Source organism: Psychrobacter sp. BI730 (assembly GCF_013414195.1).
In the GTDB taxonomy this organism is placed as follows: domain Bacteria; phylum Pseudomonadota; class Gammaproteobacteria; order Pseudomonadales; family Moraxellaceae; genus Psychrobacter.
This window is the reverse complement of record NZ_JAATTV010000002.1, coordinates 1-115343: the sequence shown is the minus strand read 5'-3', so window position 1 is coordinate 115343 and position 115343 is coordinate 1. Positions and strand designations below refer to the sequence as shown.

At 42.6% G+C, this 115343-nt stretch carries 104 protein-coding genes, 1 tRNA gene and 1 pseudogene (1 of these 106 running past the window's edge); 42 read left to right on the top strand and 64 right to left on the bottom strand.

Translation table 11 applies throughout. The annotated features are described in order from the left end of the window. From HCZ91_RS01645 to HCZ91_RS01630, 4 genes are all read left to right on the top strand, one after another. Positions 1 to 228, top strand: partial view of a primosomal protein N' gene (locus HCZ91_RS01645; RefSeq protein WP_179797632.1) — the 3' end only. Its footprint begins 2061 nt before the window's first position; the window shows 228 of its 2289 coding nt (coding positions 2062-2289); the start codon falls outside the window, past its left edge; its stop codon occupies positions 226 to 228. A 234-nt stretch (positions 229 to 462) separates the two neighbouring features. Further along, on the top strand, positions 463 to 1644 hold the full coding sequence (locus tag HCZ91_RS01640) for a cation diffusion facilitator family transporter (RefSeq protein ID WP_179797630.1): 1182 nt from the start codon (positions 463 to 465) through the stop codon (positions 1642 to 1644). 307 nt (positions 1645 to 1951) lie between these two features. Then, positions 1952 to 2656 (top strand): hypothetical protein, encoded by a 705-nt coding sequence (locus HCZ91_RS01635; protein ID WP_179797628.1) that lies wholly within the window; start codon positions 1952 to 1954, stop codon positions 2654 to 2656. Between the two features lie 91 nt (positions 2657 to 2747). After that, on the top strand, positions 2748 to 4634 hold the full coding sequence (locus tag HCZ91_RS01630; protein ID WP_179797626.1) for a monovalent cation:proton antiporter-2 (CPA2) family protein: 1887 nt from the start codon (positions 2748 to 2750) through the stop codon (positions 4632 to 4634). 58 nt (positions 4635 to 4692) lie between these two features. Here the strand turns inward: HCZ91_RS01630 and HCZ91_RS01625 are convergent, their stop codons facing one another. After that, positions 4693 to 5622 (bottom strand): DUF2628 domain-containing protein, encoded by a 930-nt coding sequence (locus HCZ91_RS01625; protein ID WP_179797624.1) that lies wholly within the window; start codon positions 5620 to 5622, stop codon positions 4693 to 4695. 201 nt (positions 5623 to 5823) lie between these two features. Here HCZ91_RS01625 and trmB point away from each other — a divergent pair, with 201 nt between their 5' ends. The 3 genes from trmB (at position 5824) to HCZ91_RS01610 (ending at position 9905) form a co-directional block, all read left to right on the top strand. Next, complete coding sequence (gene trmB / locus HCZ91_RS01620) at positions 5824 to 6663, top strand: tRNA (guanosine(46)-N7)-methyltransferase TrmB (RefSeq protein ID WP_179797622.1); 840 nt, start codon at positions 5824 to 5826, stop codon at positions 6661 to 6663. Between the two features lie 1057 nt (positions 6664 to 7720). Continuing rightward, positions 7721 to 8773, top strand: a complete 1053-nt coding sequence (gene recA / locus HCZ91_RS01615; RefSeq protein ID WP_179797620.1) for a recombinase RecA — start codon at positions 7721 to 7723, stop codon at positions 8771 to 8773. A 40-nt stretch (positions 8774 to 8813) separates the two neighbouring features. Beyond that, positions 8814 to 9905 (top strand): regulatory protein RecX, encoded by a 1092-nt coding sequence (locus tag HCZ91_RS01610; RefSeq protein WP_179797618.1) that lies wholly within the window; start codon positions 8814 to 8816, stop codon positions 9903 to 9905. A gap of 16 nt (positions 9906 to 9921) precedes the next feature. On the opposite strand, the gene HCZ91_RS01605 is transcribed toward HCZ91_RS01610, so the two are convergent. Beyond that, complete coding sequence (locus HCZ91_RS01605) at positions 9922 to 11379, bottom strand: anion permease (protein WP_179797616.1); 1458 nt, start codon at positions 11377 to 11379, stop codon at positions 9922 to 9924. Between the two features lie 145 nt (positions 11380 to 11524). Here HCZ91_RS01605 and HCZ91_RS13890 point away from each other — a divergent pair, with 145 nt between their 5' ends. Together HCZ91_RS13890 and HCZ91_RS13885 are read left to right on the top strand one after the other, a co-directional pair. Then, positions 11525 to 11875, top strand: coding sequence for an IS630 transposase-related protein (locus HCZ91_RS13890; protein ID WP_101204408.1), 351 nt, complete (start codon positions 11525 to 11527; stop codon positions 11873 to 11875). Further along, a complete protein-coding gene (locus HCZ91_RS13885) occupies positions 11826 to 12368 on the top strand; it encodes an IS630 family transposase (RefSeq protein ID WP_257019934.1) in 543 nt (180 codons plus the stop codon). The genes HCZ91_RS13890 and HCZ91_RS13885 overlap by 50 nt, the downstream gene beginning before the upstream one ends. A 235-nt stretch (positions 12369 to 12603) precedes the next feature. On the opposite strand, the gene HCZ91_RS01595 is transcribed toward HCZ91_RS13885, so the two are convergent. The 6 genes from HCZ91_RS01595 to HCZ91_RS01570 all read right to left on the bottom strand — a co-directional run bounded on the left by HCZ91_RS01595 (position 12604) and on the right by HCZ91_RS01570 (position 18757). Then, positions 12604 to 13317: a YidB family protein gene (locus HCZ91_RS01595; RefSeq protein WP_179797614.1), complete on the bottom strand. Its 714-nt coding sequence runs from the start codon at positions 13315 to 13317 to the stop codon at positions 12604 to 12606. Positions 13318 to 13559: 242 nt separating this feature from the next. Next, on the bottom strand, positions 13560 to 14018 hold the full coding sequence (locus tag HCZ91_RS01590; protein WP_179797612.1) for a hypothetical protein: 459 nt from the start codon (positions 14016 to 14018) through the stop codon (positions 13560 to 13562). Positions 14019 to 14070: 52 nt separating this feature from the next. Further along, entirely contained in the window at positions 14071 to 14352 is a 282-nt protein-coding gene (locus tag HCZ91_RS01585; RefSeq protein ID WP_057761419.1) for a succinate dehydrogenase assembly factor 2, read from the bottom strand. 126 nt (positions 14353 to 14478) lie between these two features. After that, positions 14479 to 15372 (bottom strand): dihydropteroate synthase, encoded by an 894-nt coding sequence (folP, locus tag HCZ91_RS01580; protein WP_179797610.1) that lies wholly within the window; start codon positions 15370 to 15372, stop codon positions 14479 to 14481. A 455-nt stretch (positions 15373 to 15827) separates the two neighbouring features. Then, positions 15828 to 17723, bottom strand: coding sequence for an ATP-dependent zinc metalloprotease FtsH (gene ftsH / locus HCZ91_RS01575; RefSeq protein ID WP_057761422.1), 1896 nt, complete (start codon positions 17721 to 17723; stop codon positions 15828 to 15830). 401 nt (positions 17724 to 18124) lie between these two features. Further along, positions 18125 to 18757, bottom strand: a complete 633-nt coding sequence (locus tag HCZ91_RS01570; RefSeq protein ID WP_057761424.1) for an SAM-dependent methyltransferase — start codon at positions 18755 to 18757, stop codon at positions 18125 to 18127. A gap of 333 nt (positions 18758 to 19090) precedes the next feature. On the opposite strand from HCZ91_RS01570, the gene HCZ91_RS01565 reads away from it, so the two are divergent. Further along, positions 19091 to 19402, top strand: a complete 312-nt coding sequence (locus tag HCZ91_RS01565; protein ID WP_057761426.1) for a YhbY family RNA-binding protein — start codon at positions 19091 to 19093, stop codon at positions 19400 to 19402. Positions 19403 to 19621: 219 nt separating this feature from the next. Beyond that, positions 19622 to 20395 (top strand): hypothetical protein, encoded by a 774-nt coding sequence (locus HCZ91_RS01560; protein ID WP_179797608.1) that lies wholly within the window; start codon positions 19622 to 19624, stop codon positions 20393 to 20395. 155 nt (positions 20396 to 20550) lie between these two features. On the opposite strand, the gene HCZ91_RS01555 is transcribed toward HCZ91_RS01560, so the two are convergent. Then, entirely contained in the window at positions 20551 to 21279 is a 729-nt protein-coding gene (locus tag HCZ91_RS01555) for a CHAP domain-containing protein (protein WP_179797606.1), read from the bottom strand. Positions 21280 to 21528: 249 nt separating this feature from the next. Here HCZ91_RS01555 and HCZ91_RS01550 point away from each other — a divergent pair, with 249 nt between their 5' ends. After that, a complete protein-coding gene (locus HCZ91_RS01550; RefSeq protein ID WP_179797604.1) occupies positions 21529 to 22044 on the top strand; it encodes a hypothetical protein in 516 nt (171 codons plus the stop codon). Between the two features lie 298 nt (positions 22045 to 22342). On the opposite strand, the gene lpxC is transcribed toward HCZ91_RS01550, so the two are convergent. From lpxC to HCZ91_RS01490, 12 genes are all read right to left on the bottom strand, one after another. Then, positions 22343 to 23260, bottom strand: a complete 918-nt coding sequence (gene lpxC, locus HCZ91_RS01545; RefSeq protein WP_179797602.1) for a UDP-3-O-acyl-N-acetylglucosamine deacetylase — start codon at positions 23258 to 23260, stop codon at positions 22343 to 22345. A 324-nt stretch (positions 23261 to 23584) separates the two neighbouring features. Beyond that, complete coding sequence (ftsZ, locus tag HCZ91_RS01540) at positions 23585 to 24790, bottom strand: cell division protein FtsZ (protein ID WP_179797600.1); 1206 nt, start codon at positions 24788 to 24790, stop codon at positions 23585 to 23587. A gap of 267 nt (positions 24791 to 25057) precedes the next feature. Further along, a complete protein-coding gene (gene ftsA / locus HCZ91_RS01535; RefSeq protein WP_057761435.1) occupies positions 25058 to 26350 on the bottom strand; it encodes a cell division protein FtsA in 1293 nt (430 codons plus the stop codon). Positions 26351 to 26514: 164 nt separating this feature from the next. Further along, positions 26515 to 27303 (bottom strand): cell division protein FtsQ/DivIB, encoded by a 789-nt coding sequence (locus HCZ91_RS01530; protein ID WP_179797598.1) that lies wholly within the window; start codon positions 27301 to 27303, stop codon positions 26515 to 26517. A gap of 377 nt (positions 27304 to 27680) precedes the next feature. After that, positions 27681 to 28673, bottom strand: a complete 993-nt coding sequence (locus HCZ91_RS01525; protein ID WP_218870011.1) for a D-alanine--D-alanine ligase — start codon at positions 28671 to 28673, stop codon at positions 27681 to 27683. Positions 28674 to 28696: 23 nt separating this feature from the next. Continuing rightward, positions 28697 to 30136, bottom strand: coding sequence for a UDP-N-acetylmuramate--L-alanine ligase (gene murC, locus HCZ91_RS01520; protein ID WP_101205772.1), 1440 nt, complete (start codon positions 30134 to 30136; stop codon positions 28697 to 28699). A gap of 66 nt (positions 30137 to 30202) precedes the next feature. Continuing rightward, the gene (murG, locus tag HCZ91_RS01515) at positions 30203 to 31288 is read right to left on the bottom strand and encodes an undecaprenyldiphospho-muramoylpentapeptide beta-N-acetylglucosaminyltransferase (protein WP_179797596.1); all 1086 of its coding nucleotides are present in this window, start codon (positions 31286 to 31288) and stop codon (positions 30203 to 30205) included. Positions 31289 to 31584: 296 nt separating this feature from the next. Continuing rightward, positions 31585 to 32556 carry a glutathione synthase gene (gshB, locus tag HCZ91_RS01510; protein ID WP_179797594.1) on the bottom strand — a complete coding sequence of 324 codons (972 nt, stop codon included), beginning with the start codon at positions 32554 to 32556 and terminating at the stop codon, positions 31585 to 31587. Positions 32557 to 32621: 65 nt separating this feature from the next. Continuing rightward, positions 32622 to 33335: an orotate phosphoribosyltransferase gene (gene pyrE, locus HCZ91_RS01505; protein WP_165597670.1), complete on the bottom strand. Its 714-nt coding sequence runs from the start codon at positions 33333 to 33335 to the stop codon at positions 32622 to 32624. Between the two features lie 62 nt (positions 33336 to 33397). Next, positions 33398 to 34435, bottom strand: coding sequence for a hypothetical protein (locus HCZ91_RS01500; RefSeq protein WP_179797592.1), 1038 nt, complete (start codon positions 34433 to 34435; stop codon positions 33398 to 33400). Positions 34436 to 34515: 80 nt separating this feature from the next. Further along, complete coding sequence (locus HCZ91_RS01495; RefSeq protein WP_179797590.1) at positions 34516 to 35355, bottom strand: SDR family oxidoreductase; 840 nt, start codon at positions 35353 to 35355, stop codon at positions 34516 to 34518. A gap of 125 nt (positions 35356 to 35480) precedes the next feature. Next, positions 35481 to 37643 carry a DUF4105 domain-containing protein gene (locus HCZ91_RS01490; RefSeq protein WP_179797588.1) on the bottom strand — a complete coding sequence of 721 codons (2163 nt, stop codon included), beginning with the start codon at positions 37641 to 37643 and terminating at the stop codon, positions 35481 to 35483. A 190-nt stretch (positions 37644 to 37833) separates the two neighbouring features. On the opposite strand from HCZ91_RS01490, the gene ampD reads away from it, so the two are divergent. From ampD to HCZ91_RS01470, 4 genes are all read left to right on the top strand, one after another. Then, entirely contained in the window at positions 37834 to 38415 is a 582-nt protein-coding gene (gene ampD / locus HCZ91_RS01485) for a 1,6-anhydro-N-acetylmuramyl-L-alanine amidase AmpD (RefSeq protein WP_257019948.1), read from the top strand. 24 nt (positions 38416 to 38439) lie between these two features. Beyond that, complete coding sequence (locus HCZ91_RS01480; RefSeq protein ID WP_179797584.1) at positions 38440 to 38958, top strand: hypothetical protein; 519 nt, start codon at positions 38440 to 38442, stop codon at positions 38956 to 38958. Positions 38959 to 39100: 142 nt separating this feature from the next. Continuing rightward, positions 39101 to 40651 carry a murein biosynthesis integral membrane protein MurJ gene (gene murJ / locus HCZ91_RS01475; RefSeq protein ID WP_102092753.1) on the top strand — a complete coding sequence of 517 codons (1551 nt, stop codon included), beginning with the start codon at positions 39101 to 39103 and terminating at the stop codon, positions 40649 to 40651. Positions 40652 to 40780: 129 nt separating this feature from the next. Beyond that, the gene (locus tag HCZ91_RS01470) at positions 40781 to 41404 is read left to right on the top strand and encodes a hypothetical protein (protein ID WP_179797582.1); all 624 of its coding nucleotides are present in this window, start codon (positions 40781 to 40783) and stop codon (positions 41402 to 41404) included. Between the two features lie 11 nt (positions 41405 to 41415). On the opposite strand, the gene HCZ91_RS01465 is transcribed toward HCZ91_RS01470, so the two are convergent. Beyond that, entirely contained in the window at positions 41416 to 42036 is a 621-nt protein-coding gene (locus tag HCZ91_RS01465) for a GNAT family N-acetyltransferase (RefSeq protein ID WP_179797580.1), read from the bottom strand. Positions 42037 to 42239: 203 nt separating this feature from the next. Between HCZ91_RS01465 and ribF the strand changes: the two genes are divergently transcribed. After that, positions 42240 to 43322 (top strand): riboflavin biosynthesis protein RibF, encoded by a 1083-nt coding sequence (gene ribF / locus HCZ91_RS01460; RefSeq protein WP_179797578.1) that lies wholly within the window; start codon positions 42240 to 42242, stop codon positions 43320 to 43322. Between the two features lie 77 nt (positions 43323 to 43399). Here ribF and HCZ91_RS01455 read toward each other — a convergent pair whose 3' ends face one another. From HCZ91_RS01455 to HCZ91_RS01440, 4 genes are all read right to left on the bottom strand, one after another. Next, complete coding sequence (locus HCZ91_RS01455; protein WP_165597274.1) at positions 43400 to 43639, bottom strand: DUF2789 domain-containing protein; 240 nt, start codon at positions 43637 to 43639, stop codon at positions 43400 to 43402. 295 nt (positions 43640 to 43934) lie between these two features. After that, positions 43935 to 44918, bottom strand: a complete 984-nt coding sequence (locus HCZ91_RS01450) for a malate dehydrogenase (protein ID WP_101205831.1) — start codon at positions 44916 to 44918, stop codon at positions 43935 to 43937. A gap of 376 nt (positions 44919 to 45294) precedes the next feature. After that, positions 45295 to 45975, bottom strand: coding sequence for a hypothetical protein (locus HCZ91_RS01445; RefSeq protein WP_257019933.1), 681 nt, complete (start codon positions 45973 to 45975; stop codon positions 45295 to 45297). Positions 45976 to 46470: 495 nt separating this feature from the next. Further along, entirely contained in the window at positions 46471 to 48603 is a 2133-nt protein-coding gene (locus tag HCZ91_RS01440) for a lytic transglycosylase domain-containing protein (protein WP_179797573.1), read from the bottom strand. A gap of 347 nt (positions 48604 to 48950) precedes the next feature. Here HCZ91_RS01440 and miaB point away from each other — a divergent pair, with 347 nt between their 5' ends. After that, complete coding sequence (gene miaB / locus HCZ91_RS01435) at positions 48951 to 50444, top strand: tRNA (N6-isopentenyl adenosine(37)-C2)-methylthiotransferase MiaB (RefSeq protein WP_160022363.1); 1494 nt, start codon at positions 48951 to 48953, stop codon at positions 50442 to 50444. A 99-nt stretch (positions 50445 to 50543) separates the two neighbouring features. Here miaB and HCZ91_RS01430 read toward each other — a convergent pair whose 3' ends face one another. The 5 genes from HCZ91_RS01430 to HCZ91_RS01410 form a co-directional block, all read right to left on the bottom strand. Beyond that, positions 50544 to 50780: a hypothetical protein gene (locus tag HCZ91_RS01430; RefSeq protein ID WP_102092747.1), complete on the bottom strand. Its 237-nt coding sequence runs from the start codon at positions 50778 to 50780 to the stop codon at positions 50544 to 50546. A gap of 150 nt (positions 50781 to 50930) precedes the next feature. Beyond that, positions 50931 to 52145, bottom strand: coding sequence for an RtcB family protein (locus tag HCZ91_RS01425; RefSeq protein ID WP_179797571.1), 1215 nt, complete (start codon positions 52143 to 52145; stop codon positions 50931 to 50933). A 789-nt stretch (positions 52146 to 52934) separates the two neighbouring features. Next, the gene (locus HCZ91_RS01420; protein ID WP_179797569.1) at positions 52935 to 53672 is read right to left on the bottom strand and encodes a LysE family translocator; all 738 of its coding nucleotides are present in this window, start codon (positions 53670 to 53672) and stop codon (positions 52935 to 52937) included. Positions 53673 to 53841: 169 nt separating this feature from the next. Then, positions 53842 to 55140, bottom strand: a complete 1299-nt coding sequence (argE, locus tag HCZ91_RS01415; RefSeq protein ID WP_257019932.1) for an acetylornithine deacetylase — start codon at positions 55138 to 55140, stop codon at positions 53842 to 53844. A gap of 48 nt (positions 55141 to 55188) precedes the next feature. After that, on the bottom strand, positions 55189 to 55842 hold the full coding sequence (locus HCZ91_RS01410; protein ID WP_179797567.1) for a UPF0149 family protein: 654 nt from the start codon (positions 55840 to 55842) through the stop codon (positions 55189 to 55191). 212 nt (positions 55843 to 56054) lie between these two features. On the opposite strand from HCZ91_RS01410, the gene HCZ91_RS01405 reads away from it, so the two are divergent. Continuing rightward, a complete protein-coding gene (locus HCZ91_RS01405; RefSeq protein WP_057761479.1) occupies positions 56055 to 56495 on the top strand; it encodes a hypothetical protein in 441 nt (146 codons plus the stop codon). A gap of 108 nt (positions 56496 to 56603) precedes the next feature. After that, complete coding sequence (zapA, locus tag HCZ91_RS01400; protein WP_179797565.1) at positions 56604 to 57065, top strand: cell division protein ZapA; 462 nt, start codon at positions 56604 to 56606, stop codon at positions 57063 to 57065. 78 nt (positions 57066 to 57143) lie between these two features. Here the strand turns inward: zapA and HCZ91_RS01395 are convergent, their stop codons facing one another. The 4 genes from HCZ91_RS01395 to HCZ91_RS01380 all read right to left on the bottom strand — a co-directional run bounded on the left by HCZ91_RS01395 (position 57144) and on the right by HCZ91_RS01380 (position 61474). Beyond that, on the bottom strand, positions 57144 to 57434 hold the full coding sequence (locus HCZ91_RS01395; RefSeq protein ID WP_346342169.1) for a hypothetical protein: 291 nt from the start codon (positions 57432 to 57434) through the stop codon (positions 57144 to 57146). A gap of 247 nt (positions 57435 to 57681) precedes the next feature. Next, on the bottom strand, positions 57682 to 59775 hold the full coding sequence (gene glyS, locus HCZ91_RS01390; RefSeq protein ID WP_179797563.1) for a glycine--tRNA ligase subunit beta: 2094 nt from the start codon (positions 59773 to 59775) through the stop codon (positions 57682 to 57684). Positions 59776 to 59784: 9 nt separating this feature from the next. After that, positions 59785 to 60786 carry a glycine--tRNA ligase subunit alpha gene (gene glyQ / locus HCZ91_RS01385; protein ID WP_179797854.1) on the bottom strand — a complete coding sequence of 334 codons (1002 nt, stop codon included), beginning with the start codon at positions 60784 to 60786 and terminating at the stop codon, positions 59785 to 59787. Positions 60787 to 61261: 475 nt separating this feature from the next. Beyond that, positions 61262 to 61474, bottom strand: a complete 213-nt coding sequence (locus HCZ91_RS01380) for a PspC domain-containing protein (protein WP_057761485.1) — start codon at positions 61472 to 61474, stop codon at positions 61262 to 61264. Between the two features lie 747 nt (positions 61475 to 62221). On the opposite strand from HCZ91_RS01380, the gene nadR reads away from it, so the two are divergent. The 3 genes from nadR to HCZ91_RS01365 all read left to right on the top strand — a co-directional run bounded on the left by nadR (position 62222) and on the right by HCZ91_RS01365 (position 64795). Continuing rightward, positions 62222 to 63280, top strand: coding sequence for a multifunctional transcriptional regulator/nicotinamide-nucleotide adenylyltransferase/ribosylnicotinamide kinase NadR (gene nadR / locus HCZ91_RS01375; RefSeq protein WP_179797561.1), 1059 nt, complete (start codon positions 62222 to 62224; stop codon positions 63278 to 63280). Between the two features lie 127 nt (positions 63281 to 63407). Continuing rightward, the gene (pnuC, locus tag HCZ91_RS01370) at positions 63408 to 64139 is read left to right on the top strand and encodes a nicotinamide riboside transporter PnuC (RefSeq protein ID WP_160022375.1); all 732 of its coding nucleotides are present in this window, start codon (positions 63408 to 63410) and stop codon (positions 64137 to 64139) included. A gap of 221 nt (positions 64140 to 64360) precedes the next feature. Then, complete coding sequence (locus HCZ91_RS01365) at positions 64361 to 64795, top strand: Mpo1-like protein (protein WP_179797559.1); 435 nt, start codon at positions 64361 to 64363, stop codon at positions 64793 to 64795. Positions 64796 to 64971: 176 nt separating this feature from the next. Here the strand turns inward: HCZ91_RS01365 and HCZ91_RS01360 are convergent, their stop codons facing one another. The 3 genes from HCZ91_RS01360 to HCZ91_RS01350 form a co-directional block, all read right to left on the bottom strand. Next, positions 64972 to 65583 carry a nitroreductase family protein gene (locus tag HCZ91_RS01360; protein WP_179797556.1) on the bottom strand — a complete coding sequence of 204 codons (612 nt, stop codon included), beginning with the start codon at positions 65581 to 65583 and terminating at the stop codon, positions 64972 to 64974. Between the two features lie 105 nt (positions 65584 to 65688). Beyond that, positions 65689 to 66402, bottom strand: a complete 714-nt coding sequence (locus HCZ91_RS01355; protein WP_179797554.1) for a pirin family protein — start codon at positions 66400 to 66402, stop codon at positions 65689 to 65691. 345 nt (positions 66403 to 66747) lie between these two features. Further along, a complete protein-coding gene (locus HCZ91_RS01350; RefSeq protein ID WP_179797553.1) occupies positions 66748 to 67128 on the bottom strand; it encodes a DoxX family protein in 381 nt (126 codons plus the stop codon). A 137-nt stretch (positions 67129 to 67265) separates the two neighbouring features. Between HCZ91_RS01350 and HCZ91_RS01345 the strand changes: the two genes are divergently transcribed. Then, complete coding sequence (locus tag HCZ91_RS01345; RefSeq protein ID WP_179797551.1) at positions 67266 to 68171, top strand: LysR family transcriptional regulator; 906 nt, start codon at positions 67266 to 67268, stop codon at positions 68169 to 68171. Between the two features lie 34 nt (positions 68172 to 68205). Here the strand turns inward: HCZ91_RS01345 and HCZ91_RS01340 are convergent, their stop codons facing one another. Further along, the gene (locus HCZ91_RS01340; RefSeq protein ID WP_179797550.1) at positions 68206 to 69612 is read right to left on the bottom strand and encodes a Na+/H+ antiporter NhaC family protein; all 1407 of its coding nucleotides are present in this window, start codon (positions 69610 to 69612) and stop codon (positions 68206 to 68208) included. 218 nt (positions 69613 to 69830) lie between these two features. Further along, a tRNA-Gly gene (locus HCZ91_RS01335) sits at positions 69831 to 69905 on the bottom strand. A gap of 530 nt (positions 69906 to 70435) precedes the next feature. On the opposite strand from HCZ91_RS01335, the gene HCZ91_RS01330 reads away from it, so the two are divergent. From HCZ91_RS01330 to HCZ91_RS01315, 4 genes are all read left to right on the top strand, one after another. Continuing rightward, the gene (locus tag HCZ91_RS01330; RefSeq protein ID WP_179797548.1) at positions 70436 to 71248 is read left to right on the top strand and encodes a M48 family metallopeptidase; all 813 of its coding nucleotides are present in this window, start codon (positions 70436 to 70438) and stop codon (positions 71246 to 71248) included. A gap of 317 nt (positions 71249 to 71565) precedes the next feature. Then, positions 71566 to 71895: a BolA family protein gene (locus tag HCZ91_RS01325; protein WP_179797546.1), complete on the top strand. Its 330-nt coding sequence runs from the start codon at positions 71566 to 71568 to the stop codon at positions 71893 to 71895. Between the two features lie 74 nt (positions 71896 to 71969). Further along, on the top strand, positions 71970 to 72329 hold the full coding sequence (locus HCZ91_RS01320; RefSeq protein ID WP_101205742.1) for a SirB2 family protein: 360 nt from the start codon (positions 71970 to 71972) through the stop codon (positions 72327 to 72329). A gap of 166 nt (positions 72330 to 72495) precedes the next feature. Next, positions 72496 to 72891, top strand: coding sequence for a hypothetical protein (locus tag HCZ91_RS01315; RefSeq protein ID WP_102091853.1), 396 nt, complete (start codon positions 72496 to 72498; stop codon positions 72889 to 72891). Positions 72892 to 73077: 186 nt separating this feature from the next. Here the strand turns inward: HCZ91_RS01315 and trxC are convergent, their stop codons facing one another. From trxC to HCZ91_RS01295, 4 genes are all read right to left on the bottom strand, one after another. After that, positions 73078 to 73515, bottom strand: coding sequence for a thioredoxin TrxC (gene trxC / locus HCZ91_RS01310; protein ID WP_179797544.1), 438 nt, complete (start codon positions 73513 to 73515; stop codon positions 73078 to 73080). 123 nt (positions 73516 to 73638) lie between these two features. Then, positions 73639 to 74259 (bottom strand): class I SAM-dependent methyltransferase, encoded by a 621-nt coding sequence (locus HCZ91_RS01305; protein WP_179797542.1) that lies wholly within the window; start codon positions 74257 to 74259, stop codon positions 73639 to 73641. Between the two features lie 75 nt (positions 74260 to 74334). Continuing rightward, positions 74335 to 74523: a DUF2892 domain-containing protein gene (locus HCZ91_RS01300; protein ID WP_179797540.1), complete on the bottom strand. Its 189-nt coding sequence runs from the start codon at positions 74521 to 74523 to the stop codon at positions 74335 to 74337. 115 nt (positions 74524 to 74638) lie between these two features. Then, on the bottom strand, positions 74639 to 75505 hold the full coding sequence (locus HCZ91_RS01295; protein ID WP_179797538.1) for an MBL fold metallo-hydrolase: 867 nt from the start codon (positions 75503 to 75505) through the stop codon (positions 74639 to 74641). Between the two features lie 378 nt (positions 75506 to 75883). Here HCZ91_RS01295 and HCZ91_RS01290 point away from each other — a divergent pair, with 378 nt between their 5' ends. The 6 genes from HCZ91_RS01290 to HCZ91_RS01265 all read left to right on the top strand — a co-directional run bounded on the left by HCZ91_RS01290 (position 75884) and on the right by HCZ91_RS01265 (position 81082). Then, a complete protein-coding gene (locus HCZ91_RS01290) occupies positions 75884 to 76171 on the top strand; it encodes a metalloregulator ArsR/SmtB family transcription factor (RefSeq protein WP_057761516.1) in 288 nt (95 codons plus the stop codon). 46 nt (positions 76172 to 76217) lie between these two features. Further along, on the top strand, positions 76218 to 77921 hold the full coding sequence (locus tag HCZ91_RS01285; protein WP_179797536.1) for a SulP family inorganic anion transporter: 1704 nt from the start codon (positions 76218 to 76220) through the stop codon (positions 77919 to 77921). A gap of 236 nt (positions 77922 to 78157) precedes the next feature. Next, a complete protein-coding gene (locus tag HCZ91_RS01280; protein WP_057761519.1) occupies positions 78158 to 78484 on the top strand; it encodes a sulfur transferase domain-containing protein in 327 nt (108 codons plus the stop codon). A gap of 64 nt (positions 78485 to 78548) precedes the next feature. Continuing rightward, the gene (locus HCZ91_RS01275; RefSeq protein WP_057761521.1) at positions 78549 to 78881 is read left to right on the top strand and encodes a TIGR01244 family sulfur transferase; all 333 of its coding nucleotides are present in this window, start codon (positions 78549 to 78551) and stop codon (positions 78879 to 78881) included. Positions 78882 to 79268: 387 nt separating this feature from the next. Continuing rightward, on the top strand, positions 79269 to 80126 hold the full coding sequence (locus HCZ91_RS01270) for a bile acid:sodium symporter family protein (protein ID WP_179797534.1): 858 nt from the start codon (positions 79269 to 79271) through the stop codon (positions 80124 to 80126). Positions 80127 to 80323: 197 nt separating this feature from the next. Beyond that, entirely contained in the window at positions 80324 to 81082 is a 759-nt protein-coding gene (locus HCZ91_RS01265; protein WP_179797532.1) for a glutathione S-transferase family protein, read from the top strand. A gap of 83 nt (positions 81083 to 81165) precedes the next feature. Here HCZ91_RS01265 and HCZ91_RS01260 read toward each other — a convergent pair whose 3' ends face one another. Beyond that, positions 81166 to 82614, bottom strand: a complete 1449-nt coding sequence (locus tag HCZ91_RS01260) for an alanine/glycine:cation symporter family protein (protein ID WP_179797530.1) — start codon at positions 82612 to 82614, stop codon at positions 81166 to 81168. A 259-nt stretch (positions 82615 to 82873) separates the two neighbouring features. Then, on the bottom strand, positions 82874 to 84451 hold the full coding sequence (gene ahpF, locus HCZ91_RS01255; RefSeq protein WP_179797528.1) for an alkyl hydroperoxide reductase subunit F: 1578 nt from the start codon (positions 84449 to 84451) through the stop codon (positions 82874 to 82876). A 439-nt stretch (positions 84452 to 84890) separates the two neighbouring features. Between ahpF and HCZ91_RS01250 the strand changes: the two genes are divergently transcribed. Further along, positions 84891 to 85139 carry a DUF465 domain-containing protein gene (locus HCZ91_RS01250; RefSeq protein WP_057761532.1) on the top strand — a complete coding sequence of 83 codons (249 nt, stop codon included), beginning with the start codon at positions 84891 to 84893 and terminating at the stop codon, positions 85137 to 85139. Between the two features lie 169 nt (positions 85140 to 85308). Here the strand turns inward: HCZ91_RS01250 and ahpC are convergent, their stop codons facing one another. Then, the gene (ahpC, locus tag HCZ91_RS01245; RefSeq protein WP_057761534.1) at positions 85309 to 85875 is read right to left on the bottom strand and encodes an alkyl hydroperoxide reductase subunit C; all 567 of its coding nucleotides are present in this window, start codon (positions 85873 to 85875) and stop codon (positions 85309 to 85311) included. Positions 85876 to 86143: 268 nt separating this feature from the next. On the opposite strand from ahpC, the gene HCZ91_RS01240 reads away from it, so the two are divergent. Further along, positions 86144 to 87055, top strand: coding sequence for a hydrogen peroxide-inducible genes activator (locus tag HCZ91_RS01240; protein ID WP_057761536.1), 912 nt, complete (start codon positions 86144 to 86146; stop codon positions 87053 to 87055). Positions 87056 to 87094: 39 nt separating this feature from the next. Then, positions 87095 to 87766 (top strand): hypothetical protein, encoded by a 672-nt coding sequence (locus HCZ91_RS01235; protein WP_179797526.1) that lies wholly within the window; start codon positions 87095 to 87097, stop codon positions 87764 to 87766. Here the strand turns inward: HCZ91_RS01235 and HCZ91_RS01230 are convergent. From HCZ91_RS01230 to HCZ91_RS01200, 7 genes are all read right to left on the bottom strand, one after another. Continuing rightward, positions 87744 to 88346, bottom strand: a complete 603-nt coding sequence (locus HCZ91_RS01230; RefSeq protein ID WP_179797523.1) for a methyltransferase domain-containing protein — start codon at positions 88344 to 88346, stop codon at positions 87744 to 87746. The two genes, HCZ91_RS01235 and HCZ91_RS01230, sit on opposite strands and share 23 nt — an antisense overlap. Positions 88347 to 88550: 204 nt before the next feature. Then, positions 88551 to 89207, bottom strand: a complete 657-nt coding sequence (locus HCZ91_RS01225) for a YgjP-like metallopeptidase domain-containing protein (RefSeq protein ID WP_179797522.1) — start codon at positions 89205 to 89207, stop codon at positions 88551 to 88553. Between the two features lie 36 nt (positions 89208 to 89243). Further along, a complete protein-coding gene (locus tag HCZ91_RS01220) occupies positions 89244 to 90800 on the bottom strand; it encodes a DUF1513 domain-containing protein (protein WP_179797520.1) in 1557 nt (518 codons plus the stop codon). Positions 90801 to 90803: 3 nt separating this feature from the next. Further along, a complete protein-coding gene (locus HCZ91_RS01215; RefSeq protein WP_179797518.1) occupies positions 90804 to 91955 on the bottom strand; it encodes an imelysin family protein in 1152 nt (383 codons plus the stop codon). Positions 91956 to 92038: 83 nt separating this feature from the next. Continuing rightward, positions 92039 to 93619 carry a di-heme oxidoredictase family protein gene (locus HCZ91_RS01210; RefSeq protein ID WP_179797852.1) on the bottom strand — a complete coding sequence of 527 codons (1581 nt, stop codon included), beginning with the start codon at positions 93617 to 93619 and terminating at the stop codon, positions 92039 to 92041. A gap of 402 nt (positions 93620 to 94021) precedes the next feature. Next, on the bottom strand, positions 94022 to 95482 hold the full coding sequence (locus tag HCZ91_RS01205; RefSeq protein ID WP_179797516.1) for an imelysin family protein: 1461 nt from the start codon (positions 95480 to 95482) through the stop codon (positions 94022 to 94024). 333 nt (positions 95483 to 95815) lie between these two features. Continuing rightward, positions 95816 to 96472 (bottom strand): OmpA family protein, encoded by a 657-nt coding sequence (locus tag HCZ91_RS01200; RefSeq protein WP_057761553.1) that lies wholly within the window; start codon positions 96470 to 96472, stop codon positions 95816 to 95818. Between the two features lie 375 nt (positions 96473 to 96847). On the opposite strand from HCZ91_RS01200, the gene HCZ91_RS01195 reads away from it, so the two are divergent. From HCZ91_RS01195 to minE, 5 genes are all read left to right on the top strand, one after another. Beyond that, positions 96848 to 97810 (top strand): acyltransferase, encoded by a 963-nt coding sequence (locus HCZ91_RS01195; protein WP_179797514.1) that lies wholly within the window; start codon positions 96848 to 96850, stop codon positions 97808 to 97810. A 351-nt stretch (positions 97811 to 98161) separates the two neighbouring features. Further along, positions 98162 to 99259, top strand: a complete 1098-nt coding sequence (locus HCZ91_RS01190) for a hypothetical protein (RefSeq protein WP_218870010.1) — start codon at positions 98162 to 98164, stop codon at positions 99257 to 99259. A gap of 71 nt (positions 99260 to 99330) precedes the next feature. Then, positions 99331 to 100155, top strand: coding sequence for a septum site-determining protein MinC (gene minC / locus HCZ91_RS01185; protein ID WP_179797510.1), 825 nt, complete (start codon positions 99331 to 99333; stop codon positions 100153 to 100155). A gap of 289 nt (positions 100156 to 100444) precedes the next feature. Then, positions 100445 to 101257 (top strand): septum site-determining protein MinD, encoded by an 813-nt coding sequence (gene minD / locus HCZ91_RS01180; protein ID WP_057761560.1) that lies wholly within the window; start codon positions 100445 to 100447, stop codon positions 101255 to 101257. Positions 101258 to 101259: 2 nt separating this feature from the next. Beyond that, positions 101260 to 101550: a cell division topological specificity factor MinE gene (gene minE / locus HCZ91_RS01175; RefSeq protein WP_057762631.1), complete on the top strand. Its 291-nt coding sequence runs from the start codon at positions 101260 to 101262 to the stop codon at positions 101548 to 101550. Positions 101551 to 101635: 85 nt separating this feature from the next. On the opposite strand, the gene HCZ91_RS01170 is transcribed toward minE, so the two are convergent. From HCZ91_RS01170 to HCZ91_RS01125, 10 genes and pseudogenes are all read right to left on the bottom strand, one after another. Further along, entirely contained in the window at positions 101636 to 102163 is a 528-nt protein-coding gene (locus HCZ91_RS01170) for a cytochrome b (RefSeq protein ID WP_179797508.1), read from the bottom strand. Between the two features lie 138 nt (positions 102164 to 102301). After that, positions 102302 to 102799 carry a hypothetical protein gene (locus tag HCZ91_RS01165; protein WP_179797506.1) on the bottom strand — a complete coding sequence of 166 codons (498 nt, stop codon included), beginning with the start codon at positions 102797 to 102799 and terminating at the stop codon, positions 102302 to 102304. A 17-nt stretch (positions 102800 to 102816) separates the two neighbouring features. Continuing rightward, the gene (locus HCZ91_RS01160; RefSeq protein WP_179797504.1) at positions 102817 to 103812 is read right to left on the bottom strand and encodes a chemotaxis protein CheB; all 996 of its coding nucleotides are present in this window, start codon (positions 103810 to 103812) and stop codon (positions 102817 to 102819) included. Beyond that, on the bottom strand, positions 103802 to 110677 hold the full coding sequence (locus HCZ91_RS01155) for an Hpt domain-containing protein (protein ID WP_179797502.1): 6876 nt from the start codon (positions 110675 to 110677) through the stop codon (positions 103802 to 103804). Before HCZ91_RS01155 ends, HCZ91_RS01160 begins: the two co-directional genes overlap by 11 nt. 30 nt (positions 110678 to 110707) lie before the next feature. Then, on the bottom strand, positions 110708 to 111565 hold the full coding sequence (locus tag HCZ91_RS01150) for a CheR family methyltransferase (RefSeq protein WP_179797500.1): 858 nt from the start codon (positions 111563 to 111565) through the stop codon (positions 110708 to 110710). A gap of 184 nt (positions 111566 to 111749) precedes the next feature. Continuing rightward, positions 111750 to 112850 (bottom strand): annotated as a pseudogene (locus tag HCZ91_RS01145) (methyl-accepting chemotaxis protein); the annotation flags it as partial. 489 nt (positions 112851 to 113339) lie between these two features. Next, complete coding sequence (locus HCZ91_RS01140) at positions 113340 to 113870, bottom strand: chemotaxis protein CheW (protein ID WP_160022438.1); 531 nt, start codon at positions 113868 to 113870, stop codon at positions 113340 to 113342. 3 nt (positions 113871 to 113873) lie between these two features. Then, the gene (locus HCZ91_RS01135) at positions 113874 to 114236 is read right to left on the bottom strand and encodes a response regulator (RefSeq protein ID WP_057761573.1); all 363 of its coding nucleotides are present in this window, start codon (positions 114234 to 114236) and stop codon (positions 113874 to 113876) included. 179 nt (positions 114237 to 114415) lie between these two features. Then, positions 114416 to 114793 (bottom strand): twitching motility response regulator PilG, encoded by a 378-nt coding sequence (gene pilG / locus HCZ91_RS01130; RefSeq protein WP_057761576.1) that lies wholly within the window; start codon positions 114791 to 114793, stop codon positions 114416 to 114418. 262 nt (positions 114794 to 115055) lie between these two features. Continuing rightward, positions 115056 to 115337 (bottom strand): transposase, encoded by a 282-nt coding sequence (locus tag HCZ91_RS01125; protein WP_346342170.1) that lies wholly within the window; start codon positions 115335 to 115337, stop codon positions 115056 to 115058. Positions 115338 to 115343 lie beyond the last annotated feature (6 nt).

The following is a 115343-nucleotide window of genomic DNA, read 5'->3' as shown; positions in this document are numbered from 1 at the left end:
AAAGATGCTATTGCGCATTTGCCGAATGCTCATAACCTCGCTGTTCTCGGTCCTATTGATGCGCCCATGAGTAAAAAGAACAGCCGCTACCATGCACAGCTTTTGCTATTGGCTAAAGACCGTCGTCAATTGCACCATGTGTTGGGACAGTGGTGGCAGCCAGTGCTTGCCCTACCAAGCGCTAAATACCTTAAGCTTACTTTGGACATTGATCCTGTCGGTTGGTAGTTCTCACGCAGCTCTCAACAAATGGGTGTATATCTTTCTACTTCTCTTCTCATCATGTTTACTTCGTCGTTACAGCTTCTCATGCTTGGCTATGTTAAATTTATAATTATCAAATGGTACGCGGTAAATGCTCTACGCCTACTCGACCAATAGCAAGCATCACTTATTAGTAAACGTCACTTATCAGTAAGTATCATCTACCGAACGCAACTATCAGCGAATTTGAGTATTATTATGAATCCAAATAATCCAAACTCTGACGAGCACAATCATAGCCAACAGTATGATAATACGGATGTGCCTAAGTACGTTCGCGAAGATGAAGAAAATAACTACACTCAAGAAAACCAAGGCCATCACGATCATGATGAGCATCTAGAGCAAACAACCACAGCACGAGATACCAAAGGCTATCAGCGCACCTTGCTGTTCAGCTTTATTATCATTACTGGTTACATGTTTATCGAAGCCATTGGTGGCTGGCTCACTGGTAGTTTGGCTCTGCTATCTGATGCAGGGCATATGTTAAGCGATGCGATAGCGCTTGGTGCCACTTTGGTCGCATTTAAAATTGGCGAAAAAGCAGCTACCCATCAGAAAACTTTCGGCTACAAGCGCTTTGAGATATTAGTTGCCACGGTAAATGGCGCGACACTTGTCATAATTGCTTTGATGATTTTTTATGAAGCGATTAAACGCTTTAACTCACCACCAGAAATTGCGACCCAAGGCATGCTTATCGTGGCGACTATCGGTATGCTGATCAATATTTTGGTCGCTTGGCTAATGCATCGAGGTAGTCAAGGTGGCGAGCCACACAGCCATAATCATGGTACGGATGATGCCAAGGTCGCAGAGCAGAAACCTAATAATGAAGAACCCGTTAACCTTAATATGCAAAGCGCCTATTTGCACGTATTGAGCGATTTATTAGGGTCAGTAGCTGCGATTATCGCTGCACTACTTATGATGGGTTTTGGTTGGGTATGGGCAGATGCAGTGGCATCAGTAATCGTTGCCGTACTTATTTTAATCAGTGGCTACCGCGTCGTACGTGATTCTGTACATATATTGATGGAAGGAACGCCTGCCAATATATCGTTAGTCGATGTGGAGCAAAAATTACTCGAAGACGCTCAAGTACAAACAGTACATGACCTACATGTTTGGAGTATTACTAGCGGTCTCAATGCACTCTCTTGTCACGTGGTGGTTGATGGTGAAATGAGTATCCATGAATCAAATATTCTAATTGCCAGTCTAGAACAAAGATTGCTAGAGATTGGTATTCACCATGCTACTATTCAGGTCGAAAGCTCGTCTCATCCGCAGAATAACTCACATAGCGATGCATTGGTCTGTGATATTTCGGGACAGCTACCAGATGGTAATAGTCATATTGGTCATAACCATTGACGATACATTTTCAGCTAAGTGATTGAATAAAGAAGTCAGTAACTTGAAACACGACCTAGAAAATACAAGCCTAGTCATCTGATGCTGGCTCATACTAAAAGTTACGTAGAATTAGAACTAGAATCTAGATCACATTAAAGCAGTCGTGATTTACGACAAACTTTTGCTTTATTCAATTCAAAAAACTTAAGTTCAAATCGGCTTATGTGGTTATAATAACTATTATAAAGTTTTGTTTAGCACCCCAGTTAATTTTTATAATCATACTTTTTGGTATTTTTACTCTATCTATTGATGATACAACACTATGTCTAGACGCTCAGCACCCTTTGTCGCCCCAGACTATATCGATGATCCTGCATCAAAAGATGGCAAAAAACACGCCAAAGTTTTGTTATCAACGCTGCAAGAAGACATTGCAAACTTTCGTAATGAACAGTTTCCACCTGATGTTTTGCGCCAAATCCGTGATATGCCTATTTATGAAGGCAACTTAGCCGAAGTCCAAACCTATCAACAACGTTGGCAAAATCTGCTTGAGCGTGCAAAGGATTTTTATCCAGCGGCCAACATGCCACCTGATTACTTGCCACTTCCTGCCAGCCTTGAAATACCACAATTCATCTATCATGTTCAGCGTCTACACTTGACTAAGACGCGCGCTAAAGAGTCCAAAAGCTTTGGGGCAGTAGGCGCCCTGACTGATAAATGTGGTCAATATACGGATGATGAAATCGAGCGTATGACAGCGGTGTTAGATAACGACGAGGAAGCGCGACTGGTAGCGCATCGTGAATTTATCGATCTGCGTGCTTATGTTTTTTGTCGCGATAGTAAGGGCGAGATGCTAGAGCCTGAGCGAGTACGGTTTTATCGTACTGGTCTGATTGTACATGCCCTGCCTGACTTTAAGATTGTTGATAGTCGTCAGACACCGCGTAAACGCCGCAACGATGCTTATAATAATCCGCTTGCAGACAATGGTGTGTGGAAAATTTATCGCAAAAAATAATAGATACTAGCGCGATATCGTTTTAGCCATACTGATTTTAGTCACGTCCATTTTATATTGTGTATTTTATTCAAATTTTTAAGGAGCCCAGATGTTTGCTGCCGCCGCCGGCTCACCAAATCTCATGTTGCAAGCCACTATCTTTTTGGGAGCAGCATTGCTCTTTGTCCCTCTCGGTAAACGCTTCGGCATTGCAACGGTTTTAGGCTACCTCATCACTGGACTCATATTGGGCCCAAGTGGCTTGGATGTGGCAGGCGACGCTGAAAGTCTATTGCACTTTTCAGAGTTTGGCGTGGTCATGCTGCTGTTTATTATCGGGCTTGAGCTCCAGCCTTCGCGGCTCTGGGCATTGCGCCGCTCTATATTTGTATTGGGCGGTTTGCAGGTCGGTTTGACTGGTACGCTACTAATGTGGCTATTACATCAGTTTTTCTCCTTACAACTAGATACTGCCTTTATTGTTGGTTTTGGTTTAGCGCTGTCTTCTACCGCATTTGTACTACAGATACTGACTGAAAAACAGCAGCTTTCAAGCACGCATGGTCGAGAAGCCTTCACTATCTTACTATTCCAAGATATTGCGGTCATTCCATTGTTAGCAGTCATTCCCTTTTTATCAGGGGTGCGTGAGCAAAGCTACGATTTGATTTATTTTGGTAAGGTTTTTGCTGTCTTTGCAGGTCTGATTTTTGCCAGCCGTTATGTGGTTCGACCCTTCTTTAAATTTGTGGCTTCCAGTGGTGCGTCGGAACTATTGACAGCGGTCGCCCTATTTATTGTGATGGGCGTATCTATCTTGATGGGTCAAATCGGTCTATCAATGGCATTGGGTGCATTTCTGACAGGTGTGTTGCTCGCTGATTCCGAATATCGTCACGAATTAGAAGCCAGTATCGAACCTTTTAAAGGGTTGCTATTAGGTCTATTCTTTATGTCGGTCGGTATGCTTACCGACGTCAAACTTATTTTAGCAGAGCCCATCTTTATTATTGGCTGTGCGCTCGCCTTGATGTTTATCAAATTTGCAGTGATTGCAGGGATTGCCAAAGTATCGGGCAATCGCTGGCCGACCAGTATCAGATTGGGTGTGACTCTAGCTCAAGGTGGTGAGTTTGCCTTTGTCCTATTTAGTGTCGCCACTGCCCAAAATGTCTTGCGTCCCGAGCTTGCTAACACCCTCAACCTTGTCGTTACCATCTCAATGGCGCTGACACCTTTGGCATTTTTATTGTTAGAAAAAGCAGGTGAACCGTTATTTGCCAAGAGTAAACCGAGTCGCGAATACGATACCATTCCCGATCATGAGCATCAGGTCATTATTGCGGGATTCGGCCGTGTGGGTCAGATTATTGGTCGTGTACTGCGCATGCATAATATCGAATTTACCGCCATCGAACGCTCTGCAAACCGAGTAGATTTTGTAAGAAAGTTCGGTAACCAAGTCTATTATGGTGACCCAAAGAACCCCGAAATTCTACGAGCGGCAGGTATTCAAAAAGCGCGGGTGTTTATTCTTGCCATTGACGATTTAGAGCGTTCTATCACGACCGCTCAATACTTACGTAAAAATTATCCTGAACTGATTGTATTGGCAAGAGCACGCGATCGTCAGCATTATTATCGCTTGCGTGAAGTTGGCGTGCGTCATATTTGGCGTGAGACTTATCTGTCGTCTTTGGACATGTCACGCGAATCACTACAGTTATTAGGTATCTCACCAGAAAAAGCGCGAGAAACAGTAAAAACATTCCGTGATTATGATGATGACTTGATCGAACGCCAACAAGCTATCTACGATGATGAAGCTAGCATGATTGAGTCCGCGCAATCATCAATGGCTGAGCTTGAAAGCTTGTTTGATGAAGACATTGGTAAAGCACGTAAAATGGATTTGACCGACTTTTATGAAGCGTTAAAGAGCCAAGCAACACCAGTTGAAGAAAAGGATGATACTGCAACGGACTCTAAGCATTAGCTCTAAGAATCAGCTCTCAACACTAGCAACACCTACAAGTACTCGTCAAATATAGCCCCTAATCAGCTATGCAGTTTTTAGGGGCTTGTTTTTTATTTAATGAGCTGGTGCAATCCCAGTTATCACTGTCTGGTATATGATAAAAGACCAGCGTCTGCTCGTTTAAGTAGCGTATCGGAAACGTCACGTTCTGAATCGTTGCCACTACCGCACAGTCGGTTTCTGTTACGCCAGCAGCTTGAGTATCGACATGCATGCGTATTTGCTGCTGCTCGGTACTCAGAGGCAAATTTACTGGGCACTGCCCTGTCTGCTGATAAATCAACGCCACTCGATTTTGGGCATTCTTTGCAATATCATAAGCATCAAACAACACTTCATTTGCTTTTGGCTTGGCAATAACCGGTAAAAACTGCACCTTAATTACCAATAGCGAAAACGCAAAAAAACCAAACCCTAATGCCAGTCCGAACAAGCTAACGCCACCTTCTCTTTGCAGATGTGCCTTCTGTGCTGCCTCATCTCGCGGATGATCATTTATCGCATCAGCGATCTCACGCCTTGCCATTCGGTAGTAATACGCATCAGTCCAGCGTGCCACCATAAACGACCAAAATAGCCAAATAACAGCAGCAATACCGATACGTGTTGTCATTTGATAAGCATCTGGTACATAGGACATCGCTACAAACTCAAAAGCGACTAGCACCAGCGCGACATTAAGCTGGATAAAAGACCACCCTGCGACACTATAGACAATCGCATCCATATAGCGCTTGCGATATAGCAACCAAGGAAAAGTGATAAAAAACGCAGCCCAATGCCATTTTGGTGACAGATAACCTTGCTGATCAAACTGCTCAAAACGTTTGAGATAATAACGCTGGGTACGATTACCGATGAACCACTTGTCTAACTGCTTACGTTTAGTAGGTGTTAACGACTCTTGATAAAATGGTGGCGGTGAATCTGTCTCAATAAATAACATGGCAACACGCTCTACTTACTGACTCTTAGGAAAAGCACTTGAAAGATACCATTATATGATAACGCTAAAACCCGTGTGTAACATAGAGAAACCACAGCACCGACCAGCAAATACGCGAAAATAGGATTGTCCGTTCACAGTTGTATGGATTTGACTTATAATAAGCAAACATCACCCACCTAATTAAGCCTTACGAATCCTATGAGTCAACATTCTGATATCAATGACAACGTCAATAGTACCGATACTACTGATGAGCAAACCCCTAATAGCACAAGCGAGCCTATCGATATCGATAACAGCACTAGCCAAGAGATAGAACCGACTTCTGACAAGCATATCCGCATCGTCAATACGTTTATGAAGCGCCGTACGCACATGAACAAAAACGCTGAGCTTGCATTAACTGCTCCAGAGTTTTCTGAGTATTTGATCAATAACAGTTTTGGTGATGGCGATCTTACCGGTATTGACAACTTACGTACGTTATTCGCCGATAGCCCTAACGGCCCAGATGCACCGCTTACGGTAGAGATTGGTTTTGGCTTGGGTGATTCGTTTATTGAAATGGCGGCCGCTGACCCTACTCGTAACTTTGTCGGTGTAGAAGTGCATGAACCTGGTATTGGTAAATGTGCTTATATGGCTGGCACCCAAAATTTGAGCAACGTAAAAATCATCAACGGTGATGCCATTCAATTGCTCAAGCAGCTACCAGAAAACCATATCGACCGTATTCAGCTATACTTCCCTGACCCATGGCAAAAGAAGCGTCACTATAAGCGTCGTTTTGTCAGTCCTGAACGTATGACCATCGTTACGCGCAGCTTAAAACAAGGCGGGTGGTTCCATACAGCAACTGACTGGGAGCATTATGCATTTTGGATGGTTGAAGTATTGGATGGTTTCGCTGGATTGACCAACAAAGCAGGTACAGGTAATTTCACTGAGCGTCCTGACTTTCGTCCAATGACTAAGTTTGAACGTCGTGGCCTCGACCGTGGGCATGGTGTTTGGGATTTGATCTATATCAAAGACTGATTAATACAGCTTTACTTTTAAGTGTTTTGACAAAGCGGCTATCTGATGTAGCCGCTTTTTTGTGGCCTTCTATAGGCTGTAGAAAATATCTCTAAAAATACTAGACATCCTATGCATAACTATGTCTACTGGCATCTTAGATGTATATCTTGAGTCATACTCCTGACTTTTAATGCCTATAGTATGATTATGCATAAAAAAAGATAAATTTATAATTTGTGAAACATAGCGCTCATAGCGTTGTTTGTAGACAAAACTGCTTCTCTAAAGTGATTAAAAACGAAATATAGAATCCATTCCTAATACTAATAATCTACGTAAACTTATGTATTATAAGGCTTTACAGAGTTCTCCCCATAAGCTGTGGATAACCCTGTGCATAAGTCACTACTTGACAACTTTATAGCTAAGCAACTTAAAGGATAAGGTAAAATCGTTCATTTTTTGTACAATTTATAAAACCTTTAAAATCAATAACTTACATTAAATTCATACACATAAAAAATTATTTTAAATAATTTCTAAAATAATTTAATTCTTCATAATGTTTCACAATTAGCAAAAATAAGCCTTTTATTTGTTGTGGACAACTCCTAAATCTATTGACAAGCATAGTTATTATCAGGTTCAAAACAACAACGGCCTATCGCATCATTTCCGTAGATTTTAGCTTCATACCATACGACAGATAGTGTCGTCTAGCATCCCTCAACGCTCATTATAGTGCTTTGCTTTTGCTATAATTACCTTATCAAATCAACAGCGTTAAGAGATTGAGTCAAGTAATGAGCACGCCAAGTCTGACTTAAAAACAACGATAACGACAGTGTGTTACGGACTTATTTTTACTTCTCTCACTATTTAATTTTACTGTATAGTAGAACGATACCTTCGATACTACTACCTATACCAGTCACGTGACAACCTATTTTTTGATAAAACAGCCAAACAATAATTGCCGACTTCATAACAGTCAGTATGCGTTTGCCAAAGGTTTTAACAGTACCAATATTTTATTTATAGCATCAACTTAACTACCGAAAACAAGGAATCCAATATGGACGACAATAAAGCCAAAGCCCTCAAAGCGGCATTAGGTCAAATCGAAAAGCAATTTGGTAAAAACACCATCATGCATCTAGGCGATGACTCGGCCATTATGGATGTCGATGTGGTCTCTACAGGCTCTCTAGGATTAGACATTGCGCTTGGTATTGGTGGTCTACCAAAAGGCCGTATCGTTGAAATTTACGGTCCAGAAAGTTCAGGTAAGACGACGATGACCCTGCAAGCTATTGCAGAATGTCAAAAGCAAGGCGGTACCTGTGCCTTTATAGATGCCGAGCATGCGCTCGACCCTGTTTATGCACGCAAGCTTGGAGTAAACACTGATGACTTATTGCTCTCGCAGCCTGACAATGGCGAGCAAGCACTTGAAATCACCGATATGTTGGTACGCTCAGGCGCGATCGATATGATCGTGATTGACTCAGTAGCTGCGTTGACGCCACGAGCTGAGATTGAAGGCGAAATGGGTGACTCGCACATGGGTCTGCAAGCACGTCTGATGAGCCAAGCCCTACGTAAAATCACTGGTAACGCCAAACGCTCTAACTGTATGGTGGTGTTTATTAACCAAATCCGTATGAAAATTGGTGTTATGTTCGGTAGCCCTGAGACCACAACTGGTGGTAACGCGCTGAAATTCTACGCTTCTGTACGTATGGATATCCGCCGCATTGGTGCGGTCAAAAATGGTGATGAAATCATTGGTAACCAGACCCGTGTTAAAGTTATCAAAAATAAAATGGCACCACCTTTCCGCCAAGCTGAGTTCGAAATCACTTACGGTGAAGGTACTAACCACTTAGCCGAAGTCATTGATTTAGGCGTTGAGATTGGAGCGGTTGGTAAAGCAGGATCTTGGTACAGCTATGGCGACGAAAAAATTGGTCAAGGTAAAGCCAACTCTGTGCTTTTCTTAAAAGAGAATCCTGCCATTGCTCAAGAAATCGAAGACAAGATACGTGACGAAAAGCTTGGTACGAAAAAAAATAGTAAAGCCGACGAAACTGAAGATGCAGAACAGGCTTCTGAACCTGTACAATAATGGTTTAACGATTAACCGTTGTCAGTCACTATGATTCATTATGAAAATTAAAACCTTAGCTGAAATTCTAGCTGAGTCGGCACCCGACTCAGCTAGTTCTGTTGATAATAAACCAAAAAAACAGTCCAAAGATTCTCATACGAAAGAGCCTAAAAAACGAGAGAAACCTAGTAAACGGGCTATTCGTTCAAGTAAAGATGATTCAGTCACGAATGACGCTACTATTGATACAGCGTTCTTTGAAGACTCCTCTCCTAAGTCAAAGAAAACTTCTAAATCTAAAAAACGTAAAAAGCGTTTTCATCCAGCGGCCAATTTTACCGCTGAGCCTAGTGACGCCCCTACATATCAACCACCTGAAGCACAAACCATTAAAGAGATGCTAGCAGAAGTTAAACTCGACATTCATAATGACGAAATTGACAACAGCTTAGCAACAGACAATGGTCGTAGCACTGAGCCGCTATCCAAAAACTCAGAAAATGAAGCTGAGCTTTTTGCTATCAATGATAGTGAAACAGACAGCCAAAACGATAACATACCAGCCGCGCTCAAAGCCTACTTACGAACCCCTGAACAAAAACAAGCAGAAATCGATGCGATCAAAGCTGAAAGTCGATTGCGTTGGCTCGCATTTTATTATTTATCACGCCGTGAATACGGTAAGGCTGAGCTAAAGCAAAAGCTGATCGACAAAGAACAAGACTCAGAAAAAATTGATGCACTGCTCGATGAGTTCGAAGAAAAAGGTTATCAAAGTGACTACCGCACTACCCTAATGCTGATACGTGAGAATATTCGTAAAGGCCGCGGACGTGGTCGGATCAAACAAGAATTCTATCGTAAGAAGATTGCTATGCCAGGTAACATCGATGAGCTAATCGATATGGCAAATACTGAGTCTGATGAATTTAGTGAGTTTGTAGATGATGATGTAGACAACTTAGTCGATGGTGTAGATTGGCTAAAACTGGCGGTGATAGCACGTACTAAAAAATACGGTAATGACATACCAGTTGAGCAAAAAGAAAAAGCTAAGCAGTTACGATTTTTGCAATATAGAGGGTTTAACACCGATATCTGCTTTGCTGCGCTCAACTATACATTAGAAACATTAGATGCACGCTTTTAGCGAATGCTTTTTAAATTTAGTAATAACCGAGTACTTTCCACCAAATGAGGCCAGCACCTAACCAAATGACTAAATTAACCACGCTCATAATCGCCCCAATGGCCCACCACTCTTTTAACGTCACATAACCAGAGTTAAAAATTACAGGAGCAGTACCAGTCGCATAATGCGTAAGCGTCATCATGATATTACCCGCTGCGGCCAAGATTAGCGCATATAACATCGGCGGTGCCCCTAACGTCAGGCCAACTGCATAGAATGCTGCAAATAGTGCGGTAATATGAGCGGTGGTACTAGCAAAGAAATAATGTATGTATAAATAAACTAAGGTCAAAATAGTTGCTGCACCTACCCAACCTACCCCAGTTGTTCCAATGAGAGACTCAATATTGCCTGCGAACCAGCTAATTAGACCAAGTTTGTTTAGATAAGCTGCCATCATAATCAGGGCACCAAACCAAACGATAGTATCCCATGCAGACTTCTCTTTGAGAATGTCATCCCAAGTCAGCACACCAGTCAATATCAGTGTCGTCAAGCCAATAAAGGCCGTGGTAGTAGCATCAACACTATATTGTTCACCCAAAATCAACGCAGGAATATTCGCCCACAGTACTAACATAAGAGCAAATACACCTAACATTATTTTTTCGTGAATAGTGATTTGACCCATCTCTGTCAAATTATCTTTTGCAAAGTTTTTGGCATCAGGCGTTGCTTTAACATCAGGAGGATAAATCATATAAATGATCAATGGCATGACGATTAAACAAAGCATCCCGGGTATAAACATGGCTACTGCCCACGTTGTCCATGATAACTGAATATCACCACCTGTGGCTTTATTCACCAGCTCGACAACTAAAGGGTTGGGAGCCGTAGCAGTGATAAACATACCAGAAGTAATAGGATTAGCGTGGTAATTCACCATCGCTAAGTAGCGCCCAATTTTGTTTTGAGTACCCTCTTCTGGTGTCGAGTGAAAGCTCTGCGCAATGGATTTCATAATAGGATGAATAATACCGCCACCACGTGCCGTATTAGAAGGGGTAATAGGTGCGACCATTAGCTCAGCAGCGGCCAAGGAATAAGCCACGCCAATAGTTTTTTTACCAAAAATAGAAATGAAATAATAAGCAATACGTCGACCTAAACCTGTCTTTATCAATCCACGCGATATCATAACTGCAATACCGATGAGCCAAATCAGAGGGCTTGAATAGCTTGATAATGCATCGCTAATGGCTTGCTTCGGATTATCATTTGTGACACCGGTCAGTGCCACTAGAGTCACAGCAATAATAGCAATGGCACCAATGGGCAGTACCTTACCTATGATGGCAACAATAGTCGCGATGAATAGTGCTAACATATGCCACGCTTCTGGTGTGACACCCGTCGGTACTGGGATAACAAACCAAATTAATAAACCGACTAAAATAGCAACAGCTGCTTGAACGGGCTTGAATGGCATAAGTAATAACCCTTATGAAATCATTAGGCGATTAAAAGATTGTACCTTTAATTCAATTCTTTTAAGACGATAAAGCTATAGCTATAGTCTAATCCAAATAAAACCGATACAACCCTATTAACAATTGCATTTAATGAAATAAACGATGACTTATTCAATAGACTATCGCAAACAGGTACTTTCTAGCATCACTGATGGTATGACCATACGAGAAGCTGCGCTATTTTATGGACTTAGCACCAGCACCATTCACAGCTGGCAGAAGAAATTAGCGCCTAAAACAACCAGAAATAAAGCACCGACTAAAATACCTGATGACGCATTGATTGAAGACGTAAAAAGATACCCAGATGATTATAACTATGAAAGAGCTCGTCGCTTGAACTGTAGTAAAACGGGCATCTTTAATGCTTTAAAGCGTCTTGGTATCAGTCAAAAAAAAGACCTTGGAACATCCAAAAGCGTGTCCGATAAAAAGAGCGATATTCCAGAGTAGGCTTGATCGCTTTACGCAGCAAGGCTACCCCATTGTCTATATGGATGAAAGCGGCTTTGAGGCTGAAACCATTCGTTCTCATGGCTATGCACCGATAGGTAAACCCTGTATCGATAGCTACAACTGGCAAGCAAAAAAGCGTACGAATGTCATCGGAGCTCTCTATGAAAAAATGCTGTTTGCACTTGATTACGTTGAGACAAATATCAATAGCAATATATTTTATGACTGGTGTAAGTTCACACTTATTCCAAGTCTTAAAACCAAGTGCGTGATTGTCATGGATAACGCTCGGTTTCATAAAAGCAGACGTATCCAAAAACTACTCAACAGACATGGCCATCGTATTCTTTGGCTGCCGCCGTACAGCCCTAATCTAAACCCTATCGAGAAAAAATGGGCACAGGCTAAGTTTCTACGCCAAGGGTGGATGGAGAATAATCTACCTAAACTGTTTCATGATATGGGCTGTATCGATTTTATAAAGACTTAACTATACAACCTGAGTGCTTGTCTTAGCTATTTTATAGGACTTATAGAATCCTTACGTTATTGTTTACTATTTTTAACATATACATTTAGATTATAAATTTAATAAATAATAAAAATTTGTTAGATACGATATTTACTTTTAATTAATAAAAAAATAGCCCATCTATTGATGGACCATTTTCTATTGTGTTTTCATCGATATGACTAATTCTGTAAATAGTGATTTTTATAAAAAACTACTTAAAATTACCAAGACGGCTAGATAGCTGGCTAATGATTTGATCTATCTCTTCATTGGCTTCAGACTCATTATCCAGATTACCATTAGGGGTTAGCTGATTCATTACCTCAGGTAACAGCTCAGCAAGTCCCTGTCTTACCTCAGTTTCATTAGCACCAGTATGAGCGGCCACTTGCTGAATTTCATTTTCGTCAAACAAACGGTTAATTTCATTTGGATCTAAATTATCGTTTGCTTCGTTATTACTCATCCAAGAGCGTGCTTGACCTTCATAGCCCATACCAGTGATTTTCGACAATGCACCGCTCAAGCCGCCATTACGTTTGATCCAGCTAAGTACCATGGGCATCAATGCAGCAACGAGCATACCTTTACCACCAAACCCACTATTAGTTCGCTGACCGCCTAATACACTACCTAAAATATCACCTAGTCCGCCAGCACCTGAACTCATACCGCTGCGCTGACTACCGCCCGTGAGACCCCCAACGATGTCATCTAAGCCAAAACCATTATCTGCTTGACGGCTATTTTGTTGAGGGCTATAACCACCTGCCTGACTGCCACCGCCCAGCACACTACCTAAAATATCACCGAGTCCGCCAGTCTGCCGTGTTTCAGTACGTTGGTTAACTGGATTGCGTTGAGCGTCGTCTGGATTCATTGCACTACGTGCCACTTGGCTCACTAAATTCCCTAATAAGCTCATTATCTATTCCTCTTTTTATCGTATTGTTTACTACAAAAATGCTGCTGAAAATTTATGAAACATCATATCTGTCTACATGTTCTTTAATAACAGGACAGCAGACTTATGAGTTTTATTTTCTATTTTTAATATAACAGATTTTAATATAACAAACCTCTTTGTCCTTTGAGATAGCTATTTTGTTATGACGTGTAGAGTTTTCTCATCGTAAAAGGAAAAACTTAAGCTCCATAAATACTCAGTTATCTAGCATTACCCTTACTGATATTCGCTAAAATATTTAACTGTCGCCATTGCTCGTAATTTACTTGGTCGCGAAATATAGTAGTCGAAAACGTTCTTTGATAAGGTTCAACGATATTGAACTCGATACTCATCGCCCACTGATAGCGATTTATATCGATTAACTCTGCTTGCCATAACTCATCGCCGCGTCCCGTTCGTATCAGTAACTGCCATTCTCTATCGACACGCTGACTGAGCGATGGCTGACTAATATGTAATAGGATTGGTCTCGATATAATCAGATAACTTGCGACCGCTGTCGAGACTATTAAGATTAGTAAATACTGCCACAAAGTCAAAGATGGAAACCATGCCAATATCATCATAACGCCAGTCAAGCCTACATACAGCAGCGCGCGTAAATAACTGGCAGGCTTGATAGCTGTATCAATACGTAGCGAGGTTACTAGCGTCATATAAGCGTACCATGGGAAACGTTAGATATTGTGCTGACCCGTTCCTTAAGACCTAAACCAAGTCTTTGGTATGGCGCCATGTTTTTATCTTATTGACCAATGCCCAGATGTCGTCCTCTTCTGGACGATTTTGATTGGTAAAATAGTCTAGCAAGTCTGGGTCTTCATGAGTGAGCATTTCTGCAAATGTTGCTTGCTCAGTAGCATCTGCTGTCAGATACAGCTCTTTGACATAAGGATCAATATAAAAATCCAATTCTTTTAATCCGCGGCGAGCTTGATAAATGATACGGCGCTGTTCATTGGTTGGTTCTGGCTGAGTGGTACTAGTCATAAATTTACTCTTATTAAATTGGATAGTCTTGTGGGTTTAGATAGTTTAGAAATAGATGTTAAGCATAGCGTATAGAACATTTATAGGCTAAAAATATTATTGCTCATCTGCATATATAAAGCGACATTAACAACGATATGCTGACAGTTGACTCCATAAGGCCACTGCTTGCTGCATCATCGCCACATTATGCGTACGAATGATACTTGCGCCTTGTTGTAAGGCAAATAGCCCAGCTGCCGTTCCTGCCGAATCACGCTCTACCGCTTGCGTCGTACTCACAGCTTCAGCTCCACTTTTGGTCAATACGTCTGCCAAGAAACGCTTGCGAGAAATGCCAAACATTATCGGCAGCTCTAATGTCTGTAAGCTGCTCAGCTGACTTAATAATGCGCAGTGATGCTCATAGTTCTTAGCAAAACCAAAACCTGGGTCGATAATAATATTGCTTCGTTTGACGCCGATGCTAACTACTTCGTTAATACGGTCAATCAGCTCTGTACGCACTTCATCGATCACATCGTCATATTGCGCCAAATTATTCATTGTCGTTGGCTCACCGCGCATATGCATTAGCATAACAGGTATATTAAGCTCAGCCGCCAGCTCTGCCGCACCCGTACGTTTTAGTGCTCGTACATCATTCCAAATGTCAGCACCTTCATTAAATGCTGCCTGCATGACTTCAGGGCTGCTAGTATCAATCGATAACCAAATAGCATCACCACAATACTTACGGATGGCTCGAACCACTGGCACAACTCGTTGTATCTCATCATCAGTCGCCACAGTTTGCGCATTTGGACGAGTAGATTCACCACCGATATCGATAATAGTAGCGCCTTCATTTATCATCTGCTGACAGTGCGCAACGGCTTTATCTACTGCGTTAAACTGCCCACCGTCTGAAAATGAATCTGGCGTTACGTTTAAAATGCCCATGATATGGGGCTGCGACAAATCTAAAGTTTTATCGCGACTAGACACTTGATAGTTGGGTAAAAGTTGGAATAATGACATGAATAATCCATCACAAGTAAAATTTATAATGCAGCTTTAGGGCGTATTGAACATTCGACCATGGCACTGACAGAGACTATTTTTTAGACAGTTCGACGTTAAAAATAGTAAGTTTAGTCATTCTAAGCGTGTATTTTTAACAATGAAATGGCAAAAAAGAGTCCTGTTTTCTTCTGTTGATATTAGAGCTGAGCCTAAAACTGCCCCCAAATCCATACAAGCAGTACGTTGCAAACCTATTTAAGGCTGGAGCATTACCGTCACTTTATGCCTTTCTGGAACAGTTTTAGCGATTAGCAGTGCCTATTTGTGAATGTTCAATACGCCCTATTTATCGTTATCTATGCTTATGATACCAGTAAATCTTATAGGGTTCTAAACCCTTCATAAAATGATGACAATAAAAAAGCCCTTTATCATAAAGGGCTTTCTATAAAACATGAATACGCTAGCACTTACATCGCCGGTAATGGTGGCGGAGTAGCACCAGTTGTTTTAACGTCGTTTTTCGACAAGTTTACTTCGTTATGCTGATAAACTCTTGGTGGACGCGGTTCTTCACCTGCTAAGATATCTTGCAGCTGGTCACGATCAATAGTTTCCCAGTTCATAAGCGCATCAACCATTGCATGCATCTTATCCTGATTAGCTTCAATCAACTCACGAGCGATATCATACTGCTCTTCTAGCATACGACGCACTTCTTCATCGACCTTCTGCTGCGTGGCTTCTGAAATCGTACGTCCACCACCGCCGAAATATCCTTGCGAGTTGTCGTCATCTTCGTACACCATGATACCAAGTGCATCAGACATACCGTACTTTGTGACCATTGCACGTGCCATTTTAGTAGCTCGTTCAAAGTCGTTCGAAGCACCCGTTGACATTTGATTGATAAACACTTCTTCAGCAATACGACCACCGAACAAAATAGCAATGTCGCTCAGCATTTTCGACTTATACATACTGGTCTGATCATGCTCGGGCAACTGCCAAGTGACACCAAGGGCAAAGCCACGCGGCATAATAGTAACCTTATGCACCGGATCTGTACCTGGCAATAGCTCAGCTACTAACGCATGACCCGCTTCGTGATACGCAGTTGCACGGCGCTCTTCTTCGCGTATCACCATGGACTTGCGCTCAGGTCCCATATACAGCTTATCTTTTGCATCTTCAAAGTCATTCATATCGACGCTGGTCTTGTTACGACGCGCGGCGAACAATGCAGCTTCGTTTACAAGGTTAGCAAGCTGTGCACCACTGAATCCAGGTGTACCACGAGCAAGAGAACTTGCGTCTACACTAATCGTGTTTGGCAGTTTCTTCAAATGAACTTTTAGGATTTGTTCACGGCCTTTGATATCCGGCAAGCCTACTTGTACCTGACGGTCAAAACGACCTGGACGCAATAATGCTTTATCAAGCACGTCAGCACGGTTAGTTGCGGCAATGACGATAACGCCTTCATTACCTTCAAAACCATCCATCTCAACCAATAATTGGTTCAATGTCTGCTCGCGTTCATCATTACCGCCGCCCATACCGGAACCACGATGACGACCAACTGCATCAATCTCATCAATAAAGATGATACAAGGCGCACTTTTCTTTGCTTGTTCGAACATATCACGGACACGTGATGCACCAACACCGACAAACATCTCAACAAAATCAGAACCTGAAATTGAGAAGAACGGCACTTTAGCTTCACCAGCAATAGCTCTCGCTAGCAAGGTTTTACCCGTACCTGGAGGACCTACCATCAAGATACCACGAGGAATCGTTGCACCCAGTTTGGTAAATTTGTCTGGATCACGTAAGAACTCAACCACTTCAACGACTTCTTCTTTGGCTTCTTCACAACCAGCCACATCTTCGAAGTTAACGTTGATTTGATCTTCAGTTAGCATTTTTGCTTTCGATTTACCAAAGCTCATTGGGCCGCCGCCTTTACCGCCAGCGCCGCCCTGCATGTTACGCATAAAGAATAAGAACAGACCAATAATCAATAGAATTGGGAAGCTGGCTATCAGTAATTGCATTAATACGCTTTGGCGCTTCGGTGCAGTTCCTTGAACTTCGACTTGGTTCTCACGTAGCATTGGCATGAGCTGGTCATCTGACACAGCTGGTCTAATGGTCTCAAAAGATGAGCCATTTTTCTTTTCGCCGGTGATCTGTTCGCCGTCGATCTCGACACTGGCTACTTGGTTTTCTGACACTGCTGTCACAAACTCAGAGTAGTTAAGGTTATCCGGCTCAGAGGATTGATCAAAGCCGCTAAACACCAGCACCAAAACGCCGATTACCACCAGCCACAATAAGGTATTTTTTACCATGTCGCTCACTAGTTATTCCCATCCCTTACTTATTGGTGTGTTTATTAAACACGTGACGTCTATAAACGTATTGCTCATTTTTAACGAATATCCTGATAATAAAAAGCTGCTAAATTAAACTTATATGATTTATAGGTAGCATAAAAATTGTTTTTATAAATAATCAGTATGAGATAAACATAGATATACGATCATTGAGCTTGTAAAACACTTATTATCAGACGACTTTGCCTAAAACGTATGCTAAAAACAAAGGTAATATACCATGATATGTGGTGCTAACCCGCATAATTCAAGCAGGTTTCACGATTATTCATTTAACAATTGACGCAGCTTTTATATCGCGATAATAACACTTTATGGTGGTTTACCCTCTCGCTTACAAGAGCAGCAACCTATTGATGTTAAAACTATTTAATTGCTATCCAAAACATCTCTTTTGAGCGTGGTCGTGACGCACCTGGCTTTATACTACGAATCTTACTAAAATCCTGCTGCATCTGCTTGCGTAATTCTTGTGTACCCTCGCCTTGAAACACTTTCATAATAAGTGCGCCACCTTCTGGTAAGGTTGCAAGCGCGAAGTCTACAGCCAGCTCACATAAGTACATCATACGTGGCTGATCGATAGCACTGTTCCCAGCGGTATTGGGTGCCATGTCAGACAATACGACATCGACTTGTCTATCACCCACTTCTGCCATAATGGCGTCAAACACTTCAGCTTCACGAAAATCACCCTGAATGAAGGTCACATCAGGCAAAGTATCCATCGCCAAAATATCAGAGGCAATCAAGATACCATCATCACCTACTAACCGACCAGCGACTTGTGACCAGCTACCAGGCGCACTGCCCAAATCGACGACCGTCATACCTTTTTTGATTAGATTGGTTTTTTCATTAATCTCTAATAATTTATAAGCGGCACGGGCACGGTAGCCATCTTTCTGAGCTTTTTGCACATAATGATCGTCAATATGCTCTTTCATCCAAGCACTGCTGCTCTTTGATAGTTTTTTGTTTTCGATACGCGTGGCCAAAATACCTGCTCCTATTGCTTTACTAAATCTAGCTGCTTTAATTGCTCTATCACTTACAAACTGATATTAATCAATTGCGGACTATTCTAAATACGGTGTTTATCAAATCTTTATTCATGGTTGGTTGCAAACTGACCAAATTCTATTGGTTAAATAACTGTTTTATAAGGCAGTAGCGTTTATAATGTACCAAACATTCAGTTTAACATTTTCGTCACGTAAAATCGTGCAAAATCCTGCTGATCTCATGCAAGATGGTCACAGATTATCTATAATGATCAATAACTGTTTTTGACAGTACCATTTTTATTTTTACCAACACTTAGGAATTCTATGCAACTCGATAACGCTACTATCAAACGTCTAAAAGGCATCGGTCACGAGCTAAAGCCTATCGTTATGATCGGCAACAAAGGTATTACCCCAACCATTACTGAAGAAATCGATCGCGCGCTAACAGATCATGAGCTTATCAAAGTGAAATTGCCTGCTGGCACGAAAGAAGAGCGTGACATCGTTGGCGCTGAACTTGCTAAAGCGGCTAATGCATCTTTGGTTCATTCTATTGGTCGTATGGCATTATTACTACGTAAAAACCCAAATGCCAACCCAAAACTGTCTAACCTAGCACGTCACGCGCAGTAATATGTCATGACAGACTGGTATTAAGTGACTGGGTTTTATGTTCACTTATATCATAGCCAAACGATAATGAAATACAAAGGCCGCGACGCACCTTGCTCGCGGCTTTTATGTTTTCCGATAGTCTCGGTTATATTTACCATATAGTATTAGCGCCCTTAATCAGCATACTTTCTCTTGTCACTATCACCTCTTTACTATTACCGTCGAGATGTACCCATAATGAACCAATCTTTTAACCTCTGTATAGCCACAGAGACGATAGCGAAAGACGCTCAGCAGTTAGGCGTGTCTATAGAAGATCTTGAGAATATCTCTATCGGAGTAAGTGCAGAAATCATCCAGCAACCAGCTTTGCAACTGGTGCTGACCTATCAAGTGACTCTGCCTAGCCAAATTCTAGCCAATCAATTCAATTGGTCAACATGGCAACAAACTCAAGTAAATTTCACTGATTATCTATGGGAAGAAACGTGCCTTGAATGCTTTATTGCTGGCAGCAAGATTGCGGGCTGTAAGACTGATGCTGAAGATATCGTGGCACCTCACCAGACAGAACCGCACAAGATATCATTTCAGCAAGCAACCGCTTATATAGAGATTAATGCTAACCCTGATGGTCGTTACGCTGTTTATCAATTTAAGAGCTATCGTAACCCTGCAGCACTACCGCCAGCACCGTTGTACGAAACCGATGGAACCACACGCGTATCTATTGGTTGGAACAACCATAAGGATTTGACAGCCACATCAATAGAAAGCCTACTATCTAGCACTTCAACGGTAGTGCAGACACCTGCTCATTATGAGCGCAGCTTTAGCCTACCTATAACGCAGCTACCGAATCAACAATACGCTATTGCAAACATGAAGATTGAACAAATACATCCTTGTGTCATCTTATGGTTTGGCAAAACTGACTTATATTTTGCCTCGGGCCATGCATCCCCGCCTGATTTTCACAATCGCGACTATTGGCCAAAGTTTGAGCTTTGATTTGGTTGTATGAGCTGTACTCATTTAAATACAGCTATTCTTAAATATAATTATTTAAAGTACAAAAAAAACCCAGTAATGTCACAAAGAGCATTACTGAGTTTGGAGAAAGCTTTAGTCTAATTTAACTGATGCTTACTTCATTTGACCGATGTTTATTTGTCAGCCATCGCAAGGTAGATACCACGGTCTGATGCATCATCAACATACTGCGAATCACGCCATGTCGTATAGCTGTAGTTACCGCTATATGGGCTGATGCTGTTTTGACGGAAATCAGATACCCAGTCATTGCCATCAAAGATCTGGATATGACCGTGTGGACGGCTTGACGTGCGGTTATAGACAACAACATCACCAACTTGTGGTGCCATGTCGTTACTGATCTTGGTAAAGCCAGCTTGGGCTAGCGTGCCACGAGAGGCATACTGATAGGCTGAAGGGTTAGGCGTAAACTCATAACCTGCAGATTGTAATGCTTTACGTACATAGCGAGCACAGTAGCCAGAGCTTCTAGATAGTGCAACGCGAGAGGCATTTTCTGCTGCAATAGCAGGAGCAGAGTTGCGGTCAGGTACACGGCTTGCTTGCTGCTGACGCTGCTCGTAAGACAAACGACTGGTCAGTGAAGCTAGTTGATATTCTTTTTGCTTAGCATGAGCGCTTAGGTTGTCAATTGCTTGACTGATCTCATCATTGCTATATACATGGGCACCACTATTAGTGCTATAGATGTTGCGACTAGAACCATAGTTCGCAGAAGTAGAAATATTTGTGATGGTATGACTCAAGGTATTATTTGGTTGAAAGGTTGTTTCGGCAGCACCACTCGTCTGTGCGATACCCATTCCCAATACTGACAAAATTAATAAAGCTTGTTTCATAAATTTACTACCTATTGTTAATACAAGTCTGCTCGTCATCCGTAACGAAGCATCAATTAATTTAGAGGATATAATCATCAAATAGACGTGATAAAATCCCTATTACAACGGTTCATTCTTTTCAAATAGTGACTAGTGCCAGTAGTACCTCCCACCTAGTCAACTATCTTATAAGCCATCTGCTATATATTGCTTTTAGCATGTCTGTTATGAGTATCGAGTTTGTCACCTATTAGATGAGTACTTACGATGTCAAAAAAACAACCTAATCGGCTTGCCCAGCTTATAGATCATCAAGCATTTGCCGGTAGCGCGCTACCTCAAACACTTGCTAACAACATGCGACTATATATAGAAGCGACCAACGAGATAAAAGAGCTATTGGTAGACTGTCTACCTGAAGAAATACTCAATACCTGTTGGGTTGTAGGCTTAACACCTGAGCAGTTGATATTAAGTGTTAGCTCAATGACAGCAGCAAATCATATTCGCTATTTACATAGCTCGTATTTGCAAATACTAACAGAGCAGTCAATTACATTTAAACAACTCAAGCAAATTCGCGTCGTTGTGGCTAAAAGCTCTGCCAATAATTATTCATCCAAACAATCATCAACATCATCATTGCACTTGCCAAATTCTCGTAAAGCCAATGAAAATCAGGCGCTTAGCCAGAACACAAAACGGACTATATCACAGGCCGCAGAGCATGTCACCACTGATGAGAATCTCAAAGAAGCTCTTTTGCGTTTGATTAATCATTAAAAATACCGACTGTAAAATGTAAAGTTATGTAAATAAGAGCAAGTGATGGCATTGATAAAGATGGATTTTTGTAATGTATCAGATAAAAAAAATCCTCCGTTAGTTACATCCGGATTATGGATATAGCTAACGAAGGATTTAAAAACCATCTACAGCTTTTGTATTATATGCCTTAACAGAAAATTCATATAATCATATAGATAATATATTCAAAATATAGCATATTATATAAATGTAATTATGGGCTTCCTATGTAATATTGCGTAAATGTTTCGATACTTCCTGTATATTCCTGTATTTATCCTTCAATAACCAAATCATTAAGCGGTAAATACTCGATAGGACAGGTTACATTGTCATCAAAAGTTACAATTTCAAAGTTATCTTCGTTAGACAGTATTTCACGTACTAATAAATTATTTAGAGCATGACCAGATTTATAGGCATTAAAACGACCTAAAATTGGGTAGCCAATCAGATGTAAATCTCCCAAAGCATCTAAAATTTTATGACGGACAAACTCATCATTAAAACGTAAGCCTTCTGCATTAAGTATGTTGGCATCATCGATAACGATGGCGTTTTCCATACTGCCACCTAATGCTAGGTTATTTTGACGTAGCGCTTCTATATCACGTAAAAATCCAAAAGTACGCGCAGTGCTTAATTGTTCGATGAAATTCTGTGTAGAGAACTGCAACTGTGCATGCTGAAAGTTCTTATCAAACGCAGGATGATCAAAATCAATCTCAAAGTTTAATTCATACCCTTCATAAGGACGTAGCTCTGCCCATTTATCTTCTAGCTTCACTCGTACAGGACGTATAATTTTAATAAACTTTTTGGCCGCTTCTTGCTCACAAAATCCTGCATCTAGTAAGAGCGCAACAAAAGGCGCAGCGCTACCATCCATAATTGGTATCTCTGAAGCAGAAACTCGAACTAACAGATTGTCTACTCCTAGACCAGCAATGGCACTAAGCAGATGCTCAACCGTGCCTACTCGCGTACCACCAAACACTAAGTTCGATGACATCATCGTGTCTTGTACTAAAAACGCACTCGCTGGGATTGGTTGACTACCTTCTATGTCAGAGCGCTCGAAAACAATACCAGTGTCAATCGGCTGCGGATGAAACTCCAAGTCAACAGGCTGACCACTATGTAGACCAGTACCCGTAACGGCTATTGCTGTTTTTATGGTTCTTTGGTTCATGGTTGTCTTCTCACATATTTTGTTACAATTGACATAGTGTACCATTACCGACCCCTTATTCGCTATATATAAAAAGCGCTAATTTTCTTATCTCCTTGATTGATAACACTTATCGTCAATATTCTATTGCTGATTTTTACTTTATATGGCCTACCTAATGCTATAAAACAACGAGGCTCATATACGTTTCGACAATCATATACATATAGATTACATAGAAAATTGTCATAATTTTTCTTATACAAGACGTTTCATTTTTCCTTAACCACAAAAAAACCAGCGTTAAAACGCTGGCTTTTTCTTACTCATAGTAAATTAGAAGTACTATTTATTCTGTTGACGCTTTAAATAGTCTTGAATACTGTTTGTTTTAGTCTTAGGCTGCTCTTGAGGTGCATTTGCACTAGGACGTGCAACGCTATCTTGATGCTGCTGAGCTTGTAACTGCTTCTGACTGTTTAAAGCGCTGGTATGCACGTTAGGATCAACAGGTTGCGTGCTATTAACAGAAGGTACTGGCTGCTCTACTACTTCTGGCTCTTGACCTGCGTTTTCATCTAACGTTAAGCCAGTTGCGATAACGGTTACATGTAAGTCGTCACCCATTTTTTCATCAATCACAGAACCGTAGAAAATGTGAGCGTCGTCGATGTCAGTAATTTCTTCGACTATTGCACTGATTTTGCTCATCTCATCTAGTGACAATGACTCTGAGGAAATAACGTTAACTAGTAGACCTTTTGCATTTTCTAAACGCAAATCATCAAGTAGTGGTGATCTGATGGCTTTTTCAGTCGCTTGACGCGCACGATCATCACCGCTGGCACGGCCAATACCCATCATCGCATGACCTTTCGCAGTCATTGCCGTACGGATATCGTTAAAGTCGATGTTGATCATACCTTCGCTAGCAATGGTTTCCGCAATACCTTGAACGGCATGTAGCAATACATCATCCGCTTTTTTGAAAGCATCTTGCATAGAGATGTTGCCGTATACACTCATCAACTTATCATTTGGAATCGTGATAATTGAGTCGACAAAGTTGGTCAGCTGCTCAATACCTGCTTTAGCAGCTTTGATACGCTTACCACCTTCGAATTTGAATGGCGTAGTCACAACAGCAACTGTTAGTACTTCCATTTCCTTCGCAATACGAGCAACAACTGGCGCTGCGCCTGTACCAGTACCGCCGCCCATACCAGCAGTGATAAATACCATATCTGAGTGCTCAAGCAATGCGCGAATCGCTTCTTCTTCGCTCTCTGCTGCTTCACGACCGACTTCTGGATTTGCGCCTGCCCCTAGACCACGGTTCGTTTTTGCACCTAATTGCAGTTTGTGCGGTGCAGTAAGACGATCTAGCGCTTGTTTATCTGTATTGGCACAAACGAACGTTACACCTCTGATGCCTTGCTGTACCATATGTTCAACTGCATTACCGCCGCCGCCACCAACACCGAATACAGTGAAGCTTGCTTGGCCATTGTTTTGAAGCTGATTATCATCTGGCATGGTGTATTTTGACATAAAAAAGATTCTCCAGTTGCAGATAGCGTGTAAGTCGATACATAGTAACGCACTCATGTGGCGCGCTATCGACATACTATATATAAATGTATTTAAATAAAACAGGGTATGGCTAAAATCGATCAGTATAGACAATAATATGTCATTATCACTTAATACTTTATTTTTAAAACTAATTTATTCGCAATATTGCTCTATTTTTTTTGCTCAACCAACTTAGAGATATTCCATAATGTATGAATGCTCTAGATATGAGGTTAAACAGATCTATAATATTTTCTTTAAAACGTTTGCAAACCGTTGACCTGCACTCCGAAACACGCCTGATACACGATTGTTTTGAATCGCTTCAGGTTCGCTTTTTTCGCTACGGCGGAATTGCTCACTCTGACTATATAACAATGTGCCAAAAGCAGTCTGATAAGCACGGTCATTCACTTGACTATTAAGTAGCTTAAATGACTCATCATTATCAAAATGATTATAAGCACTGATAGCAGGATGGGTATTGGTCAATACAACAGGCATTTTTAGTAGCTTTTTGGCAAAGGGTATCATACCTTTAATCGTACTACCGCCGCCAGTCAACACAATCCCTTTATCGATATAGCCTATCAAACCTGCTTCGTGTAATTGACGCGCTACTTCAGTGAATATCTGAACGTAACGAGCTTCAATAATACGTGCCAAGTTATAGATACCAATATTTATTTCGTCGCCCGATCCTTGAGGCTTGAACAAAAAGAAGGCGCTTGGATCGACACTATTGACATCAGCTGTACCATGAGACTTCTTCAGCTTTTCAGCTTCAATCATGGAAATACCAAAATCAGCTGAAATATCCATTGTCACTTCATGACTGCCTGTTGCTATACAATGTGTAAAAATCAACTTATTCTCTTTATACACACAAATGCTGGTCGTACTAGCACCAATATCTACTAAGCAAACGCCTTGCTGACGTTCCTCAGTCATCAAACTATACTCAGCGCTGGTCACTGCATCGAAAACAATATGATCAATGCCGACGTCACAACTTTGCAATAGCTTTTGGATATTCTGACGGCTGGCAACAGGCATCATCATCATGTGGTACATCACGGTGATATTGTGTGCCATCATCTCGATGACATCATCCACCATAAAGTCTTGCTCATCGACATAGATACCTTGCTGACAGCAATGCATCAAATAATAGTCAGATGATAAATCACGCGACTTTGCATTAGCCAATGCTTGTACCATATCTTTGGCACGTACCACTTCATCTTCTACTTTGACCTCTCCAGCACTGTTTTTGCTGGAGAGTTCAGGGGTCGCAAGCGTTAACCAAACACTATGCACACGACAATTAGCGGTGTCTTCTGCTTCTTGAATGGCTTGCTTAATAGCACCTTGCAGACGTTCACGATGCTTTATTTGACCTTGATAAAAATCGCTGTTTTTAACTTGTCCTACGCCCAAAATACGAATGTCTTTTGCAGAGACAACATTGCCTATGACGACATATACTGCCGTGGCACTTAGATGGACAACAACCAGATTTTCATTATTTTTCATGGTACCAGACAAATTATCGCTAAATAGAAGAGCAAGTGATGCTCTTCTATTAAATCATTAAAAAAAGCGTTACTAATACGCTATGATGTTGTACATATTTTCTTCAAACTAAATAAGCCCTATTAGCTCACATCGGTTATGCATAGATGTAGTACTTACTTAGGCTATTCTGCTTCAGCACTCTGTGTCACGTTCCAAGCAATGGTAAAGCCATTTTTGTATCGTAAATCTACAGATTGCATTTCATCTCGACGCGTACGTAACTGATTGCCAAGCAGTTGGCTTAAATTCAGTAGTTTTTGCGCCGTATTTTCATTGTCGACAATCACACGTAGCCCATTGTCAAAGCGGATTAACCAAGTCATTCTCGGTGACAGAATGATATCTTCGACCTGCATGCCAAGCGGTGCATACCAATCATTAACTTGCTGCATTTGCTGCATAATAACTGGTGCTTGAGACATTTCACCCTGCAAGGTGGCAAAACGTTCTTGTGTTAAATCTCTACTATCAGCAGGAACAAACACAGCGCCTTTTGCATCGACCAAACGTTCTGTACCAAAATTAGCAACTGCTTGCTTGGGTAATGCATTGATGACGATGCCGCGTTGCCAATCACGAGAGATACTCACTTGCTCTACCCAAGCTAAGCCCATCGTAATATCTCGCAATGCTTGCAAATCAGAAGTAAAAAAGCTATTTACTTGTTGTTGTTCCATCACTTCTTGCAATGAGCGATATTGAGCAGCAGACAAACCTTGATTACTGACATAAATATTTGCTGGCGGCGCATCACGTAGCGCTTTGCCGCCCATCATTAATATTAGCACTAGCAAGCCTAAGACCAGTACCATAAATAGATACTTTACCGTTGCTGGTATTTGGATCTTAGATTTTGGGCGACCGGCTTTATCACTCATCAAGTCAGTTACCTCGTTGACAGTTTGAGCCATAACGACCTTCGTCCCTATATTTGCATAAAACTGATCATGCTATTTATTGATATAAATCTGCGTATTTTTGGCAGAAGCTTATTAAGTCGATATGTTATCAAATTTTATTAAAAATATAGCTTATATACAGCGATTACGTTGATTTAAACGTAACATTTTTCTTAAATTATGAATAAGTTATCAGTTGTATTCACAAAACAACATAAATATCACCGAAATAGACCTATTCTTACAATATTAACGTATTTTATGGTTAAACAATAGCCAAACACCAACTACCAGCAGCGAATTTACACAAGTTTACATGAAGCTGTGGTATAGCAGCTCTAGTGACACAAAGAGTCGTCACTATCTGCTCAATTTAGTTGATTTGACAGTTATAGTGTTTGCGCCAAAATGTGCCAGCATAGTGCATCAAAATCTAGTCCGCGAGCTTTGGCCGCCATCGGAACCAAACTATGACTGGTCATACCTGGTACGGTATTGATTTCCAGCAACCAAAAATTGCCTGCTTCATCTTGCATGGCATCGATACGTCCCCAGCCTTTTGCATCTACTGCACGAAATGCTGCAAGGCTTAAATCTTGCAGGTGCTTTTCATCAGCAGCGCTCAATCCACAAGGAATATAGTAACTGGTATCGTTACGATTGTACTTGGCTTCAAAATCATAGAAGTTAGTAATGTCGGCAGGCTCAAGGCGAATAACTGGATAAGCTTCGTCATCGATAATCACAATCGTAAATTCGCGACCTGTAATCCAGCGCTCAGCCATCACCGCATCACCACATTCCACTGCAGTTGCATAAGCGGCAGGCAGCTCATCAAGATGATTGACCTTGGTCATGCCAATACTTGAACCTTCATGAACTGGTTTAATGATAAGTGGCAAACCTAGCATGTTAACCACTTGCTGCCAGTCAGTATCAGCCGTCAATAATGAAAATGGTGCAGTTGAGAGACCGCAACCTTGCCACAATTGCTTAGTACGTACTTTGTCCATACCTAGTGCAGAAGCTAGAATCCCTGAACCAGTTTGCGGTATATCAAACCACTGTAATACGCCTTGCAGCAAACCATCTTCGCCGCCACGACCATGTAACACATTAAACACGCGGTCGAATTTGCGTAGCTCAGTAATGTCTTGGTGCTTTGGATCAAAGTGAGTGGCATCAACGCCTTGGTTTTGGAGCGCTTGTAATACTGCTGCACCACTGTCCAAAGACACGCTGCGCTCATTGCTACTGCCACCATAAATAACGGCTACTTTGCCAAATTGACTGGCATCTTTTGCATGAGTCGTCGTGTCTAAAGATGTATCATTGATAGCTGCATTTTGAGTGCTATTATTGTCTTTATTATCAGTTGTCATGAGGATCGTCCCTAAATTTTAGCTTACTTAATATAAAGGTTATTGGCAGCCAAATCGATAGCAATCTGCCCGACATTACCAGCGCCTTGGGTAATCAGCATATCGTTGGCTTTTAACAAACGCTGCATAACAGGAGCTAGATTGTCTTTATCAATAATAGTCGGTTCAACTTCACCGCGCAAACGGATACTACGCGCTAGTGACTTGGTATCAGCTCCGGTAATCGGACTCTCACCTGCTGAATAAACATCTAATAATAATAGCTCATCAACGCTCGATAGCACTTCTACAAAATCATCGTAGCAATCACGGGTACGGCTATAACGATGTGGCTGAAATAGCATCACCAAACGACGATCAGGGAAGCTTTGACGAGCGGCTTTGATGGTCGCATCAACTTCTTTTGGATGGTGACCATAATCATCAATCAATAAGACATTACCATCATCGATATCGACAGAAGCATGCTGCTCAAAACGACGACCCACGCCTTCAAATTTTTGCAGGGCGCGCTCAATTGCTGCATCATCAACGCCTTCGTCAGTCGCCATCGTGATGGCAGCAAGCGCGTTATAAACGTTATGTGTACCAGGAATATTTAACGTTAGGCGTAATGGCTCACGGTCACGGCGCAATACGGTAAAGTGAGTTTTAGTTCCTTCCGTTACCAAGTCTACAGCTTGTACATCATTGAACGGCTCAAGACCAAAGGTCAATACTGGACGACCGATATCATCGATCATTGCATACAGCTCAGGGTCGTCACCGCAGACCACTGCCAAACCGTAAAACGGCATGTTTTGTAGAAACTGGATATAAGCGGCTTTTAATTTATCAAAGCTGTTTTCGTAGGTTTCCATATGGTCTTGGTCGATGTTGGTCACAATCGCGGCCATCGGATGCAATGACAAGAACGATGCATCAGACTCATCAGCCTCTGCTACCAAGAAACGGCTGCTACCCAATGCCGCATTTTTGCCTGACGCATTTAACTTACCGCCGATGACATAGGTAGGATCTAGCTGTCCTTCTGCCATCATTGTGGTGAGCAAACTCGTCGTTGTCGTTTTGCCATGCGCGCCAGCAACTGCGATACCATGACGATAGCGCATTAGCTCACCAAGCATATCGGCGCGGCGTACTACTGGCAGACGAGCTTCAAGTGCTGCTTTTACCTCAGGGTTGCTACGATCAATCGCTGATGAGACAACGATAACGTCAGCATTGGCAATGTTTTTAGAGTCATGGCCAATCGATATCTCGATGCCGATTTGCTGTAATCGTTTAGTCACCAAGCTTTCTGCGATGTCGGAACCACTGACCTGATAGCCTTGATTGTTCATCACCTCAGCGATACCACACATGCCTGAGCCACCAATACCGATGAAATGCAAATGCTGAATGCGGCGCATTTCTGGTATTTCAATCAAACGCTTAGGTAGAGCTTTCGCAGAGGTAGGCATAAGGATCTCTCTTTATTAAAGGTCAATAAAACTTAGTAAATTCAAATAAGGGGTATAGATGACAGACTATAGCGCTTGCCAAATGATGTCAGCAACTTGCTTACTCGCACTACGGTTGGCCAACGCATGGCCTTTTTTTGCCATTGCCAAGCACTTCTCTCGATTGAGTACGCCAAGCTCGTCACTTAGACTTTTGGCAGTTAGCTCTGACTGCGGTAATAGAATTGCCGCATCATGCGAGGTCAACGTGCGTGCATTAGCCGTCTGATGGTCATCTACTGCATGCGGTAGCGGTACAAAAATAGCGGCGATGCCGACGTTTTGAATCTCGGTCACGGTCAACGCACCTGCGCGGCAAACGATGATGTCTGCCCAGTTATAAGCTGCAGCCATATCATCAATAAAAGGCTGTACAGTAAACTGATGGTTGTTTAGGTCTTGTGCGCTATAAGCTGCTTGCGTGGCTGCTTCATTGTTGCGTCCGCACTGGTGTAGGACTTCAAGTGGCTGATCTAGTAATGCTAACGCTTTTGGTACTGTATCATTTAATACCTGAGCGCCAAGTGAACCGCCGACTACCAACAGTTTAAGCGGTGAACTGTCATTTACGTCGTAGCGTACCGTTGGCTCTGCAACACCAGTAATGGCGTTACGCACAGGATTGCCCACTGTCTCAAGCTTGGCATCTTGCTGACTATTGGCAAAGGTGTTCTCAAACGCTTGTAATGTTTTGGTCGACAGTTTAGATAGGTAGCGGTTGCTCATGCCAGCGATGGCATTTTGCTCATGGATGATCAAAGGCGTATTAGTCATACGCGCAGCGATACCGCCAGGTGCAGTGACATAACCACCGAACCCAACGACCACATCGATCTGATTACTACGAATCACTTTTACGGCTGCCATCGTCGCGGATAGCAGAGTCATTGGGAGCTTTAATAGTCGACCAACGCCTTTGCCACGAAGCCCTTGCATATTAATAGCATGAAAAGGATAACCTGTCGGCTCAACCAAACCGTTTTCCATACCGTTTGGCGTTCCCAACCAATGAATTACCGCACCGCGCTGGGTCAGCTCGTCGCTCACGGCAAGCGCTGGAAAAACATGCCCGCCCGTACCAGCTGCCATCATCAATATATGCGGTGTTTTCATGAACGCCTGCCTATCTTTACTTTATTTATATGAAGGGTTTATCTCACTACTGCGGTAGCAATTATGAAAAATAACGACCTAGCCAAAGCCCGCATAGTATAGAGGAAATCATTGTCTTATATACAGTACTTTATGCAGCAAAAATAACAAAAATCCAAGCCATGATCGGTCATAGCTTGGCGTCGTGTAATGCTAATAAACGGTAAGGAAAATTAATGACTAACAATACCTCAAAATACGGGTTTTACGTAGTCAGAATACTCCTTAACTCAAAACTTTCCTGAACATAGCGAAAGCTACGCAGTAAATTTATTTTCAATCGCCATGATAAAGTCGGTTGCGATATCTGTACCGCATTGGTCATCAATCTCACGTACGCATGTTGGGCTAGTGACGTTAATCTCAGTGATACGCCCACCGATCAAGTCTAGACCAACGAACATTAGGCCTTTTTCTTTGACGATTGGTGCCACAACTTCTGCTACTTGACGTTCAATATCAGTCAATGGCATGGCAACACCGCTACCACCAGCTGCTAGATTACCACGGGTCTCGCCTTTGGTTGGAATACGAGCCAAACTATAATCTACCACGACTCCATCGACGATTAATACGCGCTTGTCGCCCTCTTTGATTTCTGGCAAATAACGCTGCGCCATAATGGGCAAAGTCTCAAGCTCAGTCAGTATCTCTAACGTCACTCCAATGTTTGGGCTATCAGCAGTCAAACGGAAGATACCAGTGCCGCCCATACCATCTAGTGGCTTGACGATGACGTCCTGCTGTTCAGCGATAAACTTACGAATGTGTGCTTGTTTGCTAGTCACAATCGTTGGGCTCATATAATCGCTAAACCACGTCGCAAATAATTTCTCATTGCAGTCGCGAATCGCTTGTGGATCATTGACCACGAGCACGCCTGCTGCTTTGGCATGGTCAAGCATATAAGTGGCATAAATAAAGCGCATATCAAACGGCGGATCTTTGCGCATCAAAATCACGTCATAGTTGCCGACTGGCCCTGTGCTTTTATCACCCAATGTATAGAAATCTGCAGGATCACGCTTTACTGTCAGTGGCTGCGTATCAACCATCAACTGACCACGGTCCAACCACAGGTCATGAATCTGACAATAACCGAGCTGATGGCCACGGTCTTGAGCGGCCCACATCATAGCAAGACTGGTGTCTTTTTTATAATTGACCCGCTCGATAGGATCCATAATAACGAGTATTTTTAGCGACTTTTCTTGTTTTTGTTGGCTCATGATAAAACTCACTTACGTTATATTATTAATATGAAACACACCTACTAAACAACATCAGTGCCCAACTATACGCCGTACTGCTCACGGTAGTGTTGCATTTTGGCTAACTGGGTCGCGTCTTTATGCTGGCCGTTTCGTGCACCATGGTCATCGGCCAAATAACTGATCAAATCATCAATATCGACCAATGCACGTACGGGCACTTCTAGTGTCGCGGCAAGCTCTTGAATAGCAGAGTGATCTGCTTGACCTTTTTCTTTACGATCAAGTGCGACGAGAATACCAGCAACGCTTGCGCCTGCTTGCTCTAAAATATCGACCACTTCGCGCATGGCTGTACCCGCTGTGATGACATCGTCGAGCACCCAAACGGCCTTGCCAGTTACGTCAGCACCGACCAAATTGCCGCCTTCGCCGTGAGTTTTAGCTTCTTTACGGTTATAGCCCCATTTGGCATTGATGCCATGATGTAGCCATAACGCTTGCGCCGTCGCTGCGACAAAAGGAATGCCTTTATAAGCCGCACCAAAGATAACCAGTTCTTGCTCATTATCGCCATTATTTGCACTTATTTGTTCAGCTAAGGCATCTGCATAGCCGCGTGCTAGCAGTGACAACATCTCACCAGTCGCAAGCAAGCCTGCATTAAAAAAGTACGGACTGATACGACCAGACTTTAGGACAAACTCACCGAACTTGAGCACTTGGTTGTCGAGAGCCAGTTGAATAAATTGATGAGATGAAAATGTAGGGTCTTGAGGGCGTGTTACATGAGACATTATGACATTCCTATCAGCAAAAAGAGGGGGCAAAAAATTTGCATTATTGTACGCATTATTGATCAGCTTGACCAACCATTGATCTCATAATCCTGCATATTGGCATAGCGAGTCAGCAAACCACTACGCGACGAGATATTAAAATAGCTCTGTCCATCTGCTCGGACTTGTATCTCCCAGCCCAAATGATAAGCGGCAACAATAATATGGCCAGCAAACAGTCGAATCTGACGATATGCATGGCGCTGTGACGGCTCACAAACGATCTGACTGAGCAAATAGCTACGCACATGCTGGCAGATTTCTGCGGCGCTATAAATATGATTGATACTCTTACGGGTACTACATTGCTTTAGCGCATGGACAGCCACGCTACATGCCATAATATCCGTGGCCAAACTACCCTCGCCTGTTTCAAACTGCTGCGGCTGTAGTATCACTTGCCAATCATCGGCATACAGACTGTTGAGTAGCTCATCAGGATTATAGCGTTTGGTCAATGCGCGCATAGATAATAATGCAGAATTTTGAGCCTTGCTGTCATTGTTTGAATCGTTGTTTGAATCGTTATCTGATTCAGTCACTGTAGAGTTATCAATAGGCAAAAACCCATAACGGTTCAGTTTTGGATAAGCGCCTATCGCCTGTTGAATATCCGACATGTCTAATAATGTCATATCTGATAATGTCGATATTAACGGCTGCTCACTATGATTCTGATAAAAGCTATCCGGCAATTCGATAAGCTGTGCCGCATTCAGAAATGATAAATACTCAGCCAGCGCTTCTGAGGCTATCAGCGACCATTTCGATAAGCTGTCTGCATTGGGATGATAGAACCGCGTAGAGTTACCATAAAGCCTGCGCAGTTGACCATTTAGGCGACGAGCAGGCTCAGGTATATCACTTAATGGTCTGGCAGGATCAAGAGGAGATTGTTTGGGATCAAAGTTAGGATGTACGATCGCAGGCTGCTGTGAATCAGCTAGCATAGACGATTGACCAGCCTTTTTTTGGACGTGACCTTCTGCCAGCTGCCCGCCCTCTGTTGCCAGATTAGCATGAGACAAACGGTCATCAGAAGTAGAAGGCTGGGACATGAAATCTCCATAGACTATAAAATAAATAAGAACGATTACACCAAGGGCTATTTTACTCTTTAGGGCTTAACTCTAAGGGCTTACTCTTGATAATTTAAAATATCGCGGTAGCCTGTCTGCCAATCAGCATAATCAAGCCAAGCTAACGGAATGTTGCTGTGCAAGCGTTTTCCTGTCACTGAGGTTTTTGTATTATCAGTAGTAGGAGGTGTCTCGCCAACCTGTTCACTAAGCCAAACCCCTAGCTCAAACGTAGTAACAGGTCGATAGTCCGTCGCTAGATAGACAGACTTTGGTGTTTCTATCGTCAACACTTTGGCGATGATATTGACCAAGTCGCGATCCATGATGCGGTTGCTCCAATGCTCAGCTGGCACTGGATCTTTATTTGGCTCACGAGCCTTACGTAGTCGCATTAAGCGCTCGCGACCGTAGATACCACTGGGGCGAATAATAATGGCTTTATCACCAAAACCTTGTTGCAGCGCTTGTTCTGCTTGCAATATGACCTTTGACGCAGCGCGCGCTGGCGTAACAGGTGCAGTATGCTCATCAATCCACTCACCATTATCCTGACCATAGATACCAGTAGAAGAAATAAATACCACACGCTCAAGTTTAATAAGCTGTGGAGCAAGCGTTGCCAAATGCTGACTAATCGCTAGATAACTGTCGTGATAGCCGCTGGTCGAATACTCGTCAGGGGTGACGATAATTGCAATATGAGTAAACGCTTGCAGTTGCTCAGCCATCAAAGTCAACGCATCAGCCTGCAAAAAATCTGCACTATCTACCAAATCATAATGGCGGCGCTCACTACGAGCCAGCCCAGTCACACAATAGCCATCTTGGGCAAGTTTATTGGTCACTGGCAGGCCGATATCACCTTGACCAATAATTAGTAAATTTTGCGTACTCATAAAGCATGTTTTCCTTTATACAACTTCCTTGATACAACCATTACAGCACTTAGAAGCCATCTTGTTTAAATTAATGTCTAAATTAATGTCTAAATTAATGTCTAAATTAATGTCTAAATCAGTGACTAAAAATACCGTCTGTACGATAGCTGTATATCATCGTTGGCATCGATACGTTCTTGCCATTCGTAATTTGCATTGATACGTAATGCTTGTTTTTTATCAATATCGTATTGCAGCCCTAAGCTTGAGATTGGTTGCCAATAATGGCCACGGACGTTGGATTCATCGCTGCTGCCATGATACCAATATGGCAATTGCAATTCAGCTTGCGCGCGTAACTGATTGTTAATCTGATAACGGCAACCAGCATTGATACCTGCGCCTAGACGAAAGCCTTTATTGATACCGCGTCCTACTTGTCCTGTACCTGCCAAAAACGTATAGCACAGTTGCGGCGGCATCTCACCAGTACCTGCGGCTGGTGTACCAAATGCCCATGACCAGCCTTTCTCGTAACCTACGCTACCGACCAAATGATCCGTACCTGCCTCTTGCGATCCATCGTTTACTCGCGTCGCCTCGATACTAGCGCCCCAAGTATTGCCTTTTTTGGCAGCATTGACAGGGTTAAAAGAGCGGCCACGAATCAAAGTGACATTTTGCAAAACCACACTATCTGGCTGATTGGGCTTATTATCACCTGTGTCATACAGTCGTAATGTCGCAGCCAGCCCTTCTAAGTTAAAAAACTGTGGATACCCTGAGGCGTGGTCAAGCGTATCATGAAACCCCGCTCGAAACCCAATATCCATATAGTCATCGTCGCCACGCTGCCCTATACCTATCGTGCCCAACTGTAGCGGATGCCTGTCTATTGGATTATTATCCGATACGTCGATTTGACTCTTGAGTAGTGTTTGCCCATCATCTGACATGCTCGATACAGGGTTAAGCTGCGCAGACTTGATCTCATTCACGGTTTGTTTGGCACTATTATGATAGCCCAACTGCGCGCGCTGTTGTTTTTTCTCATTGAGCTGATTTTGACGTAAGGTATTATCAGCAGGTGTATAAGTGGTACTTGCCAGTAACTGCTCATCATTTAATAGTTGAATCACATCAGAAGGCACGACTGCATAAGACAATTGGCTCAGTAAGTTTTGCTGCGGACGGACCACATCAATAAGACGTAGAATCTCAGAAGCACAATTGTCCGTGGTAAAGTAATACGGCATTTTTAACGCTTTGGTTTCCCAAACGTGGCGCATAATCTGCTGAACTTCCGCTGGCGTCAGACTCAACTGATATGTCCACGTATCACGTTCATCATCTTGCAGGTATTTCGCTAGCATCTCTGGATATGGGTCAATTTCGATAGCGCTGTTGTAGCTGCCAATCATTGACTTGGTAGCATAGACTGGAAAACTGTCGTTTGGATCACCGTCTACCGTGTAGTTCAGCGCATAAGCCTTATCGATTTGGTTTGGATCGGCGATGCTTGCTTTTGAGTCAATGCGTAACAGCGTATGAGCAAATGCAGAGAGCGGATTATCCAAATACTCCTGCGCAAACATGATAGATAGCTGCTCAGGTGCAATGGTCTGCATCCATTCATCCAGCTCTGGACAGTCAGCAGATAGACTTGCAGCATCGATCGCTAGCACCTTTGCTAACCACGCCACTCGCGCTGGAAAACGACATAAGACAGAATTATTATTGGTATTAGTTTTGGCTTGGTCGTTATCAGTCGCTGATGATGACACCAACTCTTGGGCAAGTGCCACAAGCATTGCATCTAACTCTGCACCTGAATCTCGTTGACCATTTTTGCTTAGAAAAAAGCTCGGATCATCAACCAAACTCTCGGTTTTCTTTTTACCCAATACGCTGTTTTTATTATCGTAAAAATACAACAAGCGTCGCCATGTTGTATGCTGTGCCAACTTGTCTGTTTTTACTTGCTGACGCCATGTTGATAGCAACTGTTCTGTCGCTAAGCTTGATTCAGATAAAATACTCTTTTGAATGTTAGGTTCAGCACTACTGATGCTACCCGACTCAGATAATGCATCTGAATTAGAATAAGCAGGTGCTGTGCTAGTAGGTGCTAAGCTAGATGCGTCAGGTGACAATGCATCTGATTCAAGGACAGACAGCGGCGTTGGTAAAAATGCCTGTGTTTGAGCTGAGAGTAGCAGCCCTGCTATAGCCAATGGCAGACGTGCTCGCAGGCCAATGGTCATTAGCGTACAATCGATAGGTATGGACGTCAGTTTTATAGACATGAGGTAGAATCTCGCACGTTATTATTCATACGCTATCAGCGTTATTAAAGTTTCTGGGTCAAAAAATCAAACGCATCGCCCACTATCATTTAGCTACTTAGATAGATTGTTTATCACACCATTATCAATACTAGTATAAAAAGAGAGCATTATGCCCGTATTATCACCAAACTCATCACCTACGTCGCCAATGTCCATCAAAGATGGTCTACTTTCGGCAGCCACTTGGTTGGCTTCACCTAATTATAATGTAAGGCCAAAAGGTTTAAGTATTGACGCAATCGTCGTACACAATATCAGCCTACCACCGAATGAATTTGGTGCCTGCGACACTAATGGTACGCATTACGTGAAAGCATTGTTCACTAATCAATTAGACTGGGATACTCATCCTTACTTTCAAACAATTAAAGGCGCGGAAGTATCAGCGCATTTATTTATCGAACGTGATGGCGCTATCACTCAGTTCGTCAATTTCAACGAACGGGCGTGGCATGCCGGGCGGTCTAGCTACTTGGGTCGACCTGAATGTAATGATTATAGCATTGGCATCGAGCTTGAAGGGTCGGATTTTGTGTCCTTCACCTCTGCTCAATATGAGCAGCTAGCCGACGTAATTGCCGCTATTTATAAGGCCTACCCCAAAACACGTCGCCACTTGACAGGCCATAGCGATATCGCGCCTGGGCGTAAAACTGACCCTGGTGATTATTTTGAATGGGCAAGGTTGCGTGAGAGTATCTCGAACTTATTAAAGCAGGAAGTGGTCTAATATGAATTACTGTCTGGAGAATTTATGACTTGGATTGAGGTAGTTGATTCAGCAGTTAAGATTGGCTTGGGTGCACTTATAACAGGCATTATTACTTTTGTTCTGTCTACAACTCAACATCGTAACGATCAAAAGAAAGCTAAAGTTGCACGTGAATTTGAGATGCTAAAAGAAGTCGCAGAAAAAGTAGAAACTTTCAATAACGTTGCTTTAAGGTATTGGTCACTATATTCTGATTGGCGTAGAAGGTTAATACTAGATAGCTCTGTTCCCAAATCAAACATTTTATTAGATGCTCAACATGATCTATTCAATAGCTTTAGTGAATTGACTACAGCAGAATCCTTATTATTGCTATTTGGTTATAGCGAAGCTTCAGTTTCACTAAGATTATATGGTGAAACAGTGATAGCCTTCAGAAAAAGAGTAGCATCTTTAGATATGCCTTTTGATGAAAATGACGCAGCTAGCTATAGAGAATCTATGATTGATAAGCGGGCTCAGTTATTTCAAATACTAAACGAAATTTATAAAACGATCTAAGGTAAGAAGTCTCAGTTTTCCACATATCATATTCCACACTCAATCCATTTATCTCAATGGTGAAAGTGATATAATTCGTCAGTTTTTTATCCATATCACATCAGCACATAACTCAATATACAACTTGGCAAGATAGGTTCACATGGCAAAAAGTCGGTTATTTCGTTCAACCATGGTGGTCAGTAGTATGACCATGTTATCGCGTATTTTAGGTTTGGTACGTGATGTTGTATTGCTAGGGGTTTTTGGTGCAGGTGGTTTGATGGATGCCTTTTTGGTCGCCTTCAAAATCCCAAACTTCTTACGACGACTGTTTGCAGAAGGTGCGTTTAGCCAAGCTTTCGTGCCAGTACTGTCTGAATACAAAGAAAAGTACAGCTTACAACAAGTGCAGATCTTGGTCAGTCGTACCTCGGGCGCATTGTTACTAGTGCTATCAATGCTGACAGTGGTGGTCATCTTAATCGCACCTTGGGTGGTGACATTGTTTGCCCCTGGATTTGCCGATCAACCCAACAAGTTTGCCATTACCGCTGAGTTGCTACGTCTTACCTTTCCGTATCTGCTATTCATTTCTATGACAGCCTTTGCGAGTGGCATTCTACAAAGCTACGGTCGTTTTGCAGCACCGGCGTTTGCGCCCGTGTTATTGAACCTGTGTATGATTGGTGGGGCACTGATTTTTGCGCCGATGTTTGATACGCCTATTATGGCCCTTGGCTATGCCGTTGCTATCGCAGGTTTGCTACAGTTCTTAATTCAACTGCCCCAGCTCTGGCAACAAAAGCTGCTTGTCGCGCCAAAGATTGATTTTCAGCACGAAGGCGTTCGTCGAATTTTAAAACTGATGCTACCTGCTATCTTTGGTGTCTCTGTCACTCAGATTAATTTACTATTGAACACTATCTTTGCCTCGTTAATGATTGGCGGTTCCGTCTCTTGGCTCTATGCAGCTGAACGTATGAGCGAGCTACCATTGGGTCTGATTGGTGTGGCGATCGGTACTGTTATATTACCAAGCCTATCAAAAAGCGAAGCTCAAAAAGACGATGTCAGTTTCAAAAAGACCATCGACTGGGCAGCACGTCTTATCATCTTGGTCGGGGTCCCCGCCTCAGCTGCCCTATTTGTACTGGCAGATGTATTGATGCAAGCACTATTTTTACGCGGTGAGTTTACCTTACGTGACGCCCAGATGAGCTCGCTGGCCCTACGTAGTATGGCAGGTGGTATCTTAGGATTTATGCTTATTAAGATCTTTGCCCCTGCATTTTTTGCGCGTCAAGACACCAGAACTCCTGTCAAAATCGGTATCATCTCTGTCATCGCTAATATGATTTTTAGTGTTATTTTTATCGGGATATTCTATTTCTTAGAGATACCACTACATGGTGGTCTAGCTTTGGCTACGACTGGCGCTGCTTTTGTAAACGCAGGCCTGCTATATTACTTCTTACATAAGCGTGATATTTTCCGTTTCGGTCCGCATTGGAAAAAGCTGTTTACGCAGTTTGTTATCTCGACTGGCTCTATGATTGGCGTGCTTTATTTTATGCTACCTTATTTTCCTACCGATGAAGCTCAGTGGCAACGTATCGTCGCGCTGATTATTATGTGTGCCGTCGGAGCGCTGGTTTACGGTGTGGTATTGCTAGCGACTGGTTTCCGTCCGCGTCAGCTAAAGCACGGTTAGGATAAAGTATAAGCAAACTCATTACGGGCTTACGAAACCAAAACAAGCCTGTTATGAGAAATGACAATGCGTGCTGCTAATAATTGTCATAATAGATCATTAATGAATACATGACATTTGAGGTTTGATATGACAACGAAACAGCCAATCTTTCAGCGCTTACCAATTCTGCTAGCAACTGGTGTACTAAGCACTGGACTCCTTATTAGCGGTTGTAGCAATAATGAGTCGGCTGAAACTGCTACCGATAATGAAGATGTGGCAGCGACTGTTGATACCTCAGAAGACCTCACATTAGACAATGATACAACTGACCAAGCAATGACCGATGACAGTGCTAGCGAAACAGGCGAAATGACAGATAGCGATGAAGATAAGACAGCGATTGAGAGTGACAATATTAATCCAGTCACTGATGCGACCGAACAAAAAAGCCTAGTGACCAACCCAACTCAAGCCGGTACGCCAGAGGATACTGTCAAGCAAGCACTAAACAGCTTATATTACGGTGATGTGAAGGATGCGGCGTCATATTACCAAGTCGATATGGCAAACTTCGAAGAAGAGCTTGCCAACACCCAGTCTGCGTTTCAGCAAACGGTGGATGGCGTTACGATTACTGATACCAAATATAATGATGATAAAACTCGTGCCACCATCACTGGCGAGCTGATGCTAAAAGGACAGAGCGAACCTGCACCACTGACCTACCAGCTACAGAAGATAGAAGGTCAATGGAAGATTTTAGGTTAGAGCGTTTTAAGTTAAATTGTTTCAGGTGCTTTATCTAAAATATCGTCTGACGTGACTGCTTTGCCAAGCATCACAACATCAGCGATAAACCCTTCCATATCGCAAACTTCGGGCATATAACCCCATTGCTCAAAGCCAAGCTTACGAAATAATCCTAAGCTTGGATGGTTATGAGCAAAGACAAGGGCGATGATATTTCGAATACCTAGGCTTGGTGCTTGCGTCAACATCCAACGGGTCAGCAAACTGCCTAATCCTTTACCCTGATAATCTTGATTTAGATAGATGCTAATCTCGGTACTGATGTGATAGGCCGTACGTGCGTACAAATCGCTAAAGCTGCCCCATGCGACTATCGGTGCCTTTGTTTGATCTACATCATCTGATGATAGTGCTTTGACTACATATATCGGTCTGGTTGCGCTATCCAAATGCTCTTCAAACCAAGCGGCACGCTCCTCTAGCGTAACCAATGCAAGATTGGCTGTTGCTTGTTTGCCCGGTATGCTTTGATTATAAATGGCTAAGACTTCTGCTAAATCTTCTTTACTTGCACGCTGCACAACGAACTGATCGGTAAGCTGATATGTCGATAGGTCGGTTGGTATGGTATTCAAGGCAGCAGCAGACATAAGATCTCCATCGTTGTCGGGATTGTTGTTAGCATTATTGGCAATAAAGAATAGCTACCCTACGTGCCATACTTGCATTACACGTAGACTATAGGATGTTAGTGTGGCTATTTTACTTTATAATGGCTGGTTTTAGACACATCAATTTTAAGCATAGATGTGTTTTTTCGTTTTTTATTTGGTCTCATCATAGCTGAAAACTTATGAAAACCTATTTTCTTGAGCAACTGATTTCGTCGCCACATTCTTCATCTACGGACACTGTCCCAGTAGAGTTGGCATCTTGCGTGCTCACTATCGGCAATTTCGACGGTGTGCACCTTGGTCACCAAGCCATGCTAGCCCAAGTTCGTGAGATTGTACATACCCAAAATTTGGGTGCGGCGGTCATGATATTTGAGCCGCAGCCACGCGAGTTTTTTGCACCTGCTAAAGCGCCTGCGCGCCTGACCAATCTGGCAGAGAAGCAAGCACTGCTGGCAGAATATGGTGTTGAAACATTGATCGTAGCAGGTTTTGATACAGAATTTCGCTCGCTATCAGCACAAGCATTTGCCGATATATTAGCCAAGCGTTTGAACGTAAAAGCGTTGGTGCTGGGCGATGACTTTCGCTTCGGCCATGACCGTACTGGCGACAGTCAGTTTTTGCGTGATTATGGTTTGGATGTGACTAACCTGCATACGGTCACTGATGGTCATACTAATAACGATCGCATTGATAGCGGCAGTATCGATATTATCGATAACGACGCTGCACGTATCAGCTCTACTCGCGTTCGTGATTTATTATTGGCAGGCGACATTCAAGCGGCAAACAGGTTACTTGGTCGTGACTATGCCATCACAGGAACCGTCGTCCGTGGCGATCAGATAGGTCGTACTATGAACTTCCCTACCGCCAATATCGATTTGCAGCGTATAAAGCCTGCCCTGTATGGTATTTTTGCAGTCGATGTGGTGAGCTTAGATGATAATGGTAATGTGATCGCTAATGGCTTGACTACGCTTGCCTCCGATGGTCATACAGGTGTTGCCGGATTGCGTCCGCATAGTTTGTTTGGCACGGCTAATATTGGCAAAAGACCTTCTGTTGATAAAGGTGATGACTGGCGACTAGAAGTCCACTTTCCGCAGTTGCAAGCTGATTTGTACGGACTGAATTTACACGTACGTTTCCTACACTTTTTGCACGGTGAGCGTCGCTATGATGGAATAGAAGCATTAAAAGCGGGTATTCATCAAGACGTTGCAGATCTACTTGAGTGGCGCGAAAAGCAAATTTGATTTTTAGTGTTACTCCAGACATAAAAAACCCCGCGATATTCAGACTATTGCGGGGTTTTTTATCTCTTGATAAACTTTTATGCATCAGGATGTAAACGGACATTTAGCTCATCGATGGTTTCTACCCATGCGGCATCTTTTTGCCATTCTTCTTGCAGGAACATACGCTGATTATCCGTCCAAATGCTAGCCTCTGTCAGTTTTTCTTCGCTAGCTAGTTGGTTTGCTGCGATAAAATCATCAATTGCTTCATCAGAGCTATCTAGACCTAACTGAGCAAATAACTCATTCATACTATATTCTGGTTCACCCAACATAACTTTCTCCTTAAATGGTACGAATATGGTCGTACTTATTGTTTAATGTGCTTATTATTCAAATTGACATATTCATTGTAGCAAGCTTTATTTTAATAGCTGTTAATCAACGTTTATCTAACGTTATCAATTGTATTAACGGTAAATCGCTTTTATCCATTTAAGATAGTGACATAGATTATTTTCGCTTACCCATTCCTTATAGACATAAAAAAAGCCCTCACATTCCAGAGGGCTTTTTTATACTACTTATCTTTACCACTTAAATCATAGCTTACTGGATAGCAGCTTAGATTTACGGTAGTAAATGTGCTACTGCATCACGCTCTTCACTAAGCTCTTGCTCAGTGGCAGCCATTTTCTCTTTCGAGAAATCTGATGATACATCAACGCCGTCTACGATAGACCAGTCGCCGTTAGTGCATGTGCATGGGAATGAGTAGATCAAACCTTCAGCAATACCGTATTCGCCGTTTGAGTAAACGCCCATAGATACCCAATCATTCTCATCAGTACCTAGTGCCCACGTACGCATATGTGCGATAGCAGCGTTGGCAGCAGAAGCGGCAGATGATGCACCGCGAGCTTTAATGATTGCAGCACCACGCTGTTGTACTTCTGGGATATAAGTTGCTTCGTACCATTCGCGATCAACTAAATCTAAAGCAGGCTTGCCGTTTACCGTACAAGCAGTTAGATCTGGATACTGAGTTGACGAATGGTTGCCCCAGATGATCATTTTTTTCACGTCATTTACAGTGCTGTCAGTCTTACCAGCTAACTGCGCCATAGCACGGTTGTGGTCTAGACGAGTCATTGCAGTGAAGTTGCGTGGATCAAGATCTGGCGCATTGCGCTGAGCGATAAGTGCGTTGGTGTTGGCAGGGTTACCGACTACCAATACTTTTACATCACGGCTAGCGACTTCGTTCAATGCTTTACCTTGTGCTGAGAAAATCGCAGCGTTGGCTTCTAGCAAATCTTTACGCTCCATACCTGGGCCACGAGGACGTGCACCAACCAGTAAAGCATAATCGATATCTTTGAATGCGACATTAGCATCGTCAGTTTGGACGATACCAGCCAACAATGGGAATGCACAGTCTTCTAGTTCCATGACCACACCCTTTAGGGCGTCAAGAGCTGGCGTAATTTCAAGTAATTGCAAAATAACTGGCTGATCTTTACCTAGCATCTCGCCAGATGCAATACGAAATAGCATCGCGTAGCTGATATTACCAGCGGCACCAGTGACGGCAACACGTAAAGGCTGTTTCATTGACATTGAATACTCCCTAATTAATTATTAGATAATTCTAATGAACGATTATCATTTTAGATATCGACTTGTTTGCCGCATAGCAGCATGTATAAACCGAGAGCTAGTGTAGCACTTCATCGCAGTGACCGTCTAGATACAGTCATAGACCCGTCAGGGATTATATTGTTACATTTTATACGAGAGGTTTCTTTTAGAAGCTAAGCGCTTACGAATAAAGCGCTAGAGGGTTTCAGTACATGATAACTAAAGCATATTTTCACTGTGTTATACGTAGATATAATGGTCAAAATAGGCAATGTGCACCATCAAATTCGATTAAGTGAAATGAAAAACGGTATCGAAAAGGAAGTTTAAGCAGGTAACTAAGTAAAGACTATCGTCCACCTGAAATGATAAATTTACTGCCACAGCTGTCTACAACATCATGACAAGTCCCAAAATCACTACCCTCATAACACACATGTATATCAGTGAGTATCGATTGGCGACGGCTGCCTTCTTGACAGATGAGGTCCACACTATTTGAAGACATACCACTATTGAGACGGGTCATTTGACTGATAAATCGAGATTTTGAAACGGTATAACTATTACCCGTATTTAACTCGTTCGGTAATTTCAATCCGCCTGCATAATTGGTAATTTGGCGGAAGTAACTGCTGGCGCTAAGCGGACTACAAGCTCCATAACGTTGCCACGTTTGGCTACGTACCGTTGTGTCAGGCATGATACGGTTGACGACTTTTAGTTGTAGCGGGGTAAGGCGTGGCTCACTACCACGACCGCAGCGTTCGCCATATCCTATATCTAGACCAGATACGGTTAACGAGTACCCTTCTAAACACTGACGCATACGTGCCCGCGTTGGCTGCATATTACATAATGCTGGGGTCATCTCAATCATCAATACACGCTGACCCGTCTTAACCGTGCTAGCCGCCTGTGCTGGCAGCAATACAACGCCTTGTATAAGCAGTAAAGCGCCAAAGCTCATCGTCGCTTTGATACTGTCTACACAATGTCTACTAGCCAACCCTGCACGCAATTGCACCATAGAATTAGCAGCCTTGTTGCTTGTGTTTGTATCTGTCTTTGTATTTGCCTTCGATAAAAAGCATATCCGATTAGATAACGAATATTTGGTTTTTGGCGACGTAGACAGACTAAAATATTTTTTGATCATAGGACTGAAGGCAGTTAGTTAGCAATGATAAGACATAGGCTATAACTTAAATCATTAGACGCGATACATAAAACACGCATTGACCTAAGAACAAGACTGAAAAATAGGGTTTCCCATTAAGGCAATGGTAACAAAACGTTTTTTTTAATCTATAGCAAAAACGTAAACGTTGACGACATCGTCAGGAATCTCGATAAATGTTGATAAAGTACTGAAGGATAACGGCTGTGAAGTTTATCTTAGCCAGATGAGTGTTACTTGGGCAAATCAGAGTTGATCAATTGACAATTAGCAAAGCAAATCAGCAGATAAAAATAAACCACTAACAATAAATCATTAGTGGTTTATGAAATGCAAGTTCAGTGATTAAAATCCAGCTGGCACCGTACCCATACGCTGACTAATCGGCTGACCACGACCCAACAGACTGCTATAGATAGTGGCGTTTTCCATTACATGTTTGACATAATTACGTGTCTCAGGAAATGCGATTGACTCGACATACTGATCTGCGGCCAGCGAACCATAAACTGGTTGCCAGCGTTTGGCATTATTGGGACCAGCGTTATAGCCTGCAGTTGCTAATACTGGTTGATAGTTGAGCTTACCCAAGATATCACCCATATACCATGTGCCATAGCGGATATTGGTATCACCGCTGTTGGCACGGCTCGCACTATACGTCTCGCCTAGGTTACGAGCGATATATTTTGCGGTATCAGGCATAACTTGCATCAGTCCGCTCGCGCCTACGTTTGAGCGCGCAGAAGATACGAAACGGCTTTCTTGACGCATAATACCGTACGCCCATGCTGGATCAATACCTGCTGACTCACTATAACGTACGACTGCGCTTTGATGCGGCATCGGATGCGAAAGTGCTAAGCTATCCACTCTATCAGTATTATCAACTGCATAAATCGCTCGATCGAGCCAGCCCATATCATAGGCTTGACGAGCAGCGGCAATAATTAAATTGTCATCACGATTATCACGAGCTTGCTTCACTGCCCAGTTCCACTCGCGGTTGGCATAAGCACGACTAGCCTCAGAGTTGTACAATGCAAACGCACGAGCAAAGTTAGCATCTTGCATGACGCGTGCGCGGTCAGCAGTACTGACATTAGGCAAATTACTACCGCCTAGACTGCTAGCATCAAAACGCTGCCCTATTTTGTCTTTTGCCATCAGGCCATAGTAGTCATTACTTTTTGCTAAGTTCTGATACATTTTTTTAGACGTATTGCGCTTGCTACTATCGCTTGACTGCTCATACGCACGAGCTAGCCAATACTGCCACTGGGCTTCTTTTTGCGTTTCGCCATCCATTTTTGAGATAGCTTCTACCACATCATCCCAACGACCGAAGCGAATCGCTGCCATAGCATAATCTTCAGCTTCTTCAAAATTAAAGTCATTATCTAAACTGTTGCGGAACCAATCCACTGCTTCAGCGTTAAAGCCATCGTCAGTGTTGTGGTTCATACGCTGTACGCCAAGCGTACGATAAGCATAGCGTCGGGTTTCATCATTCAACAATCTGACCGCGCGCTGATTGTCTTGTTTGATATCAAAATCTAACTGTAACGCCGCCTCACGATAAGACTTGTCAGCCATACGGCCAATTGCGTACATATATAGGTATTGATTGGTTTGGCTTGCAGGCTCACGACCAAAACGGCTAAAGAAAGAAGACGGATTTAGCTGAATTTCACTGAGCGCCGAATAAGCAATTGGCGTACCAAGGCGTGATGATAATGCCATAATATCACCGGTCTTGCCTTTACGTAGCATACGTTTCAGACGAGCCGCACGATCTTGATTACTAATCAGCGCGTTGTTGTTCATCTCCATCGCTAGCTGATCGCACAGTGCTGGCTGCTTTTTGGTGGTTAGCCAAACATCAGATTTGGCTGCCATAGCACGCATAGTATCACCGCCATTATTAAACCCAAGCGCAACGGCACAGCGTTCACTGGCATCAGCATTGGTAATCAAATTGGCTACCTGTCTAACCGAGGCATAATCATTCGATCCTGCTTTAGTCTCCGCAAAATCAGCCACTAATTTCTCAGCCATAACCGTGTCTGGATATTGGCGCACAAACTGCGAGACCGCCGCTGAACTCTGTGAATTGAGATCTAGATTCATGCGCCAATAGGTCGGATACATCGCAAACAAGCCGCCGCTCATGACTTGCTCATAGTTATAGAGCGCACTCACATCACCACGGTCTGCGGCGATAGCAGCTGCCATAAATGAGTCGATACTGCTGTCCTGCTGATAATCTTGTTGATAGTTACTTTCTTGTTGATAGCTTTCCTCATCGCCCCACGTCAATTCGGCACAAGCGACCTGTGACACACCAAGTGCACTTACCGCTGTTGCCACGCTCAACGCGCTCAACCGTAGCGTACCTACTGTGATTCGCTTTGACGCGTGTTTTTGACTGATAGACTCTTCATCCTTGATGCTATGCGCAACACGCAACTTTGTCATACTGACTCTCTTTATGATATCTCTACAAATATGTGAATAACGGTTCGCTAAGTACCGCCAAGGGTATAGCAATCATCATACTATACTCATTGTGCTTTCAACTATCTCCTTTACCTTTTGTTAATAAATAGGACAGCACGGTGTAACATAGAAGTGATAATGAGCCGCAGTTTTTATGAATAGTAATACGAACGACAGTAAATAATTGATACTGCTATGAATTATTTATCATATTGAGGACCTATCGCTCGTGCTAATTTTTCACATTGGCACAGGGTTGTGATAAAATACGCCACCTGTTAATCGGCTACTCCGCTATATTTTTGGTCAATCATGGACTTATCCTTATGAGTGTTACTGTATTCAATCCCCGCATCGATGACGATGCTGTTGCTGAGACGACTGTCACCGCACGTGCTGTCACTGCACTCAAAGAAGCAAGTTCAGCCCAAGCGCCTGTCGAAAAAGCAGCGACAAAAAAGGTCTTTGTCACGACCCAAGGTTGTCAGATGAATGTCTATGACTCTGGCAAAATGCTAGACGTGCTCGGCGATTCGCATGGTATGGAAGTCACTCATGATATCGATGAGGCCGATGTACTACTGATGAATACCTGCTCTATCCGCGAAAAAGCGCAAGAAAAAGTCTTTTCGGAATTGGGCCGCTGGCGCAAACTAAAAGAAAAACGCCCTGACCTTGTCATTGGCGTTGGTGGCTGCGTCGCTTCACAAGAAGGCGATAATATTCAAAAGCGTGCGCCTTATGTCGATATGGTATTTGGCCCGCAAACCTTGCATCGCCTGCCAGAACTATATGACCAATCAAATGAGCAACGTGAAATCGCACCTAAAAATCGTATTGGTACGATTGATGTGTCATTCCCTAGCATTGAGAAGTTTGACTTTTTGCCAGAGCCAAGAGTAGAAGGCTACAAAGCCTTTGTCTCTATTATGGAAGGTTGCTCAAAGTATTGCTCATTCTGCGTGGTGCCTTATACACGCGGTGAAGAATTATCGCGTCCACTTGATGACGTATTGGCTGAGATTGATAGCCTTGCCGCTCAAGGTATCCGTGAAATCAACCTATTGGGTCAAAACGTCAATGGCTATCGCGGCGAAAAAGACGATGGCAGTATTTGCCGTTTCGCTGAGCTATTGCACTATGTCTCGCATGTCGATGGTGTCGAGCGTATTCGCTATACGACCAGCCATCCGCTAGAGTTCACTGATGATATCATTGATGCCTATGCACAATTGCCGGAGCTAGTATCACACTTACATCTACCGGTTCAGAGTGGCTCAAATGCTATCTTGGCAGCGATGAAGCGTAACCATACAATCGACGTTTATATTAATCAGATTAATAAGCTAAAGGCCATTCGTCCAGACATTCACTTATCGAGCGACTTTATTATTGGCTTCCCTGGTGAAACTGATCAAGACTTCCAAGATACCTTAAACTTGGCAAAAGAGTTGAACTTCGATCACTCTTACAGCTTTATCTACTCTAAACGTCCAGGCACGCCAGCCGCTGAGTTGCCAGATGATGTGAGCTTCACCACCAAGAAAGCTCGCTTGGCTGAATTTCAGAAAGTCATCATTGACTCGACACTTGCCAAAACGCATGAGATGGTCGGTACCACGACTCGCGTCTTGGTTGAACAAGTTGCCAACCGTCATCCTGATTGCTTAATCGGTACAGCAGATAACACTCGTACCGTTATGTTCCCTCATGATGTTGAGAAAATGGATGAGCTGTTGGGTAAACTTGTGAGCGTACGTATTACTGATTTCGTTAGCCCGCACATGGTGAAGGGTGAGCTAATCGAAGTATTGGCATAACCGTTACAACATAGTTACGAATAAATAAGAAAAGGCCATTCACTATTATAGTGAATGGCCTTTTTTGTCGTTTAAATTTAATATTAGAACGAATGCTCGCTATTCTGAGAGCCAGTCTGTCTGCCGTAGCTGCTGCTTAGTTTCGCGGCGGCGTTTTTTTCGGACGATATCGATATCTTCTTTTTCATGAATACCACCTTTTCTTAATAGTGGATCCAGTGCCAAGTAGTTGCGCGGCTTGACTGTGCCTAGCGAGTGTTGCACACCTGTCTCAGCTTGCTGCTCTAACTGTCGTTCAATCTGTTTGGCCTTTTTTAAGGTTTGTTTTAAGCTCATATTGTTACCTATATTTTTAACAACTCTAAATCTGTTTTATATGTTCGAGTGACAGCATAGTGGGATCACGACTAGGAAATCGAGCGCAAATAGTACACTTCGTACATTTAGCTCGATTGACACCGTCGTGACTCCCTATGGTTTTACTCATTAGCCTTTAATACACATGACCTGCTTAAGCGTATGCACCACCTCAACCAAATCCGTTTGATTGGCCATCACTTCATCGATGTCTTTATACGCTCCGGGTATTTCATCTATGACACCTTTGTCTTTGCGACACTCGACGCCATCCGTCTGCGCTTTTAGCTCGTCGATGGTAAATGCTCGCATGGCTTTACCACGGCTCATCTGTCGTCCTGCCCCATGCGAACACGAGCAAAACGATTCAGCTTCGCCCAGACCACGTACGATAAAGGACTTTGCGCCCATAGATCCTGGGATAATCCCAAGCTCACCAGCATAGGCACTGATCGCACCTTTACGCGTCACATAGACTTGCTCACCGAAATGCACCTCTTCATTGACATAATTATGATGACAATTGATGGCTTCTTTGGTCAGCTGAAATCGTGGTAATCCCGCTTGTGGCGACTGCAAGGACTTAATCACCAAACGCATCATCTCGCGGCGGTTCTCTAACGCGTAGTCCTGCGCCCAGCCCACTGCTTTGACATAATCAGCAAAACTATCAGACCCTTCGGCAAAGTAAGACAAATCTTGATCTGGCACATGACCGAAGCGCGATTGACGTTCTTTTTTGGCAAGGTTAATAAAGTACTGACCGATACAATTACCGATGCCGCGACTGCCAGAATGCAGCATGACCCAGACATCATTGTTCTCATCCAAGCACAGCTCAATGAAATGATTGCCACCGCCGAGTGTTCCTAACTGCTTCGCCCAAGTACGCTCAAAACCTTTAAGCATTTTGAGCAAGCCCGGATGCTTATCGGTAATTGGCTTTAGGCGTTTGCCTAATGGATCAAGTGTGGAGTTCTTCGCTTGGATTTGCTTGTGCATGTTAAAGCCGACAGGTACTTGCTGCTCGACCACCAAACGTAGTGATTTTAAACTATCGGGCAAATCGCTTGCCGTAAGTGACAAGCGTACCGCGTTCATACCGCAGCCGATATCCACACCGACCGCCGCAGGAATAATGGCAGACTTGGTCGGAATCACACTACCAACGGTTGCACCTTTGCCAACATGCACATCAGGCATGACCGCAATATGCGAGTGTACAAACTCTAGCTGAGCCAAGTTACGTAATTGCTGCATCGCGCCTTGCTCGATATCAGAGGTGTAAATCTTGACAGGTACGCCATGTTTACTATTTTTATTTAATACTAATTGAATGCTCATTATTTATTTCTTCCACTTTTTTTATTTTTAAAGCCATACAAATAATTTTTATATTTACCTATTAAATTTTTTAGACATTACTTATATTTCTCGATTAAACGTAACGTTCAATAAGAAAAAAACTATTAGCTAAGAAATAATAGGCAATAAAAAACCGTATTTTTATTAATTAAAAATCAATAAAAATTTATGGCTGATTTATTATGGACATTTTAAAGAAATATAATATAGATCAAAACCGTCGGCCACAGCGTAAATATTATACGCATAGAAAAGCTTTAGCTAAATCATAGCCTGAAACGATTCATTGGCAGTAACGGTAAAGAAAAATGTTAGGTAAACAGATAACAGCAGGTGCAATATAGCTTAGCACAATCGCAAAGCAAATTTGGCACAGTAGACCTAGAAAAGAGATAGCGCAAGTAGATACAGAAGGCTATTCGTTAATATCGATAGATGGGATATCACTCAATAGCTTATATAAAAATTTAGCCAAACCTTTTCGAAGGTGTCATTGCTGTCATGTGGTTTACACATTTAATCTCTAAAAACGTCTTGGTAGTTATATAGGACACGATGATTCCTCCATAGGTTGTGGCTAATGTCAGGGCGACAATAGCAGATTAATTGAAACGATTTATCGCTTACGAAAGATAAACGATATAAATTAATGAGCCAATAATAACGATTTAAAAATTAAAGTCAATAATTAATTTATTTTTTATAGATAATACTTTAAAAAATATATAATCAATTAATAGCTTTAATTTGAAATATTATCGGTATTTTTCAAACCATAAAACTATTTATCACTTCAGCCAATAAGGCAGCAGCGATAATTATAAATATTACTCCACAACCACGATTGAGCCATGCTAAGCGATTACCAACATCGAGCCAACTTGCTAGCTTCTTGCCACCTAGCGTATATACGATTTGCCAAATCGTTTCGCTCAAAAACAAGCCGATGGTCAATAGGACATATTGTGGCCATAGTGGCGCACTAAAATTGATAAATTTAGGGAAAAAGGCCGCAAAGAACAAGATAGCTTTTGGATTAGACAAGGATACCCAGACACCTGTACGAAACAAGGTCGTATTGCTCGGTGATACTCTAACTGCCGCACTCGATAGTGAGCGTGGCTGTGGCGTTTTTTTATCAGTCACAGATGACATCGTATCAGGATAGTCAGCCGCGACCTCCTCGCTCATTTCGCGAGCATCACTCATCAAGCTACCATCACCAGCATCGCGCCAAGAGCTGATACCCAAATAGATTAAGTATGCCGCCCCCACGGCTTTGATAATGGTCAGTAGCCACGGTGACTGGCGACTGATCACGTCCAAGCCAAGCAGTGTCGATAGCAGTAATACAAACAAGCCAAGGCTCAGACCTGCTAGCGTCCATAAGGTTCGTTTGACGCCATAGTTCATGCCATACTGAAACGCTAGCAGCATATTAGGACCAGGGGTTGCTGAGATAAAAAACGTACTTGCGAAAAACACTGCAAACAGATGCCAAGACATCAACCTACCCCTATTTTGTCATGTGTAAATGGTTCTAATACGAACGGCTATACGACTTAAATACGCGACTAAAAAATAAACACCGCCTTTAAGACGGTGTCATTTATACCTATATATCAAAAAGTCTCGAAAAAATTATTAAAGGACCGACACGCCTTCTACTGAATAATTATGATTGCATAGACGGCTGAGTCGTACAACTATCTAACAACTTCTTTAAAAATGCATCGCAGCGTTCAATTTCACTAAGCTCCACATACTCATCCGCTTTGTGCGCCTGCTCAATACTACCAGGGCCACAGATAATCGTTGGGATACCTGCATTGGTAAACTGACCGCCTTCAGTCGCATAAGCCACCTTATGACGCTCATCATCTCCTGTCAGCGCAGCGATCAACGATTGCAACTCAGCACTATCGTCATCTGTCATTGCTGAGACGCTTTCTTCTTGCATCAGCTCAATGCCAGTTTCTGGCGCGCGCGCTTGCATTTGCGCATTTAGCTCAGCGATTTTTACCTGAATGGGCGCTAGTATATCGTCTTGCGTCATGTGCGGCAGGTTACGATAGTCAAAAGTAAACTCGCATAAGTTGGGCACGATATTGGTCGCTGTGCCACCATGTATGGTACCTACTGACAATGTCGAATAAGGCACTGTAAATGATGCATCCCCGTCTTCTAAAGTGTCATCACGAGCACTCAGCTCTTCAGCAAGCGTATCTACATAGCCAACTAATCTGCTGGCGTAGCTAATCGCATTGACACCTTGTGCAATCAATGACGAATGCGCCGACTTGCCATGTACACGGCAACGATAAACCGCGATGCCTTTGTGTGCAACTACCATAGCCATGTTAGTTGGCTCACCGACGATACAATAATCAGGCGTGATACCGCGTGCTTTTAGGTCTGCCAAAATCAATGGCGCACCCAAGCAGCCAACCTCTTCATCGAACGACAAGGCCAGATGCAATGGACGACGTAGCTGACCGCTATTCGATAATTGCACGGCTTGCGGCAATACTGTTAGCGCGCAAGCGATAAAGCCCTTCATATCACACGCACCGCGACCATACAGCTTATCACCACGTATCGTCGCGGTAAACGGCTCTGAAGACCATGCTTGTCCATCAACTGGCACAACGTCGGTATGACCTGATAAGACCAGACCGTTATTGATAATATCAGCGTTTTCACCAGCTGGTACAGTCACAAACAAATTGGCTTTGGTCTTAGCTTCATTAAAGGTCAAATCTACCGTCAAACCCAACTGCTCACAGTACAATTTTACATCATTAATCAAAGCCAAATTAGAGTGACGACTAACAGTATCAAAGGCGATGAGACGTGTTAGCCAATCGAGACTTTGAGTAGGATGTTCGACACTTTTCAGCTGGACATCGTTGCTACTGTCAACGTTATCGCTATTACTGACATTGTCGCTATTACTACTGTTATTTTGGATCATAAAATATCCTTACTACAATTTTCAGAACTATGATGTGTCAGAGCTGCCTTACGATGGATTGTTATGATTCATCACATCCACCACTGGCGGCATTGGTTTTGGTAACTTACCTTCTGCCTGTAGCTCTTTGGTTGTTTTGGCATCGATAGACAAACCCGCGATGAGCGCGATATCTTTGACAGCCTTGCGTTTACGTGTGGCAAAGCTTACGGGGACCATACGAGCAAATTCATAGATGTAAAGATAAGACTCTTCGCCACCTTCAAAATCTTCATCGTCTTCGAGACGAATTGCGCCAATCTTAGCCAAATCAGATAGCATCTCGTTTTCTTCACTGGTCAAACCACAATCAGTAATGCCGAAACCGGTCATAAAACCGTTTGCCCACTGTTTCAACGCCATCACGCGCTCGTATAAATCATGTTCATCATCTGGGATGAGCGGCATATACGCGTAGGCATCATCTTTGTCTTTTAGCTGAAACACGATGTCTTCCGCTTCTTCTGTCAGCAAGGTCAATGCAGGCTCTGGTAGTGGGGCAAAGCTAAGCTCCTCAAATACCTTAGCCCAAGTTGATTCGTCAGGTGCATTACAAGCCGTCATAAGCCCTGTCATCATGCCATGCACTTCGCTGATAGACACGTCCGTCCAATCATCAAACGCAGTCAGCCAAGTATTCCAGCCAGAGATATTATCATTCATAATAGATGTCCTAGTAATTGATTACTGCTCAAAAAATAAAGATAGTCGCGATAAAATGTCATGGACAAATCATCGATAAATAAAAGTGAAAAGACAAAGCCTGATGCTTGTAATTACTTTGTTGATATAGATATTATGCGGTCACCTATGGCATTATTAAATGCAGCGAACAAAATTCATTCACGCTTACTTGTTAAGGATAAAAACTGACTATGTATGATCAACTTAGAATATTAGAAAAAATGGTACTCGACATCAAAAAACAGTATCAGCTTGTCAGTGCTGAACTTAGCAGCTTAAAACAACACCCTGTTACTGATTCAAAAGAATTTGCCGCCCTAAAAACCAAATTAGACAACAGTCATAACGAACGTGACGGTGCCAAAAAACAACTGAACGATCTCGACAAGCGCTATCAAAGTCTTGCAGAAGCGCACCATATGATCGGTGAAGAACAAGACAAACTGCAAAAACAGATCAGCCAATTACAACAACAAAACAGCGAGCTGCAACAACACAATAATGAGCTAAAACAGCAGTATAGCGATATCAAACAACAAAACAGTGAACTGCAAAAGAAGAATCAATTGGCAGCCGAGCGTACGCAAGTCGTACTACAGCGCCTAACCCGTATCGATCAAGCAGAAGGCTAACGCATTCTTGTGATAGATAGCAAAGACGTACTGCTTATTAAACTGCCAAATGCTATTTGTAAAATCTGATATCACTCATTTCACTGACCAGACATTGTAGGATTTATCATGACCGATGACCAAAGCAAATCGATAGAAAAACAACCAAAAAACACTCAAGCGCCAAGTGCACCAGTAACAAGTGCGACAGTACCAGCGCAAAAAACGACACCAGCAGCATCAAATATATCAAGCGCCATGGCACAATCTAATACCAAAACACCTAAAGCGCCAGAACCAAAAATCAAAAAAGTTGATATCGCGATTGCTGGGGTTACTTATCCAATCTTTTGTCCAGTACATGAGCAAGAAGAGCTACTGTCAGCGGTTTCGTATATCAACAACTACGCGCTCGATCTAAAAAGAGATGCGCCAAGCCTTAGCCAAGAAAGCATACTGGTACTGTGCTGCTTAAACCTATATGAAAAAATCCATGCCAATCAAAGAAGTGATGAAGATCGTTTGCAGAAAGACAAACAGTCTGAGGCATTGCTCAATAAAATCATGAAAGATGCTCATTCTATTCTATAGATGCATCGTACTGTATTAAACACATAAGCGCCTAGTTAATAAAGTTAGGCGCTTTTTTATGGTCAATTATTTATCTATTTATGCATAAGGCGTGTAGGTCTTGCCTGCATGAAAGTCTGCCTGATGCTCATAATTGCAAAAGAATAACTCTTGGTTCGCTTCAATATTGCCATCGGTAGCTGTACTTGGTTTGGTTTCGAGTACACCGCGATATTCAGCCAAGCTGTTGCCACAGAAATTACACTGACGCGGTGTGGTCACATCTCCTTCTTTTGGCATCATACTTTTAGGTGCGCGCGGGTACATAAACTTATAAAAAGCCCACATTGAAGCCCAAATAATAAGGATGACGATAATAACAGCAAACACGGCAGTGCTCCTTCAACGACAAATAAACGTAATGAATAACAAAAGTGATGACAAATCATGATCCAATACGCTCGAATGCCTAAATTTTACCGTCAATAATGGTAATGGCACAATGCCTTTACGGTTAATTGTTGATTATGCTTGATTGTCATTCATGGCACTGACGAATAGCCAAGTGCTATAGCAACAAAAAACTGGCCACAGTGAGCCAGTTTTTATATCAAAACCTAAGATTAAAGGCTAGCAGTTATAGCTGTAGCTCGCTGATATCTGCCACAGTCAAGAACAAGGCGCGTACCTGCTTGAGCAAGGCCAAGCGGTTATTTTTGAGCGCCGCATCGTCGCTGTTGACCATCACATTATCAAAGAACTGTGTCAATGGCTCATCTAAGCTTGCCAGCGTTTGCAATACTTGCGTATAGTCCGCTTGCTCAAGCAATGGCTGTACCACTGTCTGTGCTTGCTGCACATTTGCATATAAATTTTGCTCAGCAGTCTCAGATAGTAGCGTCTCATCAACCATATCAGCAACATCAACTTCTGACTTGGCCAATATATTGGCAACACGTTTGTTTGAATCAGCCAACATCGATGCTTGCGACAGCTCGCTAAATGCTTGCACCGCACGAATACGCTGATCAAAATCAAGCGGCATATGCGGGTTAATCGCTTGCACTGCCTGAATCGTATCAACGCTGACACCTTGCTCGGTATACATCGCACGATAGCGCGAGTTTAGGAATGCCATGACTTGGGTGAAAGTATCGCCCATTTTGGCAATCTTGCTACCTTCAGCATCGCTATAGCCTTTAATCGCTTGCTCAACGAGCGCTACCAAATTAACCGGCAACTGCTTTTCGATCAAAATACGTAAGATACCAATAGCAGAACGACGTAAGCTAAACGGATCCTTTGAACCTGTCGGTGCTTGGTCAATCGCAAAAATACCCACCAATGTGTCCAAACGGTCAGCCAATGCTAGGCAAATACCAATCGGTGTTTGTGGTAGCACATCGCCACTGAACTTAGGCAGATACTGCTCTTCTAAACTAGCGGCGACCGCTTCAGGCTCATCATTTAGACGCGCATAATACGTGCCTGCGATACCTTGCAATTCAGGGTATTCGCCGACAAGCGAGCTGGCCAAATCTGCTTTGGATAAAATACCCGCACGTACGGTGTCATCGACGTTGATATCGTGGCCTTGCTGCTGCATTAGGGTAGCAATAAACGCGGCAAGCTTAGCAATACGCTCAGACTTCTCCCAAATCGTACCCAATTTGTCTTGGAATACACGAGTTTTTAGGCTCTCTGTGAGTGCAAATAACGGCTGCTTTTGATCTTGTAAGAAGAAAAACTCGGCATCAGCCAAACGTGGACGCACAACTTTTGCATTACCTTCAATAATCTGGTTAGGATCTTTTGATTCAATATTGGTAATAAAAATGAAATACGGCTGCAGCTTGCCAGTCTTATCCGTTAAGCAGAAATACTTTTGATCCGCTTGCATTGTCGAGATAAGCGCTTCCTGCGGTACTTGTAAAAAGCGTGCTTCGAAGCTTGCTCTTAGTGCAATTGGGAAATCGACCAATGCGGTGACTTCGTCTAATAAATCTTGCGGTACGATGGCATCAGAATTGACTTCATCTGCCAAAGCTTTTACTTGGTTTTTGATCAGCATTTGACGCTTATCAAAATCTGCCACTACTTTTAGACCACTTAGTAATTCTTCATAATCATTAGCATGAGCAATATTGTGATAATCAGGGCTGTGGAAGCGATGACCACGTGTTTGCGTACCAGTCTGATGTCCTTGGATAGTGGCATCAATGACAGTATCATTTTGCATCAATACTACCCACTGGACGGGACGCACAAACTCGTTGCGGCTAGCGCCTGAGCGCATACGCTTAGCAATTGGCAAATTATCTAGCGCGGTTTGGAAAATAGCAGGCAGTAGCTCAGTGGTCGCTTGACCACGGATAGTCTGCTCAAAACCGACATAGTCACCTTTATCGGTATTAATCGTCGTTAGCTCGCTGGCTTCAATACCCAAACCTTTGGCAAAACCCATGGCCGCACGTGTTGGATTGCCCTCTGCATCGAACGCCGCTTTAATCGCTGGTCCGCGTTTTTGCTCAGTACGATCAGGCTGCTTATCGCTAATACCTTGAATCTGAATTGCCAAACGGCGCGGAGCAGCAAAGGCTTTGATACTATCAAAGGTAATATCTGCTGCCATCAATTGCTCAGTGACACTGGCTTGCAGCGCATCACGTAGTGGTTTTAGGCTCTTTGGAGGTAGCTCTTCACACCCCAGTTCAAATAGAATAGTACTCATGGGATGCTCCTATTTATCGTTAGTAGATTGGTTAGTGTCAGTAGTTTCTTTTGCTACGCCATCTGCTGCTAAGCTGTCTGCTGCCACGTCTTCTTTTGGCAAATATTTATCAAGCGCAGCTTGGCGATGTTCTTCATCAGCCAATGGGAAGCCCAATTTGGCACGAGCTTCGACATAACCAAAAGCAACCTTACGAGCAAGTGTACGCACACGTAGGATAAAACGCTGACGCTCAGTCACTGAAATAGCGCCGCGTGCATCAAGCAAGTTAAACGCATGAGATGCTTTTAATACCATCTCATACGCTGGCAATGGCAATCCTGCATCGACCAATTTGTCGGCTTGTTGCTCATAAAAATCAAACATCTCGCCCATCATCGGTACATCAGCGTGCTCAAAGTTGTAGGTAGACTGCTCGACTTCGTTTTGATGAAAAACATCGCCATAAGTCACACGACCAAACTCACCATCTGCCCAGACCAAATCATAAACGCTATCAACGCCCTGTACATACATGGCCAAGCGCTCAAGTCCGTAAGTGATTTCGCCAGTGACTGGGAAACACTCGATACCACCGACTTGCTGGAAGTAGGTGAACTGCGTGACTTCCATACCGTTTAGCCAAATCTCCCAACCAAGTCCCCACGCACCAAGCGTTGGCGATTCCCAGTTGTCTTCTACAAAGCGCACATCATGCACCAATGGATCAATACCAATGGCTCGTAGTGAGTCCAAATACAGCTCTTGGATGTTCGGTGGGTTTGGCTTTAGCACGACTTGGAACTGATAATAATGCTGCAGGCGGTTCGGGTTATCACCATAGCGCCCGTCAGTAGGACGACGTGATGGCTGTACATAGGCCGCATTCCAGCGCTCAGGACCTAATGAGCGCAAAAACGTCGCGGTATGAAAAGTACCTGCACCGACTTCCATGTCGTAGGGCTGCAATACAACGCAGCCTTTATCGGCCCAATAATTTTGCAAAGTTAAGATTAAATCTTGAAAAGTCATCGGTTGAGAGTCTTTATCTTGTGTCATCGGGGTTATCGCTTGGGATGTCATAGTTTCGGTTTTCATAGTAAAGCCACTGTGAAATGAGTATTATTAAATAAATCTCTGATAGCGCTCGCGCGACCTATTCGGCAACGACTCTATCTGCCTGCTCACCTTACTAAAAATTGACTATTTTATCCATATTTACATCAACTAAATTTGCATAGTGGGCACAAAACCTCAGTTGTATAGCGTATTTTTAGGCAAATCATTATGGAAGTCGCACTAATACAATAAATAAAAAAATACCCAAATGCGCTAGCATTCGGGCAGGAGGAAAATTGTATCTTGGGCATCCTGATTGATCAGGCTTTTTATTTTTTGGAGTTCTACTGTTTTTAGCAACTACGTCTAACTTAAACTTAACTCTTTAACTGGTTCAGAAAACCTAATTTTAAAAAAGCTAATTTTAAAAATAACTATCAGGCTCCTATTATTGATAAGACTGACTATTGGCTTTTGGCATAATTATCCATAGGATGATATAAATCAAAATGCCTGGTACTGCTGCGCTTAACGATGAGATAATGACGAATAATACTCTCACCCATGTTGGCGACCAACCAGCATATTCTGCAATGCCACCCATCACACCTGCTATCATGCGATTGTTTGGTGAGCGATGTAATTTTGCTAACTTAGCCAAATCAAATACCTCTCTATTTTCTATTCTTGTTTATTTTTTTATTCTATTTTTCTGATTTTTTTACGTATTTAGCTAAAACATTATCTTGCTTTGCTAACTTACGAATCAGTATATCAATAATTCAGGATTTATCTGTTGAAGGTATAGCAGTACTTTGTGAGTTTATGCTACTCAAGCTTACCCTAACCTGTCATAACACCATGCAAGCCCCTGATTTTAAATAGTTATTTCAAAATGTTTCAAAACCGCTTTTGTTGCTATAACCTTGCAATCTCGCTTCACGTATCTTGTTATTTTTAATTTAATCAAAGAGATAAGCTTGCTTTATAACGCTAAAATCGAGTCAAATCTTTGATAGTCTGAATAATCTTTTAACTGACCAAGTTTACTCGATTAAAAGAACCCTCAATTAAAAAACCTGCGATTCCGTGTACGTGCGATATACCTTATTTTTACAATAACCCACCTGCAAATCATCCAAAACCTTTATACCATGCTGATAAGCAACTTGGGTTTTCAAATACTCTATTATGAAAGCTAGGAGGCTGCCTAACTATTAGATAAAAATACCTTTATGAAGAATATTAGAAATATGAAACGTGGTTAGTGTTACGGGTCTTAATAGATTTCTGATTTGGATCTTGATAGATGTCTAGTTTGGACTATCTAACTTAGACCGCATTAAACGTATTTTTTGGAATAGACATGGGACACTGAGATTAAAATAAAAAAATAATAAGGATAATTATGTACGACACTGGATTGATGATTGGACATTTCGAGCCGCTGCATTTAGGGCAGATGCGTAGTATATTGGATGCAGCAGGACCAGCCAAAACCTTACATATCGTTATTATGGCACATCCATCGCCGCATCCTGATTTCACCATCACCTTACAAGACAAAGCGCGTTGGCTACAGATGGCCTGTGCCGACTTGCCATTTATCCATATTCATACTACTCATGAGATCGAGTTACCGCTGCACGAACACCTGTATAGTGCCAGTGACGATGTCAGTATCGATGTCACTGCTAGTAATGCCAAATTACAACGTTTGATGGATGCCTTATCACTATCAACAGAGACTGTATTGTTTATGGCGGAAAACCATCCACTCACTCGCAATGACATACAAGAGCAGCTGCTTTTGCCAGTCGTTACTACGCCGCTACAGCCGGAATTTGACTCTTATGCGATTGCGCGTGATCCAGTCGCCCATTGGTCAGCACTTCATCCGCAAGCGCGCGTCGACTATACCAAGACTGTCGCTATCGTCGGCGGTGAAAGCTCAGGCAAGACAACGCTGGTACATAAGCTGGCCAATTATTATGGTGCTAGCTTTGCCTTAGAAATGGGGCGTCTGTATGTCGGTACAGATTTGGGTGGTAGCGAGGTTGGATTACAGTACAGTGATTATGGCCCGATTTGTCTTGATCATGCTCAAGCAATCCGAGAAGCCAAAGCCAATGCAACTGCCCCTATCACCATCGTTGATACTGACTTTGTCACTACGCAAGCATTTTGCGAAGAGTATGAGGGTCGCACACATCCTTTTGTGGCTGCTTGTATTGATGAGTTTCGTGTAGACCATACCATCATGCTAGACAACAATACGCCATGGGTTGATGATGGTATGCGATCTTTGGGTACACCCGAAGCGCGTGGACGCTTTGAGCAGCGTTTGATAGATATTTTTGCGCGTCACGATATTACGCCGCATATGATTGACCAGCCTGACTATGACGCTCGCTACAAGCAAGCATTATTATTGATTGATCAATATATCTATGGCAAAAAATCATAACGTGCACTGAGCATATTTATAATAATTTATTCAATTAGCACATGTTATTTAACTAGCACACTTTATTTAACTAATACATGACAGTTAGCACTATATTGATATCAGTATTTACTTTAGGGGAAAAGCGATGCGTATTCAGCTATTGGACAACATCACCGGAAAATGGGCGATGCAATGGATTATCATTTGGTTTATTTGCGGTGTCATTGCCTTATCCGCAGGTTTTTGGCTCACGACAGACCATACCACGCTTGACTGGTTTTACTTAGCAGTCTCATTCATTGGTTTGGTTTGCGTGGTCTCGCTATCATTTCGCAAAAACGTCATGGGCAATGGCTTTGGTATGGGGGCAACGGCTGGCGAAGTCATTGTGCAGGCAACGTCTGGCGCAGTTGGTTTGATGCTTGCTCCACTATTTAACTTTTTTACCCATGTTTACGGTATCTTTTATTGGTCGAAGCACACCGATCCTGATGGCGACATGATACCCAAATCAGCGAGTAAAGCTGTCTGGTTAATCACCGCGGCATTTATTATCATTGGTCTTGCCCTTTTTCCCACGATAAATGATTTGCTAGCAAGCTACGGCTATGCGGTCGTAGAGGATGATAGTAGTCTTTTTTTGGGATTTATCTCTTTCTTTTGGATTAATGTGATTGCCTTTGTGCTTTCTATTACCGCTCAGGCAGCTATGATTCTGCGTTATTCATTTAATTGGTGGTTGTGGATTATCGTCAACTTCGTCTGGCTCATTGTGAATCTGATGTCTGGTAACTATATCTTTGCTATTCAGACTATGGTGTATCAAGTAAACGCCTTTATCGGCCTGTATGAATGGCATCGCAGCGAGCAGGGATAATGCGTCTCTTATAGAAAAACCCCCTGGGAGTTTGAATAAACCCTTACTGATATAGCATCAATAGTACGAGTAAACTTGACTGTGCCGTCTATCAGATAACATGGTAGACAGGCGCAATTAGTGCTACAACTGATATTAACAATCATCTTCGCATTTAGCTTAGTAGCGAGTCCATTAGCTAGTATGAGTTACTCATCTTATTTACTAACAGGCAGGTTAGTATGTCTCGTCAACCAAAAATGTCCAAACGTACGCTAGAGCAATGGCTTAGTGAGTACTCGGTCAGTCACCAGAACTTGGTCAATAAAAAAATCCATTGGCTATGTGTGCCAACGATCTTTATCAGCCTGTTAGGTATGGGTATGTCGCTATCTGTGTGGTTTACTTTGGTACTAAGCGCATTAGTATTACTATTTTATATGCGTTTATCTACGCCACTATTTTTAGCGATGGGGATGTTTATTCTTATTTGTCTATCAGTGATGGCAGCGATGCCATGGGGCTTTAAAGCGTGGGCAGCGGTATTTGTCGTTGCATGGATTGGCCAGTTCATAGGGCATAAAATCGAAGGCAAAAAGCCTTCTTTCTTTAAAGATTTGCAGTTTTTGTTAATTGGTCCAGCATGGGTCGCCAACAGTTTGATGCAACGTAAATAATCATTAAATTGTCGCATCAGTTCTGCAAACATCCAGTGTAGCTGTACTGTCTTTAATATTTATTATTCATAAAAAAACGCCACCCGATGATTGGGTGACGTTTTTTACGTGCTCTGTAGTTTATTTAGCAAACTTCCTAAGCAAGGCCATAGGTTGTCTATTCTCAAACAACAACATTAAGCACCAAATACTTTCATACGCTCATCAAGTGGCTTGAATTCTTTGTCGCCTGCTGGCTGCTCAATCTTACCAAATACCATTTGCGCTTTTAGTTCCCAATCTGCATCGATGTTCCAAGTGCTGGCGACTTTCTGGTCGATTATTGGGTTATAGTGCTGCAAGTTCGCACCGACATCAATGCTTGCTAGCGCCGTCCAGATGACGTATTGATGCATTGCGTTGGTCTGAGTTGCCCAAATTGGGAAATTATCAGCATATAAAGGCGCCGCTTCTTGCATGCCTCTCACCACTGCTTTATCTTCAAAGAACAATACCGTACCAGCACCCGCTCTAAAGCCAGCAATTTTGTCTTTAGTAGATTTAAACGCTTCTTCATCACCGACGATTGCACGTAGTACATCTTCAGTCATATCCCATAGTTTGTGATGATCATCGCCGAATAACACAACGACACGCGTTGATTGCGAGTTAAATGATGATGGTGTATGCAATACAGCATGCTCAACTACTTTTACGACTTCATCGTTAGATACTGGCAACTGGTCGCTTAGTGCATAGATAGAACGGCGTTTCTCTGCAAGCTGCTGTAGTGTTGTTAAATCTGACATAGTGTTTCTCCATGTTGTTAGTAAAATAGTTATTAATAAAAATAATTTTTAGCGTTAATGGTTATTGATATAAATGCTTTAATTGATAAAGAGCTTTGTTCTTGACTACATAAATAGCGGTACTTCCATCACTAGCACACGGCTAGCTACTGTTGCGTCCATCATAAAGCTCTGAATATCCCAAATGCAAAGGCCGTCACGAGTAGACAGGACCTTATCATTTATCACGACTTCACCGCTGAGGACAAATACGTAGACACCGTTGTTAGGATTATTTAACTGGTAAGTTTGCGATACATCTTCGTCAAAACCACCCATGCTAAACCAAGCATCTTGATGAATCCAAACCCCTGCATCATCGGCATTAGGTGATAGCACTTGGCTAAACTCGTTAGGTCGCATGATATCGCCCATATGCACTTGCTGATAACGCGGTGCGACATCCATTTTGTTTGGTATCACCCAAATTTGCAAAAACCTCACAGCTTCTGCATTGTCACCATTCATTTCACTATGGGTAATGCCTGTACCCGCTGACATCACTTGAATTTCGCCAGTTTCTATGACGCCCTCGTTACCGATACTATCGCCATGAGCGAGCTTGCCGGATAGAGGAATACTGATAATCTCCATGTTACGGTGCGAGTGTTTGCCAAACCCTTGACCGCCAATGACAAAATCATCATTAATAACGCGTAAGGCACCAAACCCCACACGCTCAGGATTATGATAATTGGCAAAGCTAAAGGTATGCCTGCTTTTAAGCCAGCCATGATTGGCATCGCCACGTGAGTCCGCTGCATGATAGATTGTTTTCATAATTCGTCCTTAGCTATCAACAGATTAATCCTCTATATACTTATTATCGATTAATCTATTTAAACAATGGGCTTATTATAATTATTAATTCTACATAGATAAACAACACTAAATGCAATTAACTATTCTTTTTTATAGAACAATCAGAGCGGTTTTAACGTAATACAGATTTTTTACATATATTAGCACAGATAACTTTATATAGATTACTTTAAGTTATGCTTATATAAAAACTGTCTGCTGTTGAAATATTCTGTGAAAATGTTCATGACTGTTTTTATTTAAAAGTACCCATTCATGATTGTTCTTCGTAAGCGTATAAGAGGTAGATCAGTTACTGATTGTTTATCGCTTATTGTCTATTGAGTAAGCACCCGCACCATGAGCAAAAATCATCAAAAACCCACCTGCGATCGAAATGTTTTTCATAAATGAGATCATCTGTGATTCATCAACCCAGAACTGATGAAAAAGAATAGCTGACACGATGCTAAACCCAGCGAACAAGAAAGCGATTGGGCGAGCTTTATAACCTAGCAAGATAGCGATACCACCTAGTACCTCAAACGCGATTACCAATGGTAGCAACATACCAGGCACACCTACTGACTCCATATAGCCTTGAGTAGTCGCATAATCTGTGATTTTACCAATGCCTGCAAAGATGAAAATGATTGATAATAATAGACGACCGAGCGGTGCGCTAAATTGCTGTAACTTGTCCATAATGATACTCCAAAAGTGTGTTTAATCATGTCTCTAAGTAGAGAATAGCGCGATTATAGGCGTTGACTAGCATGGGATAAGCAGCAATAATCACAAATATAAGTTCTTGGTGTAAGAACAATCATGAGGCATCGATAATGGGTCAATTAGAAGACATGGCGATGTTTGTACGCATTGTTGAGGCAGGTAGTATTACCAAGGCTGCTGAGCAGTTAAATATTGCAAAATCAGCCGTCAGTCGCCGACTTAAAGAATTGGAAGAGCGTTTAGGCAGTCAATTAATTAGCCGTACTACCCGCCAATCTAAATTGACGCAAGCTGGTGAGCAATATTATCAGCAAGTGAATAATATCTTGCGTGCGGTTGACGCTGTCAATGAGCATGCTACTGACGCTCCTATGCGTATTGAAGGTACGCTAAAAATGACAGCGCCGTTGTCCTTTGGACTCATGCATCTGAACGATGTGATTGATAAATACGCCAATAAACATCCCAATCTGAGATTTGATCTGGATTTTTCTGACCGACGTATCGATTTGATTGAAGAAGGCTATGAGTTGGCCATTCGAATCGGAGAGCTAGAAGATTCTAGCTATCAAGCAAAAAAGTTGGCATTGATTCGTTGTGTGATTTGCGCCAGTCCTGATTATTTGGCAAGAATGGGCATGCCTGAGACGCTAGACGATTTAGACAACCATGCACTTTTGCAATACAGTCTCGGTCAAACCAATAGTATAAACTTGGTGGATACTGAAGGCAGAAGTCATCATCGTACGATAGATGCCAAAATCAAAGCCACCAATGGTGAGTTCTTAGTAGATTTGGCAGTCAAAGGACATGGAATTACCTTTGTGCCGACTTTTATTGCTTATAAAAAACTGGCGCTTGGCGAGCTGGTACCTGTTTTCCAACACTATCAATTGCCAACCCTAACTGCTTATGCTGTTTATCCAAAGAATCGTTTTTTGTCGCAGCGTTGTCGTTACTTGATTGATTTTATTGCAGAGCAATTCGGTGACAATCCGTACTGGGATCAGTATTAGTCAATATTCTTATTATCCATAACGATATCAATTGCTATTGATTTTGGGTCGCCGTCCCCTCTTTAACCCGACTAATCGTCAGCCCCGTAAACCCGAATAGCAGCGTCAATAGCAATGACAAATAACAGAAGAACGCATAAGGTAGATAATCTAATACCGGTACCCCTAACGCCTGACTGATAAATACCCCGCACACACTCCAAGGCACCAATGGATTAATCACCGTTCCTGCATCCTCAATCGTCCGAGATAAATTCTTAGGATGCAGATGTAAGCGCTCAAACGTTGACCGAAATGCCGTACCTGATAATAGAATACTCAAATACTGCTCACCGATTAACACGTTAATGCTCAATGCCGACATCGCTGCCGCAAAGATAGCTCGGCCTGATGTCGTCAATGTATCTTTAATACCAGATAGCAGTGCAGGCAAAATCCCTAGTGCCGTTAATAGACCACCTAAGCTTAATGCCAGTATCACAATCGCCTGAGTAAAGAACATACTCTGTACACCGCCACGCGACAGCATACCACCTACCTCACCCAGCTCTAATGACTCAGCAGGAGCATACCCTGCAAACAGATACCCACCCAATTGTCCAAAGCTTGGTGAGCTGTGTACGTAAGTAATAATAAGTGCCACTGCTATGGTACAGATAATTGTATAAATCGCATTGACCCGAAACAGCGCCAATCCAACCAATATCACAAAGGGTAATACCGAATACCCATGTACCAACCCACTATCTATCAGCTGACCTTGCAATATCGTCACTTGACTCAGATCAGCACTGGTCGTCTGTCCTGAGAACATCCAAAACAAGATAACCGTCATTATCCATGCAGGTACGGTCGTATACATCATATTGCGAATATGCTCAAACAGATCGATACCGACTACTGAAGACGCAATCGTACAAGTATCAGACAAGGGCGACATCTTATCACCGAAGAACGCCCCTGACACCACTGCCCCTGCTGCTATCGCCACATTGGCATCAAACGCATTACTCATACCAATAAACGCCACGCCCAAAGTCGCTGCAGTCGTCAAACTACTACCTAGAGCAATACCAATAATAGAGGTTAAGATAAAGGCAGAGATATAGTAATATTCAGGTGAGATCAGCTGAAAGCCTACATACATAAGCGTAGGTATAGCACCTGATATCATCAAAGCCGCCACCATCAGTCCAATAAAGAAGAACAAATAGATGGCACCAATACCACGCATGACACCTGAGGCCATTTGCGCTTGCATGTCATCAAAGCTGAGCCCTTTATACATACCGATAGCCAGTAGCACACAGATAGCCAAGATAAGAGACAGATGAGGCACCCAGCCAAAGCCGATCATGGTGATACCCATGATACCGATGACGATGGCGGATATGATAAAGGCGAGCTTGGCACTGATTAATGTAAGGGGTTTTGGCGGCATTGGATACCCTTAATGTTGCTATAGGTTTAGTTTGCTCAGGTATTCGGGGGTGCGCATCTGTTTTTCAATACTGAATGTTGATAACCTCTGTCCTACTTATAGGTAGCTTTAGTTTTTGCTTTCTATGTTTTCGCCATTAGCGGACTTAGAACAGATTTTACACATAAAAAAAAGCCTCACTGTGAAGTGAGGCTTTTTGCGCTTTTTCAAGCCATATTTGGAGCGGGAAAAGAGATTCGAACTCTCGACCCCAACCTTGGCAAGGTTATGCTCTACCACTGAGCTATTCCCGCTTAGTATCAATTCGTAGCGTTGTTAACAACTACTCCGTCTCGATAGGCTGGCTATTTTAGCAAATATTCTGTGGGTGTCAACACCTTTTTTAGAATTTATTTCTAATATTTTTAGCCAAATGCCCTTTTTATCGGATAAATCAACATAAGCAATTGATTTAAAAAAAGGAATTAATTTTAGCTAAATGAAAAATATTTCACATTAATTATAGAAATTTAAGTCTGAGCTTTACTTCCCTTAGCTTTATAACGGTCATAAGACAATCGATAAAGGAAAAACTCACTATTTTCACTCTAATAAAAAGATATCGCACTTACAATCATACGCTTTATTGTTACTTTTCCTATCTTGGTTTTAGGTGGTTAACATTATTATACTTATGTCCAATGGCAGTTAAGGTAAACTTTTACTGTTTAAACGGATAAATGAGCACTACTAAAAGATCAATAAACACGGCTCCCATATCTGCTGCACTATTCTTTAACTTGTTTGACTTTATGTTTTTCCATCTTATAGAGAGAATATTTTTATGAAAAAGTTATTAACCACGACAGTGATGGCCGCTTCGTTGTCAGCACTGACTTTAACTGGTTGTACCAGCACTACCAATTCTGGCGCAATTGGTGTTGATCGTCAGCAGTTGCTATTAGTGTCTAGTGAGCAAGTATTGGCACTATCTGCTCAAAGCTATGCCAAAACAATACAAGACGCAAAATCAAAAGGTGTACTAGATACCAATACCGCTCAGCTAAACCGCTTGAAAAATATTGCGAACCGTCTAGTCGGTCAAGTTGGTGTCTACCGCGCAGATGCAGCCAAGTGGCAATGGGAAGTACACACCATCAAGTCTAACGATCTAAATGCATTTGTGGTGCCGGGTGGTAAGATTATGTTTTATTCAGGCATCATCGATCGTCTGAACCTCACTGATGATGAGATTGCTGCCATCATGGGTCATGAAATATCTCATGCATTACGTGAGCATTCACGTGAGCGTCTATCACGCGAGTATGCAACCCAAACTGGTATCGGTCTGGCTGCCAGTATATTTGGCCTATCACAAGGACAGGCTGAGTTAGCAGGGACTGCTGGTAATTTAGGCTTGAGCCTACCCCACAGTCGCACTCAGGAAAGCGAAGCCGATCAGATCGGTCTTGAGCTGATGGCACGTGCAGGTTATAACCCTCAGGCGGCTGTTACACTGTGGCAAAAAATGCAAAAAGCCAGCCAAGGTGAGCCACCACAATTCCTCAGCACTCACCCAACGAGCAGCAGCCGTATCGCAGAGTTACAGTCATTGATGCCAAAAGTTACGCCTCTATATCAACAGTCGCGTCGCTAATAAGTAGAGAATTAGTTACTCCTACGTTTTAGCAATACGTGTTTAGATATCATAGAAGCAAAGTACAGCCAAAGCGTTGTGCTTTGCTTTTTTAGTTATAGCCAGACATACCAGGTTTTATAATTGACAAGTATTGCAGTTGATAAGCATTGCAGTTGATAAGCATTGCAATTGATAAGCACTGTAATCAGCAGGGTTTGCAATTGGTCCAATTTGGCAATCGCACGCTATCCCACTTATTGTGTCTGTTATAATGTCGATAAATATTATTTGCAGATTGCTCAATCAAATTGCGCAAAACACACTGAAGGATTGTTATGAGTACCACACCTACTACACCTACTGCCGACGCACTTCATGCCGAATTACAGGCGCTTGCGCCGCAGCATATCGAACTGATTAATGAGTCAATGTCTCATGCCGGTTACTTTGAAGGTAAAGAAAGCCACTTTAAGCTCACTATCGTTAGCGATGCATTTGACGGCAAAAGACTGGTCGGGCGTCATCAGCTGATATACGGCTTAGTCACGCCTTTACTCACTTCACAAGGCGGCCAAGTACATGCTCTCGCTATCCATGCCTATACTCCGACAGAATGGCAAGGTCAAAGCCCTGCGAGTCCATTATGTGCCGGTCAAAACAAATAGCCGATTATGTTTGCATCGCAACTACATATTTTAAATTAGCCTATACACTGCAGTTTTAGAGGGAGCAATATTCAATGAAACATCTACATATGCTGATGGCAGCGCTGACTGTTGTGCTATTTTTATATCAAAGTTACTTAGTACTCAGCGCAGACCGCCGCGCACCACGTGTGGTCAAAATAGCCACGCATATTATCTATGCCCTGCTTATCCTGTCAGGTGCAATGATGCTAATGCAATTGATGGGTGCCAACGCTCCTGTACAGTGGGTGTTTGCCAAAATTATCTTACTTATCGCGGCTATTAGCTCAAGTATCAAAGCGTTTAAGGTTGATGCGACACCTGTGCAAAGAAAAACAGGTATTCTTATCGCTGCCGTTGCCTATATCGGGATCGTCATACTTGCCTTTGCCAAGCCAGCAAACTTATTTTAATAGGCGATTTTTTGTTTTAAGAAATAACCGTTTTAGAAAGCTATCGATATTTTGATGACATGATGCGAAAATTTTTCATCATCGATGGATTTTCAATATCTTAGTTGCGCTATTTTTGCTATCTTAAATAGATATAAATACAATCACTTAGCCTACTGGAGCCATTATGAAAACGTTTACGACAGCGACACTACTAGCTGGCATTTTTGCGCTCTCAGGCTGTGCCTCTACTGGTAACATCACCCCGCAATATGTACCGCCAAGTACTTATCAAAATTATAATTGCCAAGCACTTGGCCAAGAGTACACTCGCGTCAACCGCTATGTCGAAGCGGCTCGCAATGAGCAATCTACCCTATCGGCATCAGGCGTCGGTGTTGGTGTCTCTGCCGGACGCTGGGGTATCTCGCCGAATATCAGCTTTGGTCTAGGCAAGAGCAACAATACCAAAGCACGCGATGCAAAATTATCGCGTCTCTATGGTGAGCGTGATGCAATTGTCCAGTCGGCGCGCATTCAGCGTTGTAGCTTTGCCAATGGTATCAAGATTTATGGTGAATAAGCTTAAGCAAGTGCAAGGCTCTCTGAACGACTAAGATAGTGTATGACACCGTAAAATAGTACATGGCATAGCAAAAAAGCCAATATGCAGATCGCATATTGGCTTTTTTATTGCTACGGTTTTTATAAGAAAACATAAGTATTTGGATAAATGGCTTGGATGATAAGCAGTCTTATCTGGCTCATATTACGACTGCAAGCTTTGCACCCACTGGATGATTTGATGACTTGGTAGCGCGCCTGATTGTCGAGCGACTTCCTTACCATTTCTAAAAGCAACCATCGTTGGTAAGCTGCGAATATTGTAAGGCGCGGCTGCCTGCTCGTATTTATCCGTTTGAACTTTAACAAAGACCACCTGTGGCAATTGACTAGCAGCGCTCTTGAACTCTGGCGCCATCATAATACAAGGCTGACACCAGCTCGCCCAAAAATCCACGATAGTCAGCACATCGTTCTTTTGGATAACCTTATTGGCTGTTTGCGCATTTAGCTCATGCGGACTGGCAGTCAATAATGGCTGACCACATTTACCGCATTTTGGCGCAGCGCTCAATCGTGCAGCAGGTACACGGTTGGTTGCTCGGCAATGTGGGCATACTAGATGAAAACTTTGCTCACTCATTATTTAATTCCTATTCTAATTATTTTGTTATTTCAAATACTGTTCATGAACCATTTTATATAAAAGCTAGTTACGTTGATTGATTACATGAATAATTTTAGCATAGTTAATTATGCTCATCTTTTATGCCAATTGCTGTGCCACACCGCTATACACATAGCTCATTGGTCTTGGGCCGGGCAAATACGCTTCGCTCAATTCATCAATAGCAAAACCACCTTCTCTAATAAGCGCCGGAATATCGCGATTTAAATGACAGCCACCTGCTATAGGTTTCCAGAAAGGCGTCAATCGATGCTGCCAACGCTCAACAGAAGAGTCTGGTGCCAGTCCATGCTCACAAAATAGTAAGCGACCGCTAGGTTTTAGCACGCGCGCCATTTCTCGGAGCGCGGCTACTGGGTCATCAATACTGCACAAAGTAAAAGTCATTACAATCGTATCAAATTGATCTGCATCAGCATGAATACCTTGTAAATCGACGGCTATCACTTCAACCGGAATGCCAATGTCAGCTGCACGCTCACGAGCCAGCGACTGCATCTGAGCCGCTGGATCCACACCGATAATAGAAGAGACTTCATTAGCATCATAAAACTGCAAATTCAAACCGCTGCCAATGCCAATCTCCAACACGTTACCGAGCGCTTGCGGAACAATTTTAGAACGTGCTTTCATTACATTGCCCGTACTACAGGCAATATCTATCATCTTTGGCAACACATAGCGCTCGTAAGGGTTCATATACCACTCATCACTATATTCAACGTTATCTTTAGTCTATTACTGATTGCACAAAAATACAGTAAATAAATACGCTTACGACTGACGCTTGCACGTATTGATACCGAGTATCGAATAAAGCGCGCATGAGCGGAATAAACCAGTAAACAGAGGAATTAAGCCAACGATACCCCATAGGCTTTGATAATAAAAACCTAAGGCAATGATTATGAGACCAGCCACAACACGTAATGTTCTATCGGCACGACCTACATTAACTTTCATAATAAATTCCTTGAAATGATAAAAGCGATAATATTTGAGATCAAATCCTATCAAGTTAATGACTATTGACTCATAGTTGATTGATCATAGTTTTGCCTTTTCTGTAGCAGCTTGACTACAAAGCGTTAATAGGTACTTTCAAATAACGCGTACCATTATCTTCTGTTTCTGGAAAGCGTCCGGCATCGATATTGATTTGTACAGCGGGAATGATAAGGCGAGGCATATCTAGAGTCGAATCACGGCGCTCACGCATCTGCACAAACTCTGCTTCGTTTATACTGTCTTTGACATGGATGTTTTCTAGTTTTTGTGCGGCTACTGTCGTCGTTGGGCAGTGCTGACGACCTTTGCTCGGATAATCATGACACAGATACATGATGGTATCTTCAGGAAGTGCTAGCAGCTTCTGAATAGACTGATAAAGCGTTTTGGCATCGCCACCAGGGAAATCACAGCGCGCTGTACCGACATCAGGCGCAAACAACGTATCTCCAACGAATACCACTGTTTTCTCATTATCAGCGGCTAGATAGGCCATATCGGCACGTGTATGACCAGGTACATACATCGCAGTGATAGTAATATTGCCAAGCTCTAAGGTCTCGCCTTCATCTGTTAAAATATCAAACTGGCTGGCATCAGTGCGGAAACTAGTGTCAAAATTAAAAATTTGCTTAAAGATTTTTTGTACTTCGGTGATATGCTGACCGATGACTAATTGTCCGCCAAGGCTTTCTTTTACATGGATGGCCGCTGATAAATGATCTGCATGCGCATGGGTCTCGATAATATACTTGAGCGTCCAATCCTGCTCACGTACAAACTCAATCACTTCATCGACACTGCTGGTATTGGTTCGGCCTGACTTAGCATCGAAGTTCAATACAGGATCGACAATGGCGCATAATTTTTGCTCAGTATCAGCAAGTACGTGGGTATAGGTTTCTGTATCGTTATCTAAAAAAGAATGAACTTGCATGGCGGCCTCTTCAATTATTTATACATAAGTTATTTATACATATTTTGGTTATAGGAATTTTTATCTTTAATTAACCCTTAAGTATGATATTCAGTCGTATATAATGCGTTCCTACAACTTATCTGATGCCACCAATATAACAACCACTATACAATTTATCAATTTATATAATGTAATTAATGATAACTTGCTATGTGGCGTGATATCATTGATAATCAACTATATATTGTTCAAAACATCATGGCATTTGTTACCATCTAATGTAAGGAATTTGTTCTGACTACTTCTATTTCAGCCGAAGGTACACCTACTCGCAGTACCACTGACGATGGGTCATCTGATACTGCAGATTTAGTACCTGCCGATCTTGCCAAGCAAATGCAGCAAGCATCGCTACAAGCCAGCCAACTACTAAAGTCGTTATCGCACCCCGATCGCCTACTTCTTCTCTGTCAATTGACCCAAGGTGAATATTGCGTCGGTGAGCTGGAAGACTTGGTCGGGGTTGGGCAGCCGAGCTTATCGCAGCAATTGGGTATATTGCGTAAAGACGAGCTGGTCGCCACACGCCGCGAAGGTAAGCAAATTTACTATAGTATCGCAAGCGAGGATGCCCTAGCTGTACTCGATCTACTGTATCAACGTTTTTGTGCCAAAGCAGAATAACGCCGCCCTCGCCTAATTATTTGTACTATCTACTGTGGTGATTGATATGTCCTCTATCGTCGCTCGTCTGATTCCAGCTTGGCTGCGCCAATACCAGCTTACAGCGTTACCGACCGATCTTGTCGCAGGGCTTGTGGTGGGCGTATTGGTCATACCGCAGAGCTTAGGCTATGCCGTACTTGCAGGATTACCGCCTGTGTATGGGCTGTATGCAGCGATCGTACCTGTCCTCGTTTATGCGTGGCTCGGCTCTAGCAATGTACAAGCTGTAGGGCCGGTTGCTATTACCGCCATCATGACCGCCAGTGGCCTACTGCCTTATGCTGAGCAAGGTACTGAACAATATGCACTGATGGCCAGCTTATTAGCACTGATGGTAGGTGCACTGCTGTGGATAGCAGGCAGATTAAAACTTGGCTGGATCATGCAGTTTATTAGTCGCGGCGTGTCCGCAGGCTTTGTAAGCGGTGCAGCGGTCCTTATATTTGTCAGTCAGCTCAAATATCTGACAGACATTCCGGTCACTGGCAATAGTTTGATTGGGTATTTATCTACCATGCAACGCTATGCCAGCCAGCTGCATCCATTGACCTTAGCTATCGGTATTACCGCATTTGCACTATTGGTTGCCAATCGCTATGCAAGTGAGTGGATATGGCAGACGTGGCTATCATCGTCGTATGCCAAATGGGCAGAGCGCTTATTCCCGCTTATTTTACTTGGCATTGCTATCGTACTCAGTATGGCACTGCATTGGAGCACACATGGTGTCGCGACCATCGGTCGTATTCCACAAGGGCTGCCGAGCTTTACGTTACCGCATATCTCAGACCTACAAGAGGCGCTGAAACTCTTGCCAACCGCAGGATTGATGGCACTGATCGTATTTGTGTCGAGCAGTTCAGTTGCCAGTACCTATGCTCGCTTGCGTGGTGAGAGCTTTGATGCCAATCGTGAACTGACTGGACTTGGGCTAGCCAATCTGTCTGGTGGACTGTTCCAAAGTTTTGCGGTTGCGGGTGGATTTTCGCGTACGGCTATCAATGCCGATTCAGGCGCGAAGACACCACTTGCCAGTCTCGTCACCGTACTGGTAATGATTGCCGCGCTTATAGCCTTTAGCAATGTACTTGCCCCACTACCCTATGCACTACTGGGCGCAACTATCATGGCCTCTATCATTGGCCTGATAGATATTGCGACGTTGAAATCTGCATGGCAGCGTGATCGCTTAGATGGTGCTAGCTTTTTGGCCGCGTTCGTCGGTGTGCTTATATTTGGTCTAAACACGGGGCTGGTCATTGGTCTCATGGTGTCATTTGCCAGTCTCATCTGGCAGTCAAGTAAGCCACACGTGGCTGTCGTTGGGCAATTGGGCGGTACAGGGCATTTTCGTAATATCAATCGCCATGACGTCGTAACTTTTGACAACTTATTGATGTTACGTATCGATGAGAGTTTGTTCTTTGGTAATAGTGAATCTGTACATCGACGCATCCTCAATGCCATGCAGCAATATCCCGATGCCAATGAAATTATCTTGATTATGGCCGCCGTCAATCATATAGATCTGACCGCCCAAGAAATGCTTTGCACCCTAAACCACGAGTTGGCGTTACAGAACAAGCGCTTACATTTTAGCTTTATCAAAGGTCCTGTAATGGACATCATCGGTCACACCCCATTGATTAGCGAGCTATCAGGACAAGTCTATCTAAGCACCTTAGATGCTGTCGATGCGTTAAAGTAATCTATATTTTGACCACAACAAAGTTGCTGATACATTAATTTCGCTCAACCTCAATTACTATTGTCGCCTACAACACAATATCGCTATGATAGCGCCTGTGTTATGCTAGACGCACTAAATAAGGAATCAATTAACCTAGAAATCGGCCTAAAAAATGCTGATTTATAGTCTTTTGATATTCTTAGCCTAACCTTCAATAATAAATATACCTTAACAAATATAACTGAATCTATTTTATGACCGATGATTTAACGATTTATAAGCAAATATATCCAAGTCAATGCGTTAAGATTGCTGAGCTTGGTTATCGTTCAGTGCTTAATATTCGGCCAGATGCCGAGATTGAGACACAGCCTAATAGCTGCGATTTGGCAACGGCTACCGAACAGGCAAACCTAGCGTATCAGCATCTGCCGTTTGATGATGAGCGCTTAAGTATGCTGACGGTCGAGCAGTTTGCCGATTTCTATCACTCCATGCCCAAGCCTATATTAATGTTTTGTGGCACTGGTGCACGTGCCAAGCTACTATACCAAAGCGCATTGATGCAGGGTCTGTTATAACAACCATAGCTCGAACTAACACGTTTTATAAACCCAACAACACCAATAAAAACAAGGAGCTCTTATGAGCCATGAAGTTAGCTTTACCGGACAAATCACGCCTGACCAAGTGCCTATGATTGCCGAAAATGGTTTCAAAACCATTATTAACAACCGTCCTGATGGTGAAGAGCCAAATCAGCCAACCAGTGCCGAAATCGAAGCAGCCGCCAAAGAAGCTGGTCTTGCTTATAAAGAGATTTCTTTTGCAGGTAATGAGCTAAATCAAACTCACGTTGAAACGTTTGCAGATTTCTTTAATCAAGCTGAGCAGCCAATGCTGATTTTTTGCCGCACAGGTAACCGCTCAAACGGTATCTATGAAGCAGCTAAGCAAATGGATTTGTTAGACGACTAGTGCAGCATAAATAGACTAGAAAGTTAGCGTATTTAGCCCACAGAATCTTGTGGGCTTTTTACTGCGCTTGTCATTATTCTCAAAGTTTTATTAGCCACAAACAGCCCAATCACTGCCTAGTTACTACCCGATCATTTCCCGATAGCTTCCAACAACCTCGACCAACCTCAATAGTAACTACAAGTGGGTTACTATACGAGCGTAATACCGCTATTATCATTTGATATGCATGAGCTAGCTTAGTGGTTAAGACACCTAAATAGCTAGACGATTAAATACCTAAACACATGGAATGTGAGCAGCTGTATAGTGACCAAGGTTGCCCCGCTGCTATTTACTTTCAAAACGCCATCTTGATATGGCATTTAGTTTTACAAGGAATGTTTGATGAATAATACCGCGCTAGCATTACTGCCACTAGCCCTTGCCTACATTATGTTCACTCTAGGAGCAGGGCTAAAACTTAGTGATTTTAAGGTCATTGCCAAATATCCAAAAGCGTTCTGTGTCGGCTTAATCAATCAAGTTGTATTGGTACCGTTGGTTGCGCTAGCAGTCGTGCTAGTGACGGCTCCGCCACCAGCGATTGCTTTTGGGATTATGCTGATTAGCTTTTGCCCCGGCGGCGTCACTAGCAACATGTTGACCTACTATGCCAAAGGAAATGTCGCTCTCTCTATCGCGTTGACTGGTGTGGTCAGCATACTATCGGTCATTACATTGCCTATCTTAATCACGTTGGCTTTTGATCATTTCATGAAAGATCAGGCGAACTCTATTAGCGCGATAAAGATTGGCCTAGTCATGTTCTTATTGACCACATTGCCAGTGTCTCTTGGTATGCTTGCTCGCCACAAATTTACTGACTTTATAGTACGTCGCAGCAGTCTTCTAAACGGCTTGGCTAGTATATTTTTTGTACTAATTGTCTTTGCTGCTATTGCCTCTAACTGGCAACTACTACAATCACAGTTCACTCAAATTGGTTTAGAACTTATCTTTATCATTGCTATTTTATTTGCTATTAGCATCCTAATCTCTAGAGTCCTAAAGCTTAGCTGGTTTGATACCAAAACCATCTCGATAGAAACCAGTATCCAAAATAGTACGACGGCTATTACCTTAGCCCCTATCATCATGGGTGTGAGCACACTGCCCGTTATTGCGCTGCCTGCTGCTTTGTACGGTGTGCTGATGTATGTCGTTGCGCTGCCTGTTATTTTCCTAATCAAAAATAAGAACTGATTGTAGTAAGTACGAGAAATAAAAAGCGCACTTCTAAATAAATGCCCGTCTAAATAAGCGCCCTTCCAAACATTAGATGGGCATTTTTTTGAAATATAATTTAAATGATAGAAATATGACTCGGGTTATAGACTGGTCAATGCTCAACATTGAGTACATAATAAAATGCTACTGTTATCGCTTAATAGGACTCTATGATGGAAAAACCGTTATTAATTATTGGGAATAGAAACTACTCATCTTGGTCGCTACGAGCATGGCTATTGCTTAAAGCGTTCAATGTTGATTTTGATGAGCAGCTTGTTGAGTTGTTTCATCCATCAGCACGTCCAACGCTCGAAGCGCATTCACCAACGGGTAAAGTGCCTATTTTAGTCTATGGTGAAGATAATAATAAAGTAACCGTTTGGGACACCTTAGCGATTGCTATGCATGTTAATGAGTACTTTACGGATATTGATATTTGGACAGGCACTGATAAATCTAACGCTGAAAAACGCAATAGTAATCAAAGTAGAATAAATAGCGCCTATTGCCAAAGCATCGTGGCTGAGATGCATTCAGGACTGACAGGTATTCGTAACGAGATGCCGATGAATATACGAGCAACGGCTAAGATACAACCAAGTAGCGCTTGCTTAGCAGATATCACTCGTATCGAAGACATCTTTGCCGATTGTTTAAAAAGTCGCTCAGCAGACAGTTTCTTATTCGGAGGTTTCACAGCAGCTGATGTATTCTTCGCTCCAGTGATGCTGCGATTACAGACTTATGCTGATGCGTCTGATATTTCTTTGCGGCCACTGACCGAGCAGTATTGCCAAACCATGTTAAATCATCCACACATACAGGCGTGGCAACAATCAGCACTGACAGAGACTCGAATTATTGAAGAAGATGAAGCAGGCGAGATCATGTCGATAGCTGGCGTATTGGCGAATAACCATTCATTTTAGGCATAAATAGTATCTTGCATAAAAAAACCACTTCAGCTTAGCTAAAGTGGTTTTTTGTTTGATAAGACTTCGAGCATAACGTTTTACTGCTTTTGCTCTAATGCCTCTTTTACTGCTTTTTTACCCCATGCGCTCAAATCGAGATCCAACTTTTCATACTCTTGCGCATCGAACAACGGCTCTTTAACCCCTGATCTTAACTGACTTGCAAAGTCGTCAAGTAGACGCTTAGCTCGCGGAAATAACATTATCAAGGCCAATAAGTTTGCTAGCGCTAGCACGCCCATCAACGGATCAGCAAAGAAGAACACTGCGGTTGCTGCAGGAGCCACTGCGCCCAAGAATAATACCGCAATCACCACAATTCGCAAAATCAGAGTCGCCATTTTGATATTCTTTTTGATCAAGAAATTAATGGCATTTTCACCCATATAATAGTTATACATGATAGAGCTTAGGGCAAATAACAATATCGATATGGTGAGAATATACTGCGCCCAATCCCCAAGCTGGGTCGTTAGCGCCTGCTGTGCCAGTACAATACCATCGACTTCAGCACCTGGTTGATACACGCCGCTCAGTAAAATCATAAATGCGGTGGCACTACATACGATTATCGTATCAATAAACACAGACAGTGACTGCGAGATACCTTGACTAACAGGATGAGTAGCGTAAGCAGTGGCAGCAATATTAGGTGCAGAACCCAAACCTGCTTCATTAGAGAATAAACCACGCTTCATGCCTTGCTCAATCGCCACACCAATACCACCGCCCACGACAGATTCAATGCCAAAAGCATTTTTAACAATCATTACCATCAGTGCAGGCAGTTCTGTAAAGTTAAATGCAATAATAATAAGTGCCATACTGATATAGATTAATGCCATAACGGGAATGACAACGTCGGCTACTTTTGCAATGCGCTGAATACCGCCAAAGACAATAAATCCACCTGCAATTACCAGTACTACACCCGTTATCCAGCGATCAATCCCAAAGCTTTCAAGCGCTGAGCCTGCTACCGTGTTGCCTTGGAACGCCACAAACCCGATAGAAAAAGACAGTAGTAGCGAGATCGCATAAATAACAGCAAGCCAGCGATAGTCTTTACCTAACCCATGTAAAATATAGGTCGCAGGGCCACCGCGAAAGTTACCATCATTGTCTCTACGCTTGTAAAGCTGGGCTAAGCTACACTCAACAATGCTGGTCATCATGCCAATTAAGGCCACAACCCACATCCAGAATACCGCTCCCGGCCCCCCTAAAGAGATTGCAACCGCAACACCAGCAATGTTACCGCCGCCTACACGTCCACCGATAGAAACGAGCAACGCCTGACGGGCAGAGATTCCGTCGTCTCCTACCTCATCCGTTTTGAACACACGGAACATACGTTTAAAATATCTAAACTGAGCGAACCTACCTACGATGGTAAATAATAAACCAAAGATAATTAGCATAGGCACGAGCGCCCAGCCCCACGTTAGATCCCCGATTAGGGCGAAAAAATCTTCAATGTATTCCATGCCTACTTTCCTTATAGTTCATGACGCTATGATAGGTTTTATTGCATACATTATTGCATCAACAACACGAGTTTGTAATGCAAATGTCGAATTTGTAACGTAAATACTGATATTTTCTGAGTGAAATCGGGTTATTGGCTCACACAAATGGCTATTCCTTAAATATTAGGGTTTGTTCTATAGAGACGTATTTATGCGATAGCATAAAAAAACCACCTCAACCGAGGTGGCCTTTTATACTGAAACTAAACTGAACAGCTTACTGCATGACTAGGTATTCAAAGGCTGACAATGCTGCTTTACTACCTTCACCCATCGCAATGTTAATCTGCTTAAATGGTACGGTGGTTACGTCACCACAAGCAAAGATACCTTTACGATCTGTACGGCAGCGCTCATCGATTTCGATCTCACCAAAGCGGTTTAGATCAACGAAGCCTTTGATGAATCCAGTGTTTGGCACTAAACCAATCTGTACAAACACCCCTGATAAATCACGCTCATGAGTCTCACCTGTGCTGCGATCTTGGTAGACGATAGACGATACTTTGCCATCAGTCGCTTTGATCTCTTGCGTCGCTGCACCCGTAATAAACTCGATGTTGGTTTTTTCTTTAGCTTTGTTGATCAGTACTTGGTCAGCTTTTAACTCGTCAGCGAACTCGAGTACAGTAACGTGATTGACGATACCTGCCAAATCTAGTGCTGCTTCCACGCCTGAGTTACCACCGCCGATCACTGAGATGTCTTTACCTTTAAAGAATGGACCATCACAATGCGCACAGAAAGCCACACCTTTACCGATATTTTCTTCTTCACCCGGTACGCCAAGCTTTCTCCACTGAGCACCTGTCGCCAAGATAATACTACGAGTCTCGAACGTCTCACCAGTATTTAGATGGATACTGTAGTTCTCTTCTTCAGTCTCGCCGATTTCTTTAACGCTCACATGCTCTTTTAGCGTGATGTTGTATTCGGCCAAGTGCTTGACAAAGTTGGTCGATAAATCTGTACCGTTGGTTAGCGGTACTGAAATCAAGTTCTCAATGTCTTGCGTATCTTTTACCTGTCCACCGATACGGTCAGCGACCATTGTAACTTTTAAGCCTTTACGCGCTGTATAGATGGCAGCAGCCACACCTGCAGGGCCAGCACCAATGATAGTAACGTCTTGCTGCTCTAATTGCTCAGCATCGTCTTCTACTTCTGACAACAGATCAGGGAACTGCTCTTGCAATTTTCCGATCAATTTAGCAGTGTCGATTAAGCCGTTAGCAAATGGTTTACCGTTCAAAAATACAGCTGGTACACCTTGGATTTTATTCGCTTCTACTTGCTCTTGGAACAATGCACCATCAATCATTTCATTGCTGATACCATCGTTTAATAGCGCGAATTGGTTCAATGCTTGAACGACTTCTGGGCAGCTATGGCATGACAATGACACGTAGGTCTGGAACTGTAGCGGCTTATTAAAGCGCTTAACTAGCTTTTGGATACCTTCATCCAACTTTAGCGTATGACCACCCGCTTGCAGAATCGCCAAAATCAATGACGTAAATTCATGACCACCTGGGATACCGCTGAATACGATACCAGTGTCGTTTGATGCGCCATCAATGTGACTGACTACTTTAAAACTAATCGCACTTGGCAAACTATCGTCAGTTGCTTCTGCATCGAAGTTGATTTTGTCTGTTGTTCCAGCAATCTTGGTCAAAAAATCTACCAATTCTGCACGTTTCGCATGCGTACCATTACCCAATACAAAGGTAATTGGACGTGTCATGTTTTCGCTATAGCTCTTAACGGCATCTAATAAATTTTGATCTATCATGTTTGTTCCTCATTATGACTGAATATGTAACGGCAGCTGTCATGCTACGCGTCTAAATATGAAATAGTTGGTGTTGATAATTTTGTATAAAAGGTTATATATAGTGGGCTCTTGCCCTTTGATGTGTCTATTATCAAGCGTTTAGCGAGTTTCGGCAAGCTGAGAAACTCAAACTTTATGTTTTATAAAACTAATCGTTTATTGCTTTAAATAATTAAATACAAATACACAAACAAATGATAGTGATGGTACATGGTCTATTTTTTCGCTACAATCGAATGGTATGGATAGCAATATGCATTATCAATATCGTGAAGTAACTACCTTTATTACCATTAAACTTTCACCCCTTCCAAAAAAAGTCTCACCATCATAAGCGTCTTAACCATAACGTGCTTACGCTTATTCTAAGCTTGCACTAAATAACAAGGATGACAACATGACAATGACAGACACATGGCAAGATCACAGTGATATTATCGATGAGTTAAAACAAAAGGACACGCATTTTGCGAGTATCTTTGACGAGCATACGACTCTAGATAGGCAAATTAATAAGCTTGAAAACGATGTGGTCAAGCATGCCAGTCGCGACGAAGAAATCGAACAGATGAAACGACGAAAGCTACAGCTTAAGGACGAGATCTATAAAACCATTGATAAAAATAAAGCACAGTCTCGCGCTTAATATTGCGTCTATACTTAGAGATATGCTGAAAAATAATACTAACAATATCTATGCTTAAGACGTAAAAAGACCCCATCAACTTATGTTAATGGGGTCTTTATTTGTAGCACTGACTTAAATCAGACGTTTAAGATACAGCGCTACTTTTATCTAAGTATGAAATATCTACTTAGATTTTACCAACTAGGTCAAGACTTGGCTTCAATGTGTCGCCGCCTTGTTCCCAAGCTGCTGGGCAAACTTCGCCGTCGTTTTCACGAACATACTGTGCTGCTTTCACTTTACGTAGCATATCTTTTGCACTACGGCCGATACCGCCAGCATGGATTTCAGCGACTTGGATCAAGCCATCAGGATCTACTAAGAACGTACCGCGCTCAGCCAAGCCTGCTTCTTCAATCATGACGTTGAAGCCACGAGTGATTTTACCAGTAGGATCGCCGATCATTGGGTATTGTACTTTACCGATAGCTTCTGAAGAATCATGCCATGCTTTGTGCGTGAAATGCGTGTCAGTAGATACTGAGTATACTTCAACACCAAGACCTTTTAGCTCGTCATAATGAGCGGCCATGTCTTCTAGCTCAGTTGGGCAAACGAACGTGAAATCAGCTGGATAAAATAGGAAAATCGCCCAGTTGCCTTTTACGTCTTCTGAAGTGATGGTTTTGAACTCACCGTTTACGTATGCATCTGCTGAAAATTCTGGGATTTCTTGATTGATGATAGACGCCATGGTTGGCTCCTCTATAGTTAAGTAAATTGGAAATTATTTATATGGTTTTTTCAATTAGCCCTCTAGCTCTCTGGGCTACCTGACAAACTATACGCGAATTCTACGGTTAATCCAGTTAAAAGTTTTTAATGTGATGTTTTGTTTTATTAAACTTGTTAAACTATTATCTCTACATTTTATCATTGGTGCTTAATTGGTGATTTGCTACCTTATAAAGGTTGACCAAACATAATAAATTGCATTAAAAACCCACTAACAGAGAGGTTTTATGATTACTTTACGACAACTTGAGTTTGCCCTAGCCGTCGCCAAACATCGTCATTTTAAACGTGCAGCAGAAGATTGCAATATCTCGCAGTCTGCACTGAGTTTGGGTATCGCAGAATTAGAAAAACAGCTAGATACTCAGATTTTTGAGCGTAATAATAAGCAGGTGTTGATTACCCCTATCGGTCAAGACATCCTCACACGGGCGCAGCGAGTGTTTTCTGAAGTGAGTGATTTGACCACACGTGCTCATAGCCATCAGACGCCACTTGCCTATCCTATGACTGTCGGTATCATTCCGACGATTGCACCTTACTTGCTGCCAAAGGTTCTACCAGCCCTGCGTGCTCAGTATCCAGAATTCCGCATGACCATCGTCGAACAACAGACAGAGCGTTTGCTTGAACAGGTACGCTACGGTCATATCGACACCGCTATTATTGCGCTACCTTATGCGGTAGATGGGCTACATAGTTTTGAGTTTTGGAGTGAAGACTTCTTTGCCGTGTTCCCAAAGGACGACATCCATGCCAAGCTTGATACCATCAATGCTGATGAACTGGCGACTGCCAACCTGATGTTACTTGGTGAAGGTCATTGCCTAACCGACCAGACGCTGTCTGTCTGTCATTTTGACCGTGCACAAATGAAATCAAGCTTCTCAGATGCCAGTCTAAATACTTTGATTCAAATGGCGCTTGCCAATATGGGCACGACGCTAGTACCTGAAATGGCGCTCGATCAGCTACACCTGCAAAACCAAAATGCCGTCGCCATACCATTGGCTGAAGACGGGCCGCATCGCCATATTGCCTTTGTCACCCGTCTGAACTATGCGCGTGTCGATGATGTTAGCTTGCTGGGTGATGTATTCAACAAAGCATTTAAAGATGCAGTGGCTAACAAAGAATAATCAAACCATTTTTACCACGGTCATAGTGAAAAACGACATATGAAAACTGTCTCATATAAACATGATGAGCTTGGCAAATGCTTTACACAGCATCTGTCAGCTATGACCAGTGCTATCTCGCCAAAGCAAATAGATAGGCTGTGGCAGGATATCGTGACGCACTATGGCGAACCACAACGTGCTTATCATACACTCAATCACATTGAGCAGTTATTGGTAGAGTTTGAAAGTATTAAGCACCATCTGTCTGAGCCGCATATCATTGCATTGGCACTGTACTATCATGATGTGATATACGACCCAACATGCTCCGACAACGAGTTGAGAAGTGCAGAATTTGCAACAGATACCTTGAGCCCTTATCTCAGTCCAGAGCAATACCAACAGATTCACGCTCTCATTATGATGACCGCTAATCATCAGATAGATACGTTGGTAGCCAGTGACAAATATAACGATGCGGCATATCTGTTAGATATGGATTTAAGTATCTTGGGCGCGCCGTGGACTGCATATGAGCAGTATGCAAAGGCAATACGTCAAGAATATAAGCATATCGCAGATGACAACTACCGTGATGGGCGCATTGCAGTGTTACAAGGATTACTAGCACATCCCAAACTCTATCTGACTGACCATTACTATAATCAGTTAGAAACGCAAGCTCGAGATAATATCAAGCGCGAGCTCACTTTGCTTGCAGCTTTATAAATAGCTCACTACCCTGCCGCGCAGGATGTGAATTATAGCTGGGTTCCATAATATCGATATCAAAATGACTTTGAAAACGCTGTTGGTAATCTTCCTTGCTGCCGCCAAACGGTGGCTCTTCCCGTCCAAAATCCGTGTCAAACAACAACCCAACTAATTTGCCTTGTGGCTTTAACAGCCTCGCCATCTGCTGCACGTATTCATCACGTCTCGATGGATTGATCGCGCAAAAAAACGTCTGCTCAAGTATCCAATCAAATTGATGTTGCTCAGCTGACAAGCTAAAAAAATCCGCACAGATCAGGTGTTCAGAAGGAAAACCAGGATAGCGCTCTGCAAACGTCTCAATCGGTGCAGGGGCAAAGTCAACCAGCGTGACATTGGTAAAACCTTGCTCATATAAGTAGCCCACTTCATAAGCATTACCTGCACCTGGCACTAATATCGCCTGATTTTTTGCACTCTCAGGTAACTGGTCAATATAAGCTTTGAGCGGTGGTGATACCTGCCCCATATCCCAACCGATGCTGTTCTTCTCATAACGCTGTTGCCAAAACTCCGCCTGGTTGACGTTTTCCATATGACATCCCTGTATATAAACTTGTTAATTAAACGACACGATTTGTACCGTTATTTCTTATAATATCAGGCTTATCCAGGTGTGTCCTTATTTTAAAAATGATAATAAAAATAGGACTTGTTGCTCAGCATAATGAATGTTACGCAGATGATATCGAGATATTTATTAGGGCTATTTAGATAGTTAGATACTTAGATGATACGTTTAGTCCAGCTGCCCTGTCTTGCCCGCTAGGGTATTATGCCATTGCAAATAATCTGGCATCGCTGTTGCAACCGTTTGCCAAAACGCTCGGCTATGGTTGGCATGATGCAAGTGGCACAGCTCATGAACGATTACGTATTCGGTGCATTCAATAGGATAGGCAGGAAGATAGACTGATAGCCAAATTCGTTTTGCGCGCGTGTTGCAGCTGCCCCAACGCGTGTGCATTTTTTTCAATCGTATTTCATTGGCATAAGTGCCAACGATTGGCTGCCACTTATCAAATAGTGCAGGTGTGACTTCGGAGAGTTGTTGCCGATAATAGGTAACTTTTTTATCAGGACTGAGCGTAAATGATTGCTCTGCACCCCATAATAGAACTGAATTATTAGCAGCTGAAATGTCTGACGAAGTATTCTGTCTACGTCTATACTGTTCTAATACCTGCGGGTGATTTGCAATAGCCCAAGGCACCCGCTTAGCAACAGCATGCAACATTTGTAATGCGCTGACATGCATTGGTGCAGAGACCATCAACGTATGAGGCTTTAAGCGAAAATTGATATTTTTAACACGCTTCTTACTGATATGTAGCTCGATGCCTGCTTGCCCAAGCTGCTGTCTGACAGTATCTAAATAGTCATTATTAATAGCCATGCCTGTTCGTCTGTCGCTCTTGTTGAACGTCATGTGTCACAGTGTTTGCAAATGGTTGTCAAACGACATCATATGCAGTTGACTGTCTTTGATAATCCGTTCATGACGTTCAACTTCTTTTACGTCCAAATTTACTTCTGATAAAGCATTTACTCTTAACGCGGTTAACTGACCTTGACCATCACTGACAATAAACCCTGTCGGCTCGGTATGTTTATCAATTTTACTCATTGAAGCATTAGAATTAGCTAACACCGAAGCCCCTGCACAATCTGGCAGACTTACATCATCAATCAGCTTGCGAGTATGTAAATCATAAATTGCCGCACAGCCGCCAATCGGTGTGGTCACACACAGTAAGTTACACTCACTATCTACCGCCACGCTAGCGATATATTGGTGAAAGCGTTGCCATTGATTGTTTGGCATAGTGAGTGGTGTAAAACTGGCGTCACCACGTTTATGAGTCAGTACTAACGGTACATTGATATGTTTTTCACCTTGGAACTGAATACCGATCATCACTGTGCCGTCATCGTGCATGGCTAAGTGGCGCACACTCATCTGATTATGCTCTGGAGTCACTTGCTCAAGCAATGTGCCATCATGACGATTCAGATAAACCAGTGATGGTCGCATGGTATCTAGATTTAGCTCTTCGCGTGAGGCCTGCTCGGTTTTGATACCACCATTTGCAATGACGAGCGTTTCGCTATCAGGATGCATAATCAGCTCATGCGGGCCGATACCATATGAGTCAAATTCTGCTACTTTTTTATAAGCATCATTGGCATCATAGATACCAATTTTACCTGCCAGACTCACTGTGTCATTCTCAGTTACGTAGAGCAGGCTACCATCTAAGCTATAGCAAGCATGACCATAAAAATGGCGATTTAGGTCAGCTTTGATCGCATGTTGTACTTGCCCACTTGACGTATTAAGCACCCAGAATCTTTCGCTTGGACGGCGACCCATGACCACGACATCACGTCTTTGATCCACATGGCTATGCTGAGCTTGAGATATATTGACAGGCAGAGGCTGAACAACGATGTCGTGGACACGCTCAGGCATAGTCGTTTGCCAAACGATTTGTCTGTCAGCATCAATACCTACCACACCAAAGTCATGCTCATTTTGGCTTGATGAGTTCTGATCTTTTGGCAGTGATGCGACGCCACTGACCCAGCTGACTGGTCGTGCTAGCATCGTTGTTGTATGCACAGCAGCAAAGTCAGGCGTGTTACTTTTATCGTCACCTACAGCATGATAAGCCTGCTTCCATGTTGCCGCTGCTTGCTCACAAGCATAGCGCAAGCGTGAAAGCTTCGGCGTTGAATCAGGACCAGCTCGTAATACCTGCAGTTGCGTACGAATACCCTCCACATAATCTTGTAGACTGGCATCTGGATGCTGCTGCTTACGATAACGATGGTGAATACCGACCAGCGCCGCCGTACCAACTGCTGTCAGCACTGAAGTCGTCAAAAGCTCATGAGTTGACGAAGTTCTCCCAGACCGATTAGACCTATTCATCTGGTCATGAGTCTGGGCTGCTGACGTTGCTGTACTCGCTTCGATAGTAGACATTGTCTAATCGCCATCAGTGCTATTAAACCCCACACGGATACCAAGTGCTGGGATTAACTGGCGTTTAATCAGACGAGTGACATCAGTCAGATGATCATACAACGCTTGTTGGTCGTCCTTACTAGCCTCTGATAAATCTTCTGGCATTTGTGCTAATAATGCAGTCGTATCAGCAAGTGCAGTTGATAGATTATCCGAAACCTTGTTTTCATCATTGCTACCAAGAATAGCCGTCAGTACTGGGTCAGTCATGGCTTTATTGATAGTATCTAACTTAGCATTGATGATAGCGCGGCTTTGTCCAGCAGTAGCAGCAGGTAAATGACCTTTTGCTTTACCTGTCAGACCGAGTGGCTGATCAATGGCATTAGACTTCATGGTCTCAATCAATGATAGTAGAGAGTTAATCCACTGATTTAGGCCTCTATCGCTCTCTGCTGTTTTGTCTATCGCCAATAAATCAGTCGCGTTTTGCTGCCAGTTTTTCTCGATGTCTTTTAGACGCGTGCTCAACGCACTACTGGCACTAATCACGTAAGCACACTGACCAGCGTCTAAACTGTCATTGGCAAACAAAGCCTCTTCTAATCCTGGCACGCCTTGTACGATAGCGCTCTCGCCAGCAAGTTGCTCTGGCGTTAGTTTTGGATTGGCAGCGATTAAGTCAGCCACGCCACTATGTACGAGTCCGCGCTCGTCAGGATAGTAGTTGATGTATAGATTGCTCATGCTAGCAGTCGCAGGACCAAAGTTGACCATCTCAGCACTTGACCATGCTTGTGCCAACACTAGCCACTGCGCACGTAATGCTTGTAGCTCATCGCCACTTACTGGCGCTTGGGTACAATGTTTCTGCGCCAATTCGTTCAACAGATCGCTTTGCTTAGCTGCATCAGCATACGCAGGAATCACGATATCGTCTGCCACATGCGTCAAATACGTTTTTGCAGTCTCAGGACTGATATCTACTGCAACGATTTGCTCAGTACTTTCTTTGCTGTTTTCTACTGAGCTGTCAGTAGCTGCACTGTCTTGCACAACTTTTTGGCTGTCTACATCTGCAGTTTTGTTGTCATCGGCAGGTTTGACACAACTGATCAGCAGTCCAGCACTCAATGCAGATAGCGCCATTGCCAAAGCGTGGTTTATTTTCATAGGTTTCTCGGTAATGTTGTAGGTAGTAATTTATAGCGTTTTTATACTGATTTTATAATAGCGACTTTATTACAATGATTTTATTACAGCGACTTTAGGAACGCATTAAGCTCTGCGCGACCTTGTTTGTCTAACTTTAATACTTGTTGCTTTTGCTTTTCGGCTTCTCCGCCATGCCATAAAACCGCTTCCATCAACGTACGTGCACGGCCATCATGTAAAAACGTCGCTTGAGGATCAACTGTCTGAGCAAGCCCTACGCCCCAAAGTGCTGGCGTACGCCATTCATAAGAGTTGGCTAAAAATTCAACTTGGGCACTTTTCGGTGGTAGTTTGCCAGCAATCGTACGATCAGCGAGATCATCGCCCATATCGTGCAACAGCAAATCTGTGTAAGGATAAATCACTTGTCCATGCTGCTCAAGATGATCATCGTCAGTTTTTGGCAACTGATATCTTGGCGTATGACAGCTTTGACAACCCATGTCATAAAAACGCTTTTTTCCCGCTAGCACAAGCTTATCATCTGCATTACGGCGATGCGGCACTGCTAGATTGCGAGTATAAAACTCTACAAATTTAGCAACCTCATCGTTTACTTCAACAGGTGATTTACCATTGCCCTGTTCATCAGCACCTGTCGCTGCATTTAGGCATGCGGTCTGCGTTGGCATACATGACTCATTAGGACGGATGTTCGACGTCAGACCCATGTCTTCATTAAAGGCACTTTGGTTCTGAGTAATCAGCTTGGTTTGACCCGCTTTCCACCCAAATCGTCCAAGCGCACGCTTGCCCGTTTGTGGATCCGTCACCCAGTTAAATTTACCACTGATATCACCATTACTACTGTCGCTGGCTTGCTTTTTAATGTCATCGTCAGGTATTTGCTCTAGTAGCCCAAGCCCAATCATCGGTAGCGCCACACGCGGCGATACCATCATGTCATCGTCAAAAGCACCGTAACCAGGTTTGGTCAAATTAAACGTTGGTGCACGCAGCGTCTCGACATATCCGTCAGCAAAGGTAACTGGTGTGTCTGTCCACTGCACCGCAATTCTCGCTTCAGCAGGCACGCCCTGAATACCACGATCTTGTAGCTGGCCACCATACATAGGATGAGCCACCTTTTCAATCAGCGAATCCTGTAGCTGCTGGCGCTGCTCATCGGTCGTCGCTGGCATAGACAGACGAATCAATAAACTATCAGCATCGTCATCGGCAGTCATCGGCGCATGACCTCGCCCATCTTTGACATGACAAGACTGGCAAGCGGCCACATTGAATAATGCGCCCAGTCCATCACGACTATCAGTACTAGCAGGTGCGACGACCCACGGCTGCTTGAAAAACGCGTTACCAATAAAGAATGCCCCTTTACGAGAAGCAGCTAGGTTTGATGAGGGCTTCGAGTAGCTCTCAGCACTGCTAATGCTAATACCAGAGTCACCGCCTTGCTTGATCTCTTGAGGGTCAAAGCTCACCAGTTGCTGCATCGGCACGCCCGCCAGTGTTTCTATATTTTTGGCGTGTTCAGATGACAGCGCTTGGCTGTTTTCACTGCTGCTTTCATTATTTGAGGCCTGCTCTGAAGTGTTATCAGAAACATTGTTAGAAGTGTCGTCAGAAACGCTATCAGATGGTTGACACGCACTGATAGCCATTGCACTGGCGATAATTAGCGCAAGCTTAGAGGGTATATGTCGTAGGATTTGAGTAGCAAGAGGAGAGTCAGAAGGGTTAACATAATTGGCGTTCATAGAAATTCAGTGCCTTAGCGCTAGAGTAGAACCATTAAAATTTTGTCATACCATCTCATTATATGTCGTCACAATCATTGCTTATCGACATATAATGAAATGGTACACCGGCCAATTGGCTTATTTAATGCTCGTAAAAATGCGTTGCCAACGGTGGCTGACAACGCACGTATTATATCTAATCTAAGTATCTAATAAACAGCGGTTACTGACCTATAACGACTAATAAAACGTCGCAAAGCCAATGAAAGGCTTTTAAATAAGTGCCGCTAGCTTATAGATAAGGACCGCTAGCTTAAATTTTTCTTAAAACTGTGACCCGGCATCTGCATCTAGATTATCAATTCCAACTGCTTTTGCAGCGTTTTCGATGCTGGCGGTCAGCTCTTGTAAGCTAGTGATACCCGCTTCAACCCATCCGCGACGGACGTTTTGTTCTTCAGCAGAGATACCTTCTTGGCTGGCTTGACCAACAGTTGCAATCATCTGGTCAATCTTGATGCCGTCTTTTTCGCCTTTTTCAACGATAACGTTAAACGCGCCTTCTACTTTGTTGAACTCAGCAGCCAATTTATCAGCAGCTTCTGTGTGGCCGTTATCCGTCAGATAATCTTTGATACCGTAGCCGCCCACTGTCTTACCAGCGACTGTTGTATAGCTACCATTAAAGACGTTTTGAATACCGCGCGCATTATTGGCATAGCTCAAATGAGTCAAATCACTAAAGCATTCGTGCTCATCTTCAGTAGAGCCAGTAACAAAAGCGACCTGCATACGCTCAGACGCAAGCTCACCTAATGCTAAGCTGCCCATTTGATACATAATTTGGCGCAGACCATTGTCATATTTACGCGCTATCAAATCACTACGCAAGGTATTTTCAGTATCAGGCTGCCACTGGGCTTCCATCGCGGTCAAATCATCAACTAATAGTTGAGTTGCAGCAGTTAAGAACTCACCACGGCGCTCACAGATACTGGCATCTTCATTGGCGGTCTCACCACTAGTACACTGTCCGGCTTCAGTCGCATAGTCAGTGACTGGGCGATTACCTGCACCTTCTTTCACACCGTTGTTGTCTTGACCCCACAGCATAAACTCAATCGCATGATAGCCAGTCGTTACGTTGGCTTCACTACCACCGATTTCATTCATTTCTGCGAGTAGCTCAGGTGTGATTGTACTGGTATCTTGCTTGATACTACCGACAGTAATGCTGTCGCTATTGATGATATTCTCTTGGCTGTTATATTCGCCTTCATAGTCGTCACCAACATAATCAATCAGCGCTTCATCAAGTGGCCAAGCATTGATCTGCCCTTCCCAGCTATCGATGCTGTTGATAGCACGTTTATCATTGGCAGTCACAAAGCCTTCATCGAAACGGAAAATCTCAGTTTGTGAATATGGTTGGCGTGCTGCTTTATAGGCAGCCTTTGCAGCATCAAGGTTTTCTTGTGTTGGAGTGGCCACGTATGTTTCTACCGCAGTTTGTAGCGCTTTGGCCGTGTCCAACGAATCTTTATAAGCGGCGTGTGCCATATTTGCATAACTGATAATCAATCTATCAATATGTGCTTTTTCGGCAGCAGTCATCTCTGAATTATCCGCTGTCTCTGTGTTTGCTACTTCTGTTTGCGTTTCTGTCGCAGCATTGGTGTCTTCATCGGCTTGCTTTGTACAGCCCGACACCATTAACAATCCTGCAAGTGCAACAGCTAAAGTAGTTGGTAAAAGCTTACGGCTCGTTACTGTGGTAATCGTCATACATATCCTCAATAAATATAGCAAAAATTCGTTTTGGTTAAGTAGCCTCAATTATTTTGATAATCAAGCCATGTTACAGCAGGCTATCTTAGCCATGCACATTGACTCTCAGTGCGCACGATAAGACGTTTAATATTGCATTGATAGCAAACACTGACAAATTATAGTGTTATTGATAATCATTATCAATATTTAATTTAATATTAACTATATCTATCAATCATCACTGTTTTATTCAAACTGAAAACATAAAAAAAAGAGCCAGCATATTGCTGACTCTTTTTAAAATATATGTGCTCAAATATCTAGCACATTATTAGTTATAGCTATTGATTAGTTTACGCTCTGTGGTGCATTAACTGTTAGCTCAACACGGCGGTTTTGACCACGGCCATATTCAGTATTGTTGTCTGCGATTGGACGTGACTCGCCGTAAGCAACAACGTTCACACGGTTTGAAGCAACACCGCGAGCTGTTAAGTAGTTAGCAACTGAGTAAGCACGATCACGTGACAGACCCATGTTGTAAGATGCTGAACCTTTGCTATCAGTGTGACCAGCAATAGTAATCGTGTTTTGGTTGTACTGGTTCATCGTTGATGCAAGCTTATCAAGCGTTGGCTTGAATGATGAGCTAAGGGTTGCATCATCAAATGAGAACGTGATGCTACCTGGCATAACCAAATCAATGTTACCAGTGGTTGGGTTCTGCTCAACAGTTACGCCTGTGCCAGCCATTTGCTGCTCAAGTTGACGAGCTTGACGCTCCATGTAGTAACCAACGCCTGCACCTAGTGCTGCGCCGATAGCTGCATCACGACCAGTTTTGTCGCCGCCTGTTGCTTTTGAAATAGTTGCACCACCTGCTGCACCAACTAGACCACCTAGAGCAGCTTTATTTAGACGCTGTTGTCCAGTGTTTGGATCTGTTGTACAACCACTAAGTGCTAGACCTGATGCTACTGCTGCAATCATTAAAGTATTACGCATAATATTTCCTCTTAAGTTTAAAAAATCGTGCTTTTTATAAAGATTGTCCGTTAATCTTTTTTAAGTACTTATCTACATTCCCCATTATTATGGCAACTAGAACCTATCTCTGTGTAATATTTTGTCATACCTATGTATGAGAAGTGCAGGTTATATTTCAATGATTTTATAGGTCAAATCTTCGCGCCTTGCTACCACTAGTCACGTTTACAACCGTACACTACAACATGTTTCTGCTAAAATTATATCGCTGAATTTGTCGGCTTTAAATAGTCATGATTTAAAGCTTTACGTTCATGATATTCCTGACTTGACTAGGACAGATTCAGCGACATACTGCTTATTATTAATCAGATAGACTGAAAAGGATTGAGCATGCGATTGACATCTACCATTCGAAAAATGCATAAACGTTCACCTAAACTGGGTAAAGCTGTGTCGCTTGCAACAGCCACTGGTGTCATCGCCGCCAATAGCTTCGGTGGTAGTATTCCTTTATGGCTAATGGGCGTCGGTAAGGTCATTACTGGCGCCTCTATTGCAGACAAAGCCGTCATCAAAATTGCTACTCACTGGATCAGTAGCAACAGTGCCTTGATCGACAATATGTTGCCTCGCAAAGACTGGCGTATCAGTCTACCCGACGATATTCATACCAGTGGTAAATACCTGCTAGTGAGCAACCACCAATCATGGGTCGATACTAGCATCGTGCAGTATATTGGCGAAAAGCGCTTGCCACTTACGCGATTTTTTACCAAGTTTGAGCTGATCTACATCCCTATCGTTGGCCAAGCTTTTTACTTTTTAGATTTTCCAATGATGCGCCGACACTCAAAAGAAGCCATTGCCAAAAACCCTGCGCTAAAAGGCAAAGACATCGAGGAAGCCAAACGTGCCTGCGCCCTACTAAAAGACAAACCGTTTACCTTATTAAACTATTTGGAAGGTACTCGTTTTACCAAAGCCAAACAAGCTCAGCAAAAATCGCCTTATACGCACTTGTTAAAACCTCGTGCAGGCGGATTATCACTGGCTATCAGCGCACTAGGTGAAGATATCGATGGCATACTAGACATGACCATCGTATACCCTGATGGTGTGCCAAGCTATGGGGATCTTTGGAAAGGCAATATCAAACGCTTGGGCGTTGACTTGCGCTACATTGATATACCAGATGCTTTGTTCAAAAGTATCAAGCAAGGTGGCTACGAAAATGACGAGGATACAAAAGCTCAAATGTTCGACTGGGTTGAACAAGTGTGGCGTCAAAAAGATGAACGCATTAGCACTATGTTGGCAGACTTTGAAACCAATCCTAAAACGCAAGATGCCTAACAATCATGAGCAGCCATATTAAATTGGCTGTCCGTTAAATCTTATCAAATACCAAGTACAGTCTATGCAAGCGCACTAAGTAGTAAATATCGATAACGAGATAAAAAGTTATTGGGCGACAAAGTTACGGGTATAGGTGTCACAATAGTCATATCTTACTTATGATGTTTACTGTTCAAACAGCCATGCATCATAAGTAAATTTTAATCAAAGATGGGTTGTTTTTTAGCCTTATTCATTGATAATGTGACTAATCATGAACTCATAGATTTTCGATGTCTACTTTCATAGTAAATGGTAGCAAATATCGAATTCTTACCCATTCTTTGTGCCATTTATTACTTATAAGGTATGACTGTGCCCATCTCTACTACTAGCTCGCCGTTAGCTACCGAATCTGTTTTGAGTCAGCCTCCTTATCCAATAAGTGATGAGCCGCCAAACCCGAATCATCCAAAGCCGAGTCGCTTTAAGCTCACTTACGATATTGTCATGATTATTGCCATCAGTATTGATCTGCTATTGATCAGTATCGATGCTATTTTGATGAGCAATTTTAGTAGTAATGCTGCAGAATGGCTAACCATCAGTGAAGCGCTCAATTGGTATCAGAGCACTCTACATGATCCTCTACGCACTGCTGGAGGGTTTTTTACTATCTTTTTGGTCGTTGAGTTGCTATTGCGCTGGGCGATTGCCATCAAACAAAAAGTCTATTATCGCTGGTTCTTTTTCCCATTCGTTCATTGGTACGAAGTATTAGGCTGTTTTCCGCAGCTACGTGCTTTGCGACTGCTGCGAGCGGTCGTTATTGGACGACGTCTATATCAGCTTGGCTACCAAGTACTGCCGCAGACGTGGATCAACCGAATCAAGTTCTACATTGACCTACTGTTAGAAGAGCTCTCTGATCGCGTTATTTTGACAGCGATACAAAACTTTCGACAAGAGCTAACCAGTTCAGACACGCATAAATCATTCATCGAGTCGACGATTGCAAAAAATCGAAATGAGATTGAAGCGGCCGTATTATCTGTATTGCGTACAGAACTTGCACCGAAGCTGCAGGAACTGACTGCCTCATCAGGTGGCGGCAGTATATTGGCGAGCGAAATGGGCAATGCTATTGAAGAAGGGTTGGCCAATACACCTGAGTTGCGCCGCTATCTACGCATGATACCGATCGCGGGCAGTCTGATTGAATCACAGCTACATCACGTCGGCCACAATATCGGTGAGAACGTCGTAAACGCATTAAACAAGCGACTTTTAGACCCTAAGCGCTTGGATATATTGATGATGGAAATTGCTAGCGGTATTGCGCAAATAGATACCAATAATACAGCGCTAGATACTTTAATTTCTAGTATCATTGATGACAGTTTGACCGCGTTTGAAGCGCAAGTAAAAGTGCAGCAATGGAAGCACCAAGATATGCTAAATCTATAGTTTAGCTATCTAATAGCATGACGTAATAAGAGACATAATACCGTGACAGAATTATTTTTAAGGGTTTGTATATGACAGTTTCAGCTAACGATAACCAGACTGCACCAGCGCTAGCTTTCTATGGCAAGATGCTGACGTTTTCACGCGTACAGTTTAGTACAAGCGATCTAGCAGCTATAGAAGCTCAGCTAACTGAAACGCTCAGCAATAAATCGAGCAATATTCCTATCCTTATTGATAGTGACGTTGAGCAGGATTTATCAGCATTGGTAGAGCTGTTATGGGCATGGGGGTTACAGCCTATTGGCGTGGTGACAGGTATGCTTGATGCGCAAGCACGTGAGCAGCGCTTAGCGATATTTCCAGCAGATGGTAAGCGTATTGAGCGTATATTACCAAGTAAAAAAGCGCCTATCCCTACCCAACCATCACCAGAGAATAACAATGCCGAAGCAGTTAATGCTAATAGCGTCGTTGATACTTCTACCACGAGCGAACCTGCTACTGAAACCACACTATCTAATATGCCCACCGAGACGTTGGTAAGCACTCAGCATATTACCAGCTTAATCTATGATCAAATGTTGCGTTCAGGACAAAGCCTCAATCACGTTGGCGGCGACTTGATTTTGACCAGTAGTATCAATAGTGGTGCTGAAGCGATTACTGACAATAGCTTGCATGTATATGGCCGTGCACAAGGGCGTTTGGTGGCAGGCGCAACAGGGGATAAAGATGCCCGTATATTCTGCCAAGTCTTTAATCCTTCACTGGTGTCAGTAGCAGGAACCTATTGCTTACGAGACAACTTACCTGAGCATGTTATCGACAAGTCGGTGCAAGTAAAATTTGTAGAAGGCGAAGGCTTAGTATTTACCGTGATGGATGAAGCTTAGAACGCTATTAAAAATAATACACCGTGAAGTGACTTTATAGAAAACTAAGGTAGTTAAGCTGCTCTATTCGACAAGCCAAAAACCATAGTTATGACTCTACTAATACCACGCAGAGAGGCTAATTGAGCGATACATAGGTTGTTTTTCTGCTTTAGTATCGAGCTGCTATAATTTTTTGTTTATTTATGCTAGGCTAGCTTCGAAGATAGTGTATATATGTTAGGTTAATAACATGTAATTTTGCTATTTATATAAAAGATATCCCATTGATTCATAGGAGTGTGCCATTGTGGCGAAGATAGTTGTAATCACTTCAGGTAAAGGCGGTGTGGGTAAAACCACGACAAGTGCTTCTTTTGCCGCTGGTTTGGCGTTACGTGGCTATAAAACGGTTGTTATCGACTTTGATGTAGGTCTACGTAATCTAGACTTAATCATGGGTTGCGAAAACAGAATTGTTTATGACTTCGTTGATGTCATCACTGGAAACGCGCGTTTGTCGCAAGCACTTGTCAAAGACAAACAGCTTGAAAACTTATATATCCTGCCCGCCAGTCAGACACGCGATAAAGACGCACTGACCGACGAAGGGGTATCAGAGGTAATGGCTGAGCTCTCTAAACAGTTTGACTATATTATTTGTGACTCGCCTGCTGGTATTGAGCGCGGTGCACAGCTAGCGATGTATCATGCGGATGAAGCTATTATTGTCACCAACCCTGAAATCTCTTCAGTGCGTGACTCAGATAGAATCATCGGTATTCTACAAAGTCAGACGAAAAAAGTAGAAGAGAACCAAGGGACTGTTCGCGAGCATTTGATTATCACTCGTTATAATCCTGAACGTGCGGCTGCCAATGAGATGATGGATATTGATACTATCTCAAATGATATCCTAAAAGTTCCACTACTTGGGGTTGTTCCTGAGAGCCATTCAGTGCTTGAAGCGTCCAACCATGGCGAACCAGTTATCCATTATACCGACTCTGTGGCTGGTCAATGTTATGAAGACATTGTCGCCCGTTTCTTGGGTGAAGAGCGTCCATTACGTCATATTGACGTGAAGAAAAAGAGTCTATTACAGCGCTGGTTTGGGGGATAATGATGACTAAGAAAAAAGGATTTTGGAGTAGCCTATTTGGTACTGACGACAACAGTAACGCAGGTAGCGCAAATTTAGCAACTGAGCGTTTAAAAGTTATCGTTGCTAGCGAAAACAGATTGAACAATCGCTTAACGGTTGATCGCATCGAAAAAATGAAACGTGAAATCTTAGAAGTTGTGAACAAATACGTTAACGGTGTGCAGATTGATGATGTCAATATTAACCATCGTTCTGAAGACAGCTTAGATGTGTTAGAGATGAATATCAATTTACCTGAGCATAAGAAATAGCATTCTAACAGTACGTATTTCTACAATGAATAAAAAAAGCCCCAAGTTTGATACTTGGGGCTTTTTGATGTTTATCGATTATAGATTATTTCATACGGGCAATGAGATTGTCTTTTTTGACAAACTGATGGTATAGCGCGGCGGCTATATGCAAGACCGTAAAACCAATAATCATTGGCCAGATAATCTCAGTATGCAAGTTATTGTAAAAACGAGCCAAACTTCTATCTGGGGTCACGAATACAGGTATCTGAAAAATACCAAAAATATCGACTGGTCGACCGCCATATACTGCCATCAATAAGCCAACCAGTGGCATAGCAATCAGTATGGCATAGAGAGCAAAATGTGACAGCTGAGATACGAGCATTTGCCATTTTGGCATAGCTAACGGTGGTGGCGCCTTAGTAAAAACGCGGTTGATGACTCGAGCAATCATCCAGAATAATAAGCTCACGCCGAACGCTTTATGGTATCCAATAAACATATTGCTATCTAAATTCTCATATAGCAGTATCATTATCCATGTGGCTAACAGTAAGGCTGCACTAATCCAATGAAAAATACGGCTACTAACCGACCACTTTGATACATTCGAGTTGGCATTATTCATGAGTGACTCTACTACCTTTATCAGGAATTATCTCTAATCAGTTTTATAAGCCAGCTAATGCTCTTCAACAGATGAAGTCATTAACATTACTGGCTTACTATTTATAGAACGGAGAATACCTTAAATAGCGATAAGAATCTAGCTATCCGAATCAATCAGGTGATAGGCAATTTGATCCAAGTCTGGCACTAAGTAGATTTCGTCATCAATCATCACTGTTTGATATAGGTAGGATGAGACGTCATTTTTATCAAAATATTCTTCCCTACCTTCGATATTAGCACCACTAAATTGTTCAGGTGTCTCTACATCTTTCACTTCAGAAATTCGTGCTTGCAGCTGACGCAAATCACCTGCCGTCTGTAAGGCAAAACGGTGATCAGTCGTATTACCTTCCAAAACAACCATTTTGTCTGGAGTTTGATCTTGCAGTAGCAAATGAAATACAGCCAAATCTTGCTGTTGCCAGTCGTATCTAGAAACCTGCTGCTGAGACTCATCCACACTCAAAATTAGGCTGCTTGGAATGATCCAGTCCGGCTGGTTAACTGCTGGAACAATAGTGACGTCAAGCATACCGTTGTTGGTAGTCAACAGACTCACAGCCTCAAACGAATGTTTTAAAATTTGTGTCATACGTCACTCGCAATAAGTTAATGTGAATGGCTAGCTGCCTTTTCACCAATGTAATCGGTTAGTTTTTTTGCTAAATCGGTAGGGCTACCAACAAAATTGCAATACCCTGAGTCAATGATAGCCTGAGGCTGACTTGGACATGCACTCAAGCTCGGATCTTGTGCCCATAATTGACTGTTATTGTCTTGGATTAAGTCTAGATACTGAGAGCCATCATTACCCATACCTGAAAATATAATATTAATAAGCTCGCTACCATGAACATCACTGGTATTTTTGAGCAGCTGCCCGATTGCAGGCTTATATTCACCATGCCAATCTTGATCCAATAGTATCACGCGACCTGTTGAATCACAGACAACCTGCTTATCAATAGGTACTATCAGACACTCTCCTGCTCGTAGCCGCTGTGAAGAAGCGATAATCTTACAGCGCCAGTCGTTATGACGATTAAGTATGCGAGGCAACGTACCAATCATAGCCTGATTAAAATGATGTGCCAATAAAATACAAATTGGTAGTGTGGCTGGTACGTTATCTAAAAACTCTTTGACCGCGCTAGGACCACCCATAGAAGCACCCAAGAATACGACATAATGCCAGTCAGTATCAGCACTCTTGTAAGCTGGAGCATCTACCAATATTGGCAAGTCAAGCAATTGGGCAAATTTACGCTTTAACTTACGTTGCCACTTTGCATATTCTTGTGATTCGTTTAGATACGGTGCTTGACTGAAGCCCACTAGTACTGCTGCTGGTTTGGATGCCACCGTCGCTATTGCCACACTGTCATCATAATCACTGTCTATCAGCCAAATATCGATAGCTGAGTTAGAAAGCGCACCTGTTTCCCGCCACTGTGCTCGTGAAACACAGCCGACCAGCGTAAAGCCGAACCCACGTACCGTATCTGAAAACGCCATGCGCTGGCGATGGTCTTCTGCCACCACCATCACTTTAATATCGTTTCTATTTTTTTTTCGCAGCGCTAAAACACGTGCATTATCCTTCATTAGTCAGGCTGACCCCTTCACCTAGTAATTTTTGCATTTTATCAAGCAGCTCTTTTTCTTGGAATGGTTTACCCATATAGTCATTCACACCAATCTCTAAGGCACGCTCACGATGCTTTTCGCCAGTACGTGACGTTATCATAATAATCGGAATTTGCTTTAGACGACTATTATGTCGGACTTGAGTGGCGACCTCGAAGCCGTCCATACGAGGCATTTCGATATCAAGCAATATCATGTCTGGTGTCATATCTTGCAATATCTCAATTGCGTCAATACCATCTTTAGCGACTGCCACATTGAACCCTTGGCGCTCTAAGAAACGTGAGGTTACTTTACGTACCGTCACGGAGTCATCGACGACTAGAATGGTAGATTTAGACTCTATACGTCCTCTTTTAGCATCAGCAGCTTTCGTAATATTCTTGACCAATTGCGCATTACGCATAAGGGCAATCAAATCTAAGATGAGCATGACCGAGCCATCACCCATAATAGTAGCAGCTGAAACCCCTGGAATATTTGATAACTGTTGGCCTAAAGGTTTGACAACAACTTCTATGCGCGAACCTGCAATCTGATCCACTTGCAAAGCGATATTCTGTCCGGTACGGTTTTTAATAATAATAAGCGGTAAGCTGGTATTGGTATTTACCACCAACTCATTTAACTTATTGCCTGATAAAATTTCATTTAGATAACGTACTCGATACTCAGTGTCTTCAAAATTCAATGTGGCATCATTTGATTGATAGTAGTCATAGAGCTTCTCTGGATTCATTCGAACCACGCGCTCAATCTGTACCAATGGAATCGCATAGTAGCGATCTGCAGCACGAACAACCAACGCGTCAGACACGGCTACCGTCAGTGGTAGACGCATTGTGAAACTTGAGCCTTTACCCAACTCTGAAACGACGGATACCGCTCCACCTAGTTGACGAATTTCACTAATAACAACGTCCATACCAACGCCGCGTCCAGAAATCTGAGTCACTTGCTGACTAGTACTTAATCCAGCGTTGAAAATATATTGCATAATATCAAGGTCTGACAGACTATTATCATCTGCATCAATTAGACCCTGAGAGATGGCTTTACTACGTACTGCTTCAACATCAATACCTCGCCCATCATCTGTTAATTGAATGACGATTTCACTACCTTCACGACGGACCTCAAGGGTGATACGACCGCTACGCTCTTTGCCTGACTTCAGACGGGTTGACGTGGTTTCAATACCATGGTCGACAGCATTACGTAACATATGCTCAAGCGGTGACGTAATGCGCTCTAGGATGGTTCTATCCATCTCGTCATCAGCATTAACAATGGTCAGTTCAACAGACTTATTAAGCTCGTTAGCTGTTTGACGTACGATACGTTCAAGACGTGGTGTCAAGCGCGTAAATGGCACCATACGTGAATTCATCAAACCGTCTTGCAGTTCCGTCTGGGTACGAGATAACTGTAGCAGCAGGCTTTCGCTATCACGTGTCTTTTCTAATAATGTATGATTAATATCAACCAAATCTGAGGCCGACTCTGTTAAAGATTTAGATAGCTGATTCAAAGATGAGTATTGATCCATCTCTAGAGGGTCAAAGTCTTCATTATCGATGAGTTCCTCATCTATCTGAGACAAAATCTGTGCTTCTAGCTCGATCTCCATACGACGTAGCTGATCTGCCAGGCGTTGTACTGTCGTACCCATCTCTTCGATACTGTTTGTTAAACTACTGATACCCATATCGATACGAGCACGGTTAATCGCTGACTCACCAGATAGATTAATCATGTGCTCAATCAAACCACCCGAGATACGAATCATCTCATTGCTACTAGTGCTCTGATCTTCCTCGTGAGTATCTCTAAGCATAGACGGCATTTCACTGATATCTTTTGCAAGATACTGTGAATCTTGGTTTTCTTTGGCAATCAAGATTGCTTCACGCTGGGCTTGTAGAGACTCTTTAGGTATCGTTTTTAGGCTATCAGGGTTTCTACCAAATTGCTCCAACGCTTCAATTAATAGCGTAGGCGTCGGTGGATTAACATGTTGTTGAAGAATAAATACTGCATCAGCTAGCCAGTCATGACTTGCAACCAGCAACTCTAATACTTTTTTGGTGGCTGGACGTCGATTACTGACAAAGTCTGTATAAACCGACTCCATCTCGTGAGCCAAGTCAGCAATACCAGAGGCAGTGACCATTCGTGCGCCACCCTTTATGGTATGCAAATCACGTTGGAGCGCTTGCAACGCTGTGGTATTACTCGTGTCTTTTAAGAACAAGTGTAGATACTTATTACGATTGGTAAGCTCTTCTGCCTCTTCTAAAAATACCGCTAATATATCAGGATCAGGAAGTCCGTTAGCCCATGATTGTTTAATCATGCTATCCAGACTTAGTGTACTCAATACCTCATTATCACTGTCAACAACATTGGCAGCAATGCTACGCTCTGTAGGTTCAAAATGATTTTTTGGCACTGGTATGACTAGATCGATTACCTCTGGTAACGTTTTTGCTTTTTCAAGCTGGCGCAACTGCTCAATCAGCTCTGGAGTAAAGAAAGATTTCTTATGACTCACAATATGCATCACTTGTAGTGACATGGTGTCTTGCACCATTTGCATGATTTCAAGCCACTGCGCGGTTGGCGCTCTTCGGTTCTCTACAAACGACTCATAGACACTTTCTGCTTCATGGGTCAAATCGCCAATACTACGGATACCGGCCATCCGTGCACCACCTTTAATCGTGTGCAAATGACGCTGTAGAACTTTCAGCGCATTGATATTGGTGATATCGGCACGCCACTTATTGAAGCTTTCATCTAGTGCAGTATCAAGCTCTTGTGCTTCTTCTAAAAATATTTCTAACAGCTCGGCATCAGTATCAATAGTTTCAAATTGTAGGTCAGCTACTGGAACGGCTCTAACGATGAAACCGAGGTCCTCATTGTCATTACTTTTTTGATAAATACTTCGTAGCTCATCAATGACTTGTTTATCTATTTTTAAGGAGGTACTTCCAGCTAAGGCATCAAACAAGCCTATCAGCTGAGCATGACCTGCATGCAATATCGCTTGAATGTCTTGATTTTTAGCTATATCGATATGATTACTTAAATAACGATACGCATTACCCAGCTCATCTAAAATTGTGACAAATTTTGGAAATGCTTGCGCTTTTTCCATAAGAGAAGCTATTTGTGAAACTTGCTGCTCTATATAACCTTGAATATGCTCTATCTCAGTATGATTCAACGCATCATCTAATTCCCACTCAGCATCGAGCAACGTATCAATATTACTGTCTAATAACTCTTCTATCGTCGGTTTATTATTGGTCATGACAGTAGTGTCATTAGCCACGTATTGCTCACCAAGCATGGCTTGCAATGACGCTATATCATGCTGACTCTGCGACCCATCATCCTCTGTTGATGCATCATTCTGCTCTACATTTTGCTTATAATTATTCAGATAACCATCTATTAATGTGGCTGACTGGGCTAATGCTGCTAAGTGCTGAGCATTCATACCTATATCTTGTTGTTGTAATGACTCCAAGCTATGCTCGATGGTCGCACTGACTTCGCTGATAGCGGCCAAAGCACTAGAACCCGAAGCGCCGCGCAAAGTATGAAATGCGCGTACGATTTCATCTGTGATTTCTATATGATGCTGTTCTCTATTGTCTTTGACAAACTGTTCGATACAATCAAGCAGCTCTTCTGCTTCATCAATAAATATCTTACAAAATGCTTTTTCTTCCTCAGTTTGAGGGGTAAGGACAACCGCTGCCTCAGCCATTTTTTCATTGACCGAATGAAAGGTCTGCAAGGTAGAGTCTATTGCTTCACTACTGTTGTCATCATAAACATAGCCAGTCTCAGCCGTATCAGACAATGGCGTCTTTTCTTCCATCTCATCTATAGAGCTATCTACTGATTGTGCAAACAACGCAGCATAGCTAAATCCATTACCCTGCTGTTTGCTATACGCATCAGCACATGCAATCCATACTGGGACAACAGCTGGATAGTCTTGAGTACCCTGTTCAAATGCTACAAGCATCTTGGGGTAAGCTGCCAGTACATCTGTAATCAACTGACGTATATCAGCTGAGATAGCGACACTGTTATCTAAAACACGGTTAAGCATGTTTTCTATAGACCATGCCAGTTCCGCTGTATAGTTAGCGCCTACCATGCGGCCCGAACCTTTCAAGGTATGGAAACCACGGCGAATATCCTTTAATCCCTCTAGATCGGTCGAATTTTCCTGCCAGCTTTCGTACAACGGCACAATTTCTGCCAATACTTCATTGGCCTCTTCTATAAATATCTCTTTGATATCAGGATCTGCACCGTCGGCATCAGCTGGTAGTTTATTAGTCTCTTTAATAAAAGGTGCAAGATTCTCTGGAATATCCAATGTAGATAGATATTCGTTGGTATTTGCTTCCTTGTTATTCGAGTCAGTAACCAACTCGGTACTATCGTTATTAGAATCGTTATCAGCATCATCGATTTCTAGTAGCGATTTTTCTAATTCTGCATCATCTGACATAACCTCTTTAGGAGCAAGTTCAGCTGTCGTCAGTCCAGTGTTGACCGGCTGCTGACTCATAAGATTACTACTTTGTAAAATAGTAATCGCAGGGTCAAAGCTTGGTGGTCGCTGGGCTGAAAAATCTGCTACCAATGCTGGTAGAATTTTTGTGGTATCAACCACTAGATTCACAACATCATCTGTTACTGGCAATGTTTTATCTAATAAACGATTGAGTAGGTTTTCGATTGACCATGCTATCTCACTGATACTAAAGGCACCAACCATACGACCTGAGCCTTTTAGAGTGTGAAAACCTCTACGCACTTCAGTCAATGGTGTTAGATCTTGTGAGTCTTGCGCCCAGATAGGAAGAAAATCTTCAAGATCAGTGATGATTTCAGTCACTTCTTCAATAAAGATATCGTGGACATCTTCATCTGTTTCAAAGTTATCAGGCTTCACATGCTTACGAGCCTGCTTTAGTGCATCACTTTCAGTATTATTGGACAGACTCACACTATCTTCTTCAACTACATTTGCATCGTCTATATTGATAACAGGGCTGATCTCACCACTATCATCGTAACGTACAACATTCGTCGCAGCTGACTCTTGAGTGAGTACAGTCTTGTTAAGCGTTGCTGGTGAATTGATATCAGTATCAAGAAGCTGTGTTGCTCTGGCCGTATGTTCATTTGCTAAATTAAGCAACTGCTGATCGAAAACCTGCTGCGCAAGATAGTCAAGTAATAGCTCAATAGACGTTAAGCTCTCAGCCAACGCCTGCACCAAATTCCAGCTCGGGGTAGTAATATTACGAGTAGTTAACTGTGCAAATAGACTACCGATATCATCCATAGTATGACGAATTTCTGGCAACTCCATATCGTCAAAAGCTTGACCAATACTGGTAAACTCAGTAGACGCTGGTAATAACCTAATATCTTGATGTTGTATATAGTCGTTGAAGTTTTGCTTTATCTCTTCTACTGCAATTCGAAGCTCACGTAGGCCATCATCGGTAGGAATAGAGTCATGTTTACCTTTTAATTCTGTCTCGTTACTATTTATCACTTCAGGCACAGTAGCGAAAGAGGTTGCCTCACCAATCTTAAGAGAAATGGTTTGCTCAGTACTATAAATAGCGTTGTATAACTCTTGCAGCTTGCGTTCAATTTGCCACTGCTCTTGCGCAAAACTTGTTTCTGATACGAGAGACTGTTTTAAATCTGCAAGGATTGATTCCACCTGAGACACGTAGTAAGTCCAGCCTCGGTTTTTGAGCTGCTCTCTGATATGTTGTAAAGGAGCTACCAAGCTATCTGGCTCATCCAGTTTGAAAATAAGCGCATCAATCTGAGTTAATAATTGCGGTAAAAAACGAGACGCTGTCGTGGTACTTTGAGATACTTTATCCAAAATAGACTGAGTACGTTTGCTACTGTGCGCTAGATAACTCAATTCGACATAGATTGCCGTGGTCAATCTTACAACTATAGTTGAAGGTACTTCATTTGACTGAGCACAAGATTCTATAACTTGATCAAGCTGACCTAATAATGCTGCATAACGCTCCGGAAGTGGCGTCTCGTTTTGGGCCAGATCGCTTAGCAGCAGTTCAGTCAAACACCATAGTCTTTGTAAACCACTATCTTGTGTTGTCTGCCTGAGATACTGGCTAGCTTTTTCTAAGGTACTGAGTGCTGACGACTGATTTGTATTAGTGATTAGTAATGCCTGTACTTGTTGACGCCATACGAGTAGCAACTGCTGACACTGTTCACTTGTCAAGCTAGCAGTAGCTTGTTCTGTTGGTACGGCCACTTCAATACTATTGATAATATTTTCGTTATTCGCATGATCATTCGTGTATTCATGCTGAATATCACTAATGTTTACAAGAATATCAGTTTCTATATCTCGTTGAGACAAAGCTTGGGTCAGCTCATCAATTGCTCTACTTATTAGACCTCTATGATAGATTCCTGTACGCGCATACTGATTAATCTCTCGTTGTAATAATCGATGAGAGAACTGACCTATACGGCGATCTTTAATAGAAAAATCGTCACAACTTTGTAATCCTGCGAGTTGACTCAACTTGCCAGCAACATTTGCTAGTAAAGGTAGTTTAAGTATGATGAGCGCACCACTAACCTGATGATAACTTGATGTCAGTTGCTCATGGTCGATGCTAGATTCACCTAATTGCCAACCGTCAGATATCTGTGCTAACTGCTGATTGAATAATGGTAGCAACCACTGAAACGTCACTATGTCATTGGGCTGGTTTTTCATAGGTTTATCCTAACTCGTCTATGCACTAATTTAGGCACTAATTTTTTGCCACACATTAACCTGTGGGTGCGCAATGCGGCGCATATTTGAAGGACGCCAGAACAACGCCTCACCTGGAGCCAATATAATATATCCCTCTAACGCGCACTGCTCTGATAACCGTGCCAAAATATCACGCTGATCAAATTTACGAAAATATAGCAGCATGTTTTGGCAAATAATCACGTGCTGAAGATGCGTAGTGGGTGGTTTTTGTTCAATAATATTGTGTACAGAAAAATTGACATGTGGCTGTAATACAGGCGCTACCTGCCAATTCTCCTGCATAATATTAGCCGCTTCTGATGTGCTAGGCTTCAATCTGTTTGATGTACTCTTAGAAGGTAGCGGCTGAACAAACGGCTGACACGGTTGCGGGATTAGAGTTTGCTGCCTGTTATCGTATTGCCCCAACCGTGCGCTTTTAATAGCCTCTTCGCTGATGTCTGTCCCTAATATTTTATAGCCTTGACATCGCTGTGCGGCCAAGCTCATGGCCAGTGACCAAGCTTCTTGTCCACTTGCGCAACCAACACTCCAAATACGAAATAAACTATCAATGTTGTCAGCTTTATGATGCTGCAATGCATACTCTGTAACAAAGTCGATAGAGGGTCTATATCGAAAGAAGCGACTCTCATGAATGAGCACTTTATCTAGCAACTGCTGACGCAACTCATTGTTTCTCGATAATTGATACCATAATTGTTGAACGCTCAATCCATTCGACATAGCCGTACAGTCAATTGCATTGGCCAACCACTGTAGCTGTATGTCTGGCAGCACAAATCCAGTCTCTTGCTCTATGTACTTCTGCCATCGTTGCACATCCAAACTGTCGACTTTCATCAAAGTATTACCTAATGTCAGATCAACTGTATAAGCAGATGATTTAGCTAATTAACGTTATTTAAGCTAGACAAATCACCTACTATAATTACGGCTTCTTTTTATCACTCTTACAGCAGCAACTTTGTTCAATATGCAGAAAAATCAAATGCTGTCGATCTTGCTCTAAAAGAATAACTAATCACTAAACGCTTTCTTTCAATGCGCCTTCCGTATCCAACACTTCATAATCTACTAGCTCGTCGTCGTTCGATACTTTGAAGCCTGTTACCGATTCCTGTAGTGCTGCTGCCATTTCACTTAGTTCACCAATAGAACGGGCTGTTGCCATCGTTCCAGAAGAAGTCTGTGAAGTAATATCTTGAATGATGTTCATGGTGTGAGAAATATGACCCGCAGACTCAGCCTGTTGTAATGCAGCGTTTGAGATGTTTTGAATCAAGTCAGCCAAAGTATTAGAAACGCTCTGTACTTCTTCTAGTGCTTCACCCGCATCTTTTGCTAAGCGTGCGCCGCGTACAACTTCAGAAGTTGTTGATTCCATCGACATAACTGCTTCGTTGGTATCGGCCTGAATGGTTTTTACCAATGTTTCAATCTGCTTAGTAGCGTTCGCTGAACGCTCAGCCAGACGCTGTACCTCATCAGCAACAACTGCGAAGCCTCGGCCCGCTTCCCCTGCCATCGATGCCTGAATAGCGGCGTTCAATGCCAAAACGTTGGTCTGGTCAGCAATATCGTTAATTAGTCCAACGATATCACCAATCTCTTGCGAAGACTCACCAAGGCGCTTAATACGTTTTGATGTTTCTTGAATCTGGTCACGAATAACGTTCATACCCTCAATAGAGCGTTGTACAACTTCTGCTCCGTTATGAGAAATAGCAACTGAACGCTGGGCAACCGTTGCAGATTCCGCAGCATTGTTTGAAACTTGATCAATCGAGACAGTCATCTCATTAATAGCGGCTGATACACCAGCAATCTCTTGTGCTTGGTGTTCAGAAGCTTCGGCCAGTTCAACAGCATTCATCTGCGTTTGATCTGAAGATTGCGATACTCGGTCAGCAGTGCTGTTAATAACCAGTACCAACTGTCGTAATTGGTCAATTGCAAAGTTGACTGAATCAGCAATCGCCCCTGTAAAGTCTTCTGATACAGTCGCATTGACTGTCAAATCACCTTCTGCCAAATCACCCAACTCATCAAGTAGACGTAAAATAGCGATCTGGTTACGTTCGTTTTCTTCTTGAATTTGACGTGCTCGCTCAGACTCAGCTTCTGCTTCTTGACGACGACGCAAGGTTTCTTTTTCAATAAGCGATCGCTCTGACCCACCACGATTTTTCAGTAGCTGGTACAAAGCAAACAGAATCCCTAATGCGCCGATTGCAAATACAGCCGCTGGTAAGATAACGGATTGATTGAAACTATCGAAATACTGACTTACCGATGATAGCGAGTTAACCAACCAAATCAGACAAGCCAAACTTAATAGAACAAAAAATCCTAACAATAGCTTCCAAGTACTATCAGCGTCTTTGCCATCTGCTGATGTTTTGGCCATACCAGCTACAGGTTTTTTTATCACATCACTCATCTTGCGTCTTCCTTTCAAACAGTCATCAAAGTCTAATTGTGGCTGACTTTGACAATCGTATTGTTATCTAAACAATGATTAGCAAAGCCTGTATAAATGCTGACATCGAACCCTATTATGTCAGTCGCTATTTCTCTGTCGTTACTTAACAGACAGGTCTTCTATTATCGACAATTATATTGCAGCATCTGAATACTGAGGATCTTGTGCGAGCAAACTTGGCATAAATACATACCAGTCTTGGTCGTTTTTGAAAAACTTGCCATGGTTATAAGGCGCAAACGGCGACTCTGGATCTATGGCTTCTGGACGATACTGTTCTTGTGTGAACTGTTCGATACCAAGCACTTGATCCACCAGCAGTCCTGAAAAGTTATTGTCATAATCAATGACGATAACTTTCCGTTGGCTCATTTGTGTCAAGCGACTAGGGACTTGCAAAAAATGCGACAAATCCGTTAAAGGTAAGAGTCGCCCACGAATGTTGGCAATACCTAGCATCCATGGCTTTACTAGAGGTAGGCTAGTATATTCTGGCATAGATAATACCTCTGATACCTGACCCATAGGGGCAACTAAGCGCTGCCCACCAATTTCAAATACCACACCTTGCCAATCAAACTCTTGGCCACCGCGGCGACCGCTTTTGCGCGCGCGTGCCAAATCTGCTAAACGCAGAAGCTCAATAAATCCTCTAGAAGCCACAAGTTACTCCATCACTTTGCGAATCATATTGACCAATCCACTTTCATCAACTGGTTTGTTCATATATTCTTTGGCGCCTTGACGCTTGCCCCAAACTCTATCTGTTTCTTGGTTTTTGGTACTAATCATGATGACAGGGATATGAGCAGTGGTTTTACCGCGGGTAATCTTGCGTGTGGCCTGAAAACCATTCATTTCAGGCATGACCACATCCATCAAAATCACATCTGGCAAATGTTCAGCTGCCATCTGGCAACCCTGCTCACCATTGGTCGCTTCCAACACTTGGAAGTTGTTTTTGGCAAGCATATCGCGAAATTTCGCCATTTCTGATGGCGAGTCGTCAATGACTAAAACGGTAGTCATAGGAGGTTCCTTTAAGTTCTAAAATATCTGTGAAGATATATTGATATATGGTTCAGATAAAATGATTAAAAATAGCACTTATAAATCTACTAGTAGCCATTCTTTAATCATGATTACTCAGTATTGAATAATCTGGAGCGATAATATCAATCACTCCCTGTAAGTCTATATTTATTCGATTAACGGTACTGATTAATAGCATCAAAAAGCTCATCTTTACTAAATGGCTTAGTCAGATACTCATCAGAACCTACAATACGACCACGTGCCTTATCAAATAGACCATCTTTAGATGACAACATAATTACCGGTTTATTGGCATAATCAGGGTTATTTTTTATCAGCGCACAAGTCTGATATCCATCTAGACGTGGCATCATAATGTCGACAAAAATAATATCTGGATTGTTATCTACAATCTTTGCTAACGCATCAAAACCATCGATAGCGGTCACTACTTCACAGCCCGCTTTTTGTAATAAAGTTTCTGCAGTACGGCGAATGGTTTTTGAATCATCAATTACCATTACTTTTAAACCTTCAAAATTATTTTCCATTCTCATTGTCCTGTAAACGACTATTTGTTCGTAACGCTATCTAACAATACAAAATTTGCTTGGCTATTTTAAACTTTTATATCATCTATTGTCAGATCGATATAAGTACCTATATTTGCATTGTCTGCGTTGAAATTTGTGATAACAGCGAATCTTCTACAATTGATGCCTAATGACTAATCGCGGTATCAATATAACGTACTATACGCACTTTATTATTAATCTTACAAAATCTAGCGTTATTTAAGTGCCTTGGATATAGTCAATCCAAAATAAAAGAAGTACAACCCATATTATGAAATAGTTTAGGTAGATTATTCTCCATCCAACCTTGGCGTAGAAACTTAGCTTGTGCCCATTTCTTTTCAATAGGATTTAAGTCAGGACTATAGGATGGTAGAAATAAAAGCCTGTGACCATGCCTATTCAGAAGACTTTTCACTCGTTTATGAAAACTGGCATTATCCATGACGATCACGCATTTAGTTTTAAGGCTTGGAATGAGCGTGTATTTGCACCAGTCATAGAATATATCGCCATTGATGTTTTT

What these genes read in the sequence shown, in the direction of transcription:
- HCZ91_RS01640 (WP_179797630.1), top strand. Translation starts at nt 463, where the DNA reads ATGAATCCAAATAATCCAAACTCTGACGAGCACAATCATAGCCAACAG.
- HCZ91_RS01635 (WP_179797628.1), top strand. Translation starts at nt 1,952, where the DNA reads ATGTCTAGACGCTCAGCACCCTTTGTCGCCCCAGACTATATCGATGAT.
- HCZ91_RS01630 (WP_179797626.1), top strand. Translation starts at nt 2,748, where the DNA reads ATGTTTGCTGCCGCCGCCGGCTCACCAAATCTCATGTTGCAAGCCACT.
- HCZ91_RS01625 (WP_179797624.1), bottom strand. Translation starts at nt 5,622, where the DNA reads ATGTTATTTATTGAGACAGATTCACCGCCACCATTTTATCAAGAGTCG.
- trmB (WP_179797622.1), top strand. Translation starts at nt 5,824, where the DNA reads ATGAGTCAACATTCTGATATCAATGACAACGTCAATAGTACCGATACT.
- recA (WP_179797620.1), top strand. Translation starts at nt 7,721, where the DNA reads ATGGACGACAATAAAGCCAAAGCCCTCAAAGCGGCATTAGGTCAAATC.
- HCZ91_RS01610 (WP_179797618.1), top strand. Translation starts at nt 8,814, where the DNA reads ATGAAAATTAAAACCTTAGCTGAAATTCTAGCTGAGTCGGCACCCGAC.
- HCZ91_RS01605 (WP_179797616.1), bottom strand. Translation starts at nt 11,379, where the DNA reads ATGCCATTCAAGCCCGTTCAAGCAGCTGTTGCTATTTTAGTCGGTTTA.
- HCZ91_RS13890 (WP_101204408.1), top strand. Translation starts at nt 11,525, where the DNA reads ATGACTTATTCAATAGACTATCGCAAACAGGTACTTTCTAGCATCACT.
- HCZ91_RS01595 (WP_179797614.1), bottom strand. Translation starts at nt 13,317, where the DNA reads ATGAGCTTATTAGGGAATTTAGTGAGCCAAGTGGCACGTAGTGCAATG.
- HCZ91_RS01590 (WP_179797612.1), bottom strand. Translation starts at nt 14,018, where the DNA reads ATGACGCTAGTAACCTCGCTACGTATTGATACAGCTATCAAGCCTGCC.
- HCZ91_RS01585 (WP_057761419.1), bottom strand. Translation starts at nt 14,352, where the DNA reads ATGACTAGTACCACTCAGCCAGAACCAACCAATGAACAGCGCCGTATC.
- folP (WP_179797610.1), bottom strand. Translation starts at nt 15,372, where the DNA reads ATGTCATTATTCCAACTTTTACCCAACTATCAAGTGTCTAGTCGCGAT.
- HCZ91_RS01565 (WP_057761426.1), top strand. Translation starts at nt 19,091, where the DNA reads ATGCAACTCGATAACGCTACTATCAAACGTCTAAAAGGCATCGGTCAC.
- HCZ91_RS01560 (WP_179797608.1), top strand. Translation starts at nt 19,622, where the DNA reads ATGAACCAATCTTTTAACCTCTGTATAGCCACAGAGACGATAGCGAAA.
- HCZ91_RS01555 (WP_179797606.1), bottom strand. Translation starts at nt 21,279, where the DNA reads ATGAAACAAGCTTTATTAATTTTGTCAGTATTGGGAATGGGTATCGCA.
- HCZ91_RS01550 (WP_179797604.1), top strand. Translation starts at nt 21,529, where the DNA reads ATGTCAAAAAAACAACCTAATCGGCTTGCCCAGCTTATAGATCATCAA.
- lpxC (WP_179797602.1), bottom strand. Translation starts at nt 23,260, where the DNA reads ATGAACCAAAGAACCATAAAAACAGCAATAGCCGTTACGGGTACTGGT.
- ftsZ (WP_179797600.1), bottom strand. Translation starts at nt 24,790, where the DNA reads ATGTCAAAATACACCATGCCAGATGATAATCAGCTTCAAAACAATGGC.
- ftsA (WP_057761435.1), bottom strand. Translation starts at nt 26,350, where the DNA reads ATGAAAAATAATGAAAATCTGGTTGTTGTCCATCTAAGTGCCACGGCA.
- HCZ91_RS01530 (WP_179797598.1), bottom strand. Translation starts at nt 27,303, where the DNA reads ATGGCTCAAACTGTCAACGAGGTAACTGACTTGATGAGTGATAAAGCC.
- HCZ91_RS01525 (WP_218870011.1), bottom strand. Translation starts at nt 28,673, where the DNA reads ATGACAACTGATAATAAAGACAATAATAGCACTCAAAATGCAGCTATC.
- murC (WP_101205772.1), bottom strand. Translation starts at nt 30,136, where the DNA reads ATGCCTACCTCTGCGAAAGCTCTACCTAAGCGTTTGATTGAAATACCA.
- murG (WP_179797596.1), bottom strand. Translation starts at nt 31,288, where the DNA reads ATGAAAACACCGCATATATTGATGATGGCAGCTGGTACGGGCGGGCAT.
- gshB (WP_179797594.1), bottom strand. Translation starts at nt 32,556, where the DNA reads ATGAGCCAACAAAAACAAGAAAAGTCGCTAAAAATACTCGTTATTATG.
- pyrE (WP_165597670.1), bottom strand. Translation starts at nt 33,335, where the DNA reads ATGTCTCATGTAACACGCCCTCAAGACCCTACATTTTCATCTCATCAA.
- HCZ91_RS01500 (WP_179797592.1), bottom strand. Translation starts at nt 34,435, where the DNA reads ATGTCCCAGCCTTCTACTTCTGATGACCGTTTGTCTCATGCTAATCTG.
- HCZ91_RS01495 (WP_179797590.1), bottom strand. Translation starts at nt 35,355, where the DNA reads ATGAGTACGCAAAATTTACTAATTATTGGTCAAGGTGATATCGGCCTG.
- HCZ91_RS01490 (WP_179797588.1), bottom strand. Translation starts at nt 37,643, where the DNA reads ATGTCTATAAAACTGACGTCCATACCTATCGATTGTACGCTAATGACC.
- ampD (WP_257019948.1), top strand. Translation starts at nt 37,834, where the DNA reads ATGTCCATCAAAGATGGTCTACTTTCGGCAGCCACTTGGTTGGCTTCA.
- HCZ91_RS01480 (WP_179797584.1), top strand. Translation starts at nt 38,440, where the DNA reads ATGACTTGGATTGAGGTAGTTGATTCAGCAGTTAAGATTGGCTTGGGT.
- murJ (WP_102092753.1), top strand. Translation starts at nt 39,101, where the DNA reads ATGGCAAAAAGTCGGTTATTTCGTTCAACCATGGTGGTCAGTAGTATG.
- HCZ91_RS01470 (WP_179797582.1), top strand. Translation starts at nt 40,781, where the DNA reads ATGACAACGAAACAGCCAATCTTTCAGCGCTTACCAATTCTGCTAGCA.
- HCZ91_RS01465 (WP_179797580.1), bottom strand. Translation starts at nt 42,036, where the DNA reads ATGTCTGCTGCTGCCTTGAATACCATACCAACCGACCTATCGACATAT.
- ribF (WP_179797578.1), top strand. Translation starts at nt 42,240, where the DNA reads ATGAAAACCTATTTTCTTGAGCAACTGATTTCGTCGCCACATTCTTCA.
- HCZ91_RS01455 (WP_165597274.1), bottom strand. Translation starts at nt 43,639, where the DNA reads ATGTTGGGTGAACCAGAATATAGTATGAATGAGTTATTTGCTCAGTTA.
- HCZ91_RS01450 (WP_101205831.1), bottom strand. Translation starts at nt 44,918, where the DNA reads ATGAAACAGCCTTTACGTGTTGCCGTCACTGGTGCCGCTGGTAATATC.
- HCZ91_RS01445 (WP_257019933.1), bottom strand. Translation starts at nt 45,975, where the DNA reads ATGGTGCAATTGCGTGCAGGGTTGGCTAGTAGACATTGTGTAGACAGT.
- HCZ91_RS01440 (WP_179797573.1), bottom strand. Translation starts at nt 48,603, where the DNA reads ATGACAAAGTTGCGTGTTGCGCATAGCATCAAGGATGAAGAGTCTATC.
- miaB (WP_160022363.1), top strand. Translation starts at nt 48,951, where the DNA reads ATGAGTGTTACTGTATTCAATCCCCGCATCGATGACGATGCTGTTGCT.
- HCZ91_RS01430 (WP_102092747.1), bottom strand. Translation starts at nt 50,780, where the DNA reads ATGAGCTTAAAACAAACCTTAAAAAAGGCCAAACAGATTGAACGACAG.
- HCZ91_RS01425 (WP_179797571.1), bottom strand. Translation starts at nt 52,145, where the DNA reads ATGAGCATTCAATTAGTATTAAATAAAAATAGTAAACATGGCGTACCT.
- HCZ91_RS01420 (WP_179797569.1), bottom strand. Translation starts at nt 53,672, where the DNA reads ATGTCTTGGCATCTGTTTGCAGTGTTTTTCGCAAGTACGTTTTTTATC.
- argE (WP_257019932.1), bottom strand. Translation starts at nt 55,140, where the DNA reads ATGATCCAAAATAACAGTAGTAATAGCGACAATGTCAGTAATAGCGAT.
- HCZ91_RS01410 (WP_179797567.1), bottom strand. Translation starts at nt 55,842, where the DNA reads ATGAATGATAATATCTCTGGCTGGAATACTTGGCTGACTGCGTTTGAT.
- HCZ91_RS01405 (WP_057761479.1), top strand. Translation starts at nt 56,055, where the DNA reads ATGTATGATCAACTTAGAATATTAGAAAAAATGGTACTCGACATCAAA.
- zapA (WP_179797565.1), top strand. Translation starts at nt 56,604, where the DNA reads ATGACCGATGACCAAAGCAAATCGATAGAAAAACAACCAAAAAACACT.
- glyS (WP_179797563.1), bottom strand. Translation starts at nt 59,775, where the DNA reads ATGAGTACTATTCTATTTGAACTGGGGTGTGAAGAGCTACCTCCAAAG.
- glyQ (WP_179797854.1), bottom strand. Translation starts at nt 60,786, where the DNA reads ATGACTTTTCAAGATTTAATCTTAACTTTGCAAAATTATTGGGCCGAT.
- nadR (WP_179797561.1), top strand. Translation starts at nt 62,222, where the DNA reads ATGTACGACACTGGATTGATGATTGGACATTTCGAGCCGCTGCATTTA.
- pnuC (WP_160022375.1), top strand. Translation starts at nt 63,408, where the DNA reads ATGCGTATTCAGCTATTGGACAACATCACCGGAAAATGGGCGATGCAA.
- HCZ91_RS01365 (WP_179797559.1), top strand. Translation starts at nt 64,361, where the DNA reads ATGTCTCGTCAACCAAAAATGTCCAAACGTACGCTAGAGCAATGGCTT.
- HCZ91_RS01360 (WP_179797556.1), bottom strand. Translation starts at nt 65,583, where the DNA reads ATGTCAGATTTAACAACACTACAGCAGCTTGCAGAGAAACGCCGTTCT.
- HCZ91_RS01355 (WP_179797554.1), bottom strand. Translation starts at nt 66,402, where the DNA reads ATGAAAACAATCTATCATGCAGCGGACTCACGTGGCGATGCCAATCAT.
- HCZ91_RS01350 (WP_179797553.1), bottom strand. Translation starts at nt 67,128, where the DNA reads ATGGACAAGTTACAGCAATTTAGCGCACCGCTCGGTCGTCTATTATTA.
- HCZ91_RS01345 (WP_179797551.1), top strand. Translation starts at nt 67,266, where the DNA reads ATGGGTCAATTAGAAGACATGGCGATGTTTGTACGCATTGTTGAGGCA.
- HCZ91_RS01340 (WP_179797550.1), bottom strand. Translation starts at nt 69,612, where the DNA reads ATGCCGCCAAAACCCCTTACATTAATCAGTGCCAAGCTCGCCTTTATC.
- HCZ91_RS01330 (WP_179797548.1), top strand. Translation starts at nt 70,436, where the DNA reads ATGAAAAAGTTATTAACCACGACAGTGATGGCCGCTTCGTTGTCAGCA.
- HCZ91_RS01325 (WP_179797546.1), top strand. Translation starts at nt 71,566, where the DNA reads ATGAGTACCACACCTACTACACCTACTGCCGACGCACTTCATGCCGAA.
- HCZ91_RS01320 (WP_101205742.1), top strand. Translation starts at nt 71,970, where the DNA reads ATGAAACATCTACATATGCTGATGGCAGCGCTGACTGTTGTGCTATTT.
- HCZ91_RS01315 (WP_102091853.1), top strand. Translation starts at nt 72,496, where the DNA reads ATGAAAACGTTTACGACAGCGACACTACTAGCTGGCATTTTTGCGCTC.
- trxC (WP_179797544.1), bottom strand. Translation starts at nt 73,515, where the DNA reads ATGAGTGAGCAAAGTTTTCATCTAGTATGCCCACATTGCCGAGCAACC.
- HCZ91_RS01305 (WP_179797542.1), bottom strand. Translation starts at nt 74,259, where the DNA reads ATGAACCCTTACGAGCGCTATGTGTTGCCAAAGATGATAGATATTGCC.
- HCZ91_RS01300 (WP_179797540.1), bottom strand. Translation starts at nt 74,523, where the DNA reads ATGAAAGTTAATGTAGGTCGTGCCGATAGAACATTACGTGTTGTGGCT.
- HCZ91_RS01295 (WP_179797538.1), bottom strand. Translation starts at nt 75,505, where the DNA reads ATGCAAGTTCATTCTTTTTTAGATAACGATACAGAAACCTATACCCAC.
- HCZ91_RS01290 (WP_057761516.1), top strand. Translation starts at nt 75,884, where the DNA reads ATGCAGCAAGCATCGCTACAAGCCAGCCAACTACTAAAGTCGTTATCG.
- HCZ91_RS01285 (WP_179797536.1), top strand. Translation starts at nt 76,218, where the DNA reads ATGTCCTCTATCGTCGCTCGTCTGATTCCAGCTTGGCTGCGCCAATAC.
- HCZ91_RS01280 (WP_057761519.1), top strand. Translation starts at nt 78,158, where the DNA reads ATGACCGATGATTTAACGATTTATAAGCAAATATATCCAAGTCAATGC.
- HCZ91_RS01275 (WP_057761521.1), top strand. Translation starts at nt 78,549, where the DNA reads ATGAGCCATGAAGTTAGCTTTACCGGACAAATCACGCCTGACCAAGTG.
- HCZ91_RS01270 (WP_179797534.1), top strand. Translation starts at nt 79,269, where the DNA reads ATGAATAATACCGCGCTAGCATTACTGCCACTAGCCCTTGCCTACATT.
- HCZ91_RS01265 (WP_179797532.1), top strand. Translation starts at nt 80,324, where the DNA reads ATGGAAAAACCGTTATTAATTATTGGGAATAGAAACTACTCATCTTGG.
- HCZ91_RS01260 (WP_179797530.1), bottom strand. Translation starts at nt 82,614, where the DNA reads ATGGAATACATTGAAGATTTTTTCGCCCTAATCGGGGATCTAACGTGG.
- ahpF (WP_179797528.1), bottom strand. Translation starts at nt 84,451, where the DNA reads ATGATAGATCAAAATTTATTAGATGCCGTTAAGAGCTATAGCGAAAAC.
- HCZ91_RS01250 (WP_057761532.1), top strand. Translation starts at nt 84,891, where the DNA reads ATGACAATGACAGACACATGGCAAGATCACAGTGATATTATCGATGAG.
- ahpC (WP_057761534.1), bottom strand. Translation starts at nt 85,875, where the DNA reads ATGGCGTCTATCATCAATCAAGAAATCCCAGAATTTTCAGCAGATGCA.
- HCZ91_RS01240 (WP_057761536.1), top strand. Translation starts at nt 86,144, where the DNA reads ATGATTACTTTACGACAACTTGAGTTTGCCCTAGCCGTCGCCAAACAT.
- HCZ91_RS01235 (WP_179797526.1), top strand. Translation starts at nt 87,095, where the DNA reads ATGAAAACTGTCTCATATAAACATGATGAGCTTGGCAAATGCTTTACA.
- HCZ91_RS01230 (WP_179797523.1), bottom strand. Translation starts at nt 88,346, where the DNA reads ATGGAAAACGTCAACCAGGCGGAGTTTTGGCAACAGCGTTATGAGAAG.
- HCZ91_RS01225 (WP_179797522.1), bottom strand. Translation starts at nt 89,207, where the DNA reads ATGGCTATTAATAATGACTATTTAGATACTGTCAGACAGCAGCTTGGG.
- HCZ91_RS01220 (WP_179797520.1), bottom strand. Translation starts at nt 90,800, where the DNA reads ATGTCTACTATCGAAGCGAGTACAGCAACGTCAGCAGCCCAGACTCAT.
- HCZ91_RS01215 (WP_179797518.1), bottom strand. Translation starts at nt 91,955, where the DNA reads ATGAAAATAAACCACGCTTTGGCAATGGCGCTATCTGCATTGAGTGCT.
- HCZ91_RS01210 (WP_179797852.1), bottom strand. Translation starts at nt 93,619, where the DNA reads ATGGCTATCAGTGCGTGTCAACCATCTGATAGCGTTTCTGACGACACT.
- HCZ91_RS01205 (WP_179797516.1), bottom strand. Translation starts at nt 95,482, where the DNA reads ATGACGATTACCACAGTAACGAGCCGTAAGCTTTTACCAACTACTTTA.
- HCZ91_RS01200 (WP_057761553.1), bottom strand. Translation starts at nt 96,472, where the DNA reads ATGCGTAATACTTTAATGATTGCAGCAGTAGCATCAGGTCTAGCACTT.
- HCZ91_RS01195 (WP_179797514.1), top strand. Translation starts at nt 96,848, where the DNA reads ATGCGATTGACATCTACCATTCGAAAAATGCATAAACGTTCACCTAAA.
- HCZ91_RS01190 (WP_218870010.1), top strand. Translation starts at nt 98,162, where the DNA reads ATGACTGTGCCCATCTCTACTACTAGCTCGCCGTTAGCTACCGAATCT.
- minC (WP_179797510.1), top strand. Translation starts at nt 99,331, where the DNA reads ATGACAGTTTCAGCTAACGATAACCAGACTGCACCAGCGCTAGCTTTC.
- minE (WP_057762631.1), top strand. Translation starts at nt 101,260, where the DNA reads ATGACTAAGAAAAAAGGATTTTGGAGTAGCCTATTTGGTACTGACGAC.
- HCZ91_RS01170 (WP_179797508.1), bottom strand. Translation starts at nt 102,163, where the DNA reads ATGAATAATGCCAACTCGAATGTATCAAAGTGGTCGGTTAGTAGCCGT.
- HCZ91_RS01165 (WP_179797506.1), bottom strand. Translation starts at nt 102,799, where the DNA reads ATGACACAAATTTTAAAACATTCGTTTGAGGCTGTGAGTCTGTTGACT.
- HCZ91_RS01160 (WP_179797504.1), bottom strand. Translation starts at nt 103,812, where the DNA reads ATGAAGGATAATGCACGTGTTTTAGCGCTGCGAAAAAAAAATAGAAAC.
- HCZ91_RS01155 (WP_179797502.1), bottom strand. Translation starts at nt 110,677, where the DNA reads ATGAAAAACCAGCCCAATGACATAGTGACGTTTCAGTGGTTGCTACCA.
- HCZ91_RS01150 (WP_179797500.1), bottom strand. Translation starts at nt 111,565, where the DNA reads ATGAAAGTCGACAGTTTGGATGTGCAACGATGGCAGAAGTACATAGAG.
- HCZ91_RS01135 (WP_057761573.1), bottom strand. Translation starts at nt 114,236, where the DNA reads ATGACTACCGTTTTAGTCATTGACGACTCGCCATCAGAAATGGCGAAA.
- pilG (WP_057761576.1), bottom strand. Translation starts at nt 114,793, where the DNA reads ATGGAAAATAATTTTGAAGGTTTAAAAGTAATGGTAATTGATGATTCA.